Raw genomic sequence first — 115,343 nt, forward strand, 5'->3', positions numbered from 1 at the left:
CACATTGCGGCGTTCGACATCGCCCTCCAGCCAGCGGTGACCGCTTATGCCTCACCGCTCAAACTGTTTGAATATATGGCGCTTGGTCGCGCCATCCTCGCTCCTGACACGCCGAACATCCGCGAGGTGCTGACCGATCGCCAGGACGCCTTGCTGTTCGATCCGGACCAACCGAAGGCGCTGACCGACGCCATCCGGACGCTGTGCGCCGATCCGGCCTTGCGCCGGCAGATCGCCGAACAGGCCTCAGCCACCATCGAGCGGCGTGCCTTCACCTGGGACCGCAACGCAGACCGCATTGTGCAGATGATCCAGCATCCTCCAGCCGGACAAATGCCCCCTGCCGCGCTGCGCACCCAGCCATGAGGGGCGTGGAGGCCGCACGGGTTCCCGCCGGTGCCAGCACCGGCAGTGGCCTGCCCTTTGAGACCAGCGAAGCGTGGTTCTCGGTGTTGGCGTCGACCTGCCTCGACCCTGGCGACCAGCCCCATCGCCTTGTTCTGCCCGGCGCCACCCTGGCGATGCGGGAGCGGACCAGCTGGCATGGTCCCGTTGCACTGCGCACCCTGGCCAGCCTGACCCCCTGTTACAGCACACGCTACAGCACGGCCGGCGTCGATGAGGATGACCTGGCCGCCGCAGCGCGCACGCTGCGGCGCAGGCAGCCGCGGGTGCATCGGCTGCTGTTCGAGGCGCTGCAGGACGAGGCGGAGGCGGTGCGTGTGAGCAGCGGATTGCGCCGTGGTGGCCTGTTCGTCGAGCGTTTCCAGCATTTCGGCACATGGTACGAGCCGGTGAGGGCGGGCTTCGATGCCTATTGGTCCGCCCGCCCTGGCCGCTTGCGCAACACCGTGGAGCGGCGGGAGCGCGCCCTGCGGCGGGGGCCGGGATGCGCGCTGCGGGTGTGCGCCGCGCCCGAGGAGGCCGACGCGGCAACCGCGGCGTATCAAGCCATTTACCAGGCAAGTTGGAAAAAGCCGGAACCCTATCCGACTTTCATTCCAGCCCTGATCGCTGCGCTGCTGAGGCAGCGGGCTGGGCTCATCGGTCTGCTGTCCATCGACGACCAACCGGTCGCAGCCCAGATCTGGCTGGTCGGTGGCGGGGCCGCCACCTTGTTCAAGCTGGCCCATGACGAGCGCCACAAGAACCACTCCCCCGGCTCTGTTCTGACCCGGTTGATGCTGGAGCGGATTCTCGGCGACCCGACGGTGCGGGAGATTGATTTCGGCCGCGGTGATGACCCCTACAAGCGTCACTGGGTGAGCCAGCGCCGCCAGAGTTGGGGGGTGGCCGCTTACGATCCGGCCACGCCGGTTGGCGCCGCACTGGCCGGCATCACCCTGCTCTCCCGCTTGCGGAGCAACTGACATCCTCTCCGCCCTCGACGGGCGGAGGGTCCGTTGAGCCGCATCCTGCGGCCCTCCGGCTGGTTCCTGCGTCATCGGGCCGCTTGGTGCGGTGCCCCTCCACAGGCGTCAACGCGCTGTCCGCGCGCCGGAGAATGTTGATCGCCGCGTTGGTGTCGGCGTTGGCCCTGTGGCCACAACGCCCGCACACGAAGACGGCTTGGCTCGGCCGGTTGGCGGCATCGACATGGCCGCAACAGGCGCAGGTCTGGCTGGTGTCGGCGGCAGGCACCTCGACCAGCCTGCCGCCGCGATCCGCCACCTTGTCGGCCAGCAGGGTGCGGAACAAGCCCCATCCCTGAGCGAGACTGGCCCGGTTCAGTCCCGCCTTCTGCCGGACCCGGCGGCCTGGTTCCGCGACCGTGCCCGTCGCCGACGCAGACAGGCTCCGCACCGGCAACGCCTCCACACCGACCACACCGTGGGTCTTGGCGATGATCGTGCTGTGCTTGTGGAGAAAGTCCTTGCGGGCGTTCGCCACCCGCATCTGAATGCGCGCGATCCGGCGCACCGCCTTGCGGCGGTTGGCCGATCCGCGCGTCTTCCGCGCCAAGGCCCGCTGAGCCTTGCGCAGCGCCCGCAGCGCCTTTTGGCCGGGGTTGGCCGGGGCGATGCCGGTGCCGTCGCTGAGCGCGGCGAACACCGCCACGCCCACGGATCGGATGCCGCCGTGGCAGTGCCGCGTCGGTGTCCCAGCCGACGTGTCCCAGCCGACGATGGCCTTGGCCCAGGCACGGGCCTCGTCGAGGCCGGCGAAGCGGGGGGCGGGGTACTCGGGGCGGTGCTTGGCGGTCTTGAACAGCGCCTCGACGACGGGGGTATCGTCCGAGACCCGGGGGCGGGAGTACGAGGGTGCGATGCCGAGCCAAGGGAGCATGGCCAGCACGGCCGTGGCCTTCAAGGCAGCGGTCCCACGCGGAGCAATTGACCAACGGGCCGTTCTCGGTCAGCATTCCCACGGATTGAAGATGGAGAGTCCACAATCCAGGAAATCCGCCACGTTCCTGGTTGCCAGTGCAGCATTCCGGGACGCTGCAATGGCGGCGATTTGTGCATCGAATGCTCCGGTCGGCCGGCCTTTCTGATGCCGTCCCGCCGCGATGGGCGCAAACGCCGCGGCGGCCGCAGCATCAAAGGGTAGCACCCGGTCGGCAAAGTCTTCGGCAAACATCTGCTCGGCTGCTCCCAACAGGTCGCTTCGGCGACGTCCTTCCGGCAACAGAGCGAGACCGAACAGGATTTCCGCTTGGGTGACGGTTGTGGTGAACAGGCTGACAGCGGGGTGCCCGGCAACCCAGCGGAGGACGGCTTCGGACGGTGCAGGGCGCATCAGTTCCGAAAGCACGTTGGTGTCCAAGATGAACATCACTCAAAACTCGGCGGAGCGCGCAGAGGCTCGCGGCCAACGTCAGGCACCTCAACGCCACCGAACGGGGCGAACCGCTGTCGGATGGCGTCGCCAAGGTGCGTCACGGGCCGGCGTTCTTCCGTGAGCGCCGCACGCAGAATGTGACGGGCCTCCTCCTCCATGGAGCGGCCGTGGTGGGCGGCACGGACCCGCAGCCGGGCCTTCAAGAGATCCTCCAGGTTCCGGATCGTGATGCTGGCCATCGGTCGCTCCCGAGTGTGTCCGCTGCTGACATTAAGCAATGATTGCGATGATTGCAACGGTGTGTGGCTTATTTGGGCCTGCCTGTGGATCGGCGTCCACTCTCGGCTCTCCCGCACTCATCTGAGGACCGGCCTCTGAACCTCCCCCTGGCTAAAGCCCTTGCCGTTCCCCCCTCTCGGGGGGGGGCAGCGCGGACGCGAGCTGAGCGCCGAGCATGCGCAGAAAGAGGCGTTCAAAGCCGAACCACAAGGTCGGCCAGCCCGGCTCGCCATCGCCTTTGTGGACCAGGAAACCGCCAAGGCGAGCGACGCCGCGCTGAACGTCACGGCGGCGGGTGATGGCAGTCGGGGGTATTTCAAGGCGGTGGCCAGCAACCGCAGCGTCCGGCGCGTCGCTGGTGGCCTGCCGGGGTCCAGCGTGCCGCCTCGCGGACCTGCAGAAGCCGGACGGCGACGATGGACAAGACCCCCAGCAGGGGCCAGAAGCGTTCGATGGTCCGCAGCTGGCGGTCTTCCAGGCGACAACCGCTCTGCAGGGTCTTGTGAAACTCTTCACAGACCTGTCCATGCTGCGGCACGGTCAGAAAGAAGGCCCTCAGCGAGCGTGTGCACAGGTGCGACGTGTGCGGGACGACCTTGCCCCCGTGACTTCGCGTCGGCGTGACAACTCCGTCGCCTGAAGGGCGACGGCTTCTCGGACCAGCTATGCGGCACCCCGCTGGCTTGGCGTCCGAAGGCCGTGTCCCGGCCCCGTTCCCTGTGCCCGCTGCAGGATGACCATCGCCGCGGCGATATCGCGATCCATGACGCAGCCACACGAGCATGTGTGCGTGCGGTCAGACAGCGTCTTGGCGACGACGGCCCCGCACTCCGGGCAGGTTTGACTTGTTCCGCGCGGATCGACGGCTTCCACCCGAACACCAGCGTTCGCAGCTTTGTAGTCGAGGAAGGATCGAAGTTGTCCCCACGCGGCGTTGTGAACGGACTTGGCGAGCATCGACCGGGCCAGACGGTCAACGCTCAAGTCCTCCAAGGCGATGACGGCGTAACGGTCTACGAGCGAGCGGGACAGCTTGTGCAGGAAGTCCCTGCGCCGGTTGGCCGTGGCCGCGCTGTGACGCGCCAGCCTGCGCTTCGCCTTGAGCCTGCGCTTGCTGCCCCGCCTGGCGCGGGCAAGCGCACGCTGAAGACGACGCTGTCTCTTGGCCGCACCCTGTGTCCATTGCGGAGCAGCGACCGTTTCCCCGTCCGAGGTGGCGATGAACGACGACAGGCCCAGATCGAGGCCGACCGACGCGCCGTCGCGCGGCTGACCCTCGTCGTCGGGCATCGTGATCTGAAAGCACACGAACCACTGTCCGGCGGCGCGCGACAGGACGGCGGCTCCGACCTTTGCAGCGGCCGGAAGATCGCGGTGCCACTTCACCTTCACCTCGCCGGGGATGCCAACGACACCAAGGCGCTTGCTCTTGCGGATCGTCAGCCCGTCGCCAACTCGGAACTCGGCGCTGTCGAACATGCTCTTGGCGCGGAAGCGCGGGAACCCGGCCTTGCCCGTCTTCACGCGACCGAAGAAGGCCACAAACGCCTTGTCCCGCCGGCGGAGCACCTGTTGCTCAGCGCTAAAGCTGTAGCTGGCCAGCCGCTCGTCCGCCGCCCGGACAGCCTTCAATTCGCCGGCCTGATTGACGTACCGCAGGGCCTTCCCGGCCCGGCGGTACGCCTCGATCCGCTGCTGGAGGGCAGCGTTGTACAGGTCGCAGAAGGCGCCAAGCATCGCCTCGAACCCGGCAACTTGCGCCGTGGTCGGGTAGAGGCGATCCTTGGTGCTCAGGACCGGCATTGGTCACTTGCCCTTCTGGTTTTCGATGGAGGGGTGGATCGTCTCTTCCGAGACGCTGCCAACCGTTGCGGCAAAATAACTGCGGGACCAGAGCGTCGGAAGCCTGGAGCGCAGCGCCGGGAACTCGTCACGAAGACCCCGGCTGGACTTTCCCTTCAGGCGATTGACGATTTCGGCAACACCAAGGGTTGGATCAGCCTCAACGAAGACGTGACCATGATCGGGCATGACGTCCAGCGCGTGGACCGTCATATCGTACGCGGACGCCACTTCGCCAAGAACTTGCCTAAGCCGGCCGTCAACGGGCGGCGTCAGGACGGGGCGCCGGTATTTCGGGCACCATACGATGTGGTAGGTCAGCGAAAATACCGCCCCCGCGTTCTTCGCACGTTCTTCGCAGAGCGCGTCGTCCTGCAAGAGAGTCTGCTTCCGGCAGAAACCTAACGCACCAGCAAAGGAGGCGCGGCTTCCGCTGCCGGCTTAAGCCGGCAGTCCCCGCCGCGAAATCATGATGGCGTTCTCAAGGCGAACGGGTCGGAACGGCCCGATGCGGAGTCATGACTGCCAAACCACCTCCATTCGCTGAATGGGGGCGGTGGTTCATACCGATGTGCAGCCATCGCTCGGAAGCGGGGCGAACGTTCGGTGCCTCATCCGTTGCCAATGTCAGCCGTCGATGGGAGCCAGCAGGAAATCGAGGTCGTCTGCGGTCAGCAGTTCCTCCGCCGTCTGGCCCCGGTCGTAAACCGCCTCCCCCAGCCGGCGCTTGCGCTCCTGAAGCTGAACCATGCGCTCCTCCACCGTGCCGCTGGTGACCAGCTTGTAGACGAAGACCGGCTTGTCCTGGCCGATGCGGTGGGCGCGGTCGGTCGCCTGATCCTCGACCGCCGGGTTCCACCAGGGATCATAGTGGATCACCGTGTCGGCGGCGGTCAGGTTCAGCCCGGTGCCGCCGGCCTTCAGGCTGATGAGGAATAGCGGCACCTCGCCTGCCTGGAAACGCCGGACTGGGGTCTCGCGGTCCCTTGTGTCACCGGTCAGTTCGACGAAGGGGATGACGAGTCGGTCGAGCTCCGGCCGGATCAGGTCGAACATCGAGGTGAACTGCGAGAACAGCAGGATGCTCCGACCGTCGGCCAGCAGCTCCGGCAGCATCTCCAACAGCCGTTCCAGCTTGGCCGACGCCGCCCCCTTTGCCACCCGCTTGCAGGCGCTTTCGAGCTTCACCAGCCGCGGATCGCAGCAGACCTGCCGCAACTTCAACAGCGCATCAAGGATGGTGATGCGGCTGCGGGCCAGCCCTTTGCGCGCCACCTCGTCACGCACGCGCTGGTCCATGGTCAGGCGGATGGTCTCGTAGAGGTCGCGCTGGCCGCCGCCAGGCTCCACCGCTTCCAGGATTTCGGTCTTGGGCGGCAGTTCCGCCGCCACCTCCTCCTTGGTCCGGCGCAGCAGGAAGGGACGAACGCGGCGGGCCAGCACGCGCTGGCGATCGGCATCGCCGTGCTTTTCAATGGGGGTGCGGAAGGTCCGGCGATAGCCAGTGCGGTCGCCGAACAGCGAGGGCACGCTGACGGCAAACAGCGCCCACAACTCGTCCAGAGTGTTTTCCACCGGCGTACCGGTCAGGCAGAGGCGCTGGCGTGCCTCCAGTGCCTGTGCCGCCTTGCTCGCTTGGCCAATGGGATTCTTGAGATATTGCGATTCATCGAAGATCGCTAGGTGCCATGGCTGGGCCTCCAGCACCGCGCGGTCGCGCGGCAGTAGCGCGTAGGAGGTTACCACCAAGTCGTACTCGGTCAACGAACCCTGCGCCGCCTTGCGCTGGGGCCCGTGCAGGACCAGCGTGCGCAAGCTGGTAGCGAAACGCTGCACCTCCGCGCGCCAGTTGCCGAGCACACTGGTCGGCGCCACCAGCAGGCTGGGGCGGTCAAGCCGGCCAGCCTCCTTTTCCACCAGCAGATGGGCCAGCGCCTGCAAGGTCTTTCCTAACCCCATGTCGTCGGCAAGGATGCCGCCGAAACCGTGGGCGGCGAGGAACTGCAGCCAGTCGAGCCCCGCCTGCTGGTAGGGGCGCAAGGTGGCGTGCAGCCCCTGTGGTGGGGGCACCGTTGGCACGCCGCCCGCTTCGCGCAGGGTCTTGGCCATGCCGCGGACGGCGTCGGCGCCGAGCAGCGGGATGCCGGCAGCCGATGCTGCCTCCTCCAGCGCCGACAGGTCGCCCAGATGGGACCGGCCAATGCGCAGTTCGCCGCCGCCAGGCTGCAGGCCGAACAGCTCCATCAGCACGCCGATCATCGGCGCCACCCGCTCCACCTCCAGCGGGATGTAGCGGGTGGAGCCGATTCGCACGAACATTGTTCCGGAAGGCGCCAACTGCTCCAGCACCGCCGCCAGCCCCGGCGTCCGGCCATCCGTCCTAGCGGCGCCCTCCTCTCCATCGGCATCCTCGTCGTCGAAATACTCATCGTCGAGCAGGTCCGGGTCGATCCGGGCGAGCGCATCAATCACCTCGCGCAGCACCGGCAGCAGATCGATGCGCTCACCGCCAATGTCGACGCCAAGCGACAGGCCAAACCAGTCGATCCCGGAGCCATCCTCAATCTCAAACGCCCAGTCCTTGGGCGCCTCCAGGACCTCGAAGGGGAAATCGGGAGCGATCTCAATGATCCAGCCGGCGGCCCGCAGGTCGGGAAGCACCGAATGGCAGAAGCTCAACCAGATCGACCGTTCATCGAGGTCGTCACCGGGGGCGGCGAACAGCTCGTCGCGGACCGGTGAGGCGCCACCGACGCTGAGCGGCAGTGGCGGGATGGCGAGGCCAGCCTCCACCAGTCGTTTGATCGCCGTCTTCTCCTCTTTCGGCTGAGGCTTGGCGATGACGAGGACACCGTCCTCCATCCATTGCAGCGGCGGTCCTCGCCGTTTCCAATGCAGCCGGGTGCCGGCATAGTCGAAATGGAGGTCGGCGACCGGGAGTTCGGGCATCCCCATCATCCCATAGGCCGAGGGGTACAAGGAGGACAGCCCCGCCGGCCGGGCCATGCTCAGCCGCAGCACCGGCCGCGGCACAATACGGCGATGTTCGGTCCGCGCCGGGGCGTCCGGCAGCACTGGCAGCCGGTCGCCGAGCCGTTCCGCCTCAGCCCGGAAGGCGGCCACCTCGCCCGGCGGTAGCGGCGGGGCCGTCAACAACGCCACGGCGATCTGCGGTGACACCGTCGCGGCCTCGACAGAACCGCAGATGGCGTTTGTGGGATCGACATAGAGCAGCGGCACCGTCGGCAGCACGATGGCCGGCAGCGCTTCGACGGTGTTCGGCTGGAGCGCAATGGTGAAGCGCTGGCGGCCGGCGCCGTCGGTCTGCCAACGCGGCGTTCCGGTCAGGACAGGGCCTGAGCGCAGCGCTCTGCCGCTGCGGAAATCCTGCCAATAGAGCCGGCCAGTGGGCAGCATGCGTTCGATCAGCCAAGGAGCGACGTCGGCCGACAGCAGGAACCCGTGCGGACCGGCTTGTGCGTTGCGCGACACGGCATTCAGCACCGCGTGGTCGGCCGGGGTGACGAACTTCGCCGAATTCAGCGTGCCAAACTGATAGGCATCATAGGCCTTGTCATCGTTGGCGAACTGGCCATCCTTGCGCAAGGTGGCCGAGAGGATACGGAGCAGGAGCCTGCGGTCGCCGGAGGGGGTGTCATCAAGGTGCAGGACAAAGAGCAGCCGTTTACGGACGGTGTCGGCATACTGCTCTGCGGTTTCACGCAGCACCGCCGCCGTCAGCCGCGACAGCAAATCCTTCACCGGAGCCGAGAGCCCGGGTTCCCCAGGCGGCGTCTTGTCCTGAACGGCAACAGCCGACGGCGACGGCAATGACGGGGCGTACCGAGCGGAGGATGGCCGTTCAGACGGTTGGCCGGCGGCGGTGGCGCTGCGCTCTGCCCAGGCCAGCAGCGCTGCGGCGACATGCTTGCAATTGTACCCCACCGGACAGTCGCACACCCCCTCCACCTGCCGCAGCACGCCATTGACGAGTTTCACCGTGATGTCCTGGCCGTAGAGCGCGCGACCCGAGCCCCGGACCATTGACGTCACGGTCCAGCCATCCCCTCGGCGCCGTTGCGCCTCAATGGTCTGGACGCGGCCGTCCGCCCAATAGTGCCGGCCCCGTTCGAGCGAGCCGGCGTCGATAAAGCGGCGGAGGTCAGAGGGGGAAAACACGGCGGGACGTCTCCTCTCGGCTGTCCGGACGTGGGTGGAACGGGCGGCCTGCAATGAAAGAAGGTGGCGCATTATCCGCAGCCAACTCCGCGGTCGCAAGTTGCAGCACCGCAGCACCCACGACATTCTCTCAGACGATGAGCCTGCTCCCGTCCCTTCAACAAACCCGGCGCGGTTCGCGAATGCCAAGCGGCCGACGGGGACAGCCAATGGGGAAGGGGGCGTCACCATCATCCAACTCCGCGCTAATTTTGGCAGATCTCGTGCAGAGGGTTTGCTTAGAGTGACGGGGATAGCCGCCGGACCGAGGCTGCGGATGCTGTAGCGCAAGCGAGAGCCGCAGAAGAGGTCCGGCGCAGGCACCTCCACCCCCCTGGCTTTAGCCATGGGGAGGAGCAGCAGCAGTCGGCAACCTCTGGGATCCGTATGTCCTCAGCCACGCTTTCGTTTTTCAGGCAAGCGGTTCCCGTGGTCCGGCAGCGGTCGGGGCCGGGGTTGGCCACGCCTTTGACCCTCACCGATGGGCACCTCTCCGATCCCATTGTGGCGGTGCGGCTTGGACATCCGTTGGTCGAGCGCGGCTTTGAGTTCTTGATGCGGGACATCCTGCAGGCCGCCCTGCCCCCCCGAAGCGTGAGCGACTGGGAGCAACTCCTGGCAGCGCCACCCACTCCCGTCCAGCTGACGGAGGCGTTGGCTCCGTACGAGGATGCTTTCCAGATCGATCATCCCAGCCACCCGGCCCTGCAGGTGCGGCCATCTCCGCAGCGTCTGGCCGAGGCCGCAGGACGCAAGCCGCCGAAGGCCCGGCGACCAGCAGAAGAGGCTGAGGACGATGACGAGGATGCCGCCGGCCTGCAGCCCATCGCCACCTTGCTGCCTGACGCCCCGACCGCAGAGGCGGTGAAGCAGGACGCCGATTTCTTCGTCCGCCGCGGCGGGGTGACCGCCATCGGCGCCGGCGCCGTTTTGCCGGTGCTCTACGCCCACATGGTGCTGTTTCCGCCAGGCGGCGGCGGCTATCTCGGCCTTCCCCACGGGGCGGACAGCATCAAGTTCCAGATGGTCGGCGCCACCTTGTGGGAAACGCTGTGGCTGAACGTCCTGACCCGGCATGCCGACGGCATGGAAACCGCCCTATGGCCGGCGCCCCTGGATGCCACCGTCTTTCCCTGGCTCGATGGCAGTCTTGCCGGCATGCCGCTTGGCCGCAAGGATGAACAGGCAAGCCGCTCGATGGAACGCCGCCGCTTGCACCCGGCCCACATCCCGATGCCACGGCGCTACCTGCTCGCTCCCCCGGTGCCCGGCCGGTGCGATCTCACCGGGCTGGAGGGACCGGTTTTCACAGGCTACAGCCGTTGGCCCAAGGGGCTGGCCTATCAACCGACGGGTTGGTGGATGCCATGGGCATCCCGCATCGTCTCCGCCGGCAAATCCGATGAGCCCTCCCAGTTCCTGCGCGCCCGTGGCCCTTTGCGGTTCGACGATTGGCTGGAGACCGCCCTGCTCACCGATCAGCCGGCAACCAGTGCCAGCAGGCCCGCCAAGCAACGCCTGCTGCCGCCGGTGCTGCGCCAATTCCAGAGTGCTGGATCACCTCGTCCTGCCGGCCCGTCACGCCGGACCCGGGCAGAGCGGAGTGCCACAGCCCTGATGGAGGAGGACTCGCTTCGGGTTCGTGCCTGTGCCCAATTTTTTTACAACAAACCGGTGGGCGGCATGAGCCAGCGCGAGCTGCCGGTCTTCGACCTGCCAGCGGCGGATCTCGGCTGGTTGGGCGACCAGATGTCCCGGGCCCTGGACAGGCTGGGCCGGATGGCGGGCGCGCTGCACATGACCGCCCGCTCCGCCTGCCGCGTTGGGCGGCGCGAGGGGCCGGCGGCGCTCGCCGACCACCTCAAGGACCGCCTGCTGGCGGCGTTGGACGGCGCGGTGCTGGACGGGGCCGGCCGGTTGGCCGGCCTCGCCCGCGACCACACGGGCGAGGAGCGCGTCGCGGCGGCCGAGGCCGTCGCCCAAGAGCTCCTCGTCCAAGGGCAAGACGCTGCTGTCCGCCTGTTCGACACGGCCTTCCCCATCGCCGGCACCACCGCCACCGACCGTCTGCTGGCGATGGAGCGTGCTGTGCTGATCGGGCGTCTGACCCTCATCCTATCGCCAAAAACCACGCCGAAAGAGACGCCATGAGTGCCCCGGCCATGCCCGCAACGGACCCCCCGTCCACAGCCGCCACCGACCACAGCTTGGCCGCCGTGTCCGGTTGGCATGCCACCCTTCAAGAGCACCATCACCGCGGTGACCGGGCAGCGCTGCGCCGCGCCCAGACCATCGACGATGTCTATGGCGTCATCGCCTTTCACCGGCTGCTGCGCTGCTTGGACCCGTCCACCGCTCCGGACATGGCCGCACGCCTTGCCATGGCACTCGCGACAGTGGACCAGAGCTGGACGCCAAAGGAGGGCGGCCAGACCGGGGCGGGCTGGGGCAATGCCTTTGGCCGCGCTGCCGCCAGGTTCAAGAATGGCAAGCCCCGCCTCAGCGAGGACCGCTTGCGGCTGCTGCTGTCGGCCGAAGATCCCGATCAGTTCCTGCGCCTGCTGCGTGGCGCCGTCCATCTGTTGGGCGGCAAGGCCCCGTTGGTCGACCTCGCTCGGGTGGTGTGGGCCTGGCACCAGCCGGACAGCCGCGCCCGCGTGCGCCGCCAGATTTTCCTGTCCTATTTCGCCACGCTTTTGCCGTCGGAGAAGACCAATGCCTGACAGCCTGCGCCTTGCCCCCCTCGTTCCGGCCGACCTTCTCCAGTTCCACATGCTGACCGCTTTCCCCCCGCACAACGTCAACCGCGACGAGGACGGCCGACCCAAGACCTGCCTGCTGGGCGGAAGCCTGCGCGGCCGCATCTCCAGCCAGGCGAAAAAGCGCGCCCTGCGTTTCGCGCCGCATTTTCCGAAGACGCAGCGTGCCACCCGCACGCGCGAGGCCGGGATCCTCGCCTTCCGCCGCCTGAGTGCTGCCGGGATCGACGACGCCCTGGCGGCCTGGGCCGCACTTGCCGTCAACATGGCGGTGGGCGGTGGGACCGCAGTCCCGACGCTGGCGGAGGCCGAGACGCTGCTGGGCGGCACCAAGAAGGGCAAGGGGAGAAAGGCTGTGGAGCCAGCGGACGACGAGGGCGCGCCCAAGCCCCGCGATGAGATCGAACGCAGCCTGCGCAGCGAACAGGGGTTGGTCGTCAGCACCCGTGAGCTCGCCCGCCTGGACGACGCGCTGGAAAGTCTGATCGCTGCCTGGCAGCAGAACGCCAACGGCTTTGCCAGCACCCTTGCGGGGTGGGTGAGAACCGTCTGCAAGGAAAAACTGCTGACGCGCGCCGATCACGATTTGGACACCGCGCTGTTCGGGCGGATGGTCGCGGCCGACCCGGCCTTCACCGTTGAAGCGGCCTGTGCGGTGAGCCACGCCTTCACCACCCACAGCTTCGTCACCGAAGGGGATTATTTCTCCGCCGGCGAGGAGCTGAACGAGTTGGGCGGCACCGGGGCCGCCATCACCAGCTACGCCTTCTTTGGCGGCGGTGTCTATTACCAGCACGCGGTGCTCGACCGCGCTCACCTGCGCCAGACCCTGGCTGACGGCCGCAGTGCCGAGGAGGCGGAGCGCTTGGTGGTTGACGCGATGGACCATTTCCTGACCGGCCTGCTCTTCGCCCAGCCCAAGGGCAAGCGGAACAGCCATGCCAGCGACGTTGCCGCCAGCTATGTTCTGGTCACGCGCGGTGGAGATCCGGCGCTGAATCTCGGCCTTGCCTTTCTTGATCCCGTCACGCCGACCGCCGGACAGGACCTGATGCAGGCGTCGATCGCGCGGTTGACGGCGTTCCACGAGGCGGCGCGCGCCGCCTATGGGCTGACCAACGCGCTCTGCGCCTTCAACGCTTATCCGGCTGCCCGCGCCGGCAACGCTCCCCAAGCACCGGAGGTGTGGACGGTGGAGGCGCTGCATCGCTTCGTGCTGGAGGCCGCCGGGCAGGAGGTGCTGGCATGACCGGGGCCATTCGGCAACTCTGCTTCACGCTGGCGGCCCCCTATGGCGCTTGGGGAGCCGAGTCGCAGCCATCGGCCACCACCGCCTGGAAGGCGACGGAGCTGGACCCGCCGAAGTCCGCCATCGTCGGCTTGCTGGCGGCGGCATTGGGGGTGGAGCGCTCCGGCCTGGCGCCGCTGGCGGCGTCGGTCCGCATTGCGGTGCGCACCGGCCTCAGGCCGGAGCGTGACCTGCGCCCCGACTACCACACCATCAGCCGGGCTCGCCGCCCGGCCGACCGCACGCACTGGAGCCGGTTCGAGGAGCTGCGCCCGGCCCTGTCAGGCCTTGACACCTCCGGGTCCCTCTTGTCCGCCCGTGAACACTGGTCTTGCGGCCTGTGGAGCGTGGCGGTTGCCACCGCGACAACCGATGGCGATACGCTGCTGGAGCGGATGGCGGCGGCCTTGCGGGCGCCACGGTGGCCGCTCTATGCCGGGCGGAAGGCCTGCCCCCTTGGGCTCCCCCCCGATCCGGAGGCTCTGGACGCGTCGGGACCGGTTGCGGCCCTGGCGGCCTATCGCTGGCCGTGGGAACGCCATCCGGCGCTGATGCCGGTGCTGGCACCATTGGTTACTCTGAAACGGCAACGGGCGGAGGTCGAGACCCTCTCCTGGGACCAGGATTATCCCGGTGCTCCTGCCGCAGAGGGCAAGGGGCCGGCGGGAGCGGCGGAGGGGTGGAGTGTGCGTCCGGTGTGGCGCCGTGACCAGCCCGATCCCCGTCCTTTGCCGGGTGGGCGCATCCACCAGCGCTTCCAGGAGCGCACCGAGCTGCGCGGCGCCTTCCCGTCGCAGGCAACCGAAGCAGGTGAGAGATGAACGCCGGGACGAGCGGTGGGATCGACAGCACGCCGACAACGGAGCCGCTGTGGGAAAGCCGGGTGGTGCTGAAGCCGCGCGACCCGCGCGCCCTCCGCTCGATCCTTGGGGCGGACATGCGGCACAGCGAAGCCCAGTTCGCCCACAAGATGATCTGGACCCTGTTCCCCGGCAGGCCGGATGCCGAACGCAGCGGGCTGTTCCTGTTCCATGTCGAGCGCGACCAGCCCTTCACCGCCATCATCCGCTCCCGCCATCCGCCCGAAGACGGTCTGGGCGGCGTGTGGTGCATCGAGCGGACACGCCCATTCCAGCCTGTGCTGCGGCCGGAGCAACGCTTGCGCTTCCGTGTCCGTGCCGTGGCGAGCCGCTGGGAGCCGCGGCCGGGCAACAAGCGGGGCCACCGGGTGGACGCGGTGCGCTTTGCCTGGAACCGGCTGCCGGAGGCAGAGCGGTCACCGGAGAGGCTGGAAGCGACGGCGCATGCCGCGGCGGTCGACTGGCTGGCCGGTCAGGGCGCGCGGTGTGGATTTCGGGCGCTGGCAGACGAGGTGGCGGTGCTGGAGTATGACCTCACCAGCCTGTCACCGGAGGGGCGCCGGGGTGACGGCAGCCGGACCATCCGGTTCGGAGCGCTGACTTATGAGGGCCTGCTGACGGTCACCGAACCGGAAAGCTTCCGCCGGATGCTGGCCAGCGGCATCGGCTCCGGCCGTGCCTACGGCAATGGCTTGATGCAGATCGCCCCGGCCCGCTGAGCCGGGGCGGCCGGTGTTTTGGCCATCGGGCCTCCTGTGAGCGGCGGCCGGCTCATGCGAGCGACCGGTGGCGTTGCCCACGCCTTTCATGATGTCGGCTGTTGAACACCGGTCTGTACGGGGGGCCGGGGCGATGATACATCGGGGGAGGCGGGAGGCAAGGCGGAGCAAGCTCTGGGGTACAGCAAGGATCACGATGGTGAAGCGACCGGATCCGGTAGGATCAAGCCGGTGATCACCGAAGGCGTGGCAATCAAACGCCCCCTGCAGGCGCAGGGATGACCCTAACCTCCAGGTCGGCAATCGACGTGCCATCCACGCTCCCCTGCAGGCGCAGGGATGACCCCACGCCACCGCCCAACAGGTGCGTCGGCATCAAAACACCCCTGCAGCGGCAGGGACGATGAATGCTCCCTAACCGAGCTTGTTGCTCGGTCGGCAGGCGGCAACAGCGTGGGCGGACGCTCATCGCCTTCGCTGTCGCCTGTTCCGCCGCTTGTTTGGCTGGCCGTACCGCTGCGTGCGCAGCATGAGCTGTTTCTTCTGGTAACTTGGCGTCAGGACAGGATGATGTGGCGAATGACAAAATACAAAATTGCCCAAGGGAGCAATATCATAAATAAACTGATCAAAACCCGCATGCGCAGGGAGTATTTTTGGGCCGGCCCTCTTTGGTGGGATGATTGGCGCACCCCATCACTCGCAGACAGCGGCATGTTGTCGCTTCGAGCAGGCTGCCCATCCATGGTCTGATCAACGCCTTCCTGAACAGAGATCTCTAATTTCATGGCATTCACCTATTATGTGGCGAAAATTTTATCTGAAAGAGCGCAAAAATACCGCGATCGCGTGGTTTTCCCCTCTTGCTTTTCCCCTCCTGGTACAAGACCCAACCGGGTGTTCAGCGCCTGAGTGGTGATACAAAAGCCGTCCGCACAGGTCCTGAGCCAAAACGACCCGGTAGCGCTGTCTGAACAGGGCGAACAGGTCGCGCACAGCAAGTGATGACGGTCTCCGCCCTCTCAAGAGCCGGTACGGAACGGCATCCAGCGAAACAGGGTCAGCATGGTCAAAAAAGCTTCTGTGCTTACCAAGTACAATGACATGCAAAGACAAACCCAGTCAAGGCCGGACGGAAATGGCGGTGTTCTCCTCGACCAGGCCTTCACCCGTGACGGGACGCGTCAGCGGACACCTTCCGGCCAAAGAACGACGCGCACCGTCTGGAGCATAATGATCAAATCCAGAAAGATGCTGTGGTTCTTGACGTAGTAGAGATCGAATTTCAGCTTTTGTTTGGCATCCTCGGTGGAGGCACCGTAGGGATAATTGACCTGGGCCCAGCCGGTGATGCCCGGCTTGACGATATGCCGGTAGGGATAGCTCTCGATCTCCTGTTCCAGCTCAGCGACAATAGACGGCCGCTCCGGTCGGGGACCGACAAAGCTCATCTCGCCGCGCAGCACATTGACGACCTGCGGCAGTTCATCGATGCGAACCTTGCGGATGAGGGTGCCAATCAGTGTCACACGCGGGTCCTTCACAGCCGCCCAGCGGGCCACGCCGTCCTTTTCCGCGTCTGTCCGCATGCTACGGAATTTCAGCACCTGGAAGACCGAGCCATTCAATCCCACCCGCTCCTGGCGGTACAAGATCGGGCCGCGATCCTCCAGCCAAATGGCGGCAGCGGTCAGCACCATCAAAGGCGCGGTCAGCACCAGCAACATCAAGCTGGCAACGATGTCGAAGACCCGCTTGTTGATCTGGCTCACGCGGCTTGGACAGGCTCTTTGTGAGAAGAGCAGCCAATCGGGATAGGCGTTGTCGATGCTCAGCTGACCAAGCTCCCGCTCCATCAGCATCTCGGCAGCAATAACCCGCAGCCCCTTGAGGCGGGCCTGCAGCAGCATCTCCCGCAAACGCGCATCCTTGTGGGCATCGCCCGCCAGGACGATCTCGTCCACCTTCAAGTGTTGATAGGCGGAGACCAGATCCTCCGTCCGGATCACGCGATTGGGGTGATTGATCGCTTGCGCCGCATCGCCCGCCTCTTCACTGGTCGAGACAAAGCCCACGCAAACGAAGCCGGGGGCGTCCTCACTCTGCTCCAGGGCTTCAATGCGTCGGGCCTCCTCGCCGGTGCCAAGCACCATGATGCGCGACTTCCAGACAGGAAGGTCAGCAACGCGCTTCAGGACATCGCGGGACAAATATAAGGTGGACAAGCTCAGCGCTGTGCAGACCACCTGGGCGTCCCCCGGCATCTGCGCTTGGGGAAAGGCCCAGCTTGCCAGCATCAGAGCCAAGGTCGCCAAAAAAATACTGGCCAGCAGGCGCAAGACAGCAAAACGCGGTCGCGCCAGAAAGCTTCTATTGTAGCACCCCATAATATAGAGCCCAAGAACAATTGCCGCCGCATACGACAGGGCTTGAAAGTGGAAAGATCCCAGAATTTCAAATGACGGTCCACCCGCCATTAACATATGAAACAGGAGTCCTATGGCAACAGCACAGAACAGCATTACTATATCAAAAAACCCCAGTACGAGAGGGAATGCAGGGATTGTCACGCTGAATAAATTAAGCATGGTTTCCGCCCCGTTTTTTGCTGATTTTCACATTTGCTGGCTATGACTCTCCATAACCCCGCCCATGCTCTTTTTTGCATGAGAACCTGGAGAAACCCTAACATTGGGAGAGGCTTTTTCCTCAGGAATTTCGATCAAGGTTGCCTGGAGTCTGGTGTAATCACAGCGTGCTGTCAGCGTGGCAAACTCTGAAGTGGCTTTTGCGCTATCGCTTTGGATCAACCCATTCGACGATTGAATCTGCATTGCAGGAGTAGCCCTAAACTGGCATTGAAACCTGCTCCGCCTTTTCCGTTTTAAGCGGGTTTTGGGGATGAGCGGCAAGATTGCGTGTTGCCGCACTCATTGCGAACCGGCAAGCCTCTCATGGTGTGGTCTCCTCTCACCGTGCAAGCAGACCCAAGTGCTTTTGCCCCAGCGCTGGGTGATGTCGCTGAAGTGGAAGGAGGCAGAAAGCGGTGGCTGACCCCCAAAGGCAGCTCCGGACCTGACCACTCAGCGTCTTTCTGACTCTGCATCAAACGCTGAACAACAGCCCCGTCAAGGAACTGTTGTTCAGCGCTGCAGCCTCAACACAGAGGCTTCACCACTGTGACCGCGTCGGGGTTGGCATGCAGGAGACTGCCTGAGTGGACAAGCGGAGTTTAAGCCGCCCAGGCTTTCGAGATCGCTTCAGCTTCCAACCATCTGCAAGAGTGATGTCAGGTCGTCACGTCCGTGCTGTCCTGTTCCGGGCTCTCCTGGCGGCGGCGCAGGAAACCGAGTGCAACGAGGCCGGCACCGAGCACAGCCAGACTGGCCGGCTCAGGCACCGGCACCGCAGTCAAGGTCACATTGACGCCATTGGTGATGGTGCCTGTTCTGTTGAAAATCAAATCACCGACATCGAGCGCAAAGGAACCACCAACTCCAAAGTCTACAACAACCGGACTGAAATCAATGTAATAGTCGGTAAAGGCGTCCGCGACGGGTCCAACAAAAGTTCCAGTCACCGCTACGTTCTGGACCAGCTGCGAGACAGGGCTGCTGAAGTCGAAATTGGCGATAACGCCAAGGTTATCCGTCTCATTAAATATCTCTGGGCATCCACCAAGAAATCCACCACTAATGCAAGATTCATTAAGCGTAACTCTACCAAACAGAAAGGACTGAGTTTGCCCCAGGTCCAACTCGAAGGTTTGTGGGCCGGGGAAGAGATTTGTGAAGGTTGCGTCGAGCTGCCCGAGTCCGCTGCCATATCCAGAACCAACCGTAAAATACCCATTTGTGATCGTAAAACTGACTGGTGCGGCGAAGGCGGACGCCGACATCCCCACCAATCCCAATGCGCCAATAGCGCCAGCCAGAATTTTGTTCCTCATTTTGCTCCTCCAATGCACTTGGCGGAAATTCGCCGCGCAAAGAACCAAGCAATTCGGATGCCAAGTCGGGATTTGCGTTTTCTACCAATGCAATCCCAAAACGTTTAACAAATTACTCAGCGCACTTGTAAGATTTCCAAACACAACATTCTGGTTAGCCACTTCGATAGCTGCGGCTCATTCTCTGTTAACCTCTCTCCTCATCAGGTGATCTCTTTATCCTTTAGATGGATTTCTGATGAGGACGACGCAAAACGCCAGTGCTGGACGGGGCTGCCGGTGTCGGTCTGCAGTCCTGGTCCGCAGCAGACACTCAAAGCTTTCCAACAGCCCAAGTGATCACATGGCCATCAACCCAAGAGGGTATTTGCTTCGGTCGTCCCGGCGCTTCTTGACGACTGTCCGATCTGGAGTGCGGCTCAGCCTCCAGCCAGTCAACGCAGCGCAGAGGCGCCGCAGGGGCGTAAGATCGGCCTGCTGCAGCCACGATGAGGAAGCGCCACACCCTGGATGGATCCGATGACCGACCGCCCCATTCGCAGAATGGGGCGGTCGGTCATCGGATCCTCTCAATTTCAGGATGTCCGGACAGACCTTTGATAGCTAAAATGCTTCGGATTATTGATTTTCGGACGAAACACCGAATTTGGTGGCGATTGGGGCAGCTCAGGGGATTGGATCGGTGATGCGGGGATCGGCCCAAGGATCGGGTGCGTTCGGCGGAACGGCGAATTGGCGTGGTTGCTTGCGGCCCCGCACAACATTGCGCCACAGCACGGCACTGGCGGGAGCGGCGCGTCCGGCCATCCTCGCCGCGATCGCGTCGCTTCCTCTGGCTCTGCCCCACCCGGCACTCGCCAACCCCGAAGGCGGCGTGGTCACCGACGGCGCCGCCGCCATCAGGTCCACCGCTCTCAACCGGCTCGACATCATCCAGTCGACGCCCAAGGCGGTGATCGACTGGCAGCGCTTCGGCATCCGCGAAGGTGAGCACACCAATTTCCAGCAGCCCGACGCCGGCTCCATCACCCTCAACCGCGTCACCGGACCCGACCCGTCGGCGATCCTGGGGCGGCTGACCGCCAACGGGCAGGTCTGGCTGGTCAATCCCAACGGCATCCTGTTCGGGCCGAACGCCCAGGTCGATGTCGGCGGGCTGCTCGCCACCACCCATGACATCCGCAACGACGACTTCATGGCCGGCCGCTACAAGTTCGAGGGCCGCGCCGGCTCCACCGCAATGGTGGAGAATGAGGGCACCATCACGGTGGCCCAAGCCGGGCTGGCGGCGCTGGTTGCCCCCGGCGTCGCCAACCGCGGCACCATCCAGGCCCGGCTGGGCGAGGTGACGCTGGCGTCCGGCAAGCGCTTCGTCGTCGACCTGTTCGGCGACCAGAAGATCAACATTGCGGTGGACGCCAAGACCGACGCGCGCCCCGTCGGCGCCAACGGCAAGCCGGTGGATGCGCTGGTCAGCAACAGCGGCAAGATCTTCGCCGACGGCGGCCGGGTGCAGATGACGGCCAGCGCGGCCAAGGGGCTGGTCGACCGCGTCGTCAACATGTCCGGCACCGTGCAGGCCCGCCGGGTGGAGCAGCAGGGCGGCGACATCGTCCTGCTCGGCGACGGCGGCGCGGTCGAGGTCTCCGGCACCCTCGACGCCAACGGCAACTCTCAAACCGGCGGTTCCGTCACCGTATCGGGCAACCGCACGAGGCTGACCGCCACGGCGCGCATCAATGCGTCCGGCGCCACCGGGGGCGGGGAGGTGCTGATCGGTGGCGACGTGCAGGGCGGCAAGGCGTCCGCCGCCACGCTGGCCGGCTACACCATCCGTCCGGCGCGCAAGCCGGTGCCGCCCTCCACCGACACCGTGGTGGCCCCAGGCGCCACCATCACCGCCGACGCCACGCAGGCGGGCAAGGGCGGCAAGGTCGTGGTGTGGGCCGACAACGCCACCCGCTTCGACGGCGCCATCTCGGCCCGCGGCGGTGCGGCCGGCGGCGACGGCGGCTTCATTGAGACCTCCGGCAAGCTGTCGCTGCATGTGCGGGGCAGGGTCGATGCAGGGGCAGAGGTAGGGCAGGGGAAGGGCGGTTCCTGGCTGCTCGACCCGACCGACATCATCGTGGCGGACACCGGCGGCACCATCACGGCCACCGAGATCCAGGCATCGCTGAACAGCGGGACCAGCGTCACGCTGCAGACCGATATGGCGGGGTCCGAGGCCGGCGACATCACCGTCAATCAGCCGATCCTGAAATCGTCCGGTGGCGACGCCTCGCTGACGCTGAGGGCCGAGCGCAGCATCTACATCAACGACAGCATCACGTCCTCCGCCGGTGCTCTCGACATCATCCTGAACACCGGACGCAGCACCGGAATGGGCGTTGCGCGAGTGGCAGGAATTGCGACCAAAAGGATCACCATCGACACCAACGGCGGCGCCTTCATCGTCGGCGGCTATTTGAATCCACTGACCACCCCCACCGTCGCCCCAGCCGACGACGCCCAGGGCGTGGGGGTCGGGTTCAGCTATGTCGATGTCAGCACCGATACCGGCAACCTCACGATCAACGGGATCGGCGGCGCAAATCTGGGCGGAGGCATGTATGGCATCCGGCTTTATGAAAGCCGTTTGACCACCACGACCGGCAGGATCGCCCTGAGCGGCAAAGGCGGTCGCAACACCTACACCGTTTCAACCGACCTCGCCGGATTGCACAGCGGCGACAATATCGGCGTCCTGATCGACAGCTCCACGCTTTACAGCACAGGCGGTGACGTCACCATATCCGGTACCGGCGGCGACAGCGATGCGGTCTCTGCAGGCAGTGGATCGCTTGAAAGCCCTCAAATCCAACTCCCTGGCAGCGATCATGGAATTGGCATTCGGCTTCAGAACGCCACCATTGAAGCGGAGGGCGCAGGGGCCATCACGCTGGCTGGCACAGGCGGCGAGAATCTCAGCGGCGACAACCATGGCGTCTCGCTCTACAACAGCCATGTGACCACGGCGAGCGGCGCCATCGTCCTGGCTGGCAAAGGAGGATGGGATGGCCTTTTCCGCTGGGGCTGTCCGGAAAGCACCTGGACCTGTGCCGTCCAGTCACATCCCGGTAAGAACATTGGCGTCATGCTGGAGAAGGCGGCGCTGGAAAGCACCGACGGCCCGCTCGTCGTTACGGGTAGCGGAGGCGTCAGCGCCAGTGAGGCCTATGAAGGAAATGACTCCATTCGCATCGTCGGCGGCTCGTCACTGACCGTCCGCGGCAATGCTTCCATCGCTGTCTTGAACAGTCAGGAGCGGAGTGGGGACATCGTGCTGCAATCGTCGGCTCTGTCTTCCGACGCGGGATCGCTCATGATCGATGCGGGGCGAAGCTTGATGATCGATCATGCAACGCTCTCCTCCGGCCGTGCGGCATCGCTCAAGGCCGGGGAGGATCTTTATGTCCTTTACGGCGCCCTTACGACCGGCGGAGCGCCGGTCGTTCTCAACAGTTCCTTGGGCAGCTATAATGAAGGTGCCATGGGTCTGGATCACAGTTCGATCCAGACCCATGGCGGCGCCATCACCCTGGGCGGCGGCGAAGACCCGTTGCTTTCGCCGGCGATGGGCAACTGGATGAGCCCGGCCGGTGTGACGATCGACACCAGCACCCTGGACTCTGGCGGTGGCACCATCTCCATTCGCGGTGAGGGTTCCGAATACAGCGAGGGTCACGGCGTATCGATCATTGGCGCATCGACCATTGACTCCGGCACCGGCAAGATCGCCGTCCGCGGCAAGGCGGTGTCCACCCACGGCTGGAATGCCGGCGTGCTGATTGCCGCAGGCACCAGTGGCGGCAGTCCACTGATCCGCTCCAGTTCCTCCGCCTCCGACGCCATCCTGATCGACGGCGACGCCACCCAGGTGGATGCCGATGAGGCCTGGGGCGTGAAAGTCCAAGGCACGGCGACGATCACCTCGTCCGGCGGCCTCGCCATCATCGGCAAGGGCGGCACGTCGGCCGTCACCTACGAGGTCGCCGGCATCGGCCTCGATGCCGAAACCGACGGCAGCATCCGCATTGCCGCGGGCGGCGGGGAGGCGAGCCTTCAGGGCACCGCCGGAACCGGCGAAAAGGCGACGGCGCTGTACAGCAACGGGGACGTGGTGGTCACCAGCTCCCCGCCGCCGCCGCCGCCGCCACCACCACCTCCTCCCCCTCCGCCGCCGGTGACGCCCCCGGTTACACCACCGGTGACGCCACCGGTGACGCCACCGATCACGGATGACCCGACCACGCCGACCACCCCGACCACTCCAACCACGCCCCCGACGCCCACCACGCCGACCACCCCCGGCACCGACAGCGGAGACGGAACCGGCACGCCGACCACCGGCGGAACCGGCACGACGGATACGACCTCGCCGTCGACCGGCCAGACCGCCACGACCGGCAGCACTTCCGTGCAGACGGTGCTGCAGACGGTGGCGCAGATTGCAGCCAACCCGACGGGGACGCCGGCCACGGGCTCAAGCTCGACGGCCACCGGCACCACGGCCGCCGCCACACCCGGCTCATCCCCCGGCTCATCGACCACCGCGACCGCCCCCCAGACCTTCCTGGCGGCGCTGGAGCAGGGGGCGGGTCAAGGGACAGGGCAGGGGACTGCGCAGGGGACAGGGCAGGGCGGCCAGACCACCGACGGCACCCGGCCGGCCGGCAACGGTCCGACCTCTCCGCCGCCTCCGCCACCCGCGCCGGCGACGGTGGTGCTGCCGTCCGGACGCTCGGTCACCTTCTCGGCGGAGGCGACGCAGGCCTACGCCTCCGGCGCCACCCTGTCGCAGCCGGGGCCGCAGCTTCTCGCCGCGCCGCAGGTGCAGGCGGCGGCCGGCACCCTCATCCAGGCGGCCGGCAGCGGCGGCATGGTCCAGGCGGTGACGAGCCTGTCGACCGGCAGCCTCTCGCTGCCGGAACAGCGCGCGGTGCTGGCCAGCGTTCCCGTCTCCACTCTGATCGGCGGCCTGACCGCCAGCGGCGATCCGGTGGCGGTGCGTGTCGGCGGCATCCTGCAGAACAGCGCGTCCGGCCAGCCCGGCGGCTACGCCCAGGTGCGCGCCGCGGTGACCCAGGCCAACCTGCCGCCCCAGGTCGCCCGCACCTACCTCGCCATGGTACAGCGGGTGGAGCGCGAGCAGCGCACCCAGGCTTTCTCGGGCGCGCTGCGGCAGCTGGTGGCGAACCCGCGGGCGGCGGACATGTTCGGCCGGCCGACCGCCTCCTCGGCCCCGCCCAGCCTGCAGCAGGCGCGCGGCGGCCGCACCCGCGGCGGCAGCATGACCCTGCGCGGCATCGTCACCGGCAGCGCCAACCTTGCGGAGGCGCGGGTGAACGGCCGCTGGGTCTTCATCGACGAGAAGGGCCAGTTCCGCACCAGCATCCCGGTGGAGCCGGGGGCGACCGAAGCCACCCTGACCATGACCGACGAGGCCGGCAAGACGACCGAGCAGCGCATCGCCATCGACAGCGCGGCGGCCGCCCCCGATCCCGCCGCCCCGCCGAAGCCGCGCAAGATCGCCCTGATGATCGCGGTCGACAGCTACCGCGACAGCGCCATCCCGGCGCTCGCCACGCCCGGCGCCGACATCAAGACGGTGGCGCAGGCGCTGAACGACCATCTCGGCTACGAGACCCGGACCTTGCGCAACCCGACCAAGGCGCAGATCGGCGAGGCTCTGCGCAAGCTCGGCCGCGAGGTCGGCGAGCAGGATCAGGTGATGGTCTATTACGCCGGCCACGGCTATGAACTGGCGGAGACCGGCACCGGCTATTGGCTGCCGGCCGACGCGGAGACGACCAGCGCCCGCAACTGGGTGTCCAACAACGACATCGGCCGCTTCCTCAGCCGGATGCCGGCCAAGCATGTGATGGTGGTGTCGGACAGCTGTTATTCCGGCGCCTTCACCAAGGAACAGAAGATCGACGCCAGCCGCCTCGCCAGCGAGCAGGAGATCCGGCAGCACCGCTCGGTCATGGCGCTGTCATCTGGCGGCGACGAGCCGGTCGCCGACGGCGAGGTGAATTCCCCCTTCGCGGTGGCGCTGAAGAAGCGGGTGATGGGCCTGCCGAAGGACAGCAACGGCTACGCGCTTTATCAGGAGGTCCGCCAGGACGTGACCAGCGAGGCGCCGCAGACCCCGCAATATGGCGTGATCCGCACCGCCGGCTATGACGAAGGCGGCGACTTCATCCTAGACCTGCCCAACCGCGCCATGAACTGAACGGACAGGCACCGACCGCAATCAGAGCATCCTCCTGGAGCCGTCAGCAATGGGGTGACAACTCCGCCGTCTAAAGCGCGGCGGCTTCTCGGACCAGCTAGGCGGCACCCCGCTGGCTTGGTGTCCGAAGGCCGTGTCCCGGCCCCGTGGCGTGGCTGGCCCGCTGCAGGATGACCGTGGCTGCCGCAACGTCGCGGTCCATCACGCAGCCGCAGAGGCAGCGGTGGACCCGGATGTCGAGCGTCTTGGCGACCACGGCCCCGCACTGCGGGCAGGTCTGGCTGGTGCCGCGCGGATCGACCGCTTCCACCCGAGTGCCGGCGCTTGCAGCCTTGTACTCGAGGAAGGAACGGAGCTGGCCCCAGGCGGCGTTGTGAACGGACTTGGCGAGCATTGAGCGGGCCAGTCGCTCGACGCTCAGGTCTTCGAGGGCGATGAAGGCGTAGCGGTCGACCAGCGAGCGGCTGAGCTTGTGCAGGACGTCACGGCGCTGGTTGGCGGTGCGGGCGCTGTGCCGGGCCAGTCGCTGCTTGGCCTTGCGCCGGCGCTGGCTGCCCCGTTTGCAGCGGGACAGCGCGCGCTGGAGACGGCGCTGCGTCTTGGCGGCGCGCTTGGTCCACGGCGGCGTCGGCACCACCTCGCCGTCCGAGGTGGCAACCAGAGATGTCAGACCAACATCGATGCCGACGGCGGCGCCGTCGCGCTCCGCCACCGCCACATCCGGCACTGTGACCTGGAAGCAGACGGACCAGTGTCCGGCAGACCGCGACAGAACGGCGGCACCGAGCTTGGCGCCCGGCGGCAACGGCCGGTGCCACTTGACCTTGATGTCGCCGAAAACGCCGGTGAGCCCGAGGCGCCCGCTCTTGCGCAGCGTCAGGCCATCGCCGACGCGGAACTCGGCGCTGTCGAAGCGAGCCTTGGCCTAGAAGCGCGGGAAGCCGGCCTTGCCTTTCGCCTTGAGGCGACGGAAGAAGGCCTGGAAGGCCTTGTCGAGGCGGCGCAGGACCTGCTGCTGGGCGGAGAAGCTGTAGCCGGCCAGGCGCTCATCGGCGGCGCGGACGGCCTTCAGTTCACCGGCTTGGTCGGTGTAGCGCAAGGTCTTGCGCCGGCGGCGGTAAGCTTCGATGCGTTGCTGCAGAGCGGCGTTGTAGAGGTCGCAGAACGCGCCCAGCATCGCTTCCATCCCGGCGACTTGTGCTTGGGTGGGATAAAGGCGGTATTTGTAGCTGAGCAGGGACATGCGATGAGTTTACCTGTCGTTCCCGGTTCGTTCAACTCTCGATCTTCGGCCTGCGGCCGACCGGCTTTCCTCCGCCGCCTCAAGGCGGCGGTCCCCAGCCGGATCACCTGATGGGGCGCGACAAGAGTCCAAGCTTTGGAAAGAAGGGGGAGCGGGCAGGGTCGCCGTGCGTCAATGAGACTTGGGTGAGGACGAATGGCCGATGTTGAGGAACTTGCGCAGCGCCTGCGCGAGATTGGCAACCTCATGCTGCGGGAGTTGGAACGCCACCCAGCAGCCGCGAACCAATTGGAAACACAGCACCGCATTTCCGGACACGTCGTACCCTGAGCGCCAAACCGGATTCACAAAAGGTGGTGGCACATCCATGGTCCCACCAGATGCAATGGGTGTCTTGCCGCCCTTCATCTGGCCCACACAGGCAATCAGAGCCGCCACCAACTTTTCAAGCTCGGCCGCGGTAAAGTCGGCTTTGGCAAGGACCGGCTCTCCTGGCCGCCCAATGGACAGCTCAAGGCTGGAGAGGTCTTCCTTGAGCACAAGATTGACCTGTGATTCCGTCATCATTTTCACCTGAAAGAAGCACTCTCCACCGCATTTTAGCAATTTCTTTGGTTGGTGGAAGCCTTCAGCGTGGCTTGTGTTCCGCAAAGGCAATGAGGAGCGCATCCCGCGGTCTCTGTTCTCGGGCCTCTCGCCTTGGCACAGGCGGACACACTCCCCCGACAAGGATCATGATCGACACTGCCCTTCCGCTCCGCGCCGCCACGACCCGTTCCCCGACGAGAACCCGCGCGAACGTGATTCGAGCGCACCCGCTGGTCGGACGGCCCGGGCTACCCAATGTGTGGTTGCGTCGGTCACGCCTGCTGGCTCAAGACAATCCGCCGCTGGGACTGCACCGCTTGCCACCGCCAGCTCGCGGTCACGGCGGGCCCGCCGATGCCCCGCTCCCACCTCTGCCGCGGCTCACTTGGGCGCAGGCCCTCTCCCTGATCGTCGGCTCATCCAAGGGCATCTCCGCTGTGAAGCTGTTGGAGATGGCGAGCGTCTTCTACGAGACGGCGTGGCACCTCGCGCATCGAGCTCGTGCGCGAGTTTGGTGAGCGACGGGTGCGGGCCTTCGGCCCGTACCGAACCGAGAGCTGGGGTTCGCCCGCCGACCCACGCCCAACGCCCCCCATCTTCGGGGGCAAGCCGTTGGCCGTTATGACGTTGGCCAAACGTCGCGAGGCGTCTGCGAAATCGCCAGAGACCCAAGCCCGTGTGGCTGCCCGAGGTCAGGCGATCATGCACAATGGGTGGCACTGCTCCTGTCGAAGCGTAATCGCCAGCCACCCAACTACCCACTTGCCCTTTTTCCCCTCTACCCAAAAACCCAATTGTCTATATGCCCTGGTACGCGGACGCAGTGAATTCGGGGCCTTCGCCTTGTTTGGCGATGACGTCGGCCGTTGATTCCGCAGTTGGAATGGATGATGCATTCATGCACCCGATTTCAAGTATCCCAGAAAATCACTGTTTGGTTTGATAAAGGATCTTTCAGCAAATGCTTATTTGATTTGGGGATTTACTCTGAAGTGGTGCGGCTTCGACGGCCTTGGATAAAGACGCGACCCTGTGCATTTGCTCATCGACGATCCGCCCACCGTCCAGCTTTCCAGGCTGGTGAACAGCCTCAAAGGCGTGTCCAGTCGTCGCTTACGCCAACAGAACGTTCCGGACGTGACCCATAGGCTCTGGGGCAACCATCTTTGGAGTCCGTTCTCTTTCGCCGCGTCTTGCGGCGGCGCTCCGCTGGAGATCGTGACGCACGACAGTGACCAGCAGCGTGAAGAACCAAACCGTAGCGGGAAAAGAGAAAGAACGCGCCTATCCCGGCCCTGAGGGATCGGGTGTGCGGCGCTAGAATTCTGGATCGATCAGTTATCAAAATTCAGCTCTTGTGAGTGCGAAATCAATCAAAGATTGAATATGACTCGCTAGGCAATCGTTCGAAGACACGCTTCTTTGCGAGTCAAGACACCAACTGATTTTGTGCAACCAACATCATTTTTTCACCTAAATCGCGTGTATTTCACTTTAAATTCTATTTATAATCGCAATGAATAATGTTCCACCGTTCTCCTGCGCGTCCCCTTCCGGGACAGGGCACCACGCCTGGCTCCTCTCGAATACATCCTGAAATAACTAAGATGGTAAAACTGCGCAATCAGTGATTATACCGAGGGGACTTTGCTTGGCTAAGCGCCTTCATTGCAACTTCAAGTCACTTTGGCTCGAAATTGTCACAAGAAGGATTAGAAATGGCAAATGTCCTGGGAGGGAGCGGGGCCGATAGTCTCACCGGTACGGCTGATCGTGATTACATTGCTGGCGGCGCAGGAAACGACCTCATCGACGCCAGCACTGGCAATGATTATGTGGTCGGCGGCACTGGATCTGACACCTTCGTGTTCCGCTCCAACGAGGGCTGGGACGTCATTGCGGATTTTTCCGCAGGCGCTGGGGGCGACGTTCTGGACCTGCGCGCCGTCACCTCCTTCACCAGCTTCCAATCCTTTTTGGCGGCGACCAGCCAGGATGGAGCCGACACCGTCGTCACCCTTGGTCCGTCCAGTGCTGTGAAGCTCGCCGGCGTACAGCGCAGCGCACTCACCCAAGCCAATGTTCTGCTGACCGGTTCCAGCACCGGCGGTGGCACAGGGGGAGAAACCGGCGGCGGTACGGTGAGCATCAGCCCGCCGACGGTGACGCTCGCGGAAGGCAACGGCGGTGGCAGCACCGCCTATCAGTTCACCGTGACGCGCAGCGGCGACCTCTCGGCTGCTGCAACGGTGACATGGGCGGTGGCCGGCAGCGGCACGGCTGCGGCGGACGCGGCGGACTTCGCTGGCAACGCGCTGCCGCAGGGCACGCTGAGCTTCGCCGCCGGCCAAGCCAGCGCCACCATTTCCCTGCCCGTTGTGGCCGATGCGCTCCAGGAAAGCGACGAAGGCTTCACGGTGACGTTGGCCAATCCGAGCTCCGGCTGGACAGTAGCGACGTCCAGCGCCACCGGCGTGATCACCAACGATGACAGCGTCAGCGGTGGTACGGGCGGCACCCCCGGCGGCACCCCCGGTCAGCTGTTCACCGGCACCGACGCCCGCGACGCCATCATCGGCACCGCGAACAACGACACGATCGATGCGCGCGGCGGCAACGACTACATGAACGGCGGCGCCGGGTCGGACACCTTCGTGTTCCGCTCCAACGAAGGCTGGGACTACATTGACGGCTTCGCTGCGGGGGCCGGGGGTGATGTTCTGGACCTGCGCGCCATTGCGTCCTTCACCAGCTTCCAGTCCTTTTTGGCGGCGACCACCCAGGAGGGCGCCGACACCGTCGTCACCCTCGGCCCGACCAGTGCGGTGAAGCTGGCCGGTGTGCAGCGCAGTGCGCTGACTCAAGCCAACGTCCTGCTGACCGGCTCCAGCACCGGCGGTGGCACAGGAGGGGATGCCGACGGGGGCACGGTGAGCATCAGCCCGCCGACGGTGAGCCTTGCTGAAGGCACTGGCAGTGGCACCACCGCCTACCAGTTCACCGTCACGCGCAGCGGCGACCTCTCGGCTGCCGCAACGGTGACATGGGCGGTAGCCGGCAGCGGCACGGCCGCGGCGGACGCGGCCGACTTCGCTGGCAACGTGTTGCCACAAGGCACGCTGAGCTTTGCCGCCGGCCAGGCCAGCGCCACCATCTCCCTGCCCGTCTTGGCCGATGCGCTCGAGGAAAGCGACGAAGGCTTCACGGTAACGCTGTCCAATCCAAGCTCCGGCTGGACGGTGGCAACGGCCAGTGCCACCGGCGTGATCACCAACGATGACAGCGTCAGCGGCAATCCGGGCGGTGGTACCGGCGGCACCCCCGGCGGTACGCCCGGTCAGCTGTTCACCGGCACTGACACCCGCGACGCCATCATCGGCACAGCGAACAACGACACGATCGATGCAGGTGGCGGCAACGACTACATGAATGGCGGGGCTGGGTCGGACAGCTTCGTGTTCCGCTCCAACGAAGGATGGGACTACATCGACGGCTTCGCTGCGGGTGCCGGGGGCGACGTTCTGGACCTGCGCGCCATCACCTCCTTCACCAGCTTTCAATCCTTTCTGGCGGCGACCACCCAGGAGGGCGCCGACACCGTCGTCACCCTCAGCCCAACGAGTGCGGTGAAGCTCGCCGGCGTGCAGCGCAGTGCGCTGACCCAAGCCAATGTTCTGCTAACCGGCTCCAGCACCGGCGGTGGTACAGGGGGAGAAACCGGCGGGGGAACCACCAGGACCTACACCGGCACCCCTGGCGCCGACACCATCTGGGCCGCAGCCGGCACCAACACCATCTCCGGCCTGGATGGCGACGACATCCTCGGCGGCAACACCGCGTCCGACACGATTTTCGGCGGGGCGGGCAACGACACCCTTTATGCCGGCGACGACACAGCCGCCGACACGCTGCTCGGCGGCAGCGGAGACGACGTGTACTGGGTCAACGGCCCGGAGGATGTCATCACCGAAGCCGCCGGAGAGGGCATCGACCAGGTGGTGGCCAAGGTCTCCTGGACGCTTGGTGCGAACCTGGAAAACCTCACCTTGCAGGAGGTCGGGGCTGCTTCCAATGGCTTTGCCACCGGCAATGACCTCGCCAACATCATTGAGGGAAATGCCGGGAACAACGAGATCCATGGCAATGGCGGAAACGACCAGCTCGACGGTGGGGCGGGCGCTGACCAGATTTATGGCGAGGCCGGCGACGACACGCTCACCGGTGGCATGGATGCTGCAGCCGATACCCTCTACGGCGGGGCGGGGAACGACACCTACTATGTGAACGGCCCCAACGATGTGGTCGTGGAAAACGCCAACGAGGGCACGGACACGGTCATCATCTCTGGCGGGTGGAACGCCGGCACGGCTTTGAACATCGAACGGGTCGTGCTGAATGAGGCTGAGGCGGCACAGAACGGCTCCCTGAGCGGCGGCATGCTCCCCATCGAGTTGGTCGGCAACTCAGGAAACAACCTCATCAGCGGCGGCTGGGGCGATGAAACCATCCGCGGCGGGGCCGGCAACGACACGCTGAGCGGCGGCCGGGGATCCGACTCCATCTATGGCGATGCCGGCGACGACACCATCACCCTGTCGAATGACGGCACCTGCCTGGCCTATGGCGGTGAGGGCGCTGACGTGTTCCGTGCCGCCTGGGCAGGCAATCACCAAGGTGGCGTGTTCAGCGCAACCATCGGCGACTTCGTTCTTGGACAGGACACGCTCTCGGTCCCCTGGACGTTCACAGGGATCGAGAACGTCAATGGCAATGCCGTTCTGAGCTTCGTGGAGAACCCAGACGTCCCGATGACTGGAACGGCGCGGCTGACCTTGAGCGGCGTGACGGCCGAGGCGGTGACGGCGTGGGTGCGCCAGAACGGCAATGACTGGGCTGCCTTCACCGGCAACACGTCGGGCGGTCGCGTCATCTACGGCACCGATGGGGGCGAGACCCTCACTGGCGGGGCCGGCAACGATGTCCTCGACGGCAAGGGCGGAGCCGACGTCCTGTATGGCGAGGGCGGCAACGACAGCTTGACTGCCGGTGCCGACAGCGCGGCCGACACGCTTTATGGCGGTGCCGGCGACGACACCTACATCGTCAGCACCGGCGATCAGGTCATCGAAGGGCCGGATGGCGCCGGAGGCACAGACACCGTCATCGTTTCCGGCTCTTGGACCAACCCCTATGGGGTGGAGCGTGTGATCCTCAGCGAGGACGCCGCCTCGCAGAACGGCTCGATCACTGGCAACTATGCGAACGAGACGCTCATCGGCAACGCCGGAGACAATGTCATCGACGCAAGCCAAGGCGATGATGTCATCGAGGGTAGGGGAGGCAATGACACGCTGTATGGTGGCATGGGCTATGGCGGGTCGGGCATGGACACCATCTCCGGCGGAGACGGTGACGACGACATCCATCTCTCCCGCGGCCGCACCACCGGTGGCAGCGGTGCCGACGCTTTCACGATCTATACCTCCGGCCAGCAGATGGGCAGCTTTGCGGTCACGATCACCGACTTCGAACTCGGTGTCGATCGGTTGAACGTATTGCACTCGCTCAAGCGCGTTGACGATCAGGACGGCAGCGCCGTCTTGACCTTTGGGTATGGCATCATCTCGCAACTGGTGGGAGTAAGCACCCTCACACTTGCAGGGGTCTCGGCAGCGGCCGTGACGCAATGGGTGCGCGACCACGGCAATGACTGGGCCGCCTTCTCCGGTGACACCTCCGGCAATCGGGTGGTCTTCGGCACGTCCGCCGCTGAAACCCTGACAGGAGGGGCCGGAAACGACCTGCTGGATGGTGCAGAGGGCGCCGACCTGCTCGAAGGCGGCGACGGCAATGACACCTTGTCTGCCGGCGCCGACAGCGCGGCCGACACGCTGTCTGGCGGTGCAGGGAGCGACATCTATTATGTCAGAGACGGCGACCTGGTCGTCGAGGACGTCTCCATGGGCACCGACATCGATACGGTTGTCGTCTCCGGCTCCTGGGGCAATCCCTACGGGGTGGAGCAGGTGGTCCTGAGCGAGGACAGCGCCTCTCTGAACGGCTCAATCACCGGCAACCAGTCGAGCGAAGCCTTCACCGGCAATTTCGGCAACAACCGCCTCGACGGTGGCTGGGGAAATGACACGCTTTACGGCATGGGCGGCGATGACACTCTGATCGGGGGCTGGGGCGATGACTCGCTCAGTGGCGGGTTCGGCAACGATCTGCTCTCCGCATCCAACGGCACGTTGAATGGCGGAGCCGGACGCGACACCATCTCTGCCGTCTTCGAGGGCATGCATCAGGCGCAGAGTTTCAACCTTCTTGTCCAGGATTTCACTCTTGGTGAGGATATCCTGCATGCTCCCGCCCATCTCATCGCCATCGATGAGGTGAACGGCAGCACCGTTCTGCAATACGCGGACGGGCCGCTCGATCGGATGCCCTCCCACGGCACGATCACGCTGCAAGGTGTAAGTCTGTCCCAGGTTGCCAGTTGGGTGCAGGCAAACAGCAATGATTGGAAGGCTTTCAGTGGCGATACCCTCGACTCCGGGCGTTATGGCACGTTGGGGTCCGATGTGGTTCAGGGGGATGCCGGCGACGAATTCATAGTTGGGCTTAACGGGTCCGATACGCTGTCAGGTGGTGATGGCAATGATACTTTGCTGGCGGCTGATGCCTCCGCTTTGTTGGGCGAAGCCGGGAACGACTCCCTTTATGGCGGAGATGGGAATGACACGCTCTCAGGGGGAAGCGGGAACGACATCATGCGGGGCGGGGGCGGAGCCGATCTCTTCGACATCACCGGCGGCACCGACAGCGTTGACTACATCTCCGACTTCCGCGCCTCTGATGGTGACCGCATCTATACCGGAGGCGTTCCCCTCACCATCTACGACAATGGCATCAATGCCTGTACCATCGAGACCGGGTATCGCGGGATGGTGTACAGCACCGTGCACGTGACGGGCATCAGTGCAAGCGAAGTCGCCGACCATCTCATGTACACCAGCTGGTGAGTCCAGGGCCTTCGCTCTTACGACCAGACGCGAAGGCCCCGCCAGTCCCGCTCCCGCTTCTCTTCATCGGAAATGACAACCTTGCGGGAAGACAGCCGCCTCTTCCCGCAAGGTTTGCCATCACCACTCCTGGGGTCCTGGGGAAGCCAACCTGACGCCGGAGGTGGTTCTCTGCTTTCAGGAGCACACTCTTGCCCTGAAAGGCAAAAATGGCAAATAGCCACTGACCCAAGTGACCGCTTGGGCTTTTGTCTGCTTCTCCAGTCTGGCGCAGAGCTTTCTTCCGCTAAGGAAGACAAGTGCGCCCGCGGTTAACCACCCGCCTGGGCAAAAACCCTCTTGCCCAGGCGGGCAGCTTCCTTCTTGATGCTTGGCTCAGTCTCGACCAGGTGGGTGCCTGTCCCGCTCGGCGGCGCGGCGGCCCCGATAGCGACGACCATCCTCGTGCAGGTCGGCTTTATCCAGCCGGTAGCCAGCGGCACGCAGCGCCTCCAGCACCAGATACTGCTTGGTGACCCGCCGGTCGGCAGCAACCCGAATGGCACCATACCAGTAATCTGCCAAGCACAGGACATCAGCGCCGCCAATAACCTTCCCAACTCACCTGAGGTAAATCGTGTTGGCGAGCGTCGTCGCTTCCCGCTGCCGGGTGTGGCACGGACAACCGGCCCCTTGTGCGTGACCGATTTTTGCTTAAGGTGCGCTGCCATGAGCACACCACTGTCCTTTTCGGTCATCGTCCCGGCCTACAACGCGGCCGATACCATCACTCAGACACTGTCCAGCATCGGCACCGCCATTGCCTACGCACAGGCGAAGGCCATACCGATCACATGCGAAGTCATTGTGGTGGATGACTGTTCCACCGACCGCACCATAGAGGTGACGCGCGCCCAGGACAGACCAGAACTTTCTGTCCGCATTCTACAACATTCGGAAAATCGGGGGGCGGGTTGCGCCCGCAACACTGGAGCAGCCCAGGCGAGTGGCGAGTTCCTATGCTTTCTCGATGCTGACGACCTCTATTTGCCCTCGCATCTGGCCGTGTGTGCCAAAGCGTTCCTCCAGCGTCCGGATATCGATTTCGTCTGTACCCGTTTCACGACGAGCCGACCGATTGACCCGAGTTGGATTCCGGCGATTTCCGCCGCCGCCGTTGGTCCTTTCGCGATCCGCCGGAGCGCCCATGCCCGCCTTGGCGGCTTTCCCCCGTTTCGCAATTTTGAAGATGTCGTCTACCGTCGGCTGGCAGACCGGGTGCTGACCGGTTGGTATGTCGGCAATGAGACCGCTGTCTACGTGTGGCGGTCGGGCAACTCGTTCGACCGCCAGCTGACCAAGTTCTCCCAAACCTGTTCCGCCACCGCACTGACCGAAGCCGATCAAGCGCCCGAGCCAGTGCTGCGGTATTTCGAACAGTGGCTTACCGCCCTGACGGTCAACGGCCCAAATACCCTTTTGACCAATTGACCGCTTGCGCACCGTTCCCCGACGTAGCTGGAGCTGTGTCGGGGCGTGCGGCAGGGTCTGTATCAGAACCGGCGGCCCTGCTCGATTGAACAGGAACGCCCTGTGACAAGCGCCAGCATCACCACTGCACAGCAACCTCCCACTGCCCAGGCAGCCATCAGGTCAACCACCCCTTTGCCCAGATGTCCGCTTGGGCTTCTACCCTGAGGATCATCCTTGGCGTTGCCGCCCATCCCGCTCAGCAGCACGGCGGCCGCGGTAGCGGCGACCGTCCTCATGCAAATCGGCTTCATCCAGCCGATAGCCGGCGGCACGCAGCGCCTCCAACACCAGATACTGCTTGGTGACCCGCCGGTCAGCGGCAACCGCTGCCAGCTGCCGGTTCAGGTAGCGCGGTACGGTGACCTTAAACTCTTCGGTCGGTTCACGTGGCGGTGCAACCGGGACCGGAGACGGTATGACAGGGGAGGGCGGGGCTACGGCATGACTGCCAACCAGCGGCCGCAAGGAGGGCAGACCGGAAGAGACGGCGAATTGGTCGGTGCCGGCCAAGAGACGCTGATCATCGACGCTGTCGGTGAGGGCGGCCAGAGCCGACAGGTCCGGCCGGCTGTTCGGGGTGGCCTCGGCGCGCGACGGGATCAAATCCTCATCATCGAATGCCGAGGGCAGGGGCGGGCGTTCGCGGCGCGGCTTGCTCATACGTGAGCCTCCGTGCGGACGGCGGCGTCGAGACTGGCCAAGCGGTCGAGCAGTTCGGCCTTGACCGCCTGGATGTTGGCGGCCGCAGCACTGTCCGGCGCCGACACCCGGGGCGGAACGCCGGTCAGCAGCATCTCCTTGTAGGCTGTGCGCTCCATCACGCTGGTTGAAAAGGTGGGCATCCGGGTTTCGCCGTCGGCGCGAATTTGCTTAGCCACCCGGCTTTCGAAACCTGACGGCACGCGCGTCCACAGCAGCGCCCGCCCGATTTGGCGGCTGCCGATGTCGCCGGTTTCGTCGATCTGATGGTTGGTGCGCAATGCATCGCGCAAGTCGGGCGCCGACTGCTGGCAGGGTACGATGACGAAGGCCGACTTGCCGATGCCGAGAATGGTCAAGCGCGACGCGACGCCAGGCAGATCCAGGATCAGAAAGTCGCAGTTGCTGCGGGCGTTGCGGATCTCTTCGATCACTGTCTCCTCGCCGACGTTGGGAACGACGGAGAAGCCTGGCACAGCGGCCCGCCGGCCGAACGCGGCGGCGTGCTGGTTGGGGTCGCAGTCGAGGATGCAGGTGCGCAAACCGTCGAGCGCCAAGTCGGTGGCAAGCGCGCAAGCTGTCGTGGTCTTGGCGCAACCGCCTTTGTTGCTGGCGAGGGCGATGGTGATCACAGCAAGGCAGCTCCGGGAGCAAGGGATAGGAGAAGGCTGCATTACTACTACGCTCAAGCCAGGCAAGCAGGCAAGAGGGCACTTACCGATCCTCACTTTCGGGTATTTGACCAAAAGCCCAAAAGGGTATTTGCGCGAGGTGACCTTGGCTCGCTGCTGCTATCACCAGCGGTCCTCGCGGAAAGCGCCATCCTAAGCGACCTTAGGGCATTTCATCACCGGATGGTCAAAGCCTCCCCTTCACTGCCCAGCAGCACTTCTGGTCTTTTGGGTACCCGGTCTCTTGGGCTTTTGCCCGCTTGCCCTTGTGACTGATCACGCCCGGTGCTAAGCGGCGAACGTGTGTCGCTTGACGCTGCCTGCCAACTGGTGAATTAGAAGGAGCTTCGGCCACCGTGCGTCCGGCAAGACTTGCAAGCCGGCGAGAGCTGGGGCCTTGAGGGAAGGATGGAAGCGTATGTCTGACAAGGTCGCATTGATCACCGGCGCGACGGGCCAAGACGGTGCCCTGCTCGCGGAATTGCTGCTTGCCAAAGGCTACCGAGTGCACGGTCTCAAGCGCCGTTCCTCTTCCTTCAACACCGCACGCGTCGATCATCTCTACCGCGACCTGCATGAGCCGGATGTCCGTTTCGTCCTGCACCATGGCGACCTCACCGACGCCACCAACCTGATCCGCGTGGTCGAAGAGGTCCAGCCGACCGAGATTTACAATCTCGCCGCCCAAAGCCACGTCCAGGTCAGTTTCGAGACGCCGGAATACACCGCCAATGCCGATGGCATCGGCACGCTGCGCCTGCTGGAAGCCATCCGCATCCTCAAGCTGAGCGAGCGGGTGCGCTTTTATCAGGCCTCGACCTCGGAGCTCTATGGCAAGGTGCAGGAGACGCCACAGCGCGAGACCACCCCCTTTTACCCACGCAGCCCCTACGCCGCGGCCAAGCTTTATGCATACTGGATCACGGTGAATTACCGCGAAGCCTACGGCCTGCACGCCTCCAATGGCATCCTGTTCAACCATGAAGGCCCGACCCGCGGCGAGACCTTTGTCACCCGCAAGATCACCCGCGCGGTCGCTGCCATTGAGCTTGGGCGGCAAGACAAGCTCTATCTTGGCAATCTCGATGCCAAGCGCGACTGGGGGCATGCCCGCGACTTCGTCGAGGGCATGTGGCGCATTCTGCAACAACCCACGCCAGACGATTATGTGCTGGCAACCGGCGAGACCCACAGCATCCGCGAGTTCGTTGAGCTGGCCTTTGCTCATATTGGCCGCCGCATCGCCTGGACAGGCAGTGGCGTGGATGAGAAGGGCGTTGATGAGGCGACCGGTCAGACGTTGATCGAGGTCGATCCGCGCTATTTCCGCCCGACTGAGGTGGATCTGCTGTTGGGGGATCCCAGCAAAGCGCGCGAGGCGTTGGGCTGGGTGCACCGCACCAGCTTTCCTGAGCTGGTGCGCGAGATGGTCGAGTCCGATTTGAAGGCTCTCAAGCTGGAGGCACCGCGCTATGGCAACCAAGGCTGAGCTTCCCTTCGCCCTGCAAGGCCGCCGCGTCTGGGTGGCTGGGCACCGCGGGATGGTCGGCTCCGCCGTTGTGCGCCGCTTGGCCAGCGAGGGGTGCACTGTCTTGACCGCAGGACGTGAGACGGTCGACCTGCGCCGTCAGAGCGAGGTCGAAAGCTGGATGGCTGCCGAGAAGCCTGATGTCGTTGTGGTCGCCGCCGCCAGGGTCGGCGGCATCCTGGCCAATGCCACCCGACCGGCCGAATTCCTCTATGACAACTTGGCGATCGAGACGAACATCATCCACGCCGCCTATCGTCGCGACGTGGCCAAACTCCTGTTCCTTGGCTCGTCCTGCATCTATCCGCGCCTGGCTGACCAGCCGATCAGCGAGGATGCGCTGCTGACCGGTGCACTGGAGCCGACCAACGAGTGGTACGCGATCGCCAAGATCGCCGGCATCAAGCTGTGCCAAGCCTATCGCCAGCAATATGGCTGCGACTTTATCAGCGCGATGCCCACCAACCTCTATGGTCCCGGCGACAATTTCGACCTTGCCTCCAGCCATGTCCTTCCCGCACTGATGGCCAAGATCGACCGCGCCACGCGCGAGGGCTCCGATGAGGTGGTGCTGTGGGGCACCGGCACGCCACGGCGCGAGTTCCTGCATGTCGACGATCTGGCCGACGCCTGCGTCTTCCTGCTCCAAACTTATTCTGGCGATGTGCCGCTCAATGTCGGCACCGGAACCGACGTCACCATTCGCGAGTTGGCCGAATTGATTGCCGAGGTGGTTGGCTACCGCGGCCGCTTCGTCCAGGACACCAGCAAGCCCGATGGCACCCCCCGCAAGTTGCTCAATGTCGAGCGGCTGGCCCAACTGGGCTGGACGGCCCGCCTTGATTTGCAGGATGGCATCGAGAGCACCTATGCGTGGTACCGAGCAAACGGTCCTCATGCAACGGTGACCGCAAACTGAAATGAGGATGCCGATGGATGCCCCGTCACTCCCGGTGCGTCGGGAAGCTCGGTTTGACTCGCTGTTCGAAGCCGGACGGTTCGTGGGGGCATTGGCCGAGCGCGAGTCGATCATTCACGACGCCCATGTCATTCGCCTGTATCCCGCGCTTTACGCCCTCAACAATGTGGTGGCCATCCCCCAGGACTGGGGTTTTTTGACCCAGGACAACCGGATGATCGTCGATGGAACGGCAATCAATCCCTTTCTCATCAGGAAAGGGCGGTTCCCTTGGATTCGCCCACTTGGAGACGAGCGGTGTCTGGTCTCAGTCAAAGCCGCCCCTGTCGTTGACGAACCAATCCTGTTTGTCGGTGGAGACTTCTGGGGAAACTATTATCACTGGCTTCTTGACTTTTTTCCTCGCTTGGTCGCCTTCCAGCATCTGAGGGAAAGCTTCACGAAGTGGGGGGTCAAACGCATCGCCTTGTTGCGCGATATTCCCGCATTCGCCCATGACATGCTTCACCTGCTCGGCTACCAGAACGAGGATATTCTCTGGATCGATGCTAATCGGGCTTGGCCCTTCCGATCGGCTTATGTGTTCTCAAATTTTTCGCAATATGGATTCCTACACCAGCGAGGAGCCAGCATTCTTCAGGACATCTTGCAGGCTCCGGCTCCTGTTCTTGGAAGCAGACGACTGTATGTCTCCCGGCAGGACGCCACAAGAAGACGCCTCCACAACGAGAATGAGGTGTTCTCAACCTTGGAGCGGAATGGCTTTGAGCTGATCGTGCCTGGGAAGCTATCCTTCCAGGAGCAACGGCAGATTTTTTCCGAAGCTGAAATCATTGTCGGACCGCACGGAGCCGGTCTGGTCAATATGATCTTCGCCGGACGTGGGGCAACCGTCATCGAACTTCGCTCCAATGCGGGTGGTCTGCAACATTTCGCGCAACTGGCTCAGGCCTTGGGGCAACGCTATGTTGCCATTGCAGCATCAAAAGAAAACACAGACATTCCTGGTAACCATAATTCTGACTTTTACTTAGATCCTGCGCAGGTTGAGAGTGTGACGTTTCAGTCTATGGCGGCAGAAAGCCGACCAAAATAATGGATGGTACTCAGCTTTTACCCATTGGTTCACGGACTGTTATATGGCTGTGCTGGAGCAGCGCACTGGCCTGACAAATCTCCGGCACGTCATTCACCAGCCTCCCTGTGGAAAAGAGTGAATAGCATGTCGGAATAACTATATTTTTATTAAAGAGATTTCTCATTCCACGATGCCCTATGAAACGGTGAGTCTTCGATGAGCTATAAAGCAGTTGACCTCGGCGGAGATGTCCGCAAGGTCGGACTTGTCTGGCAGATCAGCAGCTATTCAGGCTGGGGGCTGCTTGGCTTTCATGTTGCCCGGCGAATGCTGGCAGCGGGCGATCTGGAGCCGATGCCTTTTTATGGCTTGGGATCACTCGACCGCAAAACCACAGACCCGATACTGCTGAAGCGGCTAGAGGCCAATGCCAATGCCATCATCACTGCCATGGCCACTCGACCCAACCCGACCAGTCCAGTGAGAGGTACGTTCCCAATGCTTCACGGGTTGGGCAATGGGTTGATCCAGCCGGCGGGAGCATTCACGCTAAGCGGTGATCCGGATGTGGCCATCGTCTTTCTAGAGGATAGCAAACTCGACCGTGAAGCGGTCGAGCGCGGCCGCCGCTTCGCCACCATTGCCGCTGGGGCAAGTTGGACCGCCGAAGTGCTGCGCAATGCCGGCCTCACCCAAGTGACGGTCTGCCCGCAGGGCATCGACCCTACAATCTTTCACGCCGGACCGCCGCGGGCCCACGCTCGTGACCGCTTCATCATCTATTCCGGCGGTAAGCTGGAGTTCCGTAAAGGACAAGACATTACAGTTGCCGCCTTCCGCCGCTTCCACCAGCGCCACCCCGATGCGCTGCTGGTCGCCGGCTGGTTCAGTCCCTGGCCAGCCCTGGCGCGCACCATGGCGCGCTCACCCCACCTTGAGCACGCGCCGCGGCTTGATGACAAAGGCCAGGTCGATGTCGCCGGCTGGCTGCGCGACAGCGGCCTGCCGGAGGGATCGTTCCAGATTGCGCCACCGATGCCCAACGCAGCGATGGGCCAGTTGCTACGCCATGCCGACGTCGCGCTGTTTCCCAACCGCTGCGAGGGCGGTACCAATCTGGTCGCGATGGAGGCGATGGCCTGCGGCGTGCCGACCATCCTGTCGGACAACACCGGGCACCAAGATTTGATTGCCGACCTCTCCTGTTACCCCCTGCACCGCCAGGGCAGGGTGGAGGAGGGGCCGGACGGATTGGGCACTGACGGTTGGGGCGAGTCTGATCCCGATGAGATCGTCGAAGCGCTGGAACGCATTTACACTGACCGAACGGCTGCCGCGACAGTTGGTGCCAAAGCCGCCCGTCGCATGCTGGAGACTTGGACTTGGGATACCCGCATTGACCGGATGCTGTCTGAACTGGGTTTACGGTCCTGCTGACAAGATGCGGCATCGCCACTGAGATTTGGCCAGTTTCAACGTCTTCAGATCAGGCACGGGCCCAGAAATTCATCCCCCTCCGCCGAGCACCGACTTTTGACCGGGTTGAAAGGTTGAGCAACAGAAGATACTCCTATGGCACTCCCTATGACCATCGAACGCGGCGACAGTTCAGCGATGAGGAGAAACTGGGCTGGTCGAAAAGACGTCTCAAGCCCGGCATCAAAGCGCCTGAGGCTGCCCATCGCCAGAGCATGGACGTCAGTCGGCTATACTGCTGGCACCGCCAGCACTTCGGTCCGTATCTGCCCTGCACCGGAAATGCGGATGGATTGGAATTCACCTCAATTTTCGAGGAACCTACCCTCACACAAGCCGAGCAGTTAACAGATTACATTTCACGAGCCATGCCACCGTTCGGGTGGCCCGCTCACGGAACTCGGAACTCGAAAGTGCAATCAGCTCGTCCAGACTGCGCTCATGTCCGTGAGCGTGAAGCAGAAGGCGTCTCATCTCCTGGGGCAAAAGCAGCGTGGCGGCGCTGAAATTATTCATATTCGCTCCGAGGATGTCCCGAAGCGCCACTTCCGGATCGGGGTGCCCGCAACGCAGACGCAGGTTCAAGTCCAGTTGCCGGGTGGCAAAGTCCTGAAAGATCGTAAAGGGATCGGCTCGCAAAGGGACGGGGTCGACTTCGGGTCGCGGAGAAGCGATCTCTGTGGCACTCACGCGCAAGTGGGCCAATTCACCCCACAATGCTTCATAAGCGGCCATCACAACCGACCAGTCGAACATGGCACGAGCTCGCCGGCGTCCGGCATCGCCCATGCGGCGACGTTGATCGGGATCTTCGATAAGGCGCAGGAGCGCGTCCCCGGCCGCCACGCTGTCCACCGCTGTCGCTTGGCTGACTGCCCCCATGCTGCGGTCGCTGCTGTCCACCCCCATCAGTGCACGGTAGGCCAACTCCCGACCGCTCCCCGGTGGAGAAAGGAGGGTTGGGACGCGAAATCCAACCTCACCGTCGCTGATTGTATCCCGGTATCCATCCCAATCCGATACAATGACCGGCAAGCCGGCGGCCATTGCTTCAATCGGAGTGAGACCGAATGTTTCTTGAATATTGTCGGACAGCGACATGAAGATGTCCGCACAAAACCAAGGTGCTTGGGAATTTGCAGGGTCAGCGCCATTCAAGATAATGGTGTTGACGGACGGGCAATAACGATGAACGCCATCGCGAAATTCTCGCTCAATTTCGGCATTGCTGGCCGAACCAGTCAGAAGGAGATGGAGTTTACGCCGGGTCCGTTCCTGAGCCCATTCGCAGGCTTGGAACATAGCAAGAGGGTGGGCTTTGGCGTGGAAAGACAAGCGTCCATAGAACAAGACCACAATGTCATCGGGACCGATGCCATAGAGCCGACGTAGCCCCTCCCCCAGAGCCAAGTTCTCCGGTGTCTCAGCGAAGCGGTCGCAATCAACGCCCAAGGGGATCACCGGCATCCGCACCGGGGAGTGGGCGAGACCACCGAACCGCGTCTGCAAATAATCACCCCAGTTTTCGAGAACCATACTGATGGCGGCCCGGGCCGGATGGGACGTGACCACCAAAGCGTCCCAGGGCTGGAGCGGTGCAATCATATAATCGCCGAACGCGTCCATGACACGCACTGTAGAAATGGTGTGGGTGACCCCACAAAGGCTGTAGGCACGTTGATCAAGAAATCGGCGCTGCCATGCATAGCTGCCGAGTGTCGGCTCCGGCAGGAACAGGCAGCCCGGTTGGGTGAGGCCCGCTAAGTCGGGAGTGGAAATCCACCTCACCGGCCGTGGGCGGCCCGCCGCCTGCTCCACCGCCTTCGCAAACTCGAGAGCGTGCTGCCGGCTCGGCGTGTAGCAATGCAAAGGCATTGCCTCGTGATAGCGCGCAAGCGCCCTGAGGAAGCCAGCTCCCGCAGAATGCCGGCCCTTAAGGTCTGGCCGGTTCGTCGAGAAGGCGTCCGAGTGATAGTGGATAGCGGCGGTCGAGGGCATGGCAGCCTCGCTTTACACTAAGCGTTGCGTGGAGCGGAGTGACCGTGTGGTAAACTTACCTCAAGGCCGCAGTTCTGGAACACGCTCGAACAGTCGGGCGTCCAATTCCTCTTTACGCTCCAGCAGAGAGCTGTACCAGGATAGCCGCTTGCGGAAATGCTGGGCCAGCAGACGGTGGTCGCGCACGTAGCGGTAAGCCCGTTCGGCGATGCCGGCGCGTGTCCAGGGGGCGGTGATCAAGCCTTCGAGCCGCAGGCGGAATTCTTCCGGTGTTCGGAAAAGAACACCCGTTACACCGTCTTTAACTGATTCCCCGTAGACAATCGGACTGGCGAGCACAACGACGCTGTGAGCCGCGCATTCAATGAATTTCAGATCGGATTTACAGCGGTTGAACAGAGTGTCGTTAAGGGGCAACAGCGCGATATCACACCGTTGTAAGATCCGAATATAGTCCTCATAGCTGCAAGTCGGCGTAAAGCTCTTGTCTCCGGTGGCGAGGGCATCAAAGAAAGCTCGGTCATGCACGACCTGGACGTCAATCCGGCCGCGGTGCGTGGCCAGAAGTTGGTTCAGCAGGTCTATCATTGGATGCCAGTCGCCGCCTCGGTTGAAGGCGCCAAAGAACAGCGTTACCCGACCGTCTGCACGCACAGCGCGTGGCGGAGGAAGGGCAGCGATTTGATTGGGAAAAATGGCGATTTCTGGGTTGTATTGTCGCAGCTCCTCCGCCAGATCTTCGGTTGACGTCTGGACCGCATGCACAGCGCGGAAAGTGAGATGCCGGAACTCGGTCATGGCTGGCCAGTGATTCGGATGGTCGTCGAATTCAGCAACCAGGAGATAGCCCTGCTGCATGACCATTTTCAGATTGGGCAGGTCATTCGGACCGCAGATGCGCCTCTGCAGAACATTGACCCGCCCTTCACCCGGCAGCCGGTCCGTCTTGTAAATGTGATTGATCCCAGATTGGATCCGCACCCCTGGCACAGCCGACAGGAAGGCATGCGGAAGATCGATGCGGGTATCATTGCAGCCTCCAGACGGTCGCAGCGTGTTGGCGCTGATCAGGAGACGCCGCAATTCCCCTTGCCGTACGGCTTGGACGATCACGTGTGAAAAGTCGCCTGTACCTTTGGCTTCATCGGGACACACCGTAAAGACCTGAACCACGACCAGTCCGATCTCCGCCAAAGCTGCGTGGATCGCTGCCCTCGGAGAAGCGCTTGGACCACCGGCTTGTAGGCGTTCCAGTGCCACGCGAGGAAGCGCGAACAACACCGGCGCACCTGGGTGCAGATAGGGCAGGAGCATTCCAACCATCGCGAAGGGCGACGGCAGAGCCAGTACGGCCTCATGAAGCAGGACGGAATCGAACTGCGGACGCGCCGGGCCGAGCAGGACGGACAAGTCATCTGGCCCACGTTCATCCGACAGCGGAAGAATGGCAAAGCGGATTGCCGGGTTGCGCAACCGCGCCAGCGAGGCCACAGATGCGCCCGGCCGGCAGACCTCGAACACGACTCCGCTGTCCGGCGGCACGAGCATCGCTAGCCGGATGGCGACCAGATCAGGGGCGAGCGTAGCGGCCGGTAGAGTGCTCATGCCCGCCCCCGGACCATGGAATGGATCAGAGCCATCTGCTGCTTCAAACAGTGGGCGAGATCATACTTGCGCAGGACGGTGCGCCGCCCGGTACGGGCAATCTCGGCGAAAGCACTGCGATCCTCAAGGACAGACACGACCTGCTTCGCCACCGCATCGGGAGAGAAGAAGTCGACCAGCAGGCCGTTCTGGCCGTGGCTGATGACCTCCTCAACGGGTTTGGTCCGCGACCCGATGACGAGGGCACCGAGCGACATGGCTTCCAGCATGGACCAGGACAAGACAAAGGGATAGGTCAGGTAGACGTGCGCCGAGGATACCTGCAGCATCCGCGTGAAGCGGTCGTAGGGGAGATAACCCAAGAAAAAAACTCGCGACCGATCCACCGGAACCTCTGCCAGCATCTTCTCTCGCCAGTTCGCGGCATCCTTGGGTCCACTGCCATAGCTGATGCCGTCGCCGCCAACGATAAGGATTTTGGCGTTGGGACGCTCCTCGCAAATGCGCGGGATTGCGCGCACCATGGTGGTGAAGCCGCGATAGGGCTCCAGATTGCGCGCAACATAGGTCACCACCTCGTCCTGACGGGTCACAACGGTTCCATCAGGCAGGTCGAAGGTGGCATCGGGATCGGGCTGGAGCGCATTGGTGTCCACGCCCTCATGGATGACTGTAATCTTTGGATGATAGATCTTGGGATGGACGCTGCGCTGCCATTGGGTCGGCGACAGGCCGCGGTCGCAGGATTCCAGCGACAAAAGCAAATGCGTGCTGCGGATCCGCGTTCGCAGAATAGCATCCATGTCAGGTGGCTGGGACGGATCGAAATCGATGTCCTGCCCGCGGGCCTGATAATAGAACTCACAATGGTTCAGCAGCGGTGTTTCCGGGAAAACATCCTTGGCGAACAGTGCCTCACCCCATCCTGGGTGGGTGATGATGATGTCAGGGATGAAGTTTTCCCGGCGCAGCTGCAGAAGGATCCGGGCGACCGCCTGCCCATGCAGAACGGCGTCTTCCGTTCGGTACAGGTATTGATGGATCGTCTTGCTCGGTTCGCGGGCCAGCTCATAATTGATGCGCTTGACGCGGGGGATGTCCCGGTCCTTCCTTTTAGTGATGAAGATCACCTGATTGTCGGCACTCTGAGCAAGCTTGGTGGCCAAGTGCTTGTACTGCCCTGGCATGTTCTGGTGGATGAAGACGATTTTCATGGCAAACCAGGCAGAAGGGAGGTCAAAGCGAACGATCATAGGTGGCGAGGTGGTCGGCGAGGGATCGGACCACGCCGAGCCAGTCGTCCGGGACGGATTGGCGGAATAGCTTGGCCGTAGGATACCACGGGCTGTCCTGGCGCTCCAAAAGCCATCGCCAATCCGGAGAATAGGGCAGCAGGATGCAAACCGGCCGTCCCAGCGCGCCGGCAAGGTGCGCCACCGAGGTGTCCACCGTGACGATGAGATCCAGCTGCCGGATGAGGGCGGCGGTGTCGGCCATGTCGCCAATGGTGGGGGCCAAGTCCAGGACGGGCCGGTCGGCCGGTGCGGCATCGGCCAGCTCCCTGCCGCGATCCCCCTTCTGGAGACTGAAAAAGGTCACCTGTGGGATGGCAAGCAGCGCTTCCAGGGCATCGCGGCCGAGCGAACGCCGCTGGTCGTTGCGGTGGGTGGGATCCCCACCCCACACCACCCCAACAGCCAACGTGCCCGGCCGGGCTGAAGGTCGGGCGGGCACGTCCGGCGCGTGCAGATAGGGTACTGAGGCGGGGATGCCGTCGAGCCTTGTCCGGCAGAGGCGCGGCAGGCTCAGCAGCGGCAGATGGACGTCGAAAGCGGGCAAGGGGTCTCCACTCGCCACCACCGTCAGGGCCGGGAAACTATCAGCCAGAAGCCGGCACAGGGGCGGTTGGCATTCCAGGATGAGCTTTCCCTCCAGCAGAGGCAGGTAGCGGACAAATTGCAACGTGTCGCCCAAGCCCTGCTCGGCGTGCAGCAGGAGAGTCTGGCCGCTCAATGGCTCGCCAGTCCACACAGGCTGCGGCAACGTCCGTGGCGGGCACTCCGTTAACTTCCAGCGCCACTCGTACTCCTCCCAACCTTCGATCAGCCGACCGGACACCAGAAGGGCGAGAGCCCGGTTCCAATGCGCAGCGGCGTTATTGGGATCCTCGGCCAGGAGGCGCTCATAGACGGCGATGGCCTCCGGCAATTGGTTGAGCCGCTGATGAGCCATTCCCTGGTTCAGAGCAGTCTTGACGCGATGGTCACCAGCGGCGGCAGCGATGCCATAGGCGTGCAGCGCATTGCTCTCCCGCCGTGTCCCAAGATGCAGGTTGCCCAGGCTGCTCCAGTATTTGCCACGTTCCGGCTGCAGGGCGATCGCTTGGCGATAGAGGGCTTCCGCCAAGTCTGGCTGATCCTTCCGGACCAGCAGATTGCCATAGTTGTAAGCGGTTTCCGCTTGCCCGGGGATCAGCCGAAGCGCCCGACGGTAGCCAGGCTCTGCACGGTCTGTAAGGCCGCTGCCCTGGAGAGCGGTGGCTAGGTTGGTGTAAAAATGGGCGATGTGGGGGGCAAGCGCCACAGCGCGTGACAGCCGGGCGACAGCCTCTCTGGCTTGGCCGGCGCACAAGGCCACCAGACCATACAACTGATGGGCATCAGCATCCGACGGAAAACGCTGCAACAGCATTCGGCAGAGGGACTCCGCCTCGTCAGAACGGCCAGAACGGATCAGGGCCATGGCCTGTTCCAGGGCCGGTCCCAAGTCGGGCAGGGTCTTGTGCTGCGACACGGGAGCCTTGCTCATCCTTGCCGGGATTGACACCAGCGGGTCCACATGTCGCGGTAGGCATCCTCCACGGCACGAGCAAAGCCTATGCCGTCACACAGGGGGGATGCGGCCATCCGCGTGCGCAGACCAGAGCGCAGCTTTTCAAGCTCGTCGATGTTGGTGGCCAGTTCAGCCGCGATTTCCCCGAAACGCTCAGGACTATCCGCGACCAGTTCGCCCAGCCCCACCGCGTTCAGCACGCTGGCTCCATAGCGGGCACTGGTCCGGTCGCCGGCCATGGTGATGACCGGCACTCCCATCCAAAGCGCCTCACAGGTGGTGGTCATGCCGCCATAGGGAAAGGTGTCCAAAGCAATGTCGATCAAGCCATACTGCGACAGATGCTGAGCTTGACGCTCACTGCCGTTGGCGAAAACAATGCGGGACAGGTCCGCGCCTGCCCGCCGGAAGCGGTCAAGAATGGCGTCGTGCGCCTCCTGGCTTCCAATGTCCCGGGACTTCAGCAGGAACTTCGAGCGGGGCACGGCGTTCAAGGCGGCAGCCCAAAGCCGAACCGCTGCATCGGAGATCTTGGCGAAGTTGTTGAAGGAGCCGAATGTGATAAATTCATTCTCCCGCGCCGGCAGTGCGGTCGCTTCTGGTGCATCTGGCGCGCGGAAGCAATGGGAGACGCGAGGCAGGTTGTAGACCGTCTCGGAGAAGATTTCTGGCGTGCCGTCCGGCGTTAGCCAAGGATCCGACAGCCGATAATCGATGGCGGTCAAGCCCGTGGTGCCGGGATAGCCCAGCCACGTCACCTGGACGGGAGCCGGCTTGCAGGCGAAGGTGATCAGGCTGTTGCGTGCCGTATGTCCAGCCAAATCAATGAGGATGTCGATCCCATCCTTGTAGATGGTGCGGGCAAGCTCAGTTTCGGACATACCCTCAACGTCATGCCAGACCTCGATCTCAGCCTTCAGCTTTTCTGTTATCGAGTCTGTGCGCTCCAGATTGGCGTAAGCATGGATTTCAAAGGCCGACCGATCATGATGGGCCAACAGATCCATGATGAACCAGGAGCAGGAATGAGCTCTGAAATCAGGCGAGACATATCCAATCCGCAACCGGCGTTCCGGCGAGGGGTCATTGGAATGCTTTGGCCAGACCCGCTGTAGAGGCTGAGCGTGGCGAAGATTCCACTCATTGTGTCGATGATAAATGTCCTTTGCAGAAGCGTAATCTAAGTACTGGCTATAAAATACGTAATTGCTGTGACAGCGATAGCTGCCAGGGGCGGCATCAATATAGCGCTTAAAAGCCTCGACAGCTTCATGACTCTTTCCCAGAGCGGCCAGAGCCAATCCATAATTTACCTGGAACGGCAAGTATCTCTCATCCGCCTCCAGAGCTTGCCGCGAGATTTGAGCGGCCATTCCGGTATTCGCGTGCTTTTGGTATATGGCAGCGAGGTTGATATAGGCCTCGTGCTTTTTAGGGTTGTACTTGATGCTCTTTTTATAAGCCTCAATGGAAGCCAGTGCCCCTTGAGTGTGATACAGGCACATGCCAAGCATATACCACGTATCGGCATTTTCGGGATCAATCTTCAGGAATTGGCTCAGCAACACCACCGCATCCGCATTCCGCTTCAGATGGTGCAGGCTGGTGGCGTAGGGCAGCCAGTCCTTTCCCGACAATTTCTTCTGCTGGTATAGCTTGGCGAAGACCGCTTGAGCCTTTTGCCAATTCTTCTGACCAATCTGTGAATGGGCCAAATTGCGCAAGGCTTCCGTCTGGTCTGGGGACAGAGCCAGAACCTGCTCAAAGCAGGAGCAGGCTTGCGCATAGTTGCTGGTTGCCTTGTGTGCAAGCCCAAGTGCATTGATGGCGGAAATATTCTTAGGGGCGAGGGAAGCCGCCAGTTTCAGCAGCGGAAGCGACTCCTTTGCCGCCCCGGTCAGAGTTCCAATTGATCCCAGAAGAACCAAGCTTTCGGCCACAGCATGGCCAGCCCCCAAGGACTCCCGGCAACGCGCCGCCGCCTCCGTGTAGCGTCCGGCCTTAAACAGCATTTTTGCTTCAGCGAGAGAATCGGCTGAAGGCATAGTCGCCGAAGCGTAGGAAAGCGAGGTCATCACCAAAGGAGAACCAGCAGTGGAACGGAGGCTTGCACCATAAGTGCTGAGGCTTTGAAAAGGCAAGAAAGAACCACAACCATCCATGGTAGTAACTTGCGTGCTGAATGAATCTGCTTTGATCCGCAACAAAAAAAGGGCGGGCTTACGCCCGCCCCTCCTTTTAGATGGGACTTGAGATCAAGCGATGATGATGAAATCAGTCGCGTTGATCTGAGAAACGCCATCCAGTGTTGCGACGACCGCACGGTCTGTATTCGCGCCGTTGGTCGGTGTCGCGTCAAAGTACAGGACGCTGGAGCTGGTGTCGAAGATCAGATACTGCGAGGCGTTCCCGACCGCAGTGCTCCCACCGTTAGCGACGGTGTAAACGTCGAAGCTGCTGCCAACCGAGAGACCAAAGGCGGTGGACGACAGCGCGATCTTATCGGTGCCATGCTCAAAGCCGACAATACGATCGAAAGCAGTAGCGTTCGTGCTGTTCGAGTCGGCGGTGTTGAGCACGATGACGTCAGCGCCAGCGCCAGCGCTGATCACGTCAGCACCGCTTCCACCATACAGGGTATCCGCACCCTCGCCACCGAGCAGGGTGTCTGCACCGGCACCGCCATAAATGATGTCGTTGTCCAGATCACCGCTGATGTAATCGCCGAACGTCGCGGTGCCCGTGGTATCGCCCATGCCGTAAATGGTGTCCGCACCGGCACCACCGAAGATGGTATCGGCACCGGAAGCACCAAAGACAATGTCAGTTCCAGCATTGCCGTACAGCACGTTGCCAACCGACTCAGTGTCAACCGTGGTCGAGCCGCCATAGATGGTGTCCGCACCGTTACCACCGAAGATGGTGTCAGCGCCGGCATTGCCGAACAGCGTGTCGGCACCAACGTCACCCGAGATCCGATCAGCGCCCGAACCACCCGCGACGAGGTCGTTGTCGGCACCGCCAAACAGCGTGTCCGCGCCCGAGGCACCATAGATGGTGTCAGCGCCAGCATTGCCGAACAGGAGGTTGCCGAACGAGTCCGTATCGGCCGACCCATCGGTGCCGCCAGCGTAAATGACGTCGTTGCCAGCGCCACCGTAAATGGTGTCGGCACCAACATTACCGAACAGCGTGTCGGTACCCAGGTCACCCGAGATCAGGTCCGCGCCCGAACCACCTTGGACGAGGTCGTTGCCAGCACCGCCGTAAATGGTGTCCGCACCCGAAGCACCGTAGATGCTGTCATTGCCAGCGTTACCGAACAGCAGGCTGCCGAACGAGTCCGTATCGATCGAACCAAGGGTGCTGCCAGCGTAGATGACGTCCCGGTCAGCACCGCCGTAGATGGTGTCGGCACCAACATTGCCGACCAGCGTGTCGGAACCTAGGTCACCCGAGATCAGGTCCGCGCCCGAACCACCATCAACGAAGTCGCTTTCGGCACCACCAAACAGCGTGTCGGCGACAGAGCTGCCGATAAGGGTATCGCTGCCGAGATTGCCGAACAGAACCACGGAAGTCGTTCCGCCGCTCAGCGTGTCTTCGCCCTTACCACCGTAAATGGTGTCGGCACCAGCCGCTCGAATGCTGTCGGCGCCAGTGAGGCCGAGAATCACATCGTCATCGGACGAAGAGGTGAAGGTATCGTCGTTCGTAGTGAGCGAAACAGTTGCCATTTTAGCCCCTCTAACCAATAAACCGGTTCGTTTGGATCCAAGGGGGGACGTGCTTTAGGCACGGCCCAGGCGAGCCAGGCCGAGATTCCCTTGAACTGTGGTACGCATAAGGGGTGCCACGTGAAAAGGCAAGCTCATCAGAAGCTAGACACCGCTCCAGAAACTCGGAAAGGGTTAGGTACGCACGGTTGTGACGGATTTGCCACATTCTTGCCTCCAGAGCCTCCCGTAACAGTCTGCGGGCGGGAGGCAGCGCCCATAAGAGGCGGTTTCCAGAACCCTTATCCGATGATCACTCCTCCAGAAACCCGCTGATCTGCTGTCGGTTTCCTGTGCCTTTGGCACAGAGAGGCGGGCATGGGACCGACAGTTGTGGATAAAGTGGCGGGGATCATCGACCGGATCGAGGATCGGGCTGTCGACCCCGGGCGTCCGCCGATGTCCACCGTGGAGGTCATCGAAACACTCCGCTTCTTCCTGCGCGAGGGCGTCCAATGGCGCGAGCTGCGGGCGGCGGACGGGCGTGCCTCGGGCTCGACCCTGCGCCGCCGTCTGGAGGAGTGGCACAGGACCGCGTTGCTTCGGCGGGTTCACGCCGTCCTTGTCCGCATGGTGCACTCCGGCCCCGACGCCGCCGCATGGGACGTCGTGGTCGACAGCTGCTCAGTACGGGCCAAGCACGGTGGCGAGTTGATCGGCCCTAACCCCACCGACCGCGGCAAGCCCGGGACCAAGTATCACGTGGTGGTCTCGACTGACGGCCTGCCGCTGGCGGTCATGCCGTCTGCCGCCAATGTGCATGACACCATGCTCTTCCCCGACTTGCTGCGCCTGGCCCAGGTGGTCTGCGCCGCCATTGCCAAGCTCTACGCCGACGCAGGCTACGACAGTGCCGATAACCGTTGGCTCTGCTTACGTGACGGGGTTCAACCGCACATCCGCAAGATCGGCGAGCCCCATGGCTCCGGGCTCGGCAAGGTCCGATGCGTTGTCGAGCACGGCTGCGCTTGGCTACTCGCGAACAAACGCCTGGATCGACGGCAGGATAGGCTCGGACGGATCGTCCTCTCCTTGCTCACTGCCGCCGCCATCTTCATCATCGCAAACCGCCTCGTGCATCGTAAGCGTCGTCTGTGGGCTGCCTTGCGGGAGCAGTGTGCCGCGTGCTGAAAGCTGGACGTCGGCGGCACCAATTGGTGTGGCTGGCTTGGCATCGTGGCAAGCAGCGTGGTTTGCACTGTGGCAGTCCAACGTATCGAGGTCATCACCGGCGCCGGTGGGCGGCGGACCTATTCGCCTGAGGAGAAGATCCGCTTGGTGGGCGAAGCCCACGGCGGACGTGGCGCCGTCACCGCGGTGGCGCGCCGCCACGGCGTGTGCACCAGCCTGATCTATCGCTGGCGCCGACAGCTCAAGAGTGGGGAACTGTCCGCCGAGGAGCCGGGCTTTGTGCCAGTCCATGTCCTGGCGGCGGCACCCGCCGGTTTGCCGTCTCCTGTGATGACACCGTCGACGCCGGAGCCGCTGCCTGTCGAGCGCCGTGCCGCCCTGGTCGAGGTCGTGCTCTCCAACGGTCGTGTGCTGCGGGTCGCCGAGGACATCGCCCCCGCCATTCTGCGCCGGCTGGTCGGCGCGCTGGATGCTCCATGATCTCGGTTCCCGCCGGGGTGCGGGTCTATCTGGCGATGGGCGCCACCGACATGCGCAAGGGCATGGACGGACTGGCCATGCTTGCCCAGCAGGTCCTCCAGCAGGACCCCTTCGCCGGCCATTTGTTCGTTTTCCGCGGCCGGCAAGGTCATCTGGTGAAGGTTCTTTACTGGGATGGCCAGGGCTTCTGCATTCCCCCGACAAGGAACCTCTACAAAGGAACTCGTGTTTGATTCAGCGCCCGGCGTCGACGCGGAGGCCCTGCGGGCGTTGGCGCATTGGGTGGTGAGGCACCATGCCAGAATCACCAACGATAGCCGAGACGGTGTCTTGGAGCGACCTGCCGCGAACACGCCGACAAAGGCTGGCGGTGCTGGTGGGGCAGCTGGCCTGGCGGATGGCGCAGGGCCGCGATCCAGCGGAGGACGGCCATGAGCCGTTGGAAACGGGTCAGCGGGACGTTGCCGAGCAAGATCGAGGGCCGACATCTTGACCGTCAAGCCGTCGTCTATGTTCGACAGTCGACGCTGGAGCAGTTGGAGCACAACAAGGAATCCACGGCGGTCCAGTATGCTCTGGTTGAGCGAGCCTGCTCGCTAGGCTGGGCCCGGCCGCTGGTCGCCGTCATCGACGATGATCTCGGCTGTTCTGCGGCATCCACCGCAGGGCGGCCCGGCTTTCAGCGGTTGGTGGCCGAGGTCGGGCTTGGTCATGTCGGCCTGATCCTGGGGTTCGAAGTCTCCCGGCTCGCCCGTTCATGCCGTGACTGGTACCATCTTCTGGAGATTTGCGCTCTAGCCGGCACGCTGATCGGTGACAACGACGGCGGTACGTGTCAACGCGAATGAGACAGCCGGTTTAGGAGTTCAAGCTCGGTCAGCCTGCGTGATCAGCGGCGCCAGCGAGCTGGTCGCCGCGTCCGTCTGCTTGCAGGATGCCGGCGGGCTCAGGGCGGGCAAGGCCCTTCCGTCCCGCCCCTCGGGGCGGGTCCCTCGAGAAGGGCCTTGCCCGCCCTCTCGCGCGCCGGCGTGGGGAAAGGCAGGCCGGGACGGCGGGATGGCCGCTCTCCAGCCGAACAACGGGATGACAGGGATGGGCATCAGCTCACCTTCCGGTCGGCCGGCGGGTTGATCCACACGGCGACGGGCGGGGCCGGGGCTTCGGGCGGCTTGTTTACAAAGCGCTCCGGGTGGCGGCGGTGCCCTTCATCCAGAACCGCCTGACGCGCGGCGCGGATCGCGACGGTGTCGCCGTAGTGCACCTGATGCGGCGTCATCAGCGCCAGCCCGGAATGCCGGTGCTCGGTGTTGTACCAGGTGAAGAAGGCGCGGCAGAACGCCCGAGCGTCCTGGATCGAACCGAAGCGGTCCGGGAAGCTGTGGTGGTACTTCAACGTCCTGAACTGCGCCTCGGAGACCGGGTTGTCGTTGGACTGCTGCGGCCGGCTGTGGCTGCGCGTCACGCCGAGGTCGGCAAGCAGCTCGATCACCGCCTTGGCCTTCATGGCGGCGCCCCGATCGGCGTGCAACGTCAGCCGGTCGCGGGCGATGCCCTGCTTGCGCACCGTCTGGCGGATCAGCCGCTCGGCCAGCGCCGCGCTTTCCCGGTAGGCCACCGTCCACCCGACCACGGCGCGGCTGTAGATGTCGAGGATGACGTACAGGCACAGCCAGGTGCCCTTGACCGGGCCCTTCAGCTTGGTGATGTCCCAGCTCCACACTTGGTTGGGACCGGTGGCCAGCAACTCCGGCTTGCTGTAGGCCGGGTGGCGGCGCTGCTGCCGGCGCTCGCGCACCTCGTCGTTGGTGGTGAGCAGGCGGTACATGGTGCGCACCGAACACAGGTACTGCCCCTCGTCGAGCAGCGTGGCGTAGACCTGCGCCGGGGCGGCATCCCCGAAGCGCTCACCATGCAACAGTTCAAGGACGCGGTGGCGTTCGCCGCCGCTCAGAGCGCGGGGCGGCGGTGGCCGACGGGTGGGCGGGCGCGGCGGCCCGACCCGGCGCTGCCGGTCGCGATGCCGATAGAAGCTGGCGCGCGGCACGCCCAGGGCGCGGCAGGCGGTGGAGACGTCCACCGCCGGCGCCGCGTGCTCGATGGCGGCCATCACCTGCGCTCGCCGCGGTCCGTCGAGCCGAGTGAGGTCTCCAGCAATTGAGCCACTTTTTTTTGAAGCTCGATGACGGCCTCGGCGCGGGAGAGTTGGTCGCGCAACCGTGCGTTCTCCCGCTCCAGGCGCTCGAGATCGCTCTTGTGCGGATTGGCCGGCGGGGCCTTCGGGCCCGGCTTGGCTGGGGCGAGGCCGCGCAACTGTCCAGCCTCGCGCTGGCGGCGCCAACGGGTGACATTGGAGGAATACAGCCCTTCACGGCGCAGAATGGCGCCGATCTCATTGGGGCGAGCGCGGTCGATCTCCTCCAGAACGCGCAGCTTCTCGGCGGTGCTGAACGTGCGCCGTTGCGGGCGCTCGCTCACCTCCGGATCGGGAGCGGACTGGGCGGTGGAAACGTGGGGCAGTGTCGGTGTGCTCATCGGGTCCTCAACAGCGCCCTCTACCGATCATTTCAGCAGGCGGCTGTCTCACTCGACGTTGGCACAGAGGGCCAGCTCCTCGTCGCTCAAGTCCTGCACGCGACATCCGCATCTCGCAACAACATGAAAGTCAGCGTCTCCCGCACCAGGGTCACGCTGCCTGGTTTCGGCACCAGCGTCTCCATTCCTGGCGCAAAACATCCTCCAGCGCCCGGGCGAAGCCTGCCCCGTCTAACAGAGGAGAATGCCTCATCCGCTGCCGCATCCCAGACCGCAATTGTGCCAGCCGTTCGCGATCATGAGCCAAGTCGGTGGCGATTCTCACATAGTCTGCAGCAGACCAGGCGATGAGGTCGGGCAGACCCAGCAAAGTCAGAAAATGTGCACTCTGCCGGCCGGCCGGCCGGTCGCCCGGCTTGGTAAGGACCGGCACCCCCATCCAAAGCGCTTCGCAACTTGTCAAGCCGCCGGAAAATGGCTGGGGATCCAGAGCCAAATCAATGTCGCCATATTCTGCCAGCATGGCGGTATGCGATGACCAGCCCCGTAGTTCGATGCGAGACAACTCCAACCCTGCCTTCTCGAAACGCTTGAGAATCCTGTTTTGCACTTTCGGATCCTGCAGGGGACGCGCTTTAAGAAGCAGCCGAGATTTCGGTACTGCCTCCATCACCCGCGCCCACAAGGCAACGGTTTGATCAGACAGCTTCGCCAGCGTGTTGAAGGAGCCAAAAGTTACTGGCCTGCCGTCCAAGGAAGGGGGCGGAGCGACGGGAGGAGCCCACGGAGGAGGCTCATAGCAAAACCGGCCGTGCGGCAGGGACACAAGCCTCTCCTCAAACCAGGGGGATGCCTCTGTTGGAATTTCTAGGCCGCCGCCCAGAATGCCGTCGATTGCTGGCAAGCCAGTCGTATGCACATAACCAAGCCATGTTAACTGAACCGGTGCCGGCCGGCGAGCAAAGGTCAAAAGACGGTGGCCTGCCGTATGCCCCGACAAGTCGATGAGGATATCAATGGCATCTGCACGTATCGTCTTCGCCAAATCCTCGTCTGACAGACTACTGACTTGGCACCAGTGTTCCGCATGACCTTTCAAAATCTTGGTCAGCCCGTCCTCCTCGGACTGGCTGGCGTAACAGGTCACTGTCAAGAAATCCCGGTCATAAGCCGCCAAGAAGGGTGCCAGGAAATAACCGACCGGATGTCGTTTCAGATCGGCTGAGACGAAGCCGACCCGCAGCAGCCGTTCGGGATCGCGGCCATTGGCAAAGGGCGGCACAGGCCGTGCCGCGAGCGGAGCGGCATGCCGGTCGCTCCAAGTGCGATGCGCAATCCGCTGTTCCGCTGGTGGCACGTCGGGCTGGTACTGGAGGGCGAACAGGAGGTTGCTGTGGACCTTGTACGCGCCGGGATCAAGCACAAGCGCACGGCGCAGCAGGCGAAGCGCCTCCCCGACCCGACCCTCGTTGACCAGGAGGGTGGCGAGGTTGCCGCTCAATCCGGCGGAGGCGGGATCAAGCATCAGTGCAACGTGGAGCACCGCCTCGCCCCGGCCTTGCTGCCCAACTGCGATGGCGGCAAGCGCGAGGGCGCTCCACAGTGCCGGATCGGTAGGATGAATGTGGACCGCAGCCTCGAAGGCGCGCAGGGCGCCCAAGCCGTCGCCGGTGGCCCGGGCCTCCTCCCCGATCCGCAGCCAGGCAGGGACAAGCATGGTGGCCGGCAGCTGAGGATCGGCTATCAGGGCGGTGTGGAATACGGTCACGGCCTTCGCCGCTTCACCCAGCCGCAGCAGCGTGTCGCCTCGGTTGCACAGGGCTGTGGCGTTCGCTGGCTCCAGAAGGATGGCTCGTCCGGCAGCACTCGCTGCCGCCCTATCCTCGCCAGTGGCTGCCAGGATCTGACCGAGCAGGATCCATAGATCAGCCCGCTGCGGCAACTGGTCTAGCAGCTCCCGACAAGTCAAGCGCGCCTCTCCGAGGCGCCTGTCCCGCCGCAACCCGTCGATCAAAATGACGTGCAGTTCCGTCCGATCTTGTCCGAGGATGAGGGCACGCCGGGCCATCACTGCCGCCTGCCCATATTCCTGCTGCTGGTACAGGAGGCGGGCGCTCAATGCATAGACAATGGCCAGGGCAGGGGCAAGACTCAGCGCCACCGCGCCATCCGTCAGGGCTTGGCTGGGCATCCCGGTGAGCGTGCGCAGGGCGGCACGGTTGCCCCAACACTCCGCCTGGTCCGGGCGGACCATCAAAGCCCTCTCGAACCGCAGACCAGCCCCATCCAGATCACCCCGCAACTGGTGGAGCAATCCCAGCATCATCAGCCCCTCGGCCGAGGCCGGCTCCCGGATCGTCAGGGCGATGCAGGACCGTCGGGCCTCCTCCGTTCGTCCAGCCCGCAGATGAGCGCGGGCGCCGTCGAGAAGGCAAATCGGATTGACGTCGTCGGTGTGCATCCTGAGCATAACCTGATGGAATGGGGAAAGCGATTGATGGGGCCGCATCGGTGGGCGTATACCACAGCCCTCCAAGCCGAACGCCAGCAATCCACCAGGAGTGCGGGTCAGACAGTCATGAAGTGCCGTTGACGCACGGGAACTTTTCGATAGAGCTTCTACAGATGAGGCATGAACGCCATGCCGCTTGAAGAGTTCGGACAGAAAGAGTCCAGGCGGGTGGAAGAGCTATACATCCTGGCGCGGCGCCATTTTGATAAGGGGAGCCTCAGGGAGGCGGCCCGCCTGTGTTATGCGATCCTGGATCGCCAGCGGACCCATGGCCCCACCCTCCAGCTCCTGGGCGCTCTGGCCCACCGGAATGGTCGTTTCGGGTTGGCGGCGGATTGCTTCCGCCACGCTACCGCCGCCATGCCGGGAGACCCGGTTCCCCGCAATAACCTCGCCACCGCGCTGAAGGACTGGGGCCGCCTGCAGGAAGCCGAGGCCCAGTTCCATGCGCAGCTGGCGGAAACACCGGATTTCCTGGCCAGCCATTACAATTTCGGGAGCCTGCTCCAGCGACTGCACCGCTTCGATGAGGCGATCGCCTGCTACCGCCGGGCCGTTGTGCTGGAGCCGGACTGTGTGGAAGCGCACTGGAACCTCGGATTGACCCTGCTGCGGCTGGGCCGGTTCCGTGAAGGCTGGCCTGAATATGAGTGGCGATGGCACCGCCCGGGCACGCCGGTGGAGCATCGCGGTGCTCCAGCCTGGGATGGCGGCCCACTGAAGGGCAAGACCCTGCTTCTGGTCTGCGAGCAGGGGTTGGGTGACACGCTGCAGTTCATTCGCTATATTCGCCAGTTCGGCGGACTCGACGGGCCGGTAATCCTGCGGTGCCAAGCTGAGCTGCTGTCCCTGTTGCGGGACACTCCGGGCGTGGACCGGATCGTCGCCACCGGCGACCCGCTGCCACCCTTCGACGTGCAGGCCTCGCTGATGAGCCTGCCTCTGCTGTTCGGTACCACGACGGTGGAGAGCATTCCCGCCGATGTGCCCTATCTCCCCCCCGCGGCGGGACCGACTCTGGTCTTGCCAGAGAGCGGGTACCGGGTCGGGCTGGTCTGGGGTAGCTCCCCCACGGATCCCTCGCGAAGCTGCCCGCTCGCTGCCCTGGCGCGGCTGAGTCAGGTTCCGGACCTGCGGCTCTTCAGCCTCCAAAAGGGGCCGCACGCCAGTGATCTTGCACGCATGCCGAATGTGGAGGGCATCCGAGATCTGACAGACCGGATCGGCGACATGGCCGACACAGCCGCCCTCATTCGGCAGCTGGATCTCGTCATCACGGTGGACACCTCGGTGGCACATCTCGCCGGCGCGCTGGGGCGGCCGGTCTTCATCCTGCTGCCACATCTGGCGGATTGGCGATGGCTGCTCGACCGAGAGGACAGTCCGTGGTACCCGACGGCGCGCCTATTCCGTCAGCGGACACCCGACGACTGGGACGAGGTCGTGACCCGCCTCGAAGAGGCCCTGGTTCAGCGCATCCGCGCTTGGAGGAGCAGCCGATGAAGCCCGAGACGACCGCGCAGCCTGTTCGTTTCCTGCTGCGGCAAGCGGCACTTTTGCAACAGCAGAAGCGCATGGAGGACGCGGCTGCCGTTCTCGCCGAGGCGCGGGCGCGCTTCCCCCACGATACCGACGTACGGTTCGCGGCTGGCAATCTGCTCTTCGCCCAGGGTCGTGCCGAAGAGGCTGCTGCCCAATTCCGGCGCGCCCTGGCCCTGGAGCCGGGATACGCGCAGGCGCATCACAATCTCGCCATTGTGCTGAGAAAACTGGGACGCCAGGCGCGAGGAGCCGATAGCCTCGCCCGCGCTGTGCGGATTGACCCGATGCTCGCGGACAGCCTCACTGCGCTTGCCGACAGCCTGATCGCCCTGGGCAGACGGGACGCTGCGCTGCCGGTGCTGCAGCAGGCCTCGCTGCTGCGCCCAGACAAGGCACAGACCTGGGTAATGCTGGGCTATCTAGCCAAGGGGCTCGACGAGCCGGGCCGGGCGGCCGAATGCTTTGGGCGCGCCGTTGCACTCGACCGGTCCAATATCACGGCGCGGCTGGGGAGGTGCATGTCTCGCCTGCCCATCCTCTATGACAGGGCGGAAGACATTGCGGAGGCCCGCCGGCTTTACCGTGCGGATCTGGAGGCCCTGGTCGCCTCCGTTCCGCTCGACGAGCCGCAGACCGTCGCCGTGGCGGCGGAGGCGATCGGCAGCTTCCAGCCCTATTACCTTGCCTACCAGGAACAGTGCGATCGGGATCTGCAGGAAATCTACGGCAGCTTCGTCGCCCGCATCATGGCCGCGCGCTATCCGCAATGGGCCGAACGGCCGCCGATGCCACCAGTGACGCCAGGTGCACCGTTGCGGGTCGGAATCGCGTCGGGCTTTTTCCGCTGGCATACCATCTGGAAGCTAATGATTCGCGGATGGATGGACGGGCTGGACTCGTCGCGCATCCAGTTGCACGGCTACCACACCGCCGGAGTGCGCGACGCCTGCACCGATCGTGCTCGCGGTCGTTTTCACCGATTCGCCACTGGGTTGCCATTCGAGAAGATGTGCGAAACCATCCGGGCCGACAACCTGCATGTCCTGATCTATCCCGAGATCGGCATGGATCCGATGGCCGCGAAGCTGGCGACCCTACGGCTGGCGCCGGTCCAATGCGTGTCCTGGGGACATCCCGATACCACCGGGCTGCCGACGATCGACTATTTTCTCAGCAGCGACCTGATGGAACCGCCGGACGCCGAAGGCTATTACAGCGAGCGGCTGGTTCGCATGCCCGGGCTGGGCATCGCCTATGCGACCTTGGAGGTGCAGCCAGAGCCAACCGACTTCGCCACCTTTGGCGTGCAGCCGGACGCAATCGTCTATCTCTGCTGCCAATATGTGTCGAAGTACCTGCCGCAGCACGATGACCTGCTCCCGCGCATCGCGCAGCGGGTGCCCAACAGTCAATTCTTGTTCATCAATCCCCACTCCGACAAACTTGCGGCCCGCCTGCGGGATCGGCTTGCGCGTGCGTTCGCCCGCCACAGGCTCGACAGCGCGCGCCATGTGGTGATTTTGCCCTACCTGTCGCCGGCCCAGTACGCAGCGCTAAACCGGCGGGCCGACATCTATTTGGATAGCATCGGCTGGTCTGGCGGAAACACAACCCTAGAGGCAGTCGCGGAAGGTTTGCCCGTGGTTACCCTTCCAGGGGCATTGATGCGAGGGCGCCATAGCAGCGCGATCCTGCATCAGATTGGGGTGACAGAGACGATCGCCACCGATCTGGATGAGTATGTGGAGATGGCTGTTCGCCTTGGCACTGACGGCATCTGGCGCAAGGGGATTGCCGTGCGCATTGCGGAGGGATGCCATCGCATCTACAACGATGCCCGCCCTTTACGTGCGTTGGAGCAGCTAATTCCTGCTTGGCTGGTCCGAACAGAAAACCGTGAGCCTAGGAAATTCACTGGATCTTAGAGTAGAAAATTTGCTTTCTATGCTCCAAACTTTGGCTCAACATAGACACGTAATACGAAAGCTTCTGCGGTGAATACGGAAAACAGCCTTATGCAACGACGCGATGTAGCGATGTCGCTCCTCCTTATGACGGACAGCGAGTTTTCTAGGCTTTCACCCGAAAAGACTTTTTACAAAAATTATATAAGCCTTGTCCGTAGCCAGCACCAAGACCTGGACCAGGATGCCGGAGACGAGGATTTCCTGCGCTCACTCTTTGAGGAGATGCGGATCCATTCAGGTTATTTGCGAGGCCTACGGGCTTACCTGGGCGCTCTTTTGTACAGAAAACCTTACGAGCTGCCACTCACACCGGATTTTTCATTACTTCCCACTCCGACCATAGCGGACATATTCAGCTATTTGCTAGAAACGCCGTCCATATTTTTGAAATATGGCGACGCGGAAAAGTATTCACTATACGCAGAAGGTTTAGTGAAATCTGTTCTCGATTTTGTGACAGAGAATGATCAGCATCCATCAGCAGGAATAGTTCTAGAAAACTATTTTCTGAAGGCCAACTACATCCCTGTTTATTTTAATGAAGGGAATCTTTTGGAGATATACAAGGCCCGGGGCATTCTTCTCGAAAAGCATCTGCGCTCGAAGGGTGCCAAGATCGACCACGTATTCGAAAAGAGGAATCCAAGTATCCGTATACGGATCGGAGTGCTCGCAGCCAGATTCCAACCTCAGACAGAAACTTTCACGACCATACCCTTTTTCAAAGATCTCGATCGCAACCGGTTTGAAATTTTTCTTATTGCTCTCAATAGAACCGGGTCAGATATTGAACAATATTGTCAAGGCGCATCAGACCACTTTGTTCTTTGTACAGGAAATTTGGCAGAAAACGTCCAGAAGATACGGGACCTGGACCTAGATGCTCTTATTTTTTCGACAAATGTTTCGGCGGTAACAAACTCCATTGCAGCAATGGCATGTCACCGATTGGCTCGGGTACAACTAACCAATTTTTCTTCGCCTGTGACAACTGGCCTGCGCCATATGGACCTTTATGTATCTGGGAATCTAACCGAATATGGCGATTACAGAAATTATTACAACGAGAAGCTAGAGTTGCTCGACGGCACCGGATTCTGTTTTGAATACAATGCTACACCGCTCTCACCTGGAGAGTTTTATAGTCGCGATGCCATGAAAATCCCCAAGGATGCCATTGTTTTTGCGTCTGGCGCTAACATGTTCAAGATTACTGCGGAACTGCGGGATTGTTGGGCGGAGGTTTTGTCCAGAGTTTCGAACTCTATACTTCTTTTGTATCCATTTGGACCGGCGTGGACTAACAGCTATCCAATAGAACGTTTTCTCTCTGCACTTAAGGAATCGATGCGCCAGCGTGGTGTTCCGGATGGCCGCATACGACTGATGCGAGGGATAAAGAACCGGCTTGGCGTCAAAGAAGTTTTGAAAAATGCCGACGTGTACCTGGATTCATTCCCTTATTCGGGAGCAAATTCCAATGTGGATCCTTTGGAACTGGGTATACCCGTCGTTGCCAAATGTGGGAAAACCATGCGAAATCAGCAAGGAGCCGCCATGCTGATAGATCTCGAACTTCCCGAGCTTTCCACGTGCAGCCGCAGCGAGTATGTGGAACTGGCCTCTCGGCTTGGAAACGATCCAGATTTTCGGTTCGCCATGCGAGAAAAAATCCTCCGAGCTATGCAAAAGCCTCCGCGCTTTTTGGACTCTCAAAATTACAGTCGTCAGATTAGCAATCTACTCTTAAGGGTGATTGAAGGAAATGAGCAGTGCTTAGGACCTACGCCAAAATAAGGTAACCGCTTCCGTAATGGGCCGTTGTGCGTCAAACCCCCGAGGTCGTGCCCCACGGGGTGGTGTAGGAGCTGTGGGGAACCGGCCCGCCGCAGCGCCCTCCCATGGCTGGCGTAGGCGGGCCGGTTATCCACAGCGGGCGGTCATCGTGGTTCTTCGGTAGAGTCTGGTCACCACAACACAACCTCGACCGAGGGTGACCACGATGACCGACGAGATGATGGCGCTTCGCGCGATGCTTGAGAAGGGCGCGGATGCCGATGTTCTGCGTGAGATGATCGGCTTCGCCGCCGAACGGCTGATGGAACTGGAGGTGCAGGGCCTGACCGGGGCCGGTCATGGCGAGCGGTCTGCCGAGCGGCTCGTCCAGCGTAACGGCTACCGGGATCGCGACTGGGAGACCCGCGCCGGCACTGTTGAGTTGCGCATTCCCAAGCTGCGCAAGGGGTCTTACTTCCCCGGCTTTTTGGAGCCGCGGCGGATGGCCGAGAAGGCGCTCACCGCGGTGATCCAGGAGGCCTACATCCAGGGCATCTCGACCCGCTCGGTCGACGATCTGGTCCAGGCCATGGGGATGTCGGGCATCTCCAAGAGCCAGGTCAGCCGGCTGTGCGAGGAGATCGACGAACGGGTGAAGACCTTTCTTGGCCGTCCCATCGAAGGCGATTGGCCCTACCTGTGGCTGGACGCCACCTACGTGAAGGTCCGCCAGAACGGGCGCATCGTCTCGGTGGCCGTCACCATCGCGGTGGCGGTCAACACCGACGGCCGCCGCGAGGTCCTGGGCATGGACATCGGTCCGTCGGAGGCCGAGACCTTCTGGATCGAGTTCCTGCGCAAGCTGAAACGCCGGGGGCTGAGCGGCGTCAAGCTGGTGATCTCCGACGCCCATGGCGGCATCAAGGCGGCGGTCACCCGCGTCTTCCAGGCGACGTGGCAAAGGTGCCGGGTGCATTTCTCCAGGACCGCGCTTGCCCATGCCGGCAAGAGCGGCCGGCGCGTCGTCGCCGCCTTCATTGCCACCGCCTTCGCGCAGGATGATGCGGCATCCGCACGCACGCAATGGCGGCAAGTGGCCGATCAGGTTCGGGCCAAGCTGCCGAAGCTGGCCAACCTGATGGATGAAGCGGAAGAAGACGTCCTGGCCTACATGACCTTTCCCAGGGAGCATCGGGCCAAGCTCCACTCGACCAACCCGATTGAACGTCTCAACGGCGAGATCAAGCGACGCACCGAGGTTGTCGGCATCTTCCCTGGGGAAGGCGCGGTGACGGCCTCGACAATGTTGCCAATTATCACCCTCGGGGCACGTTCCGTCGAAAGGGCTTGTGGCACTCTCCGATGACGGCGGTATGCGGAAGACGACGTTGACGTGATCGCCATCGATCTCGATCCGGCGAACCATGGCGCGAATGATTTCGCGCGTGCCGTTCCAGTCCAACTCATCCAAGCTCTGGTGAACCTTGTTGGCGAAATCCTCAAGGTGACCAATGATCAGCGCCAAGTTGCTCTCCACCTCGGCGTCCTCGGCGGCTCTGCGCCGCTCTTCTTCCAAACGCGACAAACGCTGCTTCATGCCGGTAATGCGTGGTTCGAATTCGGCGCGGTCGATGATCCCTTCGGCGTAGCCGTCGATGAGCCGGGCGATGCCGCGGCGCAGGCTGGTGATCTGATGGTCGAACCCAGCAAGGGTGTTGGCGCCACGCGGGCGATCCCTCCCCTCAGCGAGACGCCGTTCATATTCGTGGGCCAGACGCTGCGGGTCTTCGAGGGCGGCCCGGATTTCATCCCACACGGCCCGTTCAAGACGGTCGCTGCGCACGGAACGATTGTGACAGACAGCCAGCCCGGCGAAGCGGTGTGCATCGGTCCCTGGGCAACGATAGTAGCCGTAGTCGGCGGGTTGCCGGCCACCGACCGTGCCACGCGCCATCTTGCCGTAGAACGCGTACCCGCACTGTCGGCAGACCACCAGCCCCTGCAACAACCACCCTGGCCGCCGGCGGCGTTCCCGGCGCCAGCGACGGTTTTCATCGAGTTGCGTCTGCGCCGCCTCGAACACCGCGGGATCCACCAAGGCCGGCATCGGAATTTCGATCCACTCCTCGCGCGGTGCGGGAACGCGCGTGTTGGGATGGCGCGGCGGGTTCGGGAGCCCACGCAGTGGCCGTAGGCGGGGCGCCGCCTGGACCGAATGCGAGCGGCCGAACATTGCTTGCCCGATGTAGGTGGTGTTGCGCAGCATCAGGGCAATTGTCGTGGGGTCCCAACGAGCCTTGCCGGTGCGGGTCGGCACCCCGGCGTCGTGCAACCGGCGGCAAACCTCACGCAGGCTCAGGCGATCCAGGCCGATCCAGGCAAACATCAGGCGTACCCAGCGGGCTTCGTCGGCAATCACCTCGACACGCGCCACTCCACCGCCTTCGTCTTTGGTGATGTAGCGATAGCCGAACGGGGCTTTGCCCAAGGCGCTGACCTGCCCGGTGCGAGCGGCGTGCCGACGGCCGCGTCGGCTACGTTCCAGGATCTTGGCGCGCTCGTACTCGGCGATCATCCCCTGGACCTGGAGCAGGAGGTCGTCTTCGGCACTGGAGCCGATGGGATGGTTGACGAAGACGATCTCGGCACCGGCCCGGCGGAACTCCTCGATGAGAAGGACCTGATAGGCGTAACGACGCGCGAGCCGGTCCGGGGCATGGACGTAGACCTGATCGATTACGCCGGCCGCTACGGCATCGCGTAGCCGTTCCAGAGCCGGGCGCAGGAGCGTGGTGCCGCTGTAGCCCTCATCGATGAACTCGCCGGCGGGATCGATGGCCAGCCCCGCGGCGGCAATCTGCTCGCGCAAGGCGCCGAGCTGGCTGGCGATCGTGTTGTCACGGGTCTGCTGGTCGCTGGAAACCCGCGCGTACAGGGCAATCCGGGGCTCAGGCATGGTCACCCCTCCGTTTGATCGGTGCGACGACGGCGTCGGCATCCTGGTTTGGGATGTGCCGCACCCGACAGCGGGTGATCGTCGGCACCAGATGGGTGTAGGCGTCGATCAGACACTGGGGGCTGATCCGCGTCGTCTCGAACGACACCTGGATCGTCAAGGGAACAGGTGTGCTGCGCCGGGTCATTGGCGCCTCCTTCGGCAGGCGCCCTCAGGTCGGGCTGCCAACGAAGGTTCAACGGTAGGCGGCCGAATCCCTCTCGGTAGCGGGGACGCAAGCGTTTGCGGTCAATCGCAACCGCCCATTCGAAGTCTAATTTGGCAACATTGTTGAGGCGGTCATTACGCGCCTCATTGGTGCCATCCTCTTGGAACAGAACGACGAATGGGCTGTCCAGAGGGCGCGCTACATGACGCTGGAAACCATCGCCCCACTCGGCGATGATCCCCTCGTCAGCCTGCCCGCTGTGGCCGCCTGACAATCCCGGCCAGACCACCCGGAGACCATGAGCGCCTCTCCGCTCCTACACCACGGCCAGGGACACGATCCATGGTGACGACCGACCGCAACAACGGCCACACCCTGCGCTACGAGTGCACGCGGCGGATGATCAACCTCGGCGAGGAGCATTGCCAGGGTTTCGCCGGGGAAACCCTGGCAATGCTCCTCGCCGAGTTGGTCCTGGCGGCGCTGCAGCCCGGCGCCGTCGATGTGGCCTTGCAACTCGCTGAGGACGTGGAAATCGAACGCGCCCGGGAGCATCGGCAGTGGGAGTTGCGGCTGGAGCAAGCCCGCTACGAGACCGAACGGGCACAACGTCAATATGACGAGGTTGAACCGGAAAACCAGTTGCTCGCTGGAACGGCGCTGGGAGGCGGCGTTGGAGGCCGAGACGCAGCTCACGGCCGAGCATACCCGCTTCCTGGCTCACCAGCCGACGCGATTGACCGCGGCAGATCGAGCCGCCATCGAACGGCTCGCCGCCGACGTGCCGGCGATCTGGCAAGCAGCGAGCACCACCGCAGCCGAACGCAAGGAGATCGTCCGCCTGATGTTGGACCGGGTGGTGGCCACAGTGGAGGGCGAAACCGAAAACATGGAGGTGGAGTGCCATTGGGCCGGTGGCCGCCGAACTCGCCACCGGCTGCGGCGGGCTGTGCGGCGCATGACCCAATTGGCCGGCCACGACGAACTCCTTGCTCGGACCACCGCGCTGTTCACCGAGGGCCTGCGCCCACCGGCCATCGCCAGGACCCTGGCCGCCGAGGGCCTGGCTCATGCCGCAGCCCGGTTACCGAAGGCAGCGTGCGCTCCTGGCTGCAGCGCCGAGGCCTGCTACCGGACGGCCGGCACCGACCAACACTGGTGGTGGAGCGGGATCCGGAAAAGGAACGGTAACGTCCATGAGCGTGGTGGAAAAAGCGCCCATGAAGGATCGGGCTGGGGCCGGGCGTAGCTCGCACACAGCGTAGCCCGGCCCCAGCCCGATCCTCCGCCTCGCAGGCGGTGTGTTCGGCGGCAGGAGGTGGTCATCGCGCATCTTCGGTAAGGTCAAGTTGCAACACGCGACCCCGACCAAGGACACGACGATGACCGACGACAGAATGGCACTGATCGAGCAAATCCAGAAGAGCACGGACGGCGACTTCCTGCGCTCTGTCGCCGAGCACACGTTGCATCGGCTGATAGACTTCGAGGTTGAGGGGCTGCTCGGCGCCGCTCGCCATGAACGCACCGACACGCGCTCCACCTACCGCAACGGCTCGCGCCCGCGCCAGCTCGACACCCGGCTCGGCACGCTGGACCTGAAGCTCCCCAGGCTGCGCCAGGGCTCCTACTTCCCGGCTTTCCTGGAGCCGCGCAAAACCGCCGAGAAGGCGCTCACCGCCGTCATCCAGGAAGCGTGGATTCAGGGCGTTTCCACGCGCAAGGTCGACGACCTCGTCCAGGCGCTCGGCATGACCGGCATCTCCAAGTCCCAGGTCTCGACGCTGTGCCAGGAAAATTGATGAGCGTGTGCAGTCCTTCCTGGAGCGTCCGCTGGAGGGGGACTGGCCGTACCTCTGGCTGGATGCCACCTACCTGAAGGTCCGCCAGGGCGGCCGCATCGTCGCGATCGCCGCGATAATCGCCACCGGCGTGAATCAGGACAGGCGGCGCGAGATCCTCGGCCTTGGGCTTGGGCAACCGGAGGCGGCGATCTTCTGGATTGAGTTCCTGCGCGGCCTCGTGCGGCGTGGCCTGAAAGGCGTGAAGCTGGTGATCTCTGATGCCCATGAGGGGCTGAAGGCGGCGATCAGCCAGGTGCTGAGCGCCACCTGGCAACGTTGCCGTGTTCATTTTCTCCGCTCGCTGCTCTGCCACGTGCCCAAGGGCCAGCAAACCGTGGTGTCGGCCGCTGTGCGCCAAGTCTTCGTGCAGTCCGACCGCAAGAACGCCGGTGAGGTCTGGCGCCATGTCGCCGATCAGCTGCGGGCACGCTTTTCCAAGGTAGCAGCACTACTCGACGACGCCGAACATGACGTGCTCGGCTACATGGAATATCCCGAGGCGCACCGCACCAAACTACACTCAACCAATCCTCTTGAACGTCTCAACAAGGAGGTCAAACGCCGCACTGATGTTGTTGGTATATTCCCGAACGAACAAAGCGCTCAAAGGCTCGTCGGCGCGATCTTGCTGGAGCAAAACGATGACCGGCAGCTCCAGCATCGTTACCTGACGCTCGAAACCATGGCCGGGATCGCCGCCGCCGATGAGCCCGCCATCACACCGCTCCCCTCAGCAAAGGCGGCCTAACCGACGACGCTCCTGACCACCTTCCAATTTCCACCACCTTGACGGACGTGACCCGGAAGGCCGGAAGCATGAAACCGGCGACGTGACGCATTCGGGGGCTTGACGCTCAATGGCCCATTAGGGAAGTAGTTACTCTTCGGTGCCGCCACCGTGCCGCTCTACCAAGCCCTCGGCTATGGCGTCAATGAGCCGGACTTCTGGATCTACACCTGATCCGAACACCCCGAAATTGGTCAAAGTCCAGGTTAGGACTTTCATAATTTATGATAATGTGTTTTTCTGTTAGAACCTTGTGATGATATCGAGTTGTAGGAAAATGATGAAAGAGATCACCATACAAGTTGGTACGGATAGATTTCTTAAGATGGCCTATCGAGAAGGAACAAGCGACCGCTCGGTAATTGGTCAGATTTGGGCTGAAAAATCTTATGATCTTCTTAAGCTGAGACGTGGAAAAGAATTAGTGGAAATATATAAATCTATTGTTTCTTCGGGTAATAATCCTTTAATAGTTGATGCTGGCGCCAACATTGGAGCTAGCTCCTTGTATTTTTCGGAATTGTACAAAAACTCTCAGGTATTTGCTTTGGAGCCAGAAATAAATAACTTTAATCTACTTAAGCAGAACTCGAAAAGTAAATTAAATATAAAATGTTTGAATGCGGCGTTGTCGTCAAAAGATGGAGAAATGACAGTAATTGATGCTGGCGAAGGAGAATGGGGATTTCAGGCCATCTCAAGCGAAAGCCCTCCTCCTGGGAGAGTTGTTGGGCAGGTAAGATCTCTATCTGTCAACAGTATAATTGAGCAAACAAAAGGGAGTTGCCGCCCATTTATTGCTAAGATTGATATCGAAGGTGGAGAGAAAGATGTGTTCTCCGCCAACACTGAGTGGGTTAATGATTTTCCTCTGATTATAATTGAGCTTCATGATTGGCTCTTCCCCTCGAAGGGTACTTCGTCAACTTTTTTGAAGTGCATATCTAGCCTTGATAGGGACTTTGTTTTCATTGGGGAAAATGTGTTTTCGATAAAGAATGTTTAGACGGGAAAATTCATGAGGGTTGGCGGGTGTAGCGGCATCCGTTGAGCGGCTGTAGGATTTGGAATCTGAAACCAATCCCTGCCACTTACGGAGCGCCCACCCGCCATGGTTGATCATACCTCGCCGCTGCCCGGCCTGTCACCCGTTACTGGAAAGCCGGTGATCGGACGCTTTGATGGTGGCCGCTTGTCCTCCGATGGCGGGCTGCTGGTGCTGCGGGAAATGGCAAAGCGGCTGCGGTTTACCGATCGGGTAGCCGCCTGCATTGAGGACCCGCGCGATCCGACGCGCACTGTGCGCTCGCTGGCCGACATTATCGGCTTCCTGTGGAAGGTGGCCTTGCACGGACGCCGACGGAAGGCTACCCACCAAACGCTTGTGATTGCTTCCGTAATGGGCCGTTGGCAGTCAAGCCTCCGAACACGTCGCGGGACACGACCGGTCACCCCTTGATGCCCTTGGGATAGGTGTTGGCGTCGAGAGCGCTTTCGACGCGCAGCCCGGTTGTCGTGGTGGTCGCGGCGATCAGCTCGACCACGGCCAGGCGGCTGGTCAGCGGCCGGCCGCGCCAGTTCTGCGTGATGTGGCAGAACAGGCGATGTTCGATGCGGTTCCATTTCGAAGTGCCCGGCGGATAATGGCTGACCTGGATGGTCAAGCCGGTCTCGTCGGCCAGCTTCTGCAGTTCCAGCTTCCACAGACGCACCCGTGCGCCGTTGGAGCCGCCGCAGTCGGCGGTGATCGTCAGCCGCTCGGCGGCTGGGTAGCGCTCGCGGCCCATCTTCGCCAGCCAGCCGCGAATGGCATTCACCGCGAACTGGGCGGTGTCGTGGTCGATGCCGACGCTCACCCAGCCGGTGTTGGCGGCGAGATCGTAGACACCGTACGGAACGACTTTGCCGAGTTCCTGGTCGGCGAAGTCGTGGACGTTGACCCGGCGTGGTCGGCCCGCGGGGCGGTAGTCGCTGCCGCCATTGCGGAAATTGCCGATCAGTTCCTTCTTTTTGGTGTCCACAGAGATCACCGGCTGGCCGGCGGCCTGGGCGGCCAGCACGTGCGCGTTGATGTGCGTGAATTGGGCATCGCGGTCGGCATGGTGGGCGCCGTCGTTGGCCTTGCGGTTGGCCTGCCGGCTGTAGCCGAGTTGCGCCAGCAGCGGGCGCACGCTGCTGGCGCTGACCGTGTGCCCCAGCGCGCGCAGCGCCACCGCCAGCTTGGCTTGGCTCTTCGAGACCCAGAGCAGCGGGCGCATCGGATCGCCCAAAGTGACCGGCTCGACCAGGCGCCGCAGGTCGGCAAGCAGCGTCGGCCGCAGATCCGCCAAAGGCCGCCGGCCACTGCCGGGACGCCGCTGCCGGCCGGCGGGCAACGGCGGCTGATCCAACTCCTTCAGCCCACGCCCCAGCGTGCTGCGGGCGAGCCCCGTTGCCCGCGCCACGGCGGCCACGCCGCCATAACCTGCCGCGCGGACTTCGGCCGCGGCAAACAACCGCCGGCCACGCTCATCCAATCGGTCCCGAAGCGCCTCGAAACGGCGCCGGATCGCATCTTCGTCAATCATCGCGCGACCATACCGGCCGCGACAGACTACGAGAATCCTCTATCTCGCTGACAGCGAACCCGATTCACTCATTCCTGCGCGGCTCCTTAATTCTCCATCCTGATCTGGACCGCCCAGACCGCTCAAGGATGGGGGTGCTGATGACCAAGCCACGCACGGTCACCCTTGAGGTCGATTTCGAGCCAGGACGCGGCAGCCAAGGTGCCTTCGAGCACTCATACGAGCGCCTGGTGCCATTGGTCACCAGTGCCGCCCGCCGTGCCTCGCAACCCTCGTCTACGGGGATGTGCCATGACCGCTCCGTTCCCACGATCCCTTCCGCCCGCAGCCCGGCAGCAGGCGGCCATCTACGCCCGGGTCTCCTCCGATCAGCAGGCTGAGCGCCACACCATCGACAGTCAGCTGAGCGAGCTGAACGCCCGCGCCAGACAAGACAACCATGTGGTCGATGATCAATACCTGTTCGTCGACAATGGTTACAGTGGAGCTACTCTGATCCGGCCCGCCCTGGAGCGCTTGCGTGATCTGATCGCCTTGTCGGGCATTGACGTCCTCTACATTCTCGCTCCAGACCGTCTGGCCCGCAGCTACGCTCATCAAGTGCTTCTGATTGAGGAATTCACCCGGGCCAGAACCCAGGTGGTCTTCCTCAATCGTCCGATCACCGACACGCCGGAGGACACTCTGCTCCTGCAAATGCAGGGGATGTTCGCCGAATACGAGCGAACCAAATTGCTGGAGCGCAGCCGCCGTGGCAAGCGACACCGCGCCCAGGCCGGCGCCGTCAGTACGCTGTCGGGCGCACCGTATGGCTATCACTACGTCAGCCGTGATGCCGGTGAGGGCGTCGCGCGCTATGAAGTTGATGAGGACAAGGCCAAGGTGGTGCGCCAGATCTTTGAGTGAGTCGGCGTGGAACGGCTGACCCTTGCGCGGTCTGCCGCCGCTTGTTTGCCGCCGGCGTCCAAAGCCCAAGCGGGAAAACACACTGGAGCCGGGCAATGGTCCACAGCCTGTTGCTGAACCCGGCCTACGCCGGCAAGGCGATCTATGGCCGGCGTCGCAGCGTTCCCTGGCGGGCGCCGCTCCGTCCCCCGCGCGGGCATGACGACTTGCCCAAACGCTCCTGGCGCCAGATCCCGGCGGACCCGGATCAGTACATCACCGTGCCGGTGCCAGCGATCATCAACCACGATCTGTTCACCAGGATCGCGGAGCAACTCGAGGAGAACCGCCAGCGTAACCGTGAACGGTTGTCCGGCGTCCACTATTTGCTGAGCGGTTTGCTCGTTTGCCAGAAGTGCGGCTACAGCTTTACGGGCCATCATCACCGGGCCCAGTGGCGTTATTACCGGTGCTGCGGCACCGATCGCTCGAGGTTCGACGGGCAGTTGCGGGGCACTGCCCGTTTGGTCGCGGCCGAGCCCCTCGAAGCCGCGGTCTGGCGGGAAGTCTGCCGGCTGCTGGAAGACCCAGCACACGTCCTCACGGAATATCAGCGACGCTTGGCCACGGTGCAGGCCAACCCGCCGCAGCATGAACTGGACATGGCCGAGCGCCAGATCAGCAAGCTCCGTTGCGCCCTTGACCGATTGATCGACGGCTACGCCGAAGGCTTCATCGCGCGCGATGAATTCGAGCCCCGGATCACAGCGTTGCGCCAGCGGATCATCACGTTGGAAGCCGAAGCGGTCGCACTGCAAACCGCCGCCGCGCAGGTCCGGTCTCTGCAGTTGGTGATCGGGAAATTGAGCCTCTTTGCGGACATGGTTCGGGATCGGCTAGAGGTCGCGGACTGGGCGACCCAGCGTGATCTCATTCGGACTCTCGTCAAACGTATCGAGGTCGACGACACCACGGTACGAGTGATTTTCCGCATTGAGCCCGGGCCGGACGGTGAGGCCGAACCACCGCGCCATTTACCACATTGTCTAACACGTCACTGTCCTGCACCGGATGTGGGTCGACGGCTCCGACTTCCGCTTCGGCAAGGAGGCCGCCGCCGCGTAAGAACCCAACCGTTACCGGCCGGGTCGCCCAGCGCCCCAGCCGCCCGAGGTCCCGTCGCCGGGACGCGGAGCCCGATGAAGCCGGGTGTTTGCTGGTGACCTCGCTCCTCGGACGGGGATCACGCTCTGTGAGATCGGCTCTCGGGGTCCTTTCTGATCGCATGGTGTGGCGGCCATGTGCCGACCACGGACGGAAGCATGAAACCGGCGACGCGACGTGTTCGGGGGGCTTGACTGCCAACGGCCCATTACGGAAGCAATCACCCCCTGCACACGAACGGCTCGGAAAACGACACCTGCGCCCACGTCACCCGGCGCAAGCTCAGCGGCGGCACCCGCTCCGACCTCCTCAGCCTGATGAAGACCTGTGCCAAGCTCGGCGTCGTCTTCTGGCGTTTCCTTGGCCATCGTCTCGGCGTGCCCGACAGTTCGCACATCGAATACCTGCCCGATCTCATCCGCCAGAGGGCCGCTCACGCATGAACTCCCGCCCTTTTTCCCCTGTTACTTTTCCTCGTCCTAATCAAATTATATACCCCCTGTTTTCTATCTGGAGTTCCTCTAATGGTTTTATCAATCCGGCCCTACCGGTTTCGCTACTCCGCTCCCGTAGCCGCTATTCTAGGAATGACCCTGTTCGTCCTGGGCATCTTGACTTTGCCCGCCCCGGCCTTGGGCGACGCGCCGGTGCTGGAGTTGCCGATCGATTGCCGGATGGGCGAGCGCTGCTTCGTACAGAATTATGTCGACCACGATCCCAGCCCCGACCGCCGCGACTACACCTGCGGCCGGCTGAGCTACGACGGGCACACCGGCACCGACATCCGGCTTCCCGATTATCCGGCCATGCGCCAGGGGGTGGCGGTGCGCGCCGCCGCCACCGGGGTGGTGCGGGCAACCCGTGATGAGATGGACGACATCGACATGCGCGAGGCCGACCCGGCCAGCCTGCGCAACCGCGGCGGCGGCAACACCGTTATCCTCGACCATGGCGACGGCTGGCAAACGATTTATGCCCATCTGCGCCGCGGCAGCGTCGCGGTGAAGCCGGGCGAGCGGGTCGAGGCCGGTCAAACCCTGGCACTGGTCGGCCTGTCGGGCCTGACCATGTTCCCGCACGTGCATTTCGAGGTGCGGCATGGCTCCACCATCATCGACCCCTTCATCGGCGCCAGCGGCAACATCGCGGCCGATTGTCACACCGCCCGCACCCCGCTGTGGAGCGCCACGGCCGCCGAGGCTCTCGCTTACCACGAAAGCGGAGGGCTCAGCGCCGGCTTCGCGGTGGCTCCGCCTGATCCCGAGAAGACCCGCAAAGGCGCTAACCGCGCCGACACGCTGGGCCAGGATGCCGACACCCTGGCTTATTGGGTCGATGTGCTTGGCACCCTGGCCGGCGACGAGGCCTGGTTCCGCATCGTCTCGCCCAAGGGCATAGTGCTGTCCGAGCGGATGACCCGGCTGACCGCCCCTAACGTTTCCTGGTTCGGCTTCAGCGGGGTCAAGCGGCCAGCCGAGGGGTGGATGCCGGGTAGCTACCGTGGCGTCTTCCGCCTGATGCGCGACGGCAAACCGGTGGTGGAGATGGAACGCCGGATTGACATCCGCTGAGGCCAGGGCGATGCCGTCCGCCATCGACCGCCAGCTGGCAGAGATCGACGCCCATTACCAAGCCGGCCGGCTGACCGCCGCTGCTGAGGGCTGTCGTGCCGTGCTGTGCCAAGCCCCTGGACATGCCGGAGCCCTGCACCGGCTGGGCGTCTTGCACCATCTCAGCCAGGAATACGCCACGGCCATCCGCCTATTGGGCGCCGCCGCAGCGGCGGGAAGCCAAGCCGCACATGGCGACCTCGGCGTTGCCTTGATGAAGGTCGGTCAGCCGGACGAGGCGCTGGACCAGTTCCGCACCGCTCATGCGCGTGCTCCCCAGGATGCCCGCGCCACCTATAATCTTGCCATGGCGTTGCTGGCGGCCGGCGCCATCGACGAGGGCTTCAGGCTTTATGAGGCGCGATGGCACCTCAAAGGCCCCACTCCCTGGGTCAAACACTGGGAGCGCTTCTGGGACGGGCGCCCGCTGGCCGGCCAGACGCTGCTGGTCCACGCCGAACAGGGCTTCGGCGACAGCATCCAATTCGCCCGCTACGTCCCACTCGCCGCCGCTCGGGGAGCGCGGGTGGTGCTGGCGGTGCCTGGTGTGCTGCGGCGCCTGATGGCCGGGCTTGAGGGCTGTGCGCAGGTGTTGTCGGAGGGCGAGCGCATCCCGCCCTACGCCGCCCACGCGCCGCTGATGAGCCTGCCGCACCTGCTCGGCACCGCGGCCGACCGCATTCCGGCGGCACTTCCCTATTTGGCGGCACCGGCGATTATACGGCCCCTCTCGGCAGAACCCCTGATTGATACCCGCCTGAAGGTCGGCCTGGTCTGGGCCGGCCGGCCGGAAGATCCGGACGACCGCCATCGCTCCTGCCCGCTGGCGGTGCTCTCACCCCTGCTGGCTCTGCCGGAGGTCCAGTTTCACAGTCTACAGATGGGCCCAGCCGAAGCCGCCCTCGACCAGGTGGCGGGCGGTACGGCGGTGGTGCGGCATGGCGGCGTGTTGGGCGATTTCGCCGACACCGCTGCGGTGATTGCCAGGCTCGACTTGATCATCGCCGTCGACACCGCGGTCGTCCATCTCGCCGGCGCGCTGGGCAAGCCGGCCTGGGTGCTGCTGTCGGCCGATCCCGACTGGCGCTGGATGCGTGGTCGCGAGGACAGCCCCTGGTACCCGACGCACCGGCTGTTCCGCCAGCCGCTGCTCGGGCAATGGGTACTGGTGGTCGAGCGCCTGCGCACCGAGCTCGCCGCCCTCATCCGCCCCGCTTCCACGGCCCTCCCCTGTGAAGGTTGACAGGTGGGCAAAGGGAGGGCCAAGCCGCACACTCGCGCGAATTGGCTCATTTGCGGCCGCGCCCCCTGCGAGTTCTCATCCCCATGCACTCCCTGTCCGCACCGGGCTTTCTGCGACCCGGCGACCCGGCTCCCTGGTTTGTCGCCGAAGCGTCCACCAACCCCCGCTTCCACGCCGACACGCTGGGCGGACGCTACGTTCTGCTGGGATTCCTTGGCTCCGCCGCCAGCGAACCGGCTATGCACGCTTTGGCGGTGCTCAAAGCGCGGCGGCACCTGTTCGATGACGTCACGGCTGCGGTCTTCGTGGTCTCCTCCGACCCGCAGGATCGTGAACGGCTGGCGGTAGGCAATCCCGGCCTGCGCGCCTTTTGGGATCACGACTTGGCGGTCGCCCGGCGTTACGGTGCGGCGGTCATTCGGCGTAGCGGCAGCGGCGATGCTTTGGTCTACCGGCCTCATTGGCTGCTGCTCGACCCGCAGCTGCGGGCGATGGCAACGGCGGGGCTGGACCAGACCGATGCCATGTTGGACATGGTGGCCGGCCTGCCGGAGCTGTCGATGCACGCCGGAACAGAAATCTTAGCACCAGTGTTGATCCTTCCGCGCGTCTTTGAACCTGATTTCTGCCGGACGTTGATTGGTCTCTATGAGAGCCACGGCGGCGGCGAGTCAGGGTTCATGCGCGAAGTCGATGGCAAGACGGTGCCCGTCTTTGACCAGCGCCATAAGCGGCGTTCCGATCACACCCTCAGTGACCAGACGATCCGCGACGCGGCGCGCATGCGCATCGAACGGCGGGTGCTGCCGGAGATCCGCAAGGCCTTCCAGTTCCGCGTCACTCGCACGGAACGCTACATCGTCGCCTGCTACGACGCGGCCAAAGGGGGCCATTTCCGCGCCCATCGCGACAACACCACCAAGGGCACCGCCCACCGCCGCTTTGCCTTGTCGATCAACCTGAATGCCGAGGAGTTCGCCGGAGGAGATTTGTGCTTCCCGGAGTTCGGGTCGCGCCGCTACCGGCCGCCAACCGGCGGAGCAGTGGTCTTCTCCTGCTCGCTGCTGCACGAGGCGACGCCAGTGACCGCCGGCCGGCGCTATGCCTTCCTGCCCTTCCTTTATGACGAGGCCGGTGCGCGCCAGCGGGAAGCCAACAACGGCTTTCTCGGCGAGGGGGTTGGGGCATATCGGGCGGCCGTGTCAGCCGCAGAGCCGGCTCCCTCCCCCAGCATGGTCGCCCCCATGACCGTCGCGGAGGCTGACTCCTCTCTCCTATAATGACGCCACTTTCCTGAAAGCCGCGGGTGGACTGTTCACGCTATGGTGGGTGCCGTTTTCAACCTCCGTCCCCTGATCATCGCCGTCAACATGGCCGCGATTGGGGCGGTGTTCCTATTCGACGCGGTGACGCCGGCCGACAATGTCTCGGTCTGCTTTGCCTACACCATTCCGATTGTGCTGAGCATTCTGGAAAACGGGACGCGTACCGTTGCCTACACCATAAGCGCCCTCGCGTTGACGGTACTGGGATCCTTCATTCAACCGCCAGACGACCGGATCACTCTGGTGTTCGTCGTCAATCGGCTGATCGCCGCCCTCACGCTCTGCATGATGGCGCTGCTGGTGCGCTACCGCCTTGCCATCGAGGCAAGCCTTCAAGCCATGCTGGACCGGCAGCGCCGTTTCATCAGCATGCTGTCGCATGAAATCCGGACGCCGCTGACGGTGATGGACGGACATGCTTACCGCCTGATCAAGCGCGGCCATGCACTGTCCGCTGACGAGGTGCGGAAGCGGGCACAGACAATCCGTACCGCCGCGGCACGGATCGACGGCATCATCACCTCGGTCTCAACCATGAGTGCGATGGGCACGGAGCAGATGACTCCCGCCCTCCAGCCCACAGACCTGCGCGCTTTGCTGGACGGCTTGGCCCAGAGCGCCGGGGAGGATGGCGCCGTGGTCGCGTGTGATCTCGACCGGTTGCCCGCGAGGATCAACGCGGACCCGCAGCTGCTGACCCAGGCTTTCGACAACCTGATCGGCAATGCGATCAAATATGCGCGTCCCATCTCCCAGCTCATGGTGAGCGGGGGGTGTGAGGGCGAAGACGTCGTGGTACGGATAAACGATCGCGGCAACGGCATTGCGCCGTCCGACCTGCCGCAGGTCTTCACCCCCTATTTCCGCGGTGCCAACAGCCGGGGCGTGCCAGGAGCCGGCATCGGTCTCCATCTGGTCGCGTGCATCATCGCCGCCCATGGCGGTACGGTGTCGCTCGACAGCCGGCTGGGGGAGGGCACCACAGCCACCGTCCGCTTGCCGCTCCACGCCTCTTCCACCGCTCTGTGAGCCATGGCTAACACGCCCAAATGCATCTTGTGCATCGAGGATGACCCCGACACCCGTGAGCTGTTGGTGGAGGAGTTGGAGGAGGCTGGCTTTGCCGTTACGGCGGCAGCGGACGGGGTCAACGGCCTGGAGGTGCTGAAGAGGAGCCGCCCGGATCTGATCCTGTGCGACATCGACCTGCCAGGGGTGAGCGGCCTGGATGTGCTGCAGAGCGTCCCCGAACTCGGGTTCGGGATGCGCGCCATCCCATTTGTGCTGCTGACCGCCCACGGCCAACGGGAGAACCAGCTGGCCGCCCGCCGGCTGGGCTGCGACGAATACATCGTTAAGCCAATCGACTTCGAGCTGCTGGTCGAGGTCATCCACAACCGCATTGCCCGCAGTCCCGTGTCCATGCGGTCGGACATTCATCTGACCGAGCGAGAGCGCGAGGCGTTGACTTGGTCAGCACGCGGCAAATCCTCCGCGGACATGGCGGCCCTGATGAGGGTGAGTGAGCGGACGGTGAATTTTCACATCGACAACGCCATCCGCAAGTTGGGTGTGGCCACCCGCATCCAGGCGGCGGTCAAGGCCTCTCTCCTCGGCTTGGTCAACGGGTTGGACTGAGACAGCTGAGCTCGCCTACCGACATGTGGCGATCCTGCACTGGCTCATTATGTAATCGGCCAGGAAGCCACGACCAGTAATGACAAGAGGGACGCCATGACATTCGTGGAAATAGACATCGACGCAGAAGTAATGTATCGAGCACCAGCGCGAATAGCCAAACACTAGCGGGAAAAGAAAAAGAAACGCCTATCCCGATCCTAAAGGATTTGGTTTGCAGCGCTAGAAATTTGGATGCAAGTTGTTCCGCGTTACCGCAGACCAATGAGACACCCGCACTGTTTGCCAAACTTGAGCGGCTGGCGACAACGGTTCAGCTCGCCGTGCTGAAAGCCACCGGACACCATTGGGAGAACCTCGCCGTCGCCCAAGGGCTGTCCTAGGAAGCGGCCGCTGCCGGCGGCCGTGCCTGATCGTGCCTGATCGTGCCACTGAGCAGCTGCGCGAGCTGATCTGTAACGGTGAGCGCCTCGTCCAGGCCAGCGGTGACCATCTGCGGCAACTCCATCGCCTGCTGGATTTCACCTTCCCCAAGGTCAAGCACCCTGTCACCCTGCTGGACAGGGCGTTCGCCATCTGGACCATCGCCAAACAGCGGCTGCGGTGTACCTGGCCGCCTTCGCCACCTCAGGAGACGACTGTCTGATCAGAAACTTTTGATTGTACATCCGAGCCATGGCGAACCATCGCTGGACAGGATCGCACAGATCAAGGCCACGGCCGCCGTAAGGCGGGCGCGCGTCAATGCTGACCTTGAGCTGGGGCACCAATCCGGCGACAATCCGCTCTTCCCCTTCACAACCATCACGGCATCTAACAGGCTGCTGAAAAACACCCTTCCCGGCGCGGCATGGTTGTGATTCGCTTTCCTTGCGGTGGTCAGGTGAGGTCACGGGTATGCGCGGACGGCAGTCGCATCAGGGCGGGATGTTCAGCTACGTGTCTCTGGAGGAGCGGGTTCCGGCCAAGCATCCGTTGCGGGCGATCCGGGCAGTGGTCGATGAGGTGCTGGCCGGCATGGATACGGCGTTCGCCGGACTTTACGCCAGCACCGGACGGCCGTCGATCCCGCCCGAACAGGTGCTCAAGGCGCTGCTGCTGCAAGCCTTTTACTCGATCCGCTCGGAGCGTCAACTCGCCGAGCAGATTGACTTCAATCTGCTGTTCCGCTGGTTCGTCGGCCTGGACGTGGACGATCCGGTCTGGCACCCGACAGTGTTCACCAAGAACCGCGACCGCCTGCTCGCCGGCGACGTGGCCGGCACTTTCCTCGGTTGCATATTTCGGCGGAAAGCACCCAGCGGGAACGGCGGAAAGCGCCCGGGCAGAACGGTGAAAGCGCCCAGCCGTTTCGGTGAATTCGCCCACCCGTAGGGGTGGTGGTGTCGGGGTCCGAACCAGCCTTTGGCATCCCCATGATCTTTCCACGGCACAGGCCAAGGAGGATCGGGATGCCCCGAGCGAGGTCGGACATGCGGCGGATCAGAGAAGTCCTTCGTCTGCGGGATGAGTTTGGCGCCAGCCAACGGCAGATTGCCGATGCCTGCCGGCTGCCGCGCAGCACCGTGCGCGATTACCTGGATCGGCTACGGGCCTCCGGGCTGCGGTACGCGGATGTGCTGGGCTGGACGGACGTCGAGTTGGAAGAGCGGCTGTTCCCGCCTCCGGTCACGTCGGCGCGCCCGGTGCCCGAGTGGCGGCACATCAGCCATGAACTCAGCCGCCGTGGCGTAACGCTGCGGCTGCTGTGGGAGGAATACCTGGAGGTCCATCCCGGCGGCTATCGCTACACCCAATTCGTCCAGCACTTTCGGGCATGGCAGGGTGCCCATGCCGAGATCGTGTCCCTGGCCGTGGTGTAGGAGCGGAGAGGCGCTCATGGTCTCCGGGTGGTCTGGCCGGGATTGTCAGGCGGCCACAGCGGGCAGGCTGACGAGGGGATCATCGCCGAGTGGGGCGATGGTTTCCAGCGTCATGTAGCGCGCCCTCTGGACAGCCCATTCGTCGTTCTGTTCCAAGAGGATGGCACCAATGAGGCGCGTAATCGCCTCCTCGTTCGGAAATATGCCGACAACCTCGGTGCGTCGCTTGATCTCGCCGTTGAGACGTTCAATCGGGTTTGTCGAGTGGAGCTTGGCCCGATGCTCCTTGGGAAAGGTCATGAAGGCCAGGACGTCTTCCTCCGCCTCGTCCATCAGGTCGGCTAGCTTCGGCAGCTTTGGACGGACCTGATCAGCCACTTGCCGCCACTGCGTTCGGGCGGATGCCGCATCGTCCTGTGCGAAAGCAGTGGCGATGAAGGCCGCCACGACGCGCCGGCCGCTTTTGCCGGCATGGGCAAGCGCCGTCCTGGAAAAATGCACCCGGCACCTTTGCCACGTCGCCTGGAAGACGCGGGTGACCGCCGCCTTGATGCCGCCATGGGCGTCGGAGATCACCAGCTTGACGCCGCTCAGCCCCCGGCGTTTTAGCTTGCGCAGGAACTCGATCCAGAAGGTCTCGGCCTCCGACGGGCCGATGTCCATGCCCAGGACCTCGCGGCGGCCGTCGGTGTTGACCGCCACCGCGATGGTGACGGCCACCGAGACGATGCGCCCGTTCTGGCGGACCTTCACGTAGGTGGCGTCCAGCCACAGGTAGGGCCAATCGCCTTCGATGGGACGGCCAAGAAAGGTCTTCACCCGTTCGTCGATCTCCTCGCACAGCCGGCTGACCTGGCTCTTGGAGATGCCCGACATCCCCATGGCCTGGACCAGATCGTCGACCGAGCGGGTCGAGATGCCCTGGATGTAGGCCTCCTGGATCACCGCGGTGAGCGCCTTCTCGGCCATCCGCCGCGGCTCCAAAAAGCCGGGGAAGTAAGACCCCTTGCGCAGCTTGGGAATGCGCAACTCAACAGTGCCGGCGCGGGTCTCCCAGTCGCGATCCCGGTAGCCGTTACGCTGGACGAGCCGCTCGGCAGACCGCTCGCCATGACCGGCCCCGGTCAGGCCCTGCACCTCCAGTTCCATCAGCCGTTCGGCGGCGAAGCCGATCATCTCACGCAGAACATCGGCATCCGCGCCCTTCTCAAGCATCGCGCGAAGCGCCATCATCTCGTCGGTCATCGTGGTCACCCTCGGTCGAGGTTGTGTTGTGGTGACCAGACTCTACCGAAGAACCACGATGACCGCCCGCTGTGGATAACCGGCCCGCCTACGCCAGCCATGGGAGGGCGCTGCGGCGGGCCGGTTCCCCACAGCTCCTACACCACCCCGTGGGGCACGACCCCATGCCGAGCCGCGTCTGCGCCGGGAGCATCGGCCGGGGGCGGCGATCGAGGTCGATTACGCCGGGATGACGCTGAGCGTCGGGCTCGGCGCCGAGGCGCGGCAGGCCCAGGTATTTGTCGCCTGTCTGCCGTATTCGGGCTACGTCTATGCCGAGGCGACCTGGACCCAGCAGGCCGAGGAGTGGCTGGCCTCCCACGTCCGGCTGTTCGAACATCTGGGCGGCGTGCCGGGCAAGCTGGTGCCGGACAATCTCAAGGTCGGCGTCAGCCACGCCTCCTTCTACGATCCGGCGATCAACCCGGCTTATCACGATCTCGCCCGGCACTACCGTACTGCCGTCTTGCCGGCCCGGGTGCGGCGCCCACGCGATAAGCCCAGCGCCGAGAACGGTGTGCAGCAGGTCGAGCGGCGGGTGCTGGCCCCGTTGCGCGATACGCCCTTCGCCACGTTGGACGCTGCCAACGCAGCCTTGCGCGACAAGCTGGCCGCCCTCAACGCCGCTCCCTTGAGCCGCAGGCCACAGGACACGCGCTCTGGCCTGTTCGCCACCGAGGAGAAGCCGACCCTGCGCCCCTTGCCGCCAGAACGCTTCGTGCCCGGCACCTGGGCTCGCCACAAGGTGCCGCCCGACTATCATCTCGCCCTCGACGGCGGCGTCTACTCCGTGCCCCACACGCTGATCGGCAAGACGGTCGACGTACACAGCACTGCCGGCGTGATCAGCGTCTTCCTGCGCGGCAAGCGGATGGCCTGCCATGTCCGGCGGCAGGATGGCGCCACCGTGACGCTGGACGCCCATCGCCCCGCCAACCACCGGGCCGTCGCCCGCTTCACCCCCGACGCCATCCAGGCCGACTTGGCCGCCATCGGCCCGGCCGCCGCGTTGCTGTTCGCGCGCATCTTGGCCGGCGCCGATCATCCCGAACAGGCGGTGCGGGCCGGGATCGGCCTGATCCGCCTGGCGGCCACCCATGGCACCGACCGGCTGGAGCAAGCCTGCCAAGCGGCGCTGGAGGCCAACGTCGGATCCTACCGCTACGTCCAGCGCTGGTTAGCGGCGCCCCCCGCCACGGCGGCGGACCCGGCCGGTGCCGGCGAGCACGCCAATCTGCGCGGCCCTTCCTACTATCACTGACGGAGACATGATGATGAAGCACGTCAACCACGAGCGGTTGCGCCAGCTGCGTCTGTACGGCATGGCCAAAGGGCTGGAGGCCCTGGAGCGCCTGCCCGACCGCGGCCAACTGGCCTTCGACGAGCAGTTGGGCACCTTGATCGAACGCGAGGCGGCGGAGCGGGCCAACACCGCGCTCGCCAGCCGACTGAAACGCGCCCGGCTGCGCCAGACTGCCTGCCTGGAGGACCTCGACCTGCGCACCCCGCGTGGGCTCGATCGCGGTATTGTGCGCGAGCTGGCCACCGGGCGTTGGGTAAAGGAGAACCGGCCGGTTCTGATCACCGGCCCGACCGGGATCGGCAAGACCTGGCTGGCCTGTGCACTCGGCAACCAGGCGGCGCGGGAAGGCCACAGCGTCCTCTACACCCGGCTGACCCGCCTGCTGGACGATCTGGCCACCGCCCGCCTGGACGGTTCGCTCGCCCGGCTGTTGCGACGGATCGCCCGGCTCGACCTGTTGATCCTGGACGACTGGGCGATGACCGAGCTGACCGCGGCTCAGCGCCTGGACCTGATGGAGGTGATCGACGACCGCCACGACCGGGCCGCAACCATGCTGGCCACCCAAGTTCCCGTGGCCAACTGGCATCGGCTCATCGGCGATGCCACCTACGCCGACGCCATCCTCGACCGCCTTGTGCACCGGGCCTACCGCATCGACCTGCATGGCGACTCCATGCGCCGCACCAAGGCCGATGCCGCCAGCGAAACCCCCGATACCTAACGCCGGTGCTTGGCAACCAAACCCACAACCTTCATAACGTAAATCCAGGGTTCGGCCCCGGCACCCACCAGCTTTCAATTCGGGTGGGCGGTTTCGCCGAAACGGTGGGCGCTTTCAACCGAAACGCCTGGGCGAATTCGCCGAAATACGCACTCGGTGCCGTGGTTGCGCACGCCAAGGTCAAAGGCTTGCTGTCGGACGAGCACTTCTCGGTGGACGGGACGTTGATCGAAGCCTGGGCCAGCGTGAAGAGTTTCCGTCCGAAGGACGCGAGCGACGAGCCGCCGGGGCCCGGACGCAACGGCGAACGGAACTTCCACGGCGAGCGGCGCAGCAACGACACGCACACCAGTCTGACCGATCCCGAAGCCAAGCTGTTCCGCAAGGGGCGCGGCAAGGAGGCCAAGCTCAGCTTCATGGGGCACGTGCTGATGGAGAACCGCAACGGCCTGGTGGTTGGAGCGACGCTCACGCAGGCCAGCGGCACCGCCGAGCGGAGCGCCGCGCTCGACCTGATCGGCGCCATGGAAGGCCGGCACCGTATCACGGTGGGCGCCGACAAGGGCTACGACACGGCGGATTTCGTCGCCGACCTACGGACGCTGAAGGCGACGCCGCACGTGGCGCAGAACACGTCGGGGCGGCGTTCTCGCATCGACGCGCGCACCACCCGGCATTCCGGCTACGAGGTGAGCCAACGCTGCCGCAAGCGCATCGAGGAGGTATTCGGCTGGATCAAGACGGTGGCCGGTCATCGCAAGAGCCGCTTCCGCGGCATCGCCCGGGTGGGTTGGGCCTTTACCTTCGCCACGGCAGCCTACAACCTGATCCGGCTGCCCAAGCTGCTGGCTACGGCGCCATGACGGCGGCGCGACGCTGCAAGGTGCTCGGCAAGTGGCGCCTCATCGAAGCCGACCAGTGGGACCGTGCATATCTCGATCTGGTCGAGCCGGCCTACATCCGCTTCGACGTCGACGGCCGCGGCGAGATGGTGTTCGGCGCCCTTCAAGCCGGCCTGGAGTGCGAGACTGGCGTCAGCACCATCTTCTTCGATTTCGAGGGCAGCGACGAGATGACACCTATCCGCGGCACCGGCACGGTCGAATTGGCCGAGGATGGGAGCCTCGAGGTTGAAATCAGCATCCACCACGGCGACGAGATCCAGCTCAAGGCTCACCGCTGGTAGTTTTTCAGCAGCCTGCTCTCATGTTCGCAGTCAAGGATTTTGGCAATGGGCTACCATCCCTGGTTAAGCCCAGATGCTGAAACTTAGTGGATGCCCACGGCAGGAGGCGGGGCCAAAGACGACGGTTGAGCAAGCTCTCATGCGCGGGTTGGATACCGCATGACCGTGGTTTCGTCCTGGGGCTGCCTCGGTCTAAGTGGCGAGCGTCGACAAGGTCGGCTCATAACAGAGGACGAAGATTCCCCACCGCGCCCCGCCTCCAGCCGTAGGCACCGCAATGTCTGATCAGCGCGGTGTCAGACCGCCGGGGCCAGTTGCACCTGCCGAGCAATCGCCCATAGGAAGCCTACCATCTCCCGCGCGATAGCGGTTGTCACGACGACCCTGGCCTTGCCTGCGGCCGCCAGACGACGGAAACGGGCGCATAGCCGAACCTGAGCCTTCCAGGCGATGTCGCGGATGGCTTTGGGCAGGTTTTCAAGACGGTCGTGCAGTTTGCGGCTAACACGCGCCTGCATACGGTAAGTCCACGCACCTTCGATGAGCACTCGCCGGGCCAAGGCATTCCCGGCCTTGGTGATGCCACCGCGTCGCACAGTGGTGCCGCTGGAATGCTCGGACGGCACCAAGCCCAGATAGGCCATCAGCTGGCGGGGATTGTTGAACCGGGTGAAATCACCGACCTCGGCAACCACAGTCACGGCGACGATAAAAGCGACGCCGCGCATAGCCTGCACCGCTTCCACCACCGGCGCCATCGACCATTGTGGCAGCATATCCTCTATCTGGCGTGTCAAACGTTCAACCCGTGCCTCAGCGTCAGTGATGGCGTGAATGTAGTCTTGCAGCACCACCTGCTGAGCAGGGTGGTCAAAACGCACAGTGGTCAACCAACGGCGATAGGCCAAGGTCCACCCCCGCTTACCGGCGTAGACACGGCCGTGCCGCAGCAGAAAGCCTTGCAGATGTTGGCGCGCCTTGCCGAGCACCCGAACCGCTGTGGCCCTTGCTCGGATCAGGTCACGAACGGCCTCGTGTGCACTATCCGGTACCCAGACCGCTGTGAGGTCTCCAGCGCGATGCAGCTTTGCCAACATCACCGCGTCGCGACGATCGGTCTTTATCCGGTCACCAGGTTTCATCGGGATCAAAGACGGCGCCACCACGATGCAATCATGTCCCAAGTCAGTCAGTTGCCGGTGCAGGCCATAGCCACAGGGACCAGCCTCATAGCAGAAACTCAGCCGCCGGCCACCCTTGGCCAGCTTTTCCGCCAGCTTCGCGATGTGCTCGGGCTTGTGGCAAACGTTTCCCAGTTGTCGCACCTCACCGCCCCGCATGCCTTCCGCAACCGCTACGGCCACCGTCGCTTTGTGGACATCCAGCCCCACGTAGATGGTATCGTTCATCAGGCCCGCCCTCCATGTCTGAGGCTCGGCGCCGGCCAGTCCGGCGCAACCCTCGATTGGGGCATGTCGCAGGGCGGGCCGCCACTCCTTTCAGGCTGCGAACATATGGCCTAAGCGTCACCATGGGGCAGTTCCGGTGTGGAGCTTGTGCTGACAGCGAGGGTCCGTCGTCCGGGCCATCATCACCGTCCTGGTCTGTGGCGACGTTCGCAGCTTGGAGGCTGAGGCCATGTCACCGGTTCCTTTTTTCCAACGGGTTGAGCAGGTCGGCGTGCTCTGTCTGGTGGAGCCGATTGACGGCGCTGCGACGGCCGATCTTGGCGATGCGGCCCTTTGCAGTCATGTTGCCGCGCGGCTTGTCAGCCTTCTCGGGCCCGACCTGGCCGTTGCGACCCTTGTCCCCAATGATCCACGCATTGCTGCTCAGAACAGCTTGCTGGTTCTGGTCCATGCCACGCTGCGCCCAGCCTGCGATCACCGGCTGCTGGCGCTTGCCGCCACCTTGGAGCGGACCGGCACCGACAGTGCGCCGCCCTTTTTTGTGACACCGCCTCAGGCTGTGGTGGTGGAGGGCGGTCTCGACGACACCATCCTGGATGCAGCGCTCGACCGCCTGCTCGAACCGCTGGCGCGTGCACTACGGGCCAACTGCTGACGGTGGTTTGGAGTCTTGTCGCAGGGGGGCTCCGTCAGCTGCCCTTATGTCGCGGGCCAGAGGGAATGCGGCTGTGCTGACAACCATCAGGGGGTCGGTTCGAGAGTGCCGCCGACGGCGGCCCATGACGCTTGCCGACGGGAGTGGTCAGCTTTTTTACTGGTAAGTCTTGCCGCGGCTGTGGTGTGGCGTCGGTGCGGCTTGCAACATGCGACGCCAAGCTGAGACGCCAAGCGCGACAGAGCTGGTTCCCAAAGGCCGGCGAGCTTCCGCCGGCAGCGTGATCATGTGGAGCAAGGTGTCACAAGGATGAGGGATCACCTCAGCCTTGCTATTGGAGGTAAGCTTTCTGTAGTGTCTGCCCCAAGCGTCAAAACCGGCGGGTCCGCGGCCGGCCCGGGCAAACAAAGCTCCGTCGATGACGCTATGCTACGGGGAAACGGAGCGTGGCCGCTCCTTCAGTTTGGAATGTTGGCGCGCCTTCAGCGTTGGCTCCGCTTCGATCTCTCCCTCAGAGCGTCGGAATCGATCACGGGGCCTGGGCGACAGCGCAAGTGCCGCGTGGGCTGGACAGCCCAGAAGGCGTCTTTGGAACGGCGCCTTCTGGATCGTGACCCCTGTGGCGAAAGAAAGCCTCAACGGCAGAGCTGGACGAATTTGCGCTCAGGGATTGGGGGCGGGGAGGGGTGCAGGATCAATCCCTGCTCATCAACATCGACGCGGGCGTCAGGATAGACGGCAAGCGCCAACTGCAAAGCCTCGATGAAGCGTTTGCGGAAATCGCGCAGACGGCTGTAGCCGGCGCCGAATTGCTCGAACACCGCCGGCCAGGTGATGGCGGTCGAGCGGCTCAGACTGTGCAAGCGGTAGGCGAGCCAGATATAGATGTCGATGCTGGTGCTGTTGTTCTGGATGTGGCGCAGGGCTGGTTCCCAAATTGGCACCGGGTGGGCCTTCAGCTCGCGGAAGAAGGATTCTGAGAGCAAGACCCGGTCTTCCCACAGCGAACCCTGGCCCTGGCCATTCCCACCATTGGTGGAAAAGTGAATGCCACCTTTGACGATGGAGCCTTTTTCAAAGCCGATGCTGTGGGCATCTTCCCAGGCAAAGGTGAGGTTGCAAGCGGCGATGCGCGACGCCTGCTCGCGGATGTCCCGGTAGGTCTGTCCGCCAACCGACAGGCCCATGCGGTCCAACCATTCATGCATGCTGCGGCCGAGTTCAACCTCGCGGCTATCGGTCTGGATGGCGCGGGTCTGCAGATAGAGCAGGATCATGCGCGCCCGGCTGCCGTAGGGAACGCCGTAAAGCTTAAAGCCTCCATTGCGGATTGGCAGTCGTCCCGGCTCGATCAGTAAACGGATCCGATGTCCGCGGCGCTCCCAGGGCTGATCGTCGGGAAGACGACGGTGAGGAAGTGCGGTCAGAGCAAAGCCTGAATAGGTGATACCAAGCTCTTGCCGTTCTTCTTCCAGAACGGCAGCGGCGACATCGACTAGCGAACGCTGGTCCGGATCGGTCTGCAGCGCTTTCGCTTGGTCGCGTCCAAGCTGGGTTATCAGGCTGTGTAACTGTCCCATACGCACTGTCCTTGGCACGACTTTGCGGGTTCCCCTATAGCACGGTCGGATAGGGGCAGCAATTTGGAGTCTTGTCGCTCAGGCTATTTGTAGGGATATTTGATTTAGTTATTAGTTTGTGCGACAAAACTCCAGTAGCGAATCGCGAGTCGCGCGACAAAACTCCAGAACTCCCGCGACAAGACTCCAGCGGATAGTTTGACTGGCCTGTGGATATCCGGCTGATCGCGACAAGAGTCCAAACATGACGTTGCGAATCACGGACTCATCATTTTCCGAGTCGCGTTTTCCGAGTCGCAAAGAGCGTTTGGCGACGATTCCGCGTGGTTTTCTGCTGGCTCTCGCGGTCAGGCGGATTTGGAGTCCAGTCGCGCCGACACGTGTGGCCACCCCTGCGACAGGGGGGCGCGACAAGACTCCAGTCCCTTGGGTGGGGCCTGGGACGGCACCAAGCGGGCCCAGGGGGACGGAGCTGCCGCAGTTTGGAGTCTTGTCTCGCCCCCCTGGATGAGGCGCTTCGGTCGGAGGGGTCTCGGAGGGGTGCTTGTGGAGGGCGAAGACGCTGGTCTATAACAAGCCGCCATGGCGCCGAACCGGGGGGAGGACGCCATGGTCGGTGCGCAAAGGTCCACATGAGGGCTTTCGTACCCCTCCGAACAGACGGTTTCACAACATAGGGCAGCAGGATGAACGGCAACTCTGTGCAAAAGATCATCCCGGTGCTGCTGTCCGGCGGCACGGGATCGCGTCTGTGGCCGTTGTCGCGTGACCTTTACCCCAAGCAGTTCCTGCCTTTGTGTTCAGAGCGCACGATGTTGCAGGACACTGCCTTGCGGGTCAGTGCTGAGGTGACCACAGCGGTCGAGGCAGAGGCTGTCTTCTCAGCTCCCCTGGTGATCTGCAACCAGGAGCACCGTTTTCTGGCTGCCGAGCAGTTGCGCCAGTCGCGCTGCACCCCGCGCGGGATCATTTTGGAGCCGATGGGGCGCAACACCGCCGCGGCCTGTGCGCTTGCCGCGTTGACGGTCGAAGCCGACGATCCGGACGCTCTGCTGCTGGTGCTGCCGGCCGACCATGAGGTTCGTGATGTCGAGGCATTCCGGCATGCCGTGGGCATCGCCGCCCGTGCCGCCGCTGCCGGCCGGCTCGTCACCTTCGGCATCACTCCGACCCGGCCGGAAACCGGCTATGGCTATATCCGCCGCGGCCATGCGATGGACGAGGCTGACGGCGCTTATGCTGTTGCGGCCTTTGTTGAAAAGCCATCGCTGGAGGTGGCCGAGCGCTACCTTGCGGAAGGCACCTATGCCTGGAACAGCGGCATGTTCCTGTTTCCGGTCGCCCGGCTGCTGGCTGAGCTGGAGCGTCACGCCCCAGCGGTGCTCGCGGCCTGCCGCGCCGCATTGGAGACCGGGGCATCCGACCTTGATTTCTTCCGTCTGAATGCGGAGGAATTCGCCAAGGCTCCCAGCATCTCCATCGATTGTGCCGTGATGGAGCGCACCGACCGCGCCGCCGTCGTGCCGTGCGAAATCGGCTGGACCGACGTTGGGGCCTGGTCGGCGCTGTGGGATGTCGGAGCCAAGGACGGCGAGGGCAACGTTGTCATCGGCGACGTGCTGCTGGAGGGGGCCCGGGACTGTTACGTGCGCAGCGACACCCACCTGACCGCGGTGGTCGGGGTGGAGAATGCCGTGGTGGTGGTGGTGGACGACGCCGTGCTGGTTGCCGACCGCGACCGAGCCCAGGATGTCAAACGCATCGTCGATCGGCTGAAGGCCGACGGCCGCAGTGAGTCGAGCAGCCATCGCCGGGTCCATCGCCCGTGGGGTTCGTACCAGTCCTTGCACACTGGTGACCGCTTCCAGGTCAAGAGCCTGACCATCGCGCCCGGCTCACGGCTGTCCTTGCAAAAGCACCATCACCGTGCCGAGCACTGGGTGGTGGTCAACGGCACCGCCCTGGTCACCCGCGGCGAGGAGCAGGTGATGGTTTATGAAAACCAGTCGATCTACATCCCGATCGGCACCGTCCACCGGCTGGAAAACCCGGGCAAGGTGCCGCTGACCGTGATCGAGGTGCAGTCCGGTTCCTATCTCGGCGAGGACGACATCGTCCGGCTTGAGGACGTGTACGGACGCAACTGAGGCCACAAGCGGGGAGGATGCCATCGGGTGGATGGCGTCCTCTCCCGTGGCGGCTTCAGGCAAAAAAGCGGGAACGGAAATAGGCGATGGTGCGGGCCAGTCCCTCGTCCAGCGGCACGGCCGGTTCCCAGTCCATCAGGGCGCGGGCCTTGGCGATGTCGGGCTGGCGCTGCTTGGGGTCGTCCTGCGGCAGCGGCTTGTGTTCGATCTTCGAGCCCGAGCCGGTGAGGCGGATCACCTTCTCGGCCAACTCCAGCATGGTGAACTCGCCAGGATTGCCGAGGTTGATCGGGCCGGTGACCCCGGCCGGCGTGCCCATGAAGCGCAGGAAGCCGTCGATCAGGTCGTCGACATAGCAGAAGGACCGCGTCTGCTGTCCATCGCCATAGATGGTGATCGGCTCGCCCTTCAGTGCCTGGATGATGAAGTTCGACACCACCCGCCCGTCATTCGGGTGCATGCGCGGGCCGTAGGTGTTGAAGATGCGGATCACCTTGATCGACAGCTGATGCTGGCGGTGATAGTCGAAGAACAGCGTTTCCGCGCAGCGCTTGCCCTCGTCATAGCAGGCGCGCGGGCCGACCGTGTTGACGTTGCCCCAATACTCCTCCGGCTGCGGATGCACCGCCGGGTCGCCATAGACCTCCGAGGTCGAGGCCTGCATGATCCTGGCCCCCACCCGCTTGGCCAGCCCCAGCATGTTGATGGCACCATGCACGCTGGTCTTGGTCGTCTGCACCGGGTCATGCTGGTAATGGACCGGTGAGGCCGGGCAGGCAAGATTGTAGATCTCGTCGACCTCGACATAGAGCGGAAACGTCACGTCATGGCGCATCAGCTCGAAATGCGGGTTGTCCAGCAGGTGCAGGACATTGTCGCGGCTGCCGGTGAAGAAATTGTCGACGCACAGCACGTCGTTCCCGGCCGCCAGCAGCCGCTCACACAGGTGCGAGCCGAGAAAGCCGGCGCCGCCGGTGACGAGAACACGCTTTCGGTTGGTGAGGGCCGGCAAGGCTTCGATCCTGTCCGTGGTTGGTGACGAGGCGGGTGGCCGCGGGAGAGCAGCCCCCAGCGCTTTTGAGCAAACGCAGCAGGAGACCGATTGATCCGCTAGCTGAGCAGTCCCAGCAGATAGCGTCCGTACTCGTTCTTCTTCAACGGCTCGGCCAGACGGCGGACCTGTTCGGCATCGATCCAGCCGGAGGTGTAGGCGATCTCCTCCGGACAGGCGATCTGCAGGCCCTGGCGGTGCTGGATGGTGCGGACGAACTCTGCTGCCTCCAGCAGGCTGTCGTGGGTGCCGGTGTCAAACCAGCCATAGCCGCGGCCCATCTGCTCGACCGACAGCCTGCCCATCTCCAGATAGGCCGCGTTGACCGAGGTGATCTCCAGCTCACCCCTGGCCGACGGCTTCACCGCCGCGGCGACGTCCAGCACGTCATTGTCGTAGAAATAGAGCCCCGTCACCGCCCATTTGGAGCGCGGGGCAACCGGCTTCTCCTCGATGCTGAGCGCGCGGCCGGCCTCGTCGAACTCCACCACGCCATACCGCTCAGGATCGCGCACGGCATAGGCGAAGACGCTGGCTCCCGTGGTCCGCTCGCCGGCCGCACGCAAGATGTTGGTCAGGCCATGGCCGTAGAAGATATTGTCTCCCAGCACCAGGGCGCACGCGTCGGTGCCAATGAACGCGCGGCCGATGATGAAGGCCTGCGCCAGCCCGTCGGGCGAGGGCTGGATGGCGTAGCTCAGGCTCAACCCCCACTGTGACCCGTCGCCCAGCACCGTTTGGAACAAGGGCTGGTCGTGCGGCGTGGTGATGATCAGGATGTCACGGATGCCGGCCAGCATCAGTGTGCTGAGCGGGAAATAGATCATCGGTTTGTCATAGATCGGCAGCAGTTGCTTGCTAACCGCCCGCGTCACCGGGTAAAGCCGGGTGCCGGAGCCGCCGGCCAGGATGATCCCCTTCATCGTCTTACGTCCCTTACGCCTGCGGCGGGTTGGTGAACAGCTCGTCAAGCACATGGTCCAGGCTGTCCTGCCACGGTGGACAGGAGATGCCGAGCATCTGCTTGGCCCGGCTGCAGTCCAGCCGCGAATTGGCCGGGCGGCGCGCCGGGGTCGGATAGTCGGCCGTGTTGATGGCAACCAGCCGCGGCCGCTTGCCGGTGCGCTCGTCCAGCCGCTGGAAGATGCGCTCGGCAAAATCATGCCAGGTGGTATAGCCGCTGCCGGTCAGATGGTAGGTGCCCCAGGCGGCGCTGCCCGTCTTCTTGATGGTGTCGGCGACCTGTACGATGGCCGCGGCGAGATCGGCAGCGGCGGTGGGGGAGCCGTGCTGGTCGGCGACCACCCGCATCTCGTCGCGCTCCTGGCCCAAGCGCAGCATCGTTTTGACGAAATTGTTGCCGTAGGCGCTGTAGACCCAGGAGGTGCGCAAGATGACGTGCTGCGGCGTGGCTGCCCGCACCGCCGCTTCGCCGGCCGCCTTGCTGGCGCCATAGACACCCAGCGGGTTGATCGGGTCGTCCTCGCTGTAGACCCCACCCTTCGTCCCGTCGAACACATAGTCAGTCGACACATGGATGAAGGGGATGCCGCGCTTGGCGCAGGCTGCCGCCATGGCGCCCGGCCCGTCACGGTTGATGGCGAAGGAGAGATCCACCTCGCTCTCGGCCTTGTCGACCGCGGTGTGGGCGGTGGCATTGACCAGCAGATCGGGCGCGTGGGTGGCGACCGCCTTCTCCACATCGCCAGGCCGGGTCACATCGAAGTCCGGGTAGGGCAGGCCGACGACGTCGGTGCCGGGCGCCCAGATGGCCCGCATCAGCTCGAAGCCGAGCTGGCCGTTGCTGCCGAGCACGAGAACCTTCATTGGGCGGCTCCTTCTTCCTTCAGACCCAGCCGCTCGCCACGGTAGGAGCCGTTCAGGATGGCCTGCCACCAGTCGCGGTTTTCCAGATACCAGGCGACCGTCTTGCGCAAGCCGCTCTCGAAGGTCTCCTGCGGCCTCCAGCCCAGTTCGCGCTCGATCTTACCGGCGTCAATCGCATAGCGCTTGTCGTGGCCGGGGCGGTCGGTGACGAAGCTGATCAGGCGGTCGTGCGGCGCGCCGACCGGGCTCATCTCGTCCAGATGCGCGCAGATGGCGCGGACGACCTCCAGGTTGGTGCGCTCGTTGTGGCCACCGATGTTGTAGCTCTCACCGATGCGGCCCCGTTCCAGTACCACCCTGAGCGCCCGGGCATGGTCTTCGACATAAAGCCAATCGCGGATGTTGTCGCCCTTGCCATAGACCGGCAACGGCTCGCCCGCCAAACCCTTGAGGATCATCAGCGGGATCAGCTTTTCCGGAAAATGATAGGGGCCGTAATTGTTGGAGCAGTTGGTCAGCACCACCGGCAGCCCGTAGGTCTCGTGCCAAGCGCGCACCAGATGGTCGCTCGACGCCTTGCTGGCCGAATAGGGCGAGTTGGGGCTGTAGGCGGTGGTTTCGGTGAAGAAGCCATCCTCGCCCAGCGAGCCGAACACCTCGTCGGTGGAGATGTGGTGGAAGCGGAAGCGCTCCTTGCGCTCCGCCGGCAGCGCCGACCAGTGGCCGCGCGCCGCCTCCAGCAGGCGGAAGGTGCCGACCACATTGGTCTGGATGAAGTCGCCCGGTCCGTCGATCGAGCGATCGACATGGGACTCTGCGGCCAGATGCATCACCGCATCGGGCTGGTAGGTGGCGAAGACACGGGCCAGCTCGGCACCGTCGCAGATGTCGACCTTCTCAAAGGCGTAGCGGGGATTGCCGTCTGCTCCCGGCAAGGAGGACAGGTTGGCCGCGTAGGTCAGCTTGTCGACATTGACGACGAAGGCGTCGGTTTCGGCAAGGAGCTGGCGGATCACCGCCGAGCCGATGAAACCGGCACCGCCGGTGACGAGAATGCGCGTCATCAAACCACCTGCGCCCTGTCAAAAAATGGAACGGCCAGATCACGAAAATCCCGACGCCCCGCAAGATCGGGGCCGACGAGATCCACCTTATTAGAACAGCTCCGTTGCCTCCGCCAAGCGCGGGTTCTTGAGGTCCTTGTCGGACAGGCGCGCTGCGCCCGGTGCCACCGGCCACTCGATGCCGAGCGCCGGGTCGTTCCACAAGATCCCGCGGTCATGCTCGGGCGAATAGAAGTTGGTCACCTTGTAGATGACTTCCGTGTCGGGCTCCAGCGTGCAAAAGCCATGGGCGAAACCGACTGGAATCAAGATTTGGTTCCAGTCTGCGGCGCTGATGATCGCCGACACATGCTGGCCGAAGGTGGGCGAGTCCTGACGGATGTCCACCGCCACGTCAAAGACGGCGCCGCGGACCACGCGCAAGAGCTTGTCTTGGGCGAAGGGGGGGAGCTGATAATGCAACCCCCGGACAGTCCCGCTGTCAGCCGACAGCGACTGGTTGTCCTGCACGAACTCGAGCAGAAGACCGGCCGCCTCAAACGCCCGCTTGCTGTAGGTCTCTGAGAAAAATCCACGGTGATCGCCGAACTTCTTCGGGCGCAGGATTTTCACGTCAGGAATGGCGAGTGCGGCGATGTCCATGGCTCAGGAGCTCCTGCTTTGCGCCGGTCTGCTGCGGCGTTTGATCGTCTTGGTATCGCCGGTGACCGCTGAAGTCTACGGCTGAATACCCCTGATGGGCTGTTTGGCACAAAGCTGTCTCTTTTCGGGACCTGCGAAAGGAACAGGCTTGCTCAGCGTAAAAGGGTATGATCGGAGCAAGCTGGCAGCCCATAGTCTGTCACGCTTTGCATCGCAGCACGAATGGACCGTTCATGGCTGATCCAACATCCCGTAAGACTGTGCTGGTGACCGGCGGCGCCGGCTACATCGGCTCCCATGTTGTGCTGGCGCTGCTGGATGGCGGCTGGCCGGTGGTGGTGGTCGACGATCTGTCCAGCGGGCGCCGCGCCGCCATCCCGCCCGGCGTGCCACTGGTGGAGGGGGACGTCGGTGACGCCGTCCTGATCGGCCGTGTCATCCAAGAGCATGCGGTCGGCACCGTCATGCATTTTGCCGGCAGCATCATCGTGCCGGAGTCGGTGGAAAAGCCACTCGACTATTACCGCAACAACACGGCCAACAGCCTGACGCTGATCGAGGCTTGCCGTCAGGCTGGGGTGGACCGCTTTGTCTTCTCCTCCACCGCGGCGGTGTATGGCATGGCCGAGGCGACGCCGATCGACGAGGAGGCGCCGACCAGCCCGATCAACCCCTATGGCCGCTCCAAGCTGATGACCGAGTGGATGTTGCGCGATGCCGCCACCGCCCATGGCCTGCGCTCGGTGGTGCTGCGCTACTTCAATGTGGCGGGAGCGGACCCGCAGGGGCGTTCCGGCCAGTGCACCCGGGTTGCCACCCATCTTTTGAAGATTGCCGCCCAGGTGGCGACTGGCCAACGACCAGACATCCAGATTTATGGCGACGATTATCCCACCGCCGACGGCACCTGCGTGCGCGACTATATCCATGTCAGCGATCTCGCCGCTGCCCATGTCGCTGCCCTGGTCCACCTGGAGGCAGGGGGCGACAGCCGGACCTTGAACTGCGGTTATGGCCGCGGTTATTCGGTGCGCGAGGTGCTCGACATGGTGCAGGCGGTGCTGGGCCGTCCGCTGCCGATCCGGGTCGGTCCGCGCCGACCCGGCGATCCACCGGCCCTGGTGGCCGCCACTGCCCGCATTGGCCAGGAACTGGACTGGACCCCGCGCCACGCCGATCTGCGCGGCATCGTCGCCTCAGCCCTTGCCTGGGAGCGCACGCTGGTCGAGGACAAGGCGTCATCATAACTGTCAAGAACGGCGCTCCCTGCCCCCCGGCGACAGCGCCAGCAGGGCCCGCGTGCAGATCACGTTCTCCATCCGCGCAAGGTGAAACTTATCCGGCCAGCCGCGCCTCGATCTCTTCGCACAGGTGGTGATAGAGGCACAGGTGGGCTTGCTGAATCAGCGGCGTCGAGCGGGAGGGAACCGCCAGCAAAACGTCGCTGAGCGCAGCCAGCCGGCCGCCGCCTTCGCCGGTCAGCGCCACGGTGGCCATACCATGGTGCCGTGCCGCCTCAAAGGCGGCAACCACATTGGCGGAATTGCCGCTGGTGCTGAGGCCGAGCAGAACCCCGCCAGGTTCGGCGTAAGCCTCCACTTGGCGGGCGAACACCGTCTCATAGCTGTAATCATTGGCCCAGGCGGTCAGCACGGCGGCGTTGGAGCTGAGGCAAATCGCCTTCAAGCCTCGGCGTTCCTTCAAGAAGCGCCCAACCAGCTCTCCGGTGATGTGCTGGGCGTCCGCCGCCGAACCGCCGTTGCCGCACACCAAAAGCGGCCGTCCGGCGGCCAGTGCGGTTGCGATGCACTCGACGGCCGCCGTCATCACGCTGGCAGGGATGGCCGCGCGTGTTTGGAGCAAGAGCTCGGCCGAACGCTCAAGATACTGGGCCAGAGACGCGTGGGGCATGGTGGAGTTGGCCATGATGACACCTTTTTTCCGGTCGAAGAGGCCGCAGGCGGTGGTCTGGCATCGCCCTCCTGCCGCAAAGGGCAGGGACGGTGCGCGATCAGCCGGAGCGGTCCTTGTGCAGGTGATAAGACAGATAGGCTTTGGTTCGCCGAGCCGCCCCGAAAACCCCTTCGGCGCGCAGCGACCACAGGAGCTTTTTTGCATGGACGCCCAGCCAGCCCCGGCGAGGGACCGGCAGCGGGCCGCCCAGCGGCATCGGCTGGGTGCCGGCGGTCAACCCAAACAGACGGACCGTGTCATCCACCGCGCTCGACCAGCGGTAGCGGCGGCGGACAAAATGATAACACATCAAAGAATGCCGGCGCAGCAGCCCGCGGTCTTGCGCATAGGCTTGGACCAAGCTCAGCATGTCGCGGGCGTTGGCTGCCAGCAAAGGCGTCATCTCGGGATGCGCCCCGGTGTCATACGCTAACCCGGCCGTGCCAAGCGCCTGCGCCTCCAGCAAAGGCAGGTTGCAGCCTTCCCACAAGCTGGGCGAGATGAAAACGTCAAGCCCACGCAGATAGGCCGCCCGCTCCTCGTCGGTGGCGTTCAAATGGGTGTGGATGCCGGCCGCCTGGAAAGGCTTGGCGTCTTCCGGCGTACCACGGCCCATGATGTGCATGTCGGCATGGAGACCTGACGCGCGCACGGCTGTAGCGAGGTCGAGAAAAACCTGCAGGCCCTTGTAGCGCGCTTCACCCTGGCCAATGCGCATCAAGGTGCCGATCTTCAGCGGTGCTCCATCGCCAAGCGGATAGTCCTGCAGGCCTTTGCTGCCACGGTCGGGGACATGGTCGCAGCCGTTGAAGATCAGATGGGCTTGCGGCCAGCCGATGTCGTGGGCGATGAATTCGGAGATGGCCACCACGCCGGTAAGGGCCGGATAGACCCGCTCTTGCTTGTGGCGCACGACCGCCTCGCGCGCGGCGCGGTCGCTGTCGAAAAAGGCAGGGCTCGGGTCACCATGCTCCCAAGCCCAGCAGGAGAACGCGCCCTGCAGGGCGGGCAACGCTTCGAAAAACGGTGATGTGTGGGCGACAAGGACGGTGGCGCCGACCGCCTGGGCCAACGCGGCGATGGCATCGGGCTGTGGTTTGACCGGACGGATGTCGAGCCCCTGTATGGTCCCGTCCTGTTCGACACAGCCGATCGTCACCGCCACCCCACGGGCGGCCAGACCACGCGCCAGAGTCTCGATGACCACCGAGACGCCAAAGCCGCGGGCCATGCGGTAGCACAAGAACAGCAAGGATGAGGCGGAAGTCGACACCGGAGATCCTACAGAGCGAAAGCGTCGATGAAGGTCCCCCAGCGGCGCATGAAGAGCTGGCGGTCGGCCCAGTCTTCTGACCCCCTGGGGCGGGTCGCGTTTTCCAGATGCAGCACCGGACCCGCGTTGAGAACAGCAGCCCGTCGGCCTAAGCGCTGGACCGCCAAGCAGAGCGCCACATCCTGGCACTCGGTGCGGTAGCCTTCATCGAAGCCACCGATGGCACGGAACAGGTCGGCGCGGATCATCAGGCAGGCACCGGTGACAGCCAGACACTCCCAACTGTCAGCCATCTGCTCAGGCACTGGGGTATGGGCATGCGGGTGGAAGCAGAAGCCACGCAAAGGGCCATCACGGAACACATCGATGCCGGCATGCTGCACCGAGCCATCGGGGAAAAACAGGCACAACCCAATCACCCCCAGCTCCGGCCGGCGCTCCAGCTGCTGAACCATGCGCAAGATGCTGTCAGGCTGGTCACGGACGATCACATCATTGTTGAGGAACAAGGCGGTGTCGTAGCGGGCATGAGCGAAGAAGAGCTGGTTGTTGCAGCGGGAGAAGTGGTAGCTCAGCCCGCGCACCACGGTGACGAGGGGGGGCAGGCGCTCGTAAAACGCTAGCACGGTGGGGTCGGTGGAGCCGGTATCGCCAATCAGCACCTCAAACCCCAGCCCGGCCTGCTGGAACAGGGGTGCCATCGCCACCAGGCTGTCAATCAATGGAATGATCAGCTCGGGCTTGTCGATGGTGAGAATGACGATGGACAGCCCATGGGGCAGGTCTGCCGGCCCCCTATCGCGCGGTACAGCCTGCCCGATGGCGTTGACCCGCTCCAGGTTCGTCAGAGAATAAGGAGCAAGCCGAGGGTGACGCTGCATGGGAGGTCGAGACGCTTTGCAAAACAATCCGCGGCCATAAGATCGTTGGCGCCTTGGTTCGTCAATGCATTTCACCGCAAACCAGTGCCACTGGGGAACGGCTTGGCCGCACTTTGTGCAAAGGCCTTCCGCGTGGCAGTCGAAAACACGCAACACCCCGGGGGCCTGGAGGAAGGGCAAACTCCCAAGGGGTCACTGGGGCAACCGGCCATTTGCCCCAGTGACCCCTTGGGCGGCGCATCAGACGATGTCGCGCCGCCGCAACTCTTCGATCAGCTGGGCGACCATCTCGTCGGGCGTCTGTTCGGCGCCCTTCAAGGTGATCTCCGCGGCCTCCGGCGGCTCATAGGCGCTGTCGATGCCGGTGAAGTGGGGGAGCTGGCCGGAGCGGGCCTTCTTGTACAGCCCCTTGGGGTCGCGCGCCTCGCAGACCTCCAGCGGCGTGTCCATGAACACCTCCAGGAACTCGCCGTCCTCCACCAGGGACCGCGCCATCCGGCGTTCCTCGCGGAAGGGCGAGATGAAGCTGACCAGCACGATCAGCCCAGCCTCCACCATCAGCTTCGACACCTCGGCCACCCGGCGGATGTTCTCCACCCGGTCCTCGTCGGTGAAGCCGAGATCGCGGTTCAGACCAAGGCGGACATTGTCGCCGTCCAGGATCATGGTGCGCCGACCCAGACGGTGCAGTTCCTGCTCCAGCCGGTCGGCGACGCTGGACTTGCCGGAGCCGGACAGGCCGGTGAACCACAGCACGCAGGGCGTCTGCAGACCGCCCGCTCGCGCCGCCTTGTCCACCTTCGTGGCGTGGCGGTGGATGTTGGAGGCTCGGCGCAGGGGAAAGCGGATCATGCCGCAGCCGGCGGTGGCGTTGCTCAGCCGGTCGATCAGGATGAAGCTGCCGGTCTCGCGGCTGTCGGCATAGGCGTCGAACGGGATCGGCCGGTCGAGCGCCAGATTGCACAAGCCGACGTCGTTCAGATCCAGATGCTTGGCGGCAGCATGCTCCTGGGTGTTGACGTTGATGGCGTGCTTCAGCTCGCTCACCTGGGCGCCGACCGTCGCCGTGCCGGCGCGCAGCAGATAGGAGCGGCCGGGCAGCAGCGGCTGCTCGTCCATCCACACCACATATGCTGCGAGCTGGTCGGCCACCTCCGGCCGGCCGGCGGCGGCGACGATCATGTCGCCGCGGCTGGCGTCGACCTCGTCGGCCAGCACCAGGGTGATCGCCTGTCCGGGCGCTGCCGTCTCCAGGTCGCCGTCCATGGTGACGAGGCGGGCCACCCGGCTGGTCCGGCCACTGGGCAGGATGGCGACGTCGTCGCCGACGCGCACCGCGCCGCCGACCACCGTGCCGGAGAAGCCGCGGAAGTCCTGGTTCGGCCGGTTCACCCACTGCACCGCCAGGCGGAAGGCGCCCAGCGTCTGCTCGGCACAAGCGTCGACGCTCTCCAGATGGCCGAGCAGGGTGGGGCCGTTGTACCAGCCCATGGCCTGGGACGGCTTGGTGACGTTGTCGCCGGTCAGGGCCGAGACCGGGATGCAGGTGACCTCGGTGAGGCCGATGCGCTCAGCAAAGACGCGGTAGTCGGCGGCGATGCGCTCGAAGGTGTCGCGGTCCCAGCCGACGGCGTCCATCTTGTTGACCGCCAGCACGACATGGCGCACGCCCAGGAGCGAGACGATGGTGCTGTGGCGGCGGGTCTGGGTCAGCACGCCCTTGCGGGCGTCGACCAGCAGGACCGCGGCGTCGGCGGTGGAAGCACCGGTGACCATGTTGCGGGTGTACTGCTCGTGACCCGGCGTGTCGGCGAGGATGAACTTGCGGCGGTCGGTGGTGAAGAAGCGGTAGGCGACGTCGATGGTGATGCCCTGCTCGCGCTCCGCCGCCAGCCCGTCGACCAGCAGCGCGAGGTCGAGCTGGCCGGCGCCGGTGGTGCCGAAGCGGGTGGAGTCCGTCTCCAGGCTGGCGAGCTGGTCCTCAAAGAGGCATTTGCAGTCGTAGAGCAGCCGGCCGATCAGCGTCGACTTGCCGTCATCCACCGAGCCGCAGGTGATGACGCGCAGCAGGTCCTTGTCATTCTGGCGGGCCAGATATGCCTGCACTTCGGCAGCAGCGGTGGTGGTCTCGGCGGTGAGGGCAGGGTCCTTCAGCATCAGAAGTAGCCTTCCTGCTTCTTGGCTTCCATCGACGCACCGGCATCCTGGTCGATCACCCGGCCCTGGCGTTCGGAGGTGGTGGCGAGCAGCATCTCGCGGATGATCTCTGGCAGGGTGGCGGCGGTGCTGCGCACGGCCCCGGTCAGCGGATAGCAGCCGAGCGTGCGGAAGCGCACCCAGGCCATCTCCGGCGTCTCACCCGGCTTCAGCGGCAGGCGGTCGTCATCGACCATGATGAGCGCACCGTCTCGCTCCACCACCGGACGCGGTTTGGCGAAATAAAGCGGCACCACCGGGATGTTCTCCTGGTGGATGTATTGCCAGATGTCGAGCTCGGTCCAGTTCGACAGCGGGAAGACGCGGATGCTCTCGCCCTTGTTGATGCGGCCGTTGTAGAGGCTCCACAGCTCCGGCCGCTGGTTCTTCGGCTCCCAACGGTGGGAGGATGTCCGGAAGGAGAAGATGCGCTCCTTGGCGCGGCTCTTCTCCTCGTCGCGGCGCGCCCCGCCGAAGGCGGCGTCGAAGCCATAGGCATTGAGCGCTTGTTTGAGCGCTTGTGTCTTCATCACGTCGGTGTGGACGGCCGAACCGTGGGTGAAGGGGCCGATGCCCTGGCGCACGCCGTCCTGGTTGATGTGGACCATCAGGTCGATGCCCAACGCCTGCGCCGTGCGGTCGCGGAACTCGATCATCTCCCGGAACTTCCAGGTGGTGTCGACATGCAGCAGCGGGAAGGGCGGCTTCGACGGATAGAAGGCCTTCATCGCCAGATGCAGCAGCACCGAGCTGTCCTTGCCCACCGAATAGAGCATGACCGGCTTGTGGAACTGGGCCACCACCTCGCGCATGATGTGGAGGCTTTCGGCTTCAAGACGCTGAAGATGCGTCAGGCGGGCAGGGGAGAGGGTCACAGGAGGACGACACAACGGTGGTTGTCGGAAGCCGGTCGGCATGTCGCTCAGAGCCGGAGGACACAAGCAAGGTGCCCTGGGGCTGGTGATATACGCCCTTGCCTCCCCGTCCGGCAATCCCTTCGCGCTCATGGCAATAGTGCGTGACAGCCACCGCGCTCTAGAGTACGACAAAGCCTTATGGCCCAGGCACCCGGTACCGAGAGGGACGGGGAGGCCGGTTTTTGCGTTGACGAGCGCTCCCATGCCTTGCCCTCTTTTTGTTCCCATCTCCCCATGATCTGCCCATGAGCCTTTTGTTCGACTCTGCCGACCGCAGCCAGACCGCACGTGCCTACGAGGACCTGGTGAAAGGGGTCACGAGTTGGTCACTGTGGGGGATGCTGGGGTGGCATGACATCCGCAAGCGCTACCGGCGCTCCGTGCTTGGTCCCTTTTGGCTCACCTTGAGTATGGCGGTGCTGGTTGCCAGCCTGGGTCTCATCTACGGCTCACTGTTCCGGTTCGAGCTGCGGGGCTATCTGCCGTTTCTGGCTCTGGGCTTGGCCATCTGGGGCTTCATTGCCGCTGTGCTGAATGAGGGCGGGCAGAGTTTTCTGGAGTTTGAGAGCCTGATCAAGCATGTGCGCATGCCGCTGTCGGTGCATGTGCTGCGGATCGTCTGGCGCAACCTGATCATCCTCGCCCACAATGTGGTCATCTTTGTCGTGTTGGCGCTGTGGCTTGGTTTGTGGCCGGGGGCGGCTGGACTGCTGGTGCTGCCGGGGCTGGTGTTGCTGCTGGTCAACGCGGTGTGGGTGGCGCTGCTGCTCGGGATTGCCTGTGCGCGCTTTCGTGATGTGCAGCCAATTGCCGCCAGTGTGGTTCAGCTGTTGTTCTTCGTCACCCCGGTGATGTGGAAGCCGGAACTGATGGCCGAGCGGCAATGGCTCATTCTGCTCAACCCCATTCACTACCTGATCGAGGTGGTTCGCGCCCCCTTGTTGGGTGAGGTGTTGCCGCTGTCCGATTGGGGGGTGGCCGCGCTGATCACGGTCGTCGGTTGGTCGCTGACCTTTGCGACCTATGTCCGGTTCCGCAAACGCATTGCTTATTGGCTGTAGGCTCGTGGCTCAGATTCACCTCGACCAGGTTTCTGTCGATTTCGTCGTCTATCAGGGCAGCGGACGCTCCTTGAAGAAGACGCTGTTGCATTCCTCAACCAGCGGCATCATCCGCCACGACGCCCAGCACCGCATTCAGGTGCATGCGCTCGACCGGGTCTCGGTGCAGTTGGAGCATGGCGACCGGCTCGGGCTGATCGGCGGCAACGGAGCCGGCAAGACCACCTTGCTGCGGACGATGGCCGGCGTCTATGAGCCAACCACCGGGCGCATCCGGGTCGAAGGCCAGGTCACCCCGCTGTTCGATCTGTCGATCGGCTTTGACGGCGACGCCACCGGCTATGACAACATCCGGATGCGGGCAGCCTATCTTGGCGTGTCGCGCCAGGAGATCGAGCGCAAGATGGACGACATCGCCGCCTTCACCGAATTGGGCGGCCATCTTGATTTGCCGGTGCGAACCTATTCGGCCGGCATGATGTTGCGTTTGGCCTTCGGGGCTGCCACGGCCATCGATGCGGAAATCCTGCTGATGGATGAATGGATCGCCGTCAGTGATGCGCAATTCCTCGAAAAGGCCGAGCGCCGGGCCGAGGAGTTCGTCAGCCGCGCCAGCATTCTGGTGATGGCCTCGCATGTGGAAAGTGTGCTGCGCCGCTTGTGCAACAAGCTGCTGTGGCTGGAGAACGGCCGTGTTGTCATGATGGGGCCGTTTGAGGAGGTGTTGGAGGCCTATCATCGGGCCACCGAAACCGGCAGCGCCGGCCGCCTGCGTGGCCTTGCCCCCGAGGCAGCGCGGACCGTCGTGCAATCATGACGCAGACCACGCTCTCAAGCGTGATCTGCTGGCCTTGGGCAGCGTTTGTCGAGTTGGGTGGCTGAACGCAAAGGGGCTCCCTCCACCTCGGCCGGGCCAGCCCCTATCCAGAAAAGCAGAGAGCAAAGTCTCCAATCGGCACCGGACATAACCTTGCGGCGCCGTCTGCCAGCATGCTATCGGTATGGGCCTTTATTACAATCAGCTGCTCCCTAAGAATGACTTTCAGAACATTGATGGATAAGCTGCGCGCTGCGCAGTCCTACAGCCCGTTCGTCCTGGAACGATTTCTGGGGCCGATGCGTGCTGAAACACGGCTGGGACGAACGCTCAACTTCGTGTTTTGGGCTGGGTGGCAATCCGGTCGGCGCGTTTTGCGGTTGGTGCGGCCTCTGCCGGCGGCTGTTCCAGCCCCCATGGCCGCGGCTCCGGTGATCGAGGCCCCCAAACCGGTCGAGCCTGTCCGTCTTCCGGATATGCGCACTGCCGAGCGGTGGTACGATGACACGGCGCCGGACGTTTCCATCATCATTTTGAACTTCAACAAGGCGGAGCTGACCATCAAGTGTCTGGCTTCGCTGTGGGAGCACACCACCGGCCACAGCTATGAGATCATCGTGGTCGACAATGGCAGTGGGGCTGAGGATTTCGCCATCCTCGCCAAGCATCATGGCCGCTCGACCCTGGTGCGCCTGGAGGCCAACCGCTTCTTTGGGGAAGGCAACAACATCGGCTTTGAGGCGAGCCGCGGCGGCTTTGTGATCTTCATGAACAACGACGTCACCGTCGAGCCGAACTGGCTGGCGCCGTTGATGCAGCCTTTCCTCGCGCATCCGGACTGCGGCGTGAGCGGTCCGAAATTTGTCTATCCCGATGGCCGCTTGCAAGAGGCCGGCGCGCTCCTTGACAAGGAGGGCAATGCGGTCCAACTCGGCAAGTTCGGCAGCCCCGACGACCCTCGTTTCAACGAGCCGCGCACGGTCGATTATGTTTCGGCCGCCACCGTGGCCATGCGGCGTGAGACCTTCCGCACGGTCCTCGGTTTCGATCTGATGTGGGAGCCGGCCTATTACGAGGACAGCGATCTGTGCTTGAAGATCCGCCTGCTCGGGCTCAAGACCTACTACTGCCCGACCTCGACGGTGATCCATCACGAGAACGCCACCTCGTCCGATCAGCGCCATGGCCTCAAGCTCAACAACATTGTTGCGATCAATCGCACCAAGTTCATTGAGCGCTGGGGCGATGTGCTGCGTGGTGACGCGGCCAGCCCTTCCTCGGAGCTGTTTCCAGCCAGCCCCGCCAATTGGACGCCCAAGGCCACCAAGCGTGCCGCCCTTTACACGCCCTACAACATCATTCCCGGCGGTGGCGAGCGCTATTTGCTGACCATTGCCGAGGCGCTGCGTGGCGCGTATGAGGTTTTCCTGGTGACGCCGGAGCTTTTCAGCCGGCTGCGCATCCTGACGGTCGGGCGCGAGCTTGGGCTGGCGCTGGATCATGTGCACACCGTTTCCCTGGCACAAGCAGCCGCCATGCCGCGCTTTGACCTGTTCGTGGCGATGGGCAACGAGATTGTGCCGCCGGTGCCCGCCATGGGCGTCAAGAGCATCTTCCATTGCCAGTTCCCCTTCCCGGTGTCGGTGCATGAGCTGGCGCGGCGCTGGACCTGGTGGGACGGCTATGAGCAGCTGGCGGTCAACTCTCCCTTCACCCAGCGTCATGTCGAACAGCAGATGCGGGACTGCGGTCTGCCTCCGCGGCCGGTGTCGGTGGTCTATCCGCCGGTCGATGATCTGGGAATTGATGAGGAGCAGCTGAGCGCCAAGTCCCCGGTCATTCTGCATGTCGGCCGCTTCTTCACCGGTGGCCATTGCAAGCGCCAGGACCTGCTGATCCAGACCTTCCGTGATCACATCCATGCGGCCGGCATCAAGGCTGAGCTGCATCTGGTGGGCTCGCTGCATCCGGAGGCCGAGCACCGCGACTATTTCCTGCTCTGCCAGGAGCTGGCCAAGGATCTGCCGGTCACCTTCCATCTGAACGCCTCGACCACTGACATGAAGGCGCTGTACCGCCAGGCCTCGGTCTATTGGCACGCCACCGGCCTTGAGGTCGACGAGCAGCTCAATCCGGAAAAGGCCGAGCATTTTGGCATCACCATCGTCGAAGCGATGTCCGCCGGCTGCATTCCGGTGGTGGTGAACAAGGGGGGGCCGCGCCACATCGTTGCGCATGGGGCGACCGGCTACCATTTCGACACCACCAAGGAGCTGGCCGACCACACCGCCGCGATTTTGTCGGCCAACAACAGTGCGCCGACCCTGGCCATGCGCCGGGCCGCAATCGCAGCCGCCAAGCAGTTCTCCAAGCCGGCCTTCTCCCGCTTCTGGCAGGAGCTTGATCAAAGCGTCGCGCTGGAGCCGACCAACTGAGTGTTGCCAAGCATGGACACCCCCCTGCCGCCTGCTGTGGCGGCTTCCCCTGGTGTGGCGACCGCCGGCACCACCGCTGTCATCGTGCTTGGCATGCACCGCAGCGGCACCTCGGCCCTGACCCGCGCCGTCAACATTCTCGGCGCGGCGGTGCCCTCGAACCTCTATCCGGCTTTGCCCAGCAACCCGTTGGGTCATTGGGAGTCCAATGATCTCATCGCCCTTCATGACGAAATCCTCACTTCGGTCGGGCTCGCCTATGACGGGCTGGGGCCGTTTCCACAAGCGTGGTTCGCTACAGAGCAGGCCGAGGCGATGGTCGGGCGTCTGGTTGCGGTGTTGCGCCGCGATTTTGCCGATGCGCCGCTTTTCGTTCTGAAAGACCCGCGGATTTGCCGGCTGGTTCCGCTGTGGCTGCGCGTGCTGGAGCGTTTTGGCGCCCATCCGGTCTTCCTGGTGCCCATCCGCCATCCCTTCGAGGTGGCGGGCTCGCTGTTCAAGCGCAACGGCTTCAGCCGTGAGAAGTCCTTGCTGCTCTGGTTGCGCCATATGGCCGAGGCCGAACCGGCAACGCGGGCGCAGGAGCGCTGCTTCTTGACCTATGATGCGCTTCTGGCTGATTGGCGCACGGTGCTTGGACAGGCCGGGCATGCGCTTGGCATCACCTGGCCTGAGCCTTTCGATCGGGTCGCCGGGCAGATGGGCAAGGAGCTGTCGCCGGTCTATCGCAACAATCAAGCCGCAGACGATGAGCAGGCGCTGGACGCGGCGGCCCCGTGGGTGGCAGCCCTTTATCGTGCGCTGCACAGCCTGGTCATCGATCCGACCGATCGGCAGGCTTGGTCGGCGATCGACGCCGTGCGTGAGGCGCTTGCCGCGGGCGACCCCTTGTTCGTTCCCTTGCTGGCGGGGCAGGTTGAACAGGCCAAGCCGTCGGTTCCCGCTGACCTGCCGGTGTTGGGCACGGATATTCCCTCCCTGCCATCGGCGGCTGGGCCGGTTTCGCCGACCACGCCGGTCCGAGACCTTCCGCCCGCCCGCCCGTCCGCCGAGGGACCGCTGTTGGCGTGGATTCGCGCCAAGCTGCCGCCGGACCGTCCCACCGCCGAGGCGATGGCGCTGGTGCGGGACTCAGGCCTGTTCGATCCACACTTCTATCTCGACAGCCATCCCGATCTGCATCAGGGCGACATCGATCCCTTGCGCCATTTCGTGGAGCATGGCGGTGCGGAGGGGCGACGGCCCAACCCGCTGTTCGACAGCGCCTGGTATCAGGACCGCTACGGATGTGCCGGCAACCCGCTGGTGCATTACCTCACCGGCGGCGAGGCCGCCGACAACCGCCCCAACCCTGTCTTCGACCCGGCTTGGTACCGGCGGACCTATGCGCCGCAGGGCTCCGCCCTGGCTGATTATCTGCACGGCGGCTGGCAAGCCGGCCGCCGCCCGAATGCGCTGTTCGATGCGAGCTGGTACCGCGCCACCCACCAGCCGGCCGGTGAGCCGCTGGCCGATTATCTGGCCAATCGGGGACGCAGCGAGCGGCGCCCGAACGCGCTGTTCGATGTTGCTTGGTACCGCACCACCTACCAGCCGGCCGCTGACCCGTTTGACGATTACCAAGCGGGAGGCTGGCAGGCTGGTCGATGCCCGAACGCGCTGTTTGATGTCACCTGGTACCGTGCCACCTATCATCCGCTGGGCGATCCGCTGGCCGATTACCTGGAGAGTGGGTCCGAAGCCGGCCGCCGCCCCAACGCGCTGTTCGATGTGATCTGGTACCGCCAGACCTACCAGCCCGACGGTGATCCGCTCGTCGATTATCTCACCGGCGGCTCACAGGCCGGTCGGCGGCCAAACCGCTTGTTCGACGTCACCTGGTACCGCCAGACCTATCAGCCTGGGCAGGAGCCGCTGGCCGACTATCTCCATGGCGGCTCGCGCGGCGGGCGGTGGCCGAATGCGCTGTTCGACCCGGTCTGGTACCGCACCACCTACCAGCCCGACGGCGAGCCGCTGGCCGACTATCTGTTCACCGGCCCGGCGACCGGCCGCTGGCCCAACGCGCTGTTCGACCCGGTCTGGTACCGCACGACCTACCAACCGACGCTCGAACCGCTTGAGGATTACCTGACCGGCGGATCAGCGGCCGGCCGCTGGCCGAATCGGCTGTTCGACCCGGTCTGGTACCGCACGACCTACCAGCCCGACGCCGAGCCGCTGCACGATTATCTGCGCCCTGGGCGTGCCCACGACCGCAAGCCGAACCCGATTTTCGAACCGGTGTGGTACAGTGAAGGCCATGCTGGACATATGCGGGGTGGCGAGCACCCGCTGGCCCATTATCTGCGGGATGGGGGGCCGAAAGGCTGGACACCGGCTTGGCTCTTCGATCCCGGCTTCTACCGCACCCAGCCGGGGGTGGAACTGGCGGACGGCCAAGATGCCCTGGCGCATTATCTGTGGCACGGGGCCGCACGGGGACTGGCCCCGCACCCGATCTTCACCGGCCAGGTCTTGGCCGAAGACGGGGCTGCCCTGGCTCCCGGCTGGCTGGAGCATTGTGCGGCCACGCTGCACCGCCCGGCCGCGGCTGGGGTCGACAATGGCCCAGTACTCGCCTATTTCCGTGAGCGGCTGTGGCGGAGCCCGCCAGGGCGCCGCCGGCTGGTCGCCGTCTCTCATGACGCCAGCCGCACCGGTGCTCCGCTCTACCTCCTGCGCTTGCTGCAGCAGCTTGCCACCACGCAGCCCGAGTTGGACATTGCCGTTCTGCTGATCGGCGGCGGTCCGTTGGCGGCGGACTTCGCTCGGCTTGGCCCCACCTTCGATCTCTACCGCTACAACCAGGCGGCACGAGTCGAGGCGGAGCAGGCGCTGCGTGATCTGACCGGACTGGCGGCGCAGGCGACGGTGGCGGTGTGCAACACGGTGGTCGCCGATCGCTTTGCCGAGGCGCTGTCGCAGGCCGGGGTGCCGGTCTTGTCCGTGCTGCATGAAACCCCGGCCTCAATCCTTGAGTTTTACGGGGCCGAGCGCGTTCAGCGGATCGCCGGAGCCGCCCGCCGCATCATTGCGGTGTCGGATGTGATGCGCGATGCCTTGATTGACAGCTTCGACCTTCCGCCTGACCAGGTCAGCCGCATCCATGGCGGATTGGTCCTTGATGCCTTGCTGCAGGGCTCAGGCGAGCGTGCCATGGCGCGTGCGGCCTTGCGGCGGTCGCTGGGGCTGCCGGACGAGGCGGTGGTCGTGCTTGCCTGCGGCACGCCGGATTTGCGCAAAGGCTTCGACCTTGCGGTGCAGATGGCCAAGGAGCTGCGCGAGAGCGCTGCACCGATCCACATCGTCTGGGTCGGCGGCGCCCTCACCCCCGACCAGGAGCATTGGGCGCGTTTCCTGCTGCGGGTCAGCGGGGTGGACGGCACCATGCAGTGGCTGGGACCAACCGATGACCCGGCGCCCTTGTATCATGCGGCCGACCTCTTCCTCCTGCCATCGCGCGAGGATCCCTTCCCGCTGGTGGTGATTGAGGCGATGGCGGCCGGGTTGCCGGTGGTGGCCTTTGCCGAGGCCGGTGGCGCCGTGGAGGCGATCGGGGCGAGTGGGGTGAGCGTTCCCCTGCTCGATCTGCAGGCGCTGCGCACGGCCATCGAGGGACTGGCCCAGGATCCGGGGCGTCGGCAGAGCTTGGGAGCAGCCGCGCGGCACCGGGTGCAGTCCTATCTCACCTTCGAGCGGGTCGCCCGCGAGTTTGAGGCGCTGATGGAGGAGGTGGCCGGCTGACCCGGCGGCCACCTCTTCATCCCCCAGGCCCGGGCTCAGCCGAGCGCGATCGGCTGAGCCCGGCTGTCGAACAGGAAGTCGACCGGGCCATTGGAGCAGCGGCCCTGCACCGGCATGACCATGAACATCGCGATGTCGACCAGCCGGTTGAGCCACTGCCGCTCGCCATCGATCACGGCGGAGATGCCGGTGTTGAGGAAATAGGTGCCTTCCATCAGGTGGCAGTCGAAGCTGTGAGTCACAGTCAAGACCGTGCCGGCCTCGACATGGTCCAGCATGCGGTCGGTGTGCTGGGTGGTGGCGCCGCCGAGCTCAACGCCGGTGATGGTTTTGATCCGGGTGCCGACCGCCACCCCCCACACATCGGTCTCGACCTTCACGCGGTAGCGGATGGTGTAGCGCCGGCCGGATACCAGAACATTGACCCGCCGGCCCTCTTGCGTGGTGACCTGGACATCGAGGATACGCGCGCCGCGGGTCTCGTAGACGGTTGTGCTCTTTGGCACCAGGCCCGGATTGTAATGCTCCTCCAGGGCGGCATCGGCGGTTTCGGTTTCCACTTCGGCCGCTTGGGCGCGGGCTGCCGCGGCGGTCTCGTCCGGCAAGGCCGCCTCGCCACGCTTGGCCGCCAGCAAGGCGTCACGGAAGCTGGCACGCCGGTCGGCGGGCGTGTAGAGCAGCCGATGGTAGAAGTTGATGGCGCGGCGCGGCGGACCGTCATACAGCAGCTCGCCATGATCGAGCAGGATGGCGCGGTCGCACAGTTCGACGATCTGATTGGCCGAATGCGACACGAAGAGAATGGTGGCTCCCTTCTTCTTGATCGCCTCGATGCGGGCCATGCAGCGGCGCTGGAAGGCCTCATCGCCGACGGCGAGCGCCTCATCCACCACGAGAATGTCGGGGTTGACCGAAATGGCGACGGCAAAGGCCAGCCGCATCACCATGCCGGTGGAATAGGTCTTGGTCGGCTGGTCGAGATGCGGACCGATGTCGGCAAAGGCGGCAATCTCATCAAACAGCCGGTCGGTTTCAGCCCGGTCAAGCCCGAGAATGGCGCTGTTGAGATAGACATTCTCACGCCCGCTGAAATCGGGGTTGAAGCCCGAGCCGAGCTCGAGCAGCGCTGACACCCGGCCATTAACCTCGACCGAGCCGGCCGAGGGGCGCAATGTGCGACAGATGATCTGCAGCAAGGTGGACTTGCCCGAGCCGTTGTGGCCGACGATGCCAACGGTGCTGCCACGCTCAATGTCGAAGCTGACGCCGCGCAGGGCCCAGAATTCTCTGAAATACTGACGTCGATGTCGGAACAGCGCCTGTTTCAGACGGTCTTCCGGCCGGCTGTAGATTTGATAAACCTTTGAGACGTCGCGGATGGCGATGGCCGTGTTGGGGGAACTCATAGGACGATGAACCGCCATAAAACCTGAAAGCCGTGCCGGGGCCGGATATAGGACGCACAGTTGCGCAATCCAGGCGCATCAAGGCGCGTGTATTCATGGCACCGCTGGGCTTGGCTGCGCAACCCTTTCTTACCCAAGTCCCCGCTTGGGGTAGGGGGAGGAATTGCCGGTCCAGGAGCGGCAGTCTTGGACACACGTTGCTTTTCTCCTTAAAAAGGCGAGGCAAGACCAGAATGGCCGAGCAATGACCCGCTTCGATCCCGCCCCCCCGCCAGCCCGCATCCTGTTCGTCACCGCCGCCCCGCCCGACGGGGGGCTGGTGGGGTCAGGGTGACGGTCGCCGGCCGCCATGAAGAGGAGGTGGGCGAGATCCTTTTCGGTTCGGCCGTGTTCTTGTCGCTGGCCCACCGCGAAGGGCTGGGGATGGCGGCGCTGGAGGCGATGGCCAGCGGCGGTGCCGTGATCGGCTTCCATGGCACCGGTGGTCTTGACTATGCCGCGCCGGAGAATGGGCGCTGGTTTGGCAGCGATGAGGCAATCGCCTGCGCCGATGCGGTGGCGGATGTCGGGCGGCGGCTTGAGCGTGGCGACCCGGCGGTGGCGGCAATGATCGCTGCCGGACAGGCGACTGCCGCCGCCTCGCGGTCCAGGTCGCCTGGCAACTGCAGGCCTGTTATGGTCGGAGTGACACATGCGCATCATAACCGGTGCTGATGCCCGCTATTTTGCCATGGCCTGCCTGTTGGCCCGCTCGTTGGGACAGTGGATGCCAGAAGCGGTCTTCCGGGTCTGCGACTTTGGCCTGACACCGGCACAGCGCCGTTTTCTTGACGGGCTGGGCTGGCTGCTGCCGCGTCCTGCCGGCGTGCCGGAGGGCATCCACCCCTACCTCGCCAAAGCCGCGCTCGTCGAGTATCTGGTGGAGGATCAAAGGGAAGCCGGAAAGCCTCTTGTTTGGATTGACACCGACATGCTGGCGACCGGGCCGCTGGAGGTGCGGCTGCGGACGTTGATTGCGGCGATGGTCGAACAGGGGGCGGTGTTGGCGGCTTGTCCGGACGCGGAGGTTGCTGACATCGCCGGCTGCATCGCACGCTGGGACGTGGCCCCCTTCGCCGAGGCGGTCCTGACCATGGCGATCGCGCCACACCGGCCTTACCTCAACTCAGGCTTTTTCGTCTGCACCGACGCGGCGGCTTTGGCTGAGGTTTGGGATCGCTGTAAGCGTCTGGACCAGCATCGGATGATCGACCAGAACGCATTCAATCTCGTTGCCTGGGCGCCCGGCCGGCGCTGTGCGGTTCTCGACCCCTTGGTGTGGAACGTCCATGGCCGGCTTCTGGTGCGCATCACCATCGCACCCGACGGGGCCGTCCTCTGTGGCGAACGGCAGGCCCTGCTGCTGCACGCCACCTCCATCGCTGGGACTCACCACGAGGAGCAGCAGGGCGTCCTGCGCGGTCCGGCAGGAGAGTTGGCGGTGACGATGAAAGCGTTCCGCAATCCGGTCCTGGCAGGGCTGCAGCGGGATCTGCTCGCCGGGTTCGTTGCCGAACACCGCACGGCCCTGGTTGCCGCAGGCTGCTATCGCAGCGGCTCCGGGGGCTGAGTCCCCCTTGTTCAGCGCCAGTGATGAGCACGCGCCGACCAGGACAGCCGCAGCCGCTGCAGCGGTGTCAGCGGGCGGGCCGGGCCTGCCAACCAGTGTGACAAGTCGCGCCCCAGATAGCGCCCCAGGCTTTCGATCTTGGGGCGATACAGGCGGTCCAGATAATGGTGCAGCGTCGGGCGCATCGGC

The 115,343-nt window shown here is 64.0% G+C and carries 84 protein-coding genes and 10 pseudogenes (2 of these 94 running past the window's edge); 52 read left to right on the forward strand and 42 right to left on the reverse strand.

The window, feature by feature from the left end:
- Positions 1-366, forward strand: the final stretch of a protein-coding gene (locus M5E06_RS31385; protein WP_252141601.1) for a glycosyltransferase family 4 protein. 861 nt of this gene lie to the left of the window's left edge; 366 of the gene's 1,227 nt are visible here — the last part of the coding sequence; the start codon falls outside the window, past its left edge; the stop codon is at positions 364-366.
- A 5-nt stretch (positions 367-371) separates the two neighbouring features.
- Complete coding sequence (locus tag M5E06_RS31390) at positions 372-1,370, forward strand: GNAT family N-acetyltransferase (RefSeq protein ID WP_252141602.1); 999 nt, start codon at positions 372-374, stop codon at positions 1,368-1,370.
- Here M5E06_RS31390 and M5E06_RS31395 read toward each other — a convergent pair.
- From M5E06_RS31395 to M5E06_RS35950, 4 genes are all read right to left on the reverse strand, one after another.
- Positions 1,339-2,286: an RNA-guided endonuclease InsQ/TnpB family protein gene (locus M5E06_RS31395; RefSeq protein ID WP_502802022.1), complete on the reverse strand. Its 948-nt coding sequence runs from the start codon at positions 2,284-2,286 to the stop codon at positions 1,339-1,341. The two genes, M5E06_RS31390 and M5E06_RS31395, sit on opposite strands and share 32 nt — an antisense overlap.
- Positions 2,287-2,355: 69 nt before the next feature.
- A complete protein-coding gene (locus M5E06_RS31405; protein ID WP_252141603.1) occupies positions 2,356-2,775 on the reverse strand; it encodes a type II toxin-antitoxin system VapC family toxin in 420 nt (139 codons plus the stop codon).
- The gene (locus M5E06_RS31410; RefSeq protein ID WP_252141604.1) at positions 2,775-3,020 is read right to left on the reverse strand and encodes a FitA-like ribbon-helix-helix domain-containing protein; all 246 of its coding nucleotides are present in this window, start codon (positions 3,018-3,020) and stop codon (positions 2,775-2,777) included. The genes M5E06_RS31405 and M5E06_RS31410 overlap by 1 nt, the downstream gene beginning before the upstream one ends.
- A 151-nt stretch (positions 3,021-3,171) precedes the next feature.
- Positions 3,172-3,588, reverse strand: coding sequence for an IS4 family transposase (locus M5E06_RS35950; protein ID WP_353654380.1), 417 nt, complete (start codon positions 3,586-3,588; stop codon positions 3,172-3,174).
- On the opposite strand from M5E06_RS35950, the pseudogene M5E06_RS35955 reads away from it, so the two are divergent.
- Positions 3,576-3,668 (forward strand): annotated as a pseudogene (locus M5E06_RS35955) (hypothetical protein); the annotation flags it as partial. The gene M5E06_RS35950 and the pseudogene M5E06_RS35955 sit on opposite strands and share 13 nt — an antisense overlap.
- A 55-nt stretch (positions 3,669-3,723) precedes the next feature.
- Here the strand turns inward: M5E06_RS35955 and M5E06_RS31415 are convergent.
- From M5E06_RS31415 to M5E06_RS31425, 3 genes are all read right to left on the reverse strand, one after another.
- Positions 3,724-4,863: an RNA-guided endonuclease InsQ/TnpB family protein gene (locus M5E06_RS31415; RefSeq protein ID WP_252141605.1), complete on the reverse strand. Its 1,140-nt coding sequence runs from the start codon at positions 4,861-4,863 to the stop codon at positions 3,724-3,726.
- Between the two features lie 3 nt (positions 4,864-4,866).
- A complete protein-coding gene (gene tnpA / locus M5E06_RS31420) occupies positions 4,867-5,280 on the reverse strand; it encodes an IS200/IS605 family transposase (RefSeq protein ID WP_286209072.1) in 414 nt (137 codons plus the stop codon).
- 249 nt (positions 5,281-5,529) lie between these two features.
- A complete protein-coding gene (locus tag M5E06_RS31425; protein ID WP_252139353.1) occupies positions 5,530-8,946 on the reverse strand; it encodes a DEAD/DEAH box helicase in 3,417 nt (1,138 codons plus the stop codon).
- A 561-nt stretch (positions 8,947-9,507) separates the two neighbouring features.
- Here M5E06_RS31425 and M5E06_RS31430 point away from each other — a divergent pair.
- From M5E06_RS31430 to cas6e, 5 genes are read left to right on the forward strand one after another with little or no spacing between them, the layout of a single operon-like run.
- Positions 9,508-11,271, forward strand: coding sequence for a type I-E CRISPR-associated protein Cse1/CasA (locus tag M5E06_RS31430; RefSeq protein ID WP_252141606.1), 1,764 nt, complete (start codon positions 9,508-9,510; stop codon positions 11,269-11,271).
- 11 nt (positions 11,272-11,282) lie between these two features.
- Positions 11,283-11,843 carry a type I-E CRISPR-associated protein Cse2/CasB gene (gene casB / locus M5E06_RS31435; RefSeq protein WP_252141607.1) on the forward strand — a complete coding sequence of 187 codons (561 nt, stop codon included), beginning with the start codon at positions 11,283-11,285 and terminating at the stop codon, positions 11,841-11,843.
- Entirely contained in the window at positions 11,836-13,128 is a 1,293-nt protein-coding gene (locus tag M5E06_RS31440) for a type I-E CRISPR-associated protein Cas7/Cse4/CasC (protein ID WP_252141608.1), read from the forward strand. Before casB ends, M5E06_RS31440 begins: the two co-directional genes overlap by 8 nt.
- A complete protein-coding gene (gene cas5e, locus M5E06_RS31445; RefSeq protein ID WP_252141609.1) occupies positions 13,125-13,988 on the forward strand; it encodes a type I-E CRISPR-associated protein Cas5/CasD in 864 nt (287 codons plus the stop codon). Before M5E06_RS31440 ends, cas5e begins: the two co-directional genes overlap by 4 nt.
- A complete protein-coding gene (gene cas6e, locus M5E06_RS31450; protein ID WP_252141610.1) occupies positions 13,985-14,746 on the forward strand; it encodes a type I-E CRISPR-associated protein Cas6/Cse3/CasE in 762 nt (253 codons plus the stop codon). The genes cas5e and cas6e overlap by 4 nt, the downstream gene beginning before the upstream one ends.
- Positions 14,747-15,303: 557 nt before the next feature.
- Here the strand turns inward: cas6e and M5E06_RS31455 are convergent.
- From M5E06_RS31455 to M5E06_RS31470, 4 genes are all read right to left on the reverse strand, one after another.
- On the reverse strand, positions 15,304-15,534 hold the full coding sequence (locus M5E06_RS31455; protein ID WP_252141611.1) for a hypothetical protein: 231 nt from the start codon (positions 15,532-15,534) through the stop codon (positions 15,304-15,306).
- 396 nt (positions 15,535-15,930) lie between these two features.
- Positions 15,931-17,268, reverse strand: coding sequence for a TIGR03013 family XrtA/PEP-CTERM system glycosyltransferase (locus M5E06_RS31460; RefSeq protein WP_286209073.1), 1,338 nt, complete (start codon positions 17,266-17,268; stop codon positions 15,931-15,933).
- 93 nt (positions 17,269-17,361) lie between these two features.
- On the reverse strand, positions 17,362-17,580 hold the full coding sequence (locus M5E06_RS31465; protein WP_252141612.1) for a hypothetical protein: 219 nt from the start codon (positions 17,578-17,580) through the stop codon (positions 17,362-17,364).
- A 455-nt stretch (positions 17,581-18,035) separates the two neighbouring features.
- Positions 18,036-18,695: a PEP-CTERM sorting domain-containing protein gene (locus M5E06_RS31470; protein WP_252141613.1), complete on the reverse strand. Its 660-nt coding sequence runs from the start codon at positions 18,693-18,695 to the stop codon at positions 18,036-18,038.
- A 745-nt stretch (positions 18,696-19,440) separates the two neighbouring features.
- On the opposite strand from M5E06_RS31470, the gene M5E06_RS31475 reads away from it, so the two are divergent.
- On the forward strand, positions 19,441-24,972 hold the full coding sequence (locus tag M5E06_RS31475; protein ID WP_252141614.1) for a two-partner secretion domain-containing protein: 5,532 nt from the start codon (positions 19,441-19,443) through the stop codon (positions 24,970-24,972).
- Positions 24,973-25,069: 97 nt separating this feature from the next.
- Here the strand turns inward: M5E06_RS31475 and M5E06_RS31480 are convergent, their stop codons facing one another.
- The 3 genes from M5E06_RS31480 to M5E06_RS31490 all read right to left on the reverse strand — a co-directional run bounded on the left by M5E06_RS31480 (position 25,070) and on the right by M5E06_RS31490 (position 26,782).
- Complete coding sequence (locus M5E06_RS31480) at positions 25,070-25,852, reverse strand: RNA-guided endonuclease InsQ/TnpB family protein (protein WP_353654388.1); 783 nt, start codon at positions 25,850-25,852, stop codon at positions 25,070-25,072.
- A 45-nt stretch (positions 25,853-25,897) separates the two neighbouring features.
- Positions 25,898-26,215, reverse strand: coding sequence for a helix-turn-helix domain-containing protein (locus tag M5E06_RS31485; protein WP_252141615.1), 318 nt, complete (start codon positions 26,213-26,215; stop codon positions 25,898-25,900).
- 171 nt (positions 26,216-26,386) lie between these two features.
- Positions 26,387-26,782 carry a hypothetical protein gene (locus tag M5E06_RS31490; RefSeq protein ID WP_252141616.1) on the reverse strand — a complete coding sequence of 132 codons (396 nt, stop codon included), beginning with the start codon at positions 26,780-26,782 and terminating at the stop codon, positions 26,387-26,389.
- Between the two features lie 1,053 nt (positions 26,783-27,835).
- Between M5E06_RS31490 and M5E06_RS31495 the strand changes: the two genes are divergently transcribed.
- The 3 genes from M5E06_RS31495 (at position 27,836) to M5E06_RS31515 (ending at position 35,295) form a co-directional block, all read left to right on the forward strand.
- Positions 27,836-28,102, forward strand: coding sequence for a transposase (locus M5E06_RS31495; RefSeq protein WP_502802023.1), 267 nt, complete (start codon positions 27,836-27,838; stop codon positions 28,100-28,102).
- A gap of 419 nt (positions 28,103-28,521) precedes the next feature.
- Positions 28,522-33,825, forward strand: a complete 5,304-nt coding sequence (locus M5E06_RS31500; RefSeq protein ID WP_286209074.1) for a calcium-binding protein — start codon at positions 28,522-28,524, stop codon at positions 33,823-33,825.
- Between the two features lie 393 nt (positions 33,826-34,218).
- Positions 34,219-35,295 carry a glycosyltransferase family 2 protein gene (locus tag M5E06_RS31515; RefSeq protein ID WP_252141617.1) on the forward strand — a complete coding sequence of 359 codons (1,077 nt, stop codon included), beginning with the start codon at positions 34,219-34,221 and terminating at the stop codon, positions 35,293-35,295.
- Between the two features lie 210 nt (positions 35,296-35,505).
- Here the strand turns inward: M5E06_RS31515 and M5E06_RS31520 are convergent, their stop codons facing one another.
- The gene (locus tag M5E06_RS31520) at positions 35,506-35,997 is read right to left on the reverse strand and encodes a hypothetical protein (protein ID WP_252141618.1); all 492 of its coding nucleotides are present in this window, start codon (positions 35,995-35,997) and stop codon (positions 35,506-35,508) included.
- Positions 35,994-36,668, reverse strand: a complete 675-nt coding sequence (locus M5E06_RS31525) for an AAA family ATPase (protein ID WP_252141619.1) — start codon at positions 36,666-36,668, stop codon at positions 35,994-35,996. The genes M5E06_RS31520 and M5E06_RS31525 overlap by 4 nt, the downstream gene beginning before the upstream one ends.
- Positions 36,669-37,125: 457 nt before the next feature.
- Here M5E06_RS31525 and gmd point away from each other — a divergent pair, with 457 nt between their 5' ends.
- The 4 genes from gmd (at position 37,126) to M5E06_RS31545 (ending at position 41,669) form a co-directional block, all read left to right on the forward strand.
- Positions 37,126-38,196, forward strand: coding sequence for a GDP-mannose 4,6-dehydratase (gmd, locus tag M5E06_RS31530; RefSeq protein ID WP_252141620.1), 1,071 nt, complete (start codon positions 37,126-37,128; stop codon positions 38,194-38,196).
- Positions 38,180-39,154, forward strand: a complete 975-nt coding sequence (gene fcl, locus M5E06_RS31535) for a GDP-L-fucose synthase (RefSeq protein ID WP_286209076.1) — start codon at positions 38,180-38,182, stop codon at positions 39,152-39,154. Before gmd ends, fcl begins: the two co-directional genes overlap by 17 nt.
- A gap of 7 nt (positions 39,155-39,161) precedes the next feature.
- Positions 39,162-40,250 carry a glycosyltransferase family 61 protein gene (locus M5E06_RS31540; protein ID WP_252141621.1) on the forward strand — a complete coding sequence of 363 codons (1,089 nt, stop codon included), beginning with the start codon at positions 39,162-39,164 and terminating at the stop codon, positions 40,248-40,250.
- A 198-nt stretch (positions 40,251-40,448) separates the two neighbouring features.
- Complete coding sequence (locus M5E06_RS31545) at positions 40,449-41,669, forward strand: glycosyltransferase family 4 protein (RefSeq protein WP_252141622.1); 1,221 nt, start codon at positions 40,449-40,451, stop codon at positions 41,667-41,669.
- Positions 41,670-42,035: 366 nt separating this feature from the next.
- On the opposite strand, the gene M5E06_RS31550 is transcribed toward M5E06_RS31545, so the two are convergent.
- The 6 genes from M5E06_RS31550 to M5E06_RS31575 all read right to left on the reverse strand — a co-directional run bounded on the left by M5E06_RS31550 (position 42,036) and on the right by M5E06_RS31575 (position 51,880).
- Positions 42,036-43,706: a glycosyltransferase family 4 protein gene (locus M5E06_RS31550; protein ID WP_252141623.1), complete on the reverse strand. Its 1,671-nt coding sequence runs from the start codon at positions 43,704-43,706 to the stop codon at positions 42,036-42,038.
- Positions 43,707-43,766: 60 nt separating this feature from the next.
- Positions 43,767-45,311 carry a glycosyltransferase family protein gene (locus M5E06_RS31555; RefSeq protein WP_252141624.1) on the reverse strand — a complete coding sequence of 515 codons (1,545 nt, stop codon included), beginning with the start codon at positions 45,309-45,311 and terminating at the stop codon, positions 43,767-43,769.
- Entirely contained in the window at positions 45,308-46,525 is a 1,218-nt protein-coding gene (locus M5E06_RS31560) for a glycosyltransferase family 4 protein (protein ID WP_252141625.1), read from the reverse strand. The genes M5E06_RS31555 and M5E06_RS31560 overlap by 4 nt, the downstream gene beginning before the upstream one ends.
- A 22-nt stretch (positions 46,526-46,547) precedes the next feature.
- Entirely contained in the window at positions 46,548-48,104 is a 1,557-nt protein-coding gene (locus M5E06_RS31565) for a tetratricopeptide repeat protein (RefSeq protein WP_252141626.1), read from the reverse strand.
- Positions 48,105-48,115: 11 nt separating this feature from the next.
- The gene (locus tag M5E06_RS31570) at positions 48,116-50,218 is read right to left on the reverse strand and encodes a tetratricopeptide repeat protein (RefSeq protein ID WP_252141627.1); all 2,103 of its coding nucleotides are present in this window, start codon (positions 50,216-50,218) and stop codon (positions 48,116-48,118) included.
- A gap of 180 nt (positions 50,219-50,398) precedes the next feature.
- Entirely contained in the window at positions 50,399-51,880 is a 1,482-nt protein-coding gene (locus M5E06_RS31575; protein WP_252141628.1) for a calcium-binding protein, read from the reverse strand.
- Between the two features lie 357 nt (positions 51,881-52,237).
- Between M5E06_RS31575 and M5E06_RS31580 the strand changes: the two genes are divergently transcribed.
- From M5E06_RS31580 to M5E06_RS31595, 4 genes are all read left to right on the forward strand, one after another.
- Complete coding sequence (locus M5E06_RS31580) at positions 52,238-53,050, forward strand: IS5 family transposase (RefSeq protein WP_252141629.1); 813 nt, start codon at positions 52,238-52,240, stop codon at positions 53,048-53,050.
- Between the two features lie 69 nt (positions 53,051-53,119).
- A complete protein-coding gene (gene tnpA, locus M5E06_RS31585) occupies positions 53,120-53,530 on the forward strand; it encodes an IS66-like element accessory protein TnpA (protein ID WP_252141630.1) in 411 nt (136 codons plus the stop codon).
- Positions 53,527-53,763 (forward strand): IS66 family insertion sequence element accessory protein TnpB, encoded by a 237-nt coding sequence (gene tnpB, locus M5E06_RS31590; protein ID WP_252141631.1) that lies wholly within the window; start codon positions 53,527-53,529, stop codon positions 53,761-53,763. Before tnpA (M5E06_RS31585) ends, tnpB begins: the two co-directional genes overlap by 4 nt.
- Positions 53,764-53,961: 198 nt before the next feature.
- Positions 53,962-54,378, forward strand: a complete 417-nt coding sequence (locus tag M5E06_RS31595; protein ID WP_252141632.1) for a recombinase family protein — start codon at positions 53,962-53,964, stop codon at positions 54,376-54,378.
- A 251-nt stretch (positions 54,379-54,629) separates the two neighbouring features.
- Here the strand turns inward: M5E06_RS31595 and M5E06_RS31600 are convergent.
- Positions 54,630-56,062, reverse strand: a protein-coding gene (locus M5E06_RS31600) for an IS3 family transposase (protein ID WP_252141633.1) whose coding sequence is annotated in 2 segments (ribosomal slippage) — positions 54,630-55,690 and positions 55,690-56,062 — 1,434 coding nt in all. Because the reading frame shifts where the segments join, the coding sequence is not laid out codon by codon here.
- 151 nt (positions 56,063-56,213) lie between these two features.
- Entirely contained in the window at positions 56,214-58,523 is a 2,310-nt protein-coding gene (locus M5E06_RS31605; protein WP_252141634.1) for a tetratricopeptide repeat protein, read from the reverse strand.
- Between the two features lie 171 nt (positions 58,524-58,694).
- On the opposite strand from M5E06_RS31605, the gene M5E06_RS31610 reads away from it, so the two are divergent.
- From M5E06_RS31610 to M5E06_RS31625, 4 genes and pseudogenes are all read left to right on the forward strand, one after another.
- Positions 58,695-60,077, forward strand: coding sequence for a tetratricopeptide repeat-containing glycosyltransferase family protein (locus M5E06_RS31610; protein ID WP_252141635.1), 1,383 nt, complete (start codon positions 58,695-58,697; stop codon positions 60,075-60,077).
- Complete coding sequence (locus M5E06_RS31615; RefSeq protein ID WP_252141636.1) at positions 60,074-62,041, forward strand: O-linked N-acetylglucosamine transferase, SPINDLY family protein; 1,968 nt, start codon at positions 60,074-60,076, stop codon at positions 62,039-62,041. The genes M5E06_RS31610 and M5E06_RS31615 overlap by 4 nt, the downstream gene beginning before the upstream one ends.
- Before the next feature lie 90 nt (positions 62,042-62,131).
- A complete protein-coding gene (locus M5E06_RS31620) occupies positions 62,132-63,880 on the forward strand; it encodes an O-linked N-acetylglucosamine transferase family protein (protein ID WP_252141637.1) in 1,749 nt (582 codons plus the stop codon).
- 205 nt (positions 63,881-64,085) lie between these two features.
- A pseudogene (locus M5E06_RS31625) lies at positions 64,086-65,150 on the forward strand (IS256 family transposase); the annotation flags it as partial.
- Between the two features lie 567 nt (positions 65,151-65,717).
- Here M5E06_RS31625 and M5E06_RS35960 read toward each other — a convergent pair.
- Positions 65,718-66,857 (reverse strand): annotated as a pseudogene (locus M5E06_RS35960) (recombinase family protein); the annotation flags it as partial.
- Positions 66,808-67,002 (reverse strand): hypothetical protein, encoded by a 195-nt coding sequence (locus M5E06_RS31640; protein ID WP_252141640.1) that lies wholly within the window; start codon positions 67,000-67,002, stop codon positions 66,808-66,810. The gene M5E06_RS31640 and the pseudogene M5E06_RS35960, both read right to left, overlap by 50 nt.
- Before the next feature lie 145 nt (positions 67,003-67,147).
- On the opposite strand from M5E06_RS31640, the pseudogene M5E06_RS31645 reads away from it, so the two are divergent.
- From M5E06_RS31645 to M5E06_RS35720, 5 genes and pseudogenes are all read left to right on the forward strand, one after another.
- Positions 67,148-67,294, forward strand: a pseudogene (locus tag M5E06_RS31645) (IS256 family transposase); the annotation flags it as partial.
- Between the two features lie 402 nt (positions 67,295-67,696).
- Positions 67,697-68,272 (forward strand): hypothetical protein, encoded by a 576-nt coding sequence (locus tag M5E06_RS31650; protein ID WP_252141641.1) that lies wholly within the window; start codon positions 67,697-67,699, stop codon positions 68,270-68,272.
- A 133-nt stretch (positions 68,273-68,405) separates the two neighbouring features.
- Positions 68,406-69,615 (forward strand): annotated as a pseudogene (locus M5E06_RS31655) (IS256 family transposase).
- A 316-nt stretch (positions 69,616-69,931) separates the two neighbouring features.
- Complete coding sequence (locus tag M5E06_RS31660; RefSeq protein ID WP_252141642.1) at positions 69,932-70,660, forward strand: FkbM family methyltransferase; 729 nt, start codon at positions 69,932-69,934, stop codon at positions 70,658-70,660.
- 105 nt (positions 70,661-70,765) lie between these two features.
- Positions 70,766-71,113 (forward strand): transposase, encoded by a 348-nt coding sequence (locus M5E06_RS35720; protein ID WP_286209078.1) that lies wholly within the window; start codon positions 70,766-70,768, stop codon positions 71,111-71,113.
- On the opposite strand, the pseudogene M5E06_RS31670 reads toward M5E06_RS35720, so the two are convergent.
- Positions 71,109-72,221: pseudogene (locus M5E06_RS31670) on the reverse strand (ISAzo13 family transposase); the annotation flags it as partial. The gene M5E06_RS35720 and the pseudogene M5E06_RS31670 overlap by 5 nt on opposite strands.
- A gap of 291 nt (positions 72,222-72,512) precedes the next feature.
- Between M5E06_RS31670 and M5E06_RS31675 the strand changes: the two are divergent.
- The 10 genes and pseudogenes from M5E06_RS31675 to M5E06_RS31720 all read left to right on the forward strand — a co-directional run.
- Positions 72,513-73,127 (forward strand): recombinase family protein, encoded by a 615-nt coding sequence (locus M5E06_RS31675; RefSeq protein WP_252141643.1) that lies wholly within the window; start codon positions 72,513-72,515, stop codon positions 73,125-73,127.
- Complete coding sequence (locus tag M5E06_RS31680) at positions 73,124-74,329, forward strand: recombinase family protein (protein WP_252141644.1); 1,206 nt, start codon at positions 73,124-73,126, stop codon at positions 74,327-74,329. Before M5E06_RS31675 ends, M5E06_RS31680 begins: the two co-directional genes overlap by 4 nt.
- A 528-nt stretch (positions 74,330-74,857) precedes the next feature.
- The gene (locus tag M5E06_RS31685) at positions 74,858-75,841 is read left to right on the forward strand and encodes a M23 family metallopeptidase (RefSeq protein WP_252141645.1); all 984 of its coding nucleotides are present in this window, start codon (positions 74,858-74,860) and stop codon (positions 75,839-75,841) included.
- A 10-nt stretch (positions 75,842-75,851) separates the two neighbouring features.
- On the forward strand, positions 75,852-77,123 hold the full coding sequence (locus M5E06_RS31690) for a glycosyltransferase family 9 protein (protein ID WP_252141646.1): 1,272 nt from the start codon (positions 75,852-75,854) through the stop codon (positions 77,121-77,123).
- A gap of 50 nt (positions 77,124-77,173) precedes the next feature.
- Positions 77,174-78,403 carry a 2OG-Fe(II) oxygenase gene (locus M5E06_RS31695; protein ID WP_252141647.1) on the forward strand — a complete coding sequence of 410 codons (1,230 nt, stop codon included), beginning with the start codon at positions 77,174-77,176 and terminating at the stop codon, positions 78,401-78,403.
- 42 nt (positions 78,404-78,445) lie between these two features.
- Complete coding sequence (locus M5E06_RS31700; RefSeq protein WP_252141648.1) at positions 78,446-79,477, forward strand: sensor histidine kinase; 1,032 nt, start codon at positions 78,446-78,448, stop codon at positions 79,475-79,477.
- Between the two features lie 3 nt (positions 79,478-79,480).
- The gene (locus M5E06_RS31705; RefSeq protein WP_252141649.1) at positions 79,481-80,086 is read left to right on the forward strand and encodes a response regulator transcription factor; all 606 of its coding nucleotides are present in this window, start codon (positions 79,481-79,483) and stop codon (positions 80,084-80,086) included.
- A 415-nt stretch (positions 80,087-80,501) separates the two neighbouring features.
- On the forward strand, positions 80,502-80,732 hold the full coding sequence (locus M5E06_RS31710) for a hypothetical protein (RefSeq protein WP_252141650.1): 231 nt from the start codon (positions 80,502-80,504) through the stop codon (positions 80,730-80,732).
- A gap of 251 nt (positions 80,733-80,983) precedes the next feature.
- Positions 80,984-81,358 (forward strand): annotated as a pseudogene (locus M5E06_RS31715) (transposase); the annotation flags it as partial.
- 179 nt (positions 81,359-81,537) lie between these two features.
- Positions 81,538-81,924 (forward strand): annotated as a pseudogene (locus tag M5E06_RS31720) (helix-turn-helix domain-containing protein); the annotation flags it as partial.
- A gap of 69 nt (positions 81,925-81,993) precedes the next feature.
- Here M5E06_RS31720 and M5E06_RS31725 read toward each other — a convergent pair.
- On the reverse strand, positions 81,994-83,193 hold the full coding sequence (locus tag M5E06_RS31725) for an IS256 family transposase (RefSeq protein ID WP_252136941.1): 1,200 nt from the start codon (positions 83,191-83,193) through the stop codon (positions 81,994-81,996).
- A gap of 163 nt (positions 83,194-83,356) precedes the next feature.
- Here M5E06_RS31725 and istA point away from each other — a divergent pair.
- The 4 genes and pseudogenes from istA to M5E06_RS31745 form a co-directional block, all read left to right on the forward strand.
- Positions 83,357-84,493: pseudogene (gene istA, locus M5E06_RS31730) on the forward strand (IS21 family transposase); the annotation flags it as partial.
- A gap of 10 nt (positions 84,494-84,503) precedes the next feature.
- On the forward strand, positions 84,504-85,259 hold the full coding sequence (istB, locus tag M5E06_RS31735) for an IS21-like element ISAzs2 family helper ATPase IstB (protein ID WP_252141889.1): 756 nt from the start codon (positions 84,504-84,506) through the stop codon (positions 85,257-85,259).
- Positions 85,260-85,411: 152 nt separating this feature from the next.
- Positions 85,412-86,122 (forward strand): annotated as a pseudogene (locus tag M5E06_RS31740) (IS5 family transposase); the annotation flags it as partial.
- A complete protein-coding gene (locus M5E06_RS31745) occupies positions 86,119-86,445 on the forward strand; it encodes a hypothetical protein (RefSeq protein WP_252139120.1) in 327 nt (108 codons plus the stop codon). The pseudogene M5E06_RS31740 and the gene M5E06_RS31745, both read left to right, overlap by 4 nt.
- Before the next feature lie 296 nt (positions 86,446-86,741).
- Here M5E06_RS31745 and M5E06_RS31750 read toward each other — a convergent pair whose 3' ends face one another.
- A complete protein-coding gene (locus M5E06_RS31750; protein ID WP_252141651.1) occupies positions 86,742-87,854 on the reverse strand; it encodes an IS110 family RNA-guided transposase in 1,113 nt (370 codons plus the stop codon).
- A 229-nt stretch (positions 87,855-88,083) separates the two neighbouring features.
- Here M5E06_RS31750 and M5E06_RS31755 point away from each other — a divergent pair, with 229 nt between their 5' ends.
- The gene (locus M5E06_RS31755) at positions 88,084-88,509 is read left to right on the forward strand and encodes a hypothetical protein (protein WP_252141652.1); all 426 of its coding nucleotides are present in this window, start codon (positions 88,084-88,086) and stop codon (positions 88,507-88,509) included.
- Positions 88,510-89,144: 635 nt separating this feature from the next.
- Here M5E06_RS31755 and M5E06_RS31760 read toward each other — a convergent pair.
- Positions 89,145-90,089: a replication protein RepA gene (locus tag M5E06_RS31760; protein ID WP_252141653.1), complete on the reverse strand. Its 945-nt coding sequence runs from the start codon at positions 90,087-90,089 to the stop codon at positions 89,145-89,147.
- A gap of 686 nt (positions 90,090-90,775) precedes the next feature.
- Between M5E06_RS31760 and M5E06_RS31765 the strand changes: the two genes are divergently transcribed.
- The gene (locus tag M5E06_RS31765) at positions 90,776-92,236 is read left to right on the forward strand and encodes a mannose-1-phosphate guanylyltransferase/mannose-6-phosphate isomerase (RefSeq protein WP_252141654.1); all 1,461 of its coding nucleotides are present in this window, start codon (positions 90,776-90,778) and stop codon (positions 92,234-92,236) included.
- A 55-nt stretch (positions 92,237-92,291) separates the two neighbouring features.
- Here M5E06_RS31765 and M5E06_RS31770 read toward each other — a convergent pair whose 3' ends face one another.
- The 5 genes from M5E06_RS31770 to rfbC all read right to left on the reverse strand — a co-directional run bounded on the left by M5E06_RS31770 (position 92,292) and on the right by rfbC (position 96,820).
- Positions 92,292-93,248, reverse strand: a complete 957-nt coding sequence (locus M5E06_RS31770; RefSeq protein WP_252141655.1) for a UDP-glucuronic acid decarboxylase family protein — start codon at positions 93,246-93,248, stop codon at positions 92,292-92,294.
- Positions 93,249-93,346: 98 nt separating this feature from the next.
- Positions 93,347-94,210 (reverse strand): glucose-1-phosphate thymidylyltransferase RfbA, encoded by an 864-nt coding sequence (rfbA, locus tag M5E06_RS31775; protein WP_252141656.1) that lies wholly within the window; start codon positions 94,208-94,210, stop codon positions 93,347-93,349.
- Positions 94,211-94,223: 13 nt separating this feature from the next.
- Positions 94,224-95,114, reverse strand: coding sequence for a dTDP-4-dehydrorhamnose reductase (rfbD, locus tag M5E06_RS31780; RefSeq protein ID WP_252141657.1), 891 nt, complete (start codon positions 95,112-95,114; stop codon positions 94,224-94,226).
- Positions 95,111-96,178: a dTDP-glucose 4,6-dehydratase gene (gene rfbB, locus M5E06_RS31785; RefSeq protein ID WP_252141658.1), complete on the reverse strand. Its 1,068-nt coding sequence runs from the start codon at positions 96,176-96,178 to the stop codon at positions 95,111-95,113. Before rfbB ends, rfbD begins: the two co-directional genes overlap by 4 nt.
- 90 nt (positions 96,179-96,268) lie before the next feature.
- On the reverse strand, positions 96,269-96,820 hold the full coding sequence (gene rfbC, locus M5E06_RS31790) for a dTDP-4-dehydrorhamnose 3,5-epimerase (protein ID WP_252141659.1): 552 nt from the start codon (positions 96,818-96,820) through the stop codon (positions 96,269-96,271).
- A 233-nt stretch (positions 96,821-97,053) separates the two neighbouring features.
- Between rfbC and galE the strand changes: the two genes are divergently transcribed.
- Positions 97,054-98,067, forward strand: coding sequence for a UDP-glucose 4-epimerase GalE (gene galE / locus M5E06_RS31795; RefSeq protein ID WP_252141660.1), 1,014 nt, complete (start codon positions 97,054-97,056; stop codon positions 98,065-98,067).
- A gap of 88 nt (positions 98,068-98,155) precedes the next feature.
- On the opposite strand, the gene M5E06_RS31800 is transcribed toward galE, so the two are convergent.
- The 5 genes from M5E06_RS31800 to cysD form a co-directional block, all read right to left on the reverse strand.
- Positions 98,156-98,746, reverse strand: coding sequence for a D-sedoheptulose-7-phosphate isomerase (locus M5E06_RS31800; RefSeq protein ID WP_252141661.1), 591 nt, complete (start codon positions 98,744-98,746; stop codon positions 98,156-98,158).
- Positions 98,747-98,831: 85 nt separating this feature from the next.
- Complete coding sequence (locus M5E06_RS31805) at positions 98,832-100,004, reverse strand: glycosyltransferase family 4 protein (RefSeq protein ID WP_252141662.1); 1,173 nt, start codon at positions 100,002-100,004, stop codon at positions 98,832-98,834.
- 50 nt (positions 100,005-100,054) lie between these two features.
- Positions 100,055-100,927, reverse strand: a complete 873-nt coding sequence (locus tag M5E06_RS31810; RefSeq protein WP_252141663.1) for a glycosyltransferase — start codon at positions 100,925-100,927, stop codon at positions 100,055-100,057.
- Between the two features lie 240 nt (positions 100,928-101,167).
- Positions 101,168-103,084: a sulfate adenylyltransferase subunit CysN gene (cysN, locus tag M5E06_RS31815; RefSeq protein WP_252141664.1), complete on the reverse strand. Its 1,917-nt coding sequence runs from the start codon at positions 103,082-103,084 to the stop codon at positions 101,168-101,170.
- Complete coding sequence (cysD, locus tag M5E06_RS31820) at positions 103,084-103,977, reverse strand: sulfate adenylyltransferase subunit CysD (protein WP_252141890.1); 894 nt, start codon at positions 103,975-103,977, stop codon at positions 103,084-103,086. Before cysD ends, cysN begins: the two co-directional genes overlap by 1 nt.
- A 308-nt stretch (positions 103,978-104,285) precedes the next feature.
- Between cysD and M5E06_RS31825 the strand changes: the two genes are divergently transcribed.
- The 4 genes from M5E06_RS31825 to M5E06_RS31840 all read left to right on the forward strand — a co-directional run bounded on the left by M5E06_RS31825 (position 104,286) and on the right by M5E06_RS31840 (position 112,139).
- On the forward strand, positions 104,286-105,101 hold the full coding sequence (locus M5E06_RS31825; protein WP_252141665.1) for an ABC transporter permease: 816 nt from the start codon (positions 104,286-104,288) through the stop codon (positions 105,099-105,101).
- On the forward strand, positions 105,064-105,918 hold the full coding sequence (locus tag M5E06_RS31830) for an ABC transporter ATP-binding protein (RefSeq protein ID WP_252141666.1): 855 nt from the start codon (positions 105,064-105,066) through the stop codon (positions 105,916-105,918). The genes M5E06_RS31825 and M5E06_RS31830 overlap by 38 nt, the downstream gene beginning before the upstream one ends.
- Positions 105,919-106,154: 236 nt before the next feature.
- Positions 106,155-108,353: a glycosyltransferase gene (locus M5E06_RS31835; protein WP_252141667.1), complete on the forward strand. Its 2,199-nt coding sequence runs from the start codon at positions 106,155-106,157 to the stop codon at positions 108,351-108,353.
- Positions 108,354-108,365: 12 nt separating this feature from the next.
- Positions 108,366-112,139, forward strand: a complete 3,774-nt coding sequence (locus M5E06_RS31840; protein ID WP_252141668.1) for a glycosyltransferase — start codon at positions 108,366-108,368, stop codon at positions 112,137-112,139.
- A 35-nt stretch (positions 112,140-112,174) separates the two neighbouring features.
- On the opposite strand, the gene M5E06_RS31845 is transcribed toward M5E06_RS31840, so the two are convergent.
- On the reverse strand, positions 112,175-113,545 hold the full coding sequence (locus tag M5E06_RS31845) for an ABC transporter ATP-binding protein (protein ID WP_252141669.1): 1,371 nt from the start codon (positions 113,543-113,545) through the stop codon (positions 112,175-112,177).
- Between the two features lie 330 nt (positions 113,546-113,875).
- Here M5E06_RS31845 and M5E06_RS31850 point away from each other — a divergent pair, with 330 nt between their 5' ends.
- On the forward strand, positions 113,876-114,259 hold the full coding sequence (locus M5E06_RS31850) for a glycosyltransferase (RefSeq protein ID WP_252141670.1): 384 nt from the start codon (positions 113,876-113,878) through the stop codon (positions 114,257-114,259).
- Entirely contained in the window at positions 114,237-115,154 is a 918-nt protein-coding gene (locus M5E06_RS31855; RefSeq protein ID WP_252141671.1) for a hypothetical protein, read from the forward strand. The genes M5E06_RS31850 and M5E06_RS31855 overlap by 23 nt, the downstream gene beginning before the upstream one ends.
- 11 nt (positions 115,155-115,165) lie before the next feature.
- On the opposite strand, the gene M5E06_RS31860 is transcribed toward M5E06_RS31855, so the two are convergent.
- Positions 115,166-115,343, reverse strand: the 3' end of a protein-coding gene (locus M5E06_RS31860) for a sulfotransferase family protein (RefSeq protein WP_252141672.1). It continues 605 nt past the right edge of the window; 178 of the gene's 783 nt are visible here — the last part of the coding sequence; its start codon lies off the right edge, out of view; it ends in the stop codon at positions 115,166-115,168.

The organism is Azospirillum sp. A1-3 (genome assembly GCF_023806445.1).
In the GTDB taxonomy this organism is placed as follows: Bacteria; Pseudomonadota; Alphaproteobacteria; order Azospirillales; family Azospirillaceae; genus Azospirillum.

What these genes read in the sequence shown, in the direction of transcription:
- tnpB (WP_252141631.1), top strand. Translation starts at nt 53,527, where the DNA reads ATGATCTCGGTTCCCGCCGGGGTGCGGGTCTATCTGGCGATGGGCGCC.
- M5E06_RS31615 (WP_252141636.1), top strand. Translation starts at nt 60,074, where the DNA reads ATGAAGCCCGAGACGACCGCGCAGCCTGTTCGTTTCCTGCTGCGGCAA.
- M5E06_RS31805 (WP_252141662.1), bottom strand. Translation starts at nt 100,004, where the DNA reads ATGGCCCGCGGCTTTGGCGTCTCGGTGGTCATCGAGACTCTGGCGCGT.
- M5E06_RS31595 (WP_252141632.1), top strand. Translation starts at nt 53,962, where the DNA reads ATGAGCCGTTGGAAACGGGTCAGCGGGACGTTGCCGAGCAAGATCGAG.
- M5E06_RS31485 (WP_252141615.1), bottom strand. Translation starts at nt 26,215, where the DNA reads ATGTCCCTGCTCAGCTACAAATACCGCCTTTATCCCACCCAAGCACAA.
- cas5e (WP_252141609.1), top strand. Translation starts at nt 13,125, where the DNA reads ATGACCGGGGCCATTCGGCAACTCTGCTTCACGCTGGCGGCCCCCTAT.
- M5E06_RS31640 (WP_252141640.1), bottom strand. Translation starts at nt 67,002, where the DNA reads ATGACCCGGCGCAGCACACCTGTTCCCTTGACGATCCAGGTGTCGTTC.
- M5E06_RS31745 (WP_252139120.1), top strand. Translation starts at nt 86,119, where the DNA reads ATGACGGCGGCGCGACGCTGCAAGGTGCTCGGCAAGTGGCGCCTCATC.
- M5E06_RS31825 (WP_252141665.1), top strand. Translation starts at nt 104,286, where the DNA reads ATGAGCCTTTTGTTCGACTCTGCCGACCGCAGCCAGACCGCACGTGCC.
- M5E06_RS31620 (WP_252141637.1), top strand. Translation starts at nt 62,132, where the DNA reads ATGCAACGACGCGATGTAGCGATGTCGCTCCTCCTTATGACGGACAGC.
- M5E06_RS31675 (WP_252141643.1), top strand. Translation starts at nt 72,513, where the DNA reads ATGACCGCTCCGTTCCCACGATCCCTTCCGCCCGCAGCCCGGCAGCAG.
- rfbD (WP_252141657.1), bottom strand. Translation starts at nt 95,114, where the DNA reads ATGAAGGTTCTCGTGCTCGGCAGCAACGGCCAGCTCGGCTTCGAGCTG.
- M5E06_RS31460 (WP_286209073.1), bottom strand. Translation starts at nt 17,268, where the DNA reads ATGCTGTTCTGTGCTGTTGCCATAGGACTCCTGTTTCATATGTTAATG.
- M5E06_RS31845 (WP_252141669.1), bottom strand. Translation starts at nt 113,545, where the DNA reads ATGAGTTCCCCCAACACGGCCATCGCCATCCGCGACGTCTCAAAGGTT.
- M5E06_RS31855 (WP_252141671.1), top strand. Translation starts at nt 114,237, where the DNA reads ATGCGCATCATAACCGGTGCTGATGCCCGCTATTTTGCCATGGCCTGC.
- M5E06_RS31605 (WP_252141634.1), bottom strand. Translation starts at nt 58,523, where the DNA reads ATGCACACCGACGACGTCAATCCGATTTGCCTTCTCGACGGCGCCCGC.
- M5E06_RS31750 (WP_252141651.1), bottom strand. Translation starts at nt 87,854, where the DNA reads ATGAACGATACCATCTACGTGGGGCTGGATGTCCACAAAGCGACGGTG.
- rfbB (WP_252141658.1), bottom strand. Translation starts at nt 96,178, where the DNA reads ATGACGCGCATTCTCGTCACCGGCGGTGCCGGTTTCATCGGCTCGGCG.
- M5E06_RS31440 (WP_252141608.1), top strand. Translation starts at nt 11,836, where the DNA reads ATGCCTGACAGCCTGCGCCTTGCCCCCCTCGTTCCGGCCGACCTTCTC.
- M5E06_RS31700 (WP_252141648.1), top strand. Translation starts at nt 78,446, where the DNA reads ATGGTGGGTGCCGTTTTCAACCTCCGTCCCCTGATCATCGCCGTCAAC.
- M5E06_RS31755 (WP_252141652.1), top strand. Translation starts at nt 88,084, where the DNA reads ATGTCACCGGTTCCTTTTTTCCAACGGGTTGAGCAGGTCGGCGTGCTC.
- galE (WP_252141660.1), top strand. Translation starts at nt 97,054, where the DNA reads ATGGCTGATCCAACATCCCGTAAGACTGTGCTGGTGACCGGCGGCGCC.
- fcl (WP_286209076.1), top strand. Translation starts at nt 38,180, where the DNA reads ATGGCAACCAAGGCTGAGCTTCCCTTCGCCCTGCAAGGCCGCCGCGTC.
- M5E06_RS35950 (WP_353654380.1), bottom strand. Translation starts at nt 3,588, where the DNA reads ATGGACAGGTCTGTGAAGAGTTTCACAAGACCCTGCAGAGCGGTTGTC.
- M5E06_RS31465 (WP_252141612.1), bottom strand. Translation starts at nt 17,580, where the DNA reads ATGCAGATTCAATCGTCGAATGGGTTGATCCAAAGCGATAGCGCAAAA.
- M5E06_RS31430 (WP_252141606.1), top strand. Translation starts at nt 9,508, where the DNA reads ATGTCCTCAGCCACGCTTTCGTTTTTCAGGCAAGCGGTTCCCGTGGTC.
- M5E06_RS31395 (WP_502802022.1), bottom strand. Translation starts at nt 2,286, where the DNA reads ATGCTCCCTTGGCTCGGCATCGCACCCTCGTACTCCCGCCCCCGGGTC.
- M5E06_RS31685 (WP_252141645.1), top strand. Translation starts at nt 74,858, where the DNA reads ATGACCCTGTTCGTCCTGGGCATCTTGACTTTGCCCGCCCCGGCCTTG.
- M5E06_RS31545 (WP_252141622.1), top strand. Translation starts at nt 40,449, where the DNA reads ATGAGCTATAAAGCAGTTGACCTCGGCGGAGATGTCCGCAAGGTCGGA.
- M5E06_RS35720 (WP_286209078.1), top strand. Translation starts at nt 70,766, where the DNA reads ATGGTTGATCATACCTCGCCGCTGCCCGGCCTGTCACCCGTTACTGGA.
- M5E06_RS31520 (WP_252141618.1), bottom strand. Translation starts at nt 35,997, where the DNA reads ATGAGCAAGCCGCGCCGCGAACGCCCGCCCCTGCCCTCGGCATTCGAT.
- M5E06_RS31570 (WP_252141627.1), bottom strand. Translation starts at nt 50,218, where the DNA reads ATGACCTCGCTTTCCTACGCTTCGGCGACTATGCCTTCAGCCGATTCT.
- rfbC (WP_252141659.1), bottom strand. Translation starts at nt 96,820, where the DNA reads ATGGACATCGCCGCACTCGCCATTCCTGACGTGAAAATCCTGCGCCCG.
- M5E06_RS31560 (WP_252141625.1), bottom strand. Translation starts at nt 46,525, where the DNA reads ATGAAAATCGTCTTCATCCACCAGAACATGCCAGGGCAGTACAAGCAC.
- M5E06_RS31575 (WP_252141628.1), bottom strand. Translation starts at nt 51,880, where the DNA reads ATGGCAACTGTTTCGCTCACTACGAACGACGATACCTTCACCTCTTCG.
- M5E06_RS31725 (WP_252136941.1), bottom strand. Translation starts at nt 83,193, where the DNA reads ATGACCGACGAGATGATGGCGCTTCGCGCGATGCTTGAGAAGGGCGCG.
- M5E06_RS31840 (WP_252141668.1), top strand. Translation starts at nt 108,366, where the DNA reads ATGGACACCCCCCTGCCGCCTGCTGTGGCGGCTTCCCCTGGTGTGGCG.
- M5E06_RS31405 (WP_252141603.1), bottom strand. Translation starts at nt 2,775, where the DNA reads ATGTTCATCTTGGACACCAACGTGCTTTCGGAACTGATGCGCCCTGCA.
- M5E06_RS31500 (WP_286209074.1), top strand. Translation starts at nt 28,522, where the DNA reads ATGGCAAATGTCCTGGGAGGGAGCGGGGCCGATAGTCTCACCGGTACG.
- M5E06_RS31660 (WP_252141642.1), top strand. Translation starts at nt 69,932, where the DNA reads ATGATGAAAGAGATCACCATACAAGTTGGTACGGATAGATTTCTTAAG.
- M5E06_RS31490 (WP_252141616.1), bottom strand. Translation starts at nt 26,782, where the DNA reads ATGATGACGGAATCACAGGTCAATCTTGTGCTCAAGGAAGACCTCTCC.
- istB (WP_252141889.1), top strand. Translation starts at nt 84,504, where the DNA reads ATGATGAAGCACGTCAACCACGAGCGGTTGCGCCAGCTGCGTCTGTAC.
- M5E06_RS31800 (WP_252141661.1), bottom strand. Translation starts at nt 98,746, where the DNA reads ATGGCCAACTCCACCATGCCCCACGCGTCTCTGGCCCAGTATCTTGAG.
- M5E06_RS31760 (WP_252141653.1), bottom strand. Translation starts at nt 90,089, where the DNA reads ATGGGACAGTTACACAGCCTGATAACCCAGCTTGGACGCGACCAAGCG.
- M5E06_RS31690 (WP_252141646.1), top strand. Translation starts at nt 75,852, where the DNA reads ATGCCGTCCGCCATCGACCGCCAGCTGGCAGAGATCGACGCCCATTAC.
- cysN (WP_252141664.1), bottom strand. Translation starts at nt 103,084, where the DNA reads ATGCTGAAGGACCCTGCCCTCACCGCCGAGACCACCACCGCTGCTGCC.
- M5E06_RS31470 (WP_252141613.1), bottom strand. Translation starts at nt 18,695, where the DNA reads ATGAGGAACAAAATTCTGGCTGGCGCTATTGGCGCATTGGGATTGGTG.
- M5E06_RS31765 (WP_252141654.1), top strand. Translation starts at nt 90,776, where the DNA reads ATGAACGGCAACTCTGTGCAAAAGATCATCCCGGTGCTGCTGTCCGGC.
- M5E06_RS31830 (WP_252141666.1), top strand. Translation starts at nt 105,064, where the DNA reads ATGTCCGGTTCCGCAAACGCATTGCTTATTGGCTGTAGGCTCGTGGCT.
- M5E06_RS31455 (WP_252141611.1), bottom strand. Translation starts at nt 15,534, where the DNA reads ATGAAATTAGAGATCTCTGTTCAGGAAGGCGTTGATCAGACCATGGAT.
- M5E06_RS31810 (WP_252141663.1), bottom strand. Translation starts at nt 100,927, where the DNA reads ATGCAGCGTCACCCTCGGCTTGCTCCTTATTCTCTGACGAACCTGGAG.
- casB (WP_252141607.1), top strand. Translation starts at nt 11,283, where the DNA reads ATGCCCGCAACGGACCCCCCGTCCACAGCCGCCACCGACCACAGCTTG.
- M5E06_RS31550 (WP_252141623.1), bottom strand. Translation starts at nt 43,706, where the DNA reads ATGCCCTCGACCGCCGCTATCCACTATCACTCGGACGCCTTCTCGACG.
- M5E06_RS31415 (WP_252141605.1), bottom strand. Translation starts at nt 4,863, where the DNA reads ATGCCGGTCCTGAGCACCAAGGATCGCCTCTACCCGACCACGGCGCAA.
- M5E06_RS31835 (WP_252141667.1), top strand. Translation starts at nt 106,155, where the DNA reads ATGGATAAGCTGCGCGCTGCGCAGTCCTACAGCCCGTTCGTCCTGGAA.
- cas6e (WP_252141610.1), top strand. Translation starts at nt 13,985, where the DNA reads ATGAACGCCGGGACGAGCGGTGGGATCGACAGCACGCCGACAACGGAG.
- M5E06_RS31555 (WP_252141624.1), bottom strand. Translation starts at nt 45,311, where the DNA reads ATGAGCACTCTACCGGCCGCTACGCTCGCCCCTGATCTGGTCGCCATC.
- rfbA (WP_252141656.1), bottom strand. Translation starts at nt 94,210, where the DNA reads ATGAAGGGGATCATCCTGGCCGGCGGCTCCGGCACCCGGCTTTACCCG.
- gmd (WP_252141620.1), top strand. Translation starts at nt 37,126, where the DNA reads ATGTCTGACAAGGTCGCATTGATCACCGGCGCGACGGGCCAAGACGGT.
- M5E06_RS31610 (WP_252141635.1), top strand. Translation starts at nt 58,695, where the DNA reads ATGAACGCCATGCCGCTTGAAGAGTTCGGACAGAAAGAGTCCAGGCGG.
- M5E06_RS31425 (WP_252139353.1), bottom strand. Translation starts at nt 8,946, where the DNA reads ATGGTCCGGGGCTCGGGTCGCGCGCTCTACGGCCAGGACATCACGGTG.
- M5E06_RS31580 (WP_252141629.1), top strand. Translation starts at nt 52,238, where the DNA reads ATGGGACCGACAGTTGTGGATAAAGTGGCGGGGATCATCGACCGGATC.
- M5E06_RS31705 (WP_252141649.1), top strand. Translation starts at nt 79,481, where the DNA reads ATGGCTAACACGCCCAAATGCATCTTGTGCATCGAGGATGACCCCGAC.
- M5E06_RS31540 (WP_252141621.1), top strand. Translation starts at nt 39,162, where the DNA reads ATGCCGATGGATGCCCCGTCACTCCCGGTGCGTCGGGAAGCTCGGTTT.
- M5E06_RS31410 (WP_252141604.1), bottom strand. Translation starts at nt 3,020, where the DNA reads ATGGCCAGCATCACGATCCGGAACCTGGAGGATCTCTTGAAGGCCCGG.